This is a genomic window from Phenylobacterium sp. (assembly GCF_013911965.1).
Classification (GTDB): Bacteria; Pseudomonadota; Alphaproteobacteria; order Caulobacterales; family Caulobacteraceae; genus Phenylobacterium.
Map to the genome: position 1 here is coordinate 54679 of NZ_JACESE010000005.1, position 114146 is coordinate 168824.

The following is a 114146-nucleotide window of genomic DNA, read 5'->3' on the forward strand; positions in this document are numbered from 1 at the left end:
AAAGCCGGTGGCGAAGAGCTGCCGGAAATTGGCCAGGCAGGCGTCCATCGGATGGCGCCGCAGGCAGACGATGCGGGCGTTCGGCAGGGCCCTGTGGATCAGCCCGGCATAGATGACGTTCAGCGGCATCTTGTCGACGAAGCGGCCGTCGCCGCCGATGACCGGCCGCACGCTCTCCAGATAGCTTGCCCCCGCACGGCGCAGATCGAGCCCGAGCGCGCCCTCCAGGACCGGCGCGTCGAGCACATAGGCCCCTGGCGTCTTCGTCATGCGCTTGAGGATCAGGGCGAAGTTGGTGAGTTCGCCGGCCGAGCGCACCTGAGGGTGGCTGGACAGGATCCGGTCGACGAGGGTGGTGCCGGTGCGCGGCAGGCCGACCACGAAGATCGGCCGTTCCGACGGATCGCCCTGGCTCTCGTCTCCCGCCCGGAAGGTCGCCGCCGCGGCCTCGAACAGCTCGGCGTCGGCGGCGGGGTCGTAGCCCACGTCCCGCCGCTTGGCGGACTTGGCCTTCAACAGCCAGGAGAGCGCCGTCTGCGGATCGCCGAGATCCTCATAGGTCTTGGCGAGCGCATGGCCGAGATGGAGCCGGCGCTCGGCGTCGCCGCCGGCGGCCTCGAACTGGCGGGACAGCGCCTCCACGAAATTGCTCTCCGCCGTCTGGCGGCGGAGCTGCACGCGTGAGGACCAGGCGCGGTGGAGGCTGGGATCGAGATCCAGCGCCGCGGCATAGGCTGCTTCGGCCCCGTCGAAGTCTCCGGAGAACTGTCGCGAGGCCGCCAGATTGTAGGCGAAGCCGGCGTTGCGCGGCTCACGCGCGAAGGCTCGTTCGAAGAAGCCGATCGCCCGGTCGTGCAGGCCGGCGCGACTGTAGACGACGCCGAGCGTGTCCAGCGTGTGGGCGTCGGCGGCGCCCCTCGCCTCGGCCTCCTGCGCGGCGTCCAGGGCCTCTTCACGACGGTTGAGCGCGATCAGGCAGCGCGCCAGCTGGGCCGGCGCCTTGGGGTCGGCCGCGTCGAGGGCGGCGGCGCGCCCGAAGAGCTCGGCGGCCTTGAGCGGATTGTCATGGTCGGCCGCCAGCACCCCCAGGAGAAACCAGGCCCTGGCGGCCCCGGGGTCGGCTGAGAGGACCTCCAGGCACAGGGCGTGGGCGGGCTGATAGGCCTTGTCCGCCATCAGGCGCTCGGCGCGCGCCAGCCGCTCGGCCAGCGCGGAGAGGGGATGGGAAGCCATCGACGCCATCAAACCGGTGCATACGCGCTCATAATTTCGTCATACTCAGGAATTGCGTTCGGCGCCGCAACATCGGAGTTGAGGCACGGTCAAGCCGCTCCCCAGCCTGCCTTCAAGGTAAGCCGAGGGGATATAATCATGCGTCTCAAGTTGTCGCCGCGGGCGGCCATGCTGACCTCCATCAGCGCGCTCGCCGTATCCGTCGCCGTCCCGACCGTCGCATCGGCCCAGGCCGTCGAACTGGACGAACTCATCATCACCGCCACCCGGCGCAACAGCACCGTCCAGGATGCGCCGATCAACATCGCCGCCGTCGGCGCCTCGGAGATCGAGGAGCAGGGCCTTGGCGACCTGGCCGAGGTGGCCAGGTGGGTGCCCGGCGTCCACATCGTCGACCAGGGCTCGCGCGGGGACAACCGCATCATCGTCCGCGGCCTCAACGCCGACCCGCTGGGCTCGGCCGAGGGCGTCAACAACAACGGCGGCGGCACGGTCGCCACCTATGTCGGCGAAATCCCGCTCTATGTGGATCTGAAGACCAACGACCTGGAGCGGGTCGAGATCCTGCTCGGGCCGCAGGGCACGCTCTACGGCGCCGGCACGCTGGGCGGCGCGGTGCGCTACATCCCGGCCAAGCCGCGGTTCGACGCCCCGATGATGGAGGTCCGCAGCGATCTTTATCAGTATTCCGAGGCGAACGACCTTTCGACCGACTTCGGCGTCACCCTGAACGCGCCGATCACCGACAGCTTCGCCCTGCGCGCCTCCTTCGACCGGCTGCATGACACGGGCTTCATCGACTACGACTACCTCGTCCAGCAGATCGCCATCTCCGATCCGGACCCCGACTTCAGCGATCCCGCCGACGTCGCCGCGAACCTCTACCAGAACAAGGACGCCAACTACGAGCACGTGGCCTCCGGCCGCATCGCCGCGCGCTGGGCGCCGACGGACTGGCTGGACGGCACGCTGACCTACTACTTCCAGGACTCCGATTCCGGCGGCCGGCAGGTCAGTCATCGCCGCACCGAACTGCAGACCGGCGACTACGTCTCAGCCGAGCGTGTGCCCGAGCCCAACCACCGCCAGAACGAGCTGCTCGCGCTGGAGATCTCCGCCGACCTCGGCTTCGCCGAACTGACCTCGGCGACGGGCAAGTCGCGCTATGTGGAAAGGGGCCAGCGGGACCAGACCGACCTGCTGATCAGCCTGGAATACTCCTACGAGGCCTTCCCCACCTTCACCGCCTACACGCTGGAAGAGTCCGGCCAGCAGGTGCTGAGCCAGGAGCTGCGGCTCGTCTCCAAGCACGAGGGGCCGTTCAGCTGGATCCTCGGCGGCTTCTACTACGAGCTCGACTCCAACTCCTCGAGCAAGGAGTTCACCCCGGGCTACGCCGAATGGCTGGGGGGCGAGCGCCCCGACGCCCTGGAATACTACAACGTCGGCACGAGGAGCCTGAAGGAAGAGGCCATCTATGGCGAGCTGACCTATGAGGTGACGCCGGCCTGGCAGGTGACGGTCGGCGCCCGGCGCTACGGCTACGAGCTCGAAACCTTCCAGGCGGTCGACTTCCCGCTGCTCAACAGCGTCTTCTTCGGCGCCGCGCCGGACGCCATCACCCTGGACTTCGAACCGGGCGGCCAGGAGGACGACGGCTGGCTCTACAAGTTCAACACCTCCTACCAGTTCACCCCCGACATCCTGGGCTACTTCACGGTCAGCGAGGGCTACCGAATCGGCAATTCCAACGGCGTCGGCCCCTGTCCCGACCCGCTGCCTCCCAACCAGCTCGCCTGCGCCCTGCCCAACGAGCTGGCCTATCAGCCGGACAAGACCCTGAACTACGAGGTCGGACTGAAGACCCAGCTGTTCGACCGGCGGCTGACCCTGAACGGGGCGGTCTACTACATCGAGTGGAGCGATCCGCAGGTCTCCTCGGCGACCGAAAACGGCCTCATCCCGATCACCAAGAACGGGGCCGCGGCCGAGTCCAAGGGGGCGGAGGTCAACTTCATCGCCTCGGTCCTGCAGGACTGGACCGTCCGCGGCAGCTATTCCTACAACACCTCCGAACTGACCGAGGTGACCCCGAACCTGGTGCCGCGGTTCAACCCGCCCGGCTACCAGAGCACGATCACCTATGAGGACGGCGAGCCCGGCGACCGCCTGCCCGGCTCGCCCGAGCACCAGGGCAGCCTGTTCGTCGACTATTCCCGCGAGCTCGGCAACGGCATGGACTTCGGGTTCAACTACGGCGTCACCGCCGTCTCCGATGTCCTGACGCGCACGGGCGGCCGCGGCGAAAGCCTGACCCTGGAGGGCTACGCCGTCCACAACGTCGCGATCTCCCTCGGCGCCGAGGTGTGGACCGCCACCCTCTATGCGGAGAACCTGTTCAACGAATTCGCCGAGACCGGCGCCCGCGGCACCGCGCAGTACAACCAGCCCGTCTTCGACGGCGACGGCGACCGCGTCTATGTGCGGACTTTCTACACCTATGTCCTGCCGCCCCGCGCGGCCGGGATCCGCTTCACCCGCCGCTTCGGCGGCTGACGCCAGGGCGCCCCGGGCCGTCGCTTGACGGCGGGCCGGGGTCGGCGTCCCCTCCTGCGACCAGCGGCGCAGCTTCGCGCCGCAAAGGGGGAGACGCACGTGACCATCGAACTCGCCATGCTGGCCTGGACCCTCGTCCTGGCCTTCGTCCAGATCATCCTCTTCGACATCGCGCGGACGTCGCAGTACGGGCTGAAGTGGAACACCGGCCCGCGCGACGAGGCCATGCCGGAGCTGAGCGTGCGGGCCCAGCGCCTGCAGCGCGCCCAGGCCAACCTCTTCGAGACCCTGCCGCTGTTCATCGGCGCCGTCCTGATCGCCCACGTCACCGACCGGACCTCGGATCTGACCGCCATCGGCGCGCAGATCTACTTCTGGGCGCGCGTCGTCTATGTGCCGCTCTACGCCTTCGGAATCCGCCAGATCCGCTCGCTCGCCTGGCTGGTCAGCATCGTCGGCCTGGGCCTGGTGGCCGCGCCGATCCTCGTGCCCTGAGGACGGCAAGACGCAGGCGCGGGGAGCGTGCTAGGCAGGGCCTCCAAGAGGAGTTCGCGCATGCATCTGGCCCGCTTCCCCCGCGCCCATTTCGCCCACCTGCCCACGCCGCTGGAGGCCGCGCCGCGGCTGGGCGAGGCGCTCGGCGGGGTGAACCTGTTCGTCAAGCGCGACGACTGCACGGGCCTGGCCGGCGGCGGCAACAAGACGCGCAAGCTGGAGTTCCTGGTGGGCGAGGCGCTGGCCAGGGGCGCCGACACCCTGGTGACGCAAGGGGCGGTGCAGTCCAACCACGTCCGCCAGACGGCGGCGGCGGCGGCCCGCTTCGGCCTGGCGTGCGAGGTCATCCTGGAAACCCGCACGGGCTCCAAGGCGGAGGACTACAACGAGAACGGCAACGTCCTGCTCGACCGCCTGCTGGGCGCCGCCTTGCGCACCGTGCCGGGCGGCAGCGACATGAACGCCGCCCTCGAGGAAACCGCCCAGGCCGTCCGCGACCGCGGCGGCAAGCCCTATGTGATCCCCGGCGGCGGATCGAACGCGATCGGCGCGCTCGGCTATGCGGACTGCGCCCGCGAGCTCATGGTCCAGGCCGACGCCATGGGCCTGAAGATCGATCAGATCGTCACCGCCACCGGCAGCGCCGGCACCCAGGCGGGCCTCGTCGCCGGGCTGGCCGTGGTCGGCGCCGACGTGCCCGTGCTCGGGATCGGCGTGCGCGCGCCCAGGCCGACCCAGGAGGGGAACGTCTTCAAGCTCGCCCAGGAGACCGCCGCCCTGCTCGGCCATCCCGACCGCGTGGCGCGCGAGCAGGTGGTCGCCGACTGCGACTATGTCGGCGAAGGCTATGGCCTGGTCGATCAGGCCGTCATCGAGGCCCTGAAGCTGGCGGCCCGCACCGAGGGCCTGCTGCTCGATCCGGTCTATAGCGGCAAGGCGATGAAGGGGCTGATCGCCCTGGCCGCCCAGGGCCGCTTCGAATGCCGGACGGTGGTCTTCCTGCACACCGGCGGGGCCCAGGGCCTGTTCGGCTACCAGAGCGAACTGGAAGGGAAGCTGGCATGAGCCTGGTCCTCGGCGTGCTCGGCGGCATGGGTCCGGCCGCCACCCTGGACTTCCTGGCCAAGCTGCAGGCCTACACCCCGGCCGAGCGCGACCAGGACCACATCCGCGTCCTGGCCGACATCAACCCGCAGGTGCCCGACCGCAACACGCCCGGCGGCGCTGCTGGCCCGGTTCTGGCGGAGATGGCGGGAGGCCTCGCTGGCGCCGGGGCCCAGGTGCTGGCCATGCCCTGCAACACCGCCCACGCCCATGCCGACCTGATCATGGACGCCAGCGGCCTGCCGCTCATCGACATGATCGCGGTGGCGGCCCAGGCCGCAGCCGAGACCGGCGCGCACCGGGTGGGCGTGCTGGGCACCAAGGGCGCCTTGCGTCTCTATCGCGAATACCTGGCCGCCCAGGGGCTCGGCTTCGTCGGCCTGCCGGCCGAGCGGCAGGAGGCCTTCATGGCGCTTCTCTACCGGATCAAGGCGGGCGAGTTCGGCGCGGCCGCGCGCAACGAGATGCGCGCCCTTGCGGAGGACCTGATGGCGGCGGGAGCCGAGGCGCTGATCGCCGGCTGCACCGAGGCCCCGCTGGTGCTGTCGGCCGACGAGGTCCGCCTGCCCTTCATCGATGCGGGCGACCACCTGGCCCGCCGCTGCGTCGCCGTCTGCCTGGAGTACGAGCCGGCGCCCACCCTGCCGCTCTGACGGGCGGCCGCAGAGCGTCGCAGCCGGGAAGGCGCCGCAGGCCCGAGCCTTCGGCCTCAGCGATCGCGCTCGCCGACGATCTCCAGCACGCGCCGGTTGGAGGCGGCCAGCCGCTCGGGCGGAATGAGAGGCAGGCCATAGGGGCCGTAGGATTGGCCGTCCTCATCGGCCGTATAGGCCTCCGTCGTCGGCAGGTAGGGCGCCTCCCGCAGCACCCGGGCTTCCCGCGCCCGCCGCTCGGTCTGCGCCTGGGCGTCGCGGGCGTTCAGCTCGTTCTCCAGGGCGACCGCCCGCTGGCGGTCCATTTCCTGCTGCGCCTGCAGCACGCCCATCTGATGGTCGCGGTAGGCGTCGGTCTGGGCTGTCGCGCCTCCGGCGGACAGCAGGATGACGAGGGGGCTGGCGGCGAAAAGGGCGATGCGGATCACGGAGGGACTCCTTGCTTGTCCTGTCCAACGCCCAAGCCGCCTTGCGGCTCCGCAGGTCCTATTGCGGCACGGAGCGCCGGGTCACGGTGAAGCGGGCGAGCTGCTCGGCCGGCGCGCCCCAGCCGGGCGCCAGCTCCTGGGCCTTCTGGTAGTCGAAATAGGCCGAGCGGGCGTCCTCCAGGCCCTCATAGGCGAGGGCCCGGTTGTAGTAGGCCTTGGCGGGCTCCTCGACGCCCAGTTCGAGACCGCGATTGATCTCGCCGATGCTGGCCTCGTAGCGCTCCTGGCCGATATAGGCCGCGCCGCGGTTCACATAGCCCTCGCCCAGGTCCGGCTTCATGCGGATCGCCTGGTCGAAGTCCTCGATCGCCTTGCCGTACTCCGTGCGGCGCATGCGCAGGACGCCGCGGTTCACATAGGTGCCGGCGCGGTCGCGGGCGTTGAGGAACTCGGTCTCGATGGCCAGGTCGCACAGCTCCTCGTACTCGCGGTCGGATTCTCCGCCCACCGCCGCCTGGGAGCAGGCCTCCGCCAGGCCGCCGCCGATGACCGTGACGGCCGCCTGGGCGCCGGCGGCGAAGCCCAGCGCCACGGCGGCGGCGGCCGTGGCGAGGAGGAAGCGGGACTGGGGGACCATTGGCGGACTTCCCTTGACGATCGGCCGGCGGCCCTGCGCCGCGGCCTCGCGGGCAGAGTCTTCCGATACCCATGTTCCGTCAATGTTTCGGAGCGCGTCGAAGCTGCAATTTCTCGTTAGAATACAACCTCAGGCCGTCAGCTGAGCCGTTGTCGCCGTCGCACCGTCTCGCGGTAGAGGATGTAGAGCCCGCTGGCCGCCACCACGCCGGCGCCGATCAGCGTGTAGGGCCGCGGCAGCTCGTCCCAGACGAAGAAGGCGATCAGACTGGCCCAGACGAGCTGGGTGTAGTCGAAGGGCGCGACCACCGAGACTGGCGCCACGCGAATGGCTTCGGTCAGCAGCATCTGCCCGACGCCGCCCAGCAGGCCCATGACCACCAGCAGGGCGAAGGTCTGGGGGTCGGGCATGACCCAGCCGAAAGGCAGGCTGCAGAGCCCCGCCAGCGCGCCGGCCAGGGTGAAGTAGAAGACGATGCGCGGCCCCGGTTCGGTGGCGCTGATCTGGCGGATCGTAATCATGGCTCCCGCCGAGCCCACGGCGCCGACCAGGGCGAAGACGACGCCGATGGAGGCCATATGGGCGGGGTCGGGCCGGATCATGATCAGGACGCCGACGAAGCCCACCGCCACCGCCGCCCAGCGATGCCGCCCCACCGGCTCTTTCAGCAGGGGCGCCGACAGGGCCGTCATGAACAGGGGCGCGGAGAAGGAGAGCGCCGTGGCCTCGGTCAGCGGCAGGTGCGACACCGCCATGAAGCCGCCGATCATGCCGGTCAGCCCGATCAGCGCACGGGTCACGTGCGCGCCCGGACGGGTGGTGCGCAGCACGCCGAACCCGCTGGTCCGCTGGATGTAGATGGCCAGGGGCACGAAGGCGAAGGCGTTGCGGAAGAAGAGGACCTCGAAGAGCGGCACGCCCCGCTCCGAGGCCACCTTCACCAGGGCGAACAGGCCCGCCAGGCAGGCCATGGCCGCGACGCGCAGCATGATCCCCAGCCCGGCGCGGGCGGCGGGGCGGTCGAGGGTGACGGCGGGCGGCGGCGGCGAAGGGGAAGCGGTCACGACGCGGTGGCCTTGAGCCCTTCCGGCGGCAAGGTCAATCGCGCATGGGCCGCCGGCGCGCAATCAGTCGAAGACGATCCCGAGGCGGGCCATCGAGCCGTAGCTGCGCTGCACATCGGCCAGGTGGGCGGCCAGGGCCACGCGGGATCCTTCCCGGTCCAGGAAGTCGTGCGGGGCGATCACGCCGCCGCGGACGCGACGCACGACGCCGGAGCGGATCAGCCGGTGGACGTTCCGCCGCGTCGTCTCGAAGGGCAGGCCAAGATCGGTCGACACCGACAGGACCGGCACGGGCGCCAGGAGTCCGTCGGGCGGCGGGTTGTCGGCGCTGGAATGGCGCCGCGCCAGCTCCGGGTCGGCGAGCAGCGGCTCGACGTTGGCCTGCATGATCGCCAGAAGGATCAGGCCGCGGCCCAGGTCCCCCACCGTCTCCGCCAGTCGCTCGGCGTAGCGCAGCAGGTATTCGCCGGCGAACCGCGCGGCCAGCCGCTCGGGCGAGGTCGGCGCGACGAGGCCGGGAATGGGCGAGGCGCCGCCCGTCGGATCGAATTCCGGCGCCGCAGCCCGCAGGCTGGCGCGGAACTGCCGCGTGCTCAGGAGGGTCTCCTGCAGGGCCGCGAGGCTCTCCGGCGTCTGCAGCGCGCGGGCCGGCACATAGACGCCGCCGGCGGTCCGGGCGCACTGGTCCCGCGCCTCGAGCTCGGCCACGCGCCGGCGGGCGGTGTCGTAGGGAATCCGGAGCGAGGCGGCGAGAGCGCGCACGCTGATGGGACGACGGATCTCGTCGGGGGGCGGATTGTCCGGCGCGGCGTGGCGAAGGGCCAGCACCGGATCGCGTGCGATGTGGCGCAGGTTGGCTTCGATGATCGAAAGCACGAGGACCGCCGAAAGGGCGTCGCCGCTGCCGAAATAGCCCATCCGCCGAATGCCGCGGAGGAAGTGCGGGATCGAAAACAACATGACCAGGCGGGACACGTCGGTCCCGCTCGCTGCGGTCGCCTCGATCTCTTCCATTTCGCCTCATAGGCTCTCGCGGGGACTGGCCCCTCGTCGAAAGGTAGCATGGCCGCAACCACTCCGCGCCCCTCTACCGATGGCTGGCGCGATGGCCGGTGTCCGGCCCATACTGAGGCGGGGAAAAGCGCCGCTGGAAGCGGCCAAGCCGTTTGGGGGGAAGTCTTGGCCGACCACGCCTTTGGAACCGACGCCGCTGCGCCGGGTCGCCGGATCGTCGGCCTTGCGGCGGGCGCCGCCGCCTTCGCCGCCATTCTGCTGGCGCCGGATTTCGGCCCCAGTCCGCAGGTCAAGCCGGTCGCGGCCGTCACGGCGCTGATGGCGATCTGGTGGATGCTGGAGGCCGCCCCGCTGGCGGCCACGGCCCTTCTACCCCTCGTGCTCTTCCCGGCCCTGGGCGTCGCCGATGTGGGCGAGGCGGCCGCGCCCTACGCCGATCCCGTCATCTTCCTGTTCCTGGGCGGCTTCGTCCTGGGGGCCGCCATGGAGCGAAGCGGCCTCCACAAGCGGGTGGGCCTGGCCTGCGCCGCAGCGGCCGGCGCCACGCCGCGGCGCCTGGTGGCCGGCATGCTCGGCGCCACCGCCTTCCTGTCCATGTGGATCAGCAATTCGGCCACGGCGGTGATGATGGCCCCCGTGGCCATGGCGGTCCTGGCCCTGGCCGAGGCGCACGGCGGGCGGGACGATCCCGCCGCCCATCGCAACCTGGGCGTCGCCCTGCTGCTGTCGGTGGCCTATGGCGCCAGCATCGGCGGCCTGGCCACCCTGATCGGCACGCCGCCCAACGCCCTGCTGGCCGGCTACATGGCCCGCGAGCATGGGGTGGAGATCGGCTTCGCCCAATGGATGCTGGTCGGCGCGCCGGTGGCCCTGGTTCTGCTCGTGGCCGCCTGGTTCGTCCTCACCACGCTCTTCCCGTCCAGGCTCGCCCTCCCCGACGCCCGCGTCCTCTTCCGAGAGGAGCGGACGCGCCTGGGCCGCATGTCCGGCGCCGAGCGGCGGGTGGCGGCGGTCTTCGCCCTGGCCGCGGCGGCCTGGATCACCCGCCCGCTCCTCTCCCCCTACGCCCCGTGGCTCAGCGACACCGGCATCGCCATCGCCGCGGCGGTGCTGATGGCGATCCTGCCGGCCGCCGGCCTGCGCAGCGAACGGCTGGTCACAGAGACCGAACTCAAGCGCCTGCCCTGGGAAGTGCTCACCCTCTTCGGCGGCGGGCTCAGCCTGGCCGCCGCCATCTCCGGCAGCGGCCTTGCGGCCTGGCTGGGCGAGCTTCTGGGCGCGCTCGGCGGGCTGCCGGCGGCGGCCATGATCGTGGCCGTGACGCTGGCCATGATCTTCCTCACCGAACTCACCAGCAACACCGCCTCGGCGGCCACCTTCCTGCCCATCGGCGGGGCGCTCGCCCTGGCCATGGGCGTCGACCCCATCTTCCTGGCCATCCCCCTGGCCCTGGCCGCCTCCTGCGCCTTCATGCTGCCCGTGGCGACCCCGCCCAACGCCATCGTCTATGGCGGCGGTCTGATCACGGTCGGCCAGATGAGCCGGGCGGGCCTGTGGCTCAACCTCATCGGCGTCGCGGTGATCTCGGCGGCCGCGCTCGTCATCGCGCCGGTGGTGTTCGGGCGCTGAAGGTCAGTCGACATACCTCCAGCTCTCCGCGCCGTCGAAGCGGCGGATTCGCAGGCCTTCGGCGGCCGCCGGATCGGCCATGGCATCGGCCGCGCACCATCGAACTCGCCTTCGGCGCCGCGCGAGCATAGCTCCGCGCGCGGCATGTCGTCAGCCCCGGCTGCGTCCGGGGGCCGGCGGCGGCCGTAGCCTCTACGGAACTCCCGCGCCTCATGCGGGATTAACCGGGCTCTGGCGGGGCGAGCCGAAACCGGACCTTGAGCGAACGTGCCACGCGCTGACACCTCCCTTCGCGGCCTGGGCGCCGGCTTCGCCGCCCTCTGCGCCCTTCTGCTTTCCGCCTGCTCGGGCGAGACCCGCGAGATCCATCTGCGTCCGCCGGATGGCTGGCGCGACGCAGTCCGGGCCGAGAGCCGCGCCGCCGCCGCCCGGGCGCGACAGGCGTCGGAGACGCTGCTGCGCCGCTCGCCCGCGGCCGTCGCCCCGCCGCTGGCCGCCGGCATCCGCTTTTCCCGCAGCCAGGCCCTGCGGAGCGATGTCCGCCGCCTCCCGCCCGAGGTCCGCAAGGCGCTGGAGCCCTATTTCGAGCCTCAGCTCCTCGACACCACCCGCTGGTCCCTGGCCGGACAGGACCTGGGGGTCGGCACCCTGCTGGCCCGCTGGTACTATGAAGAGGGCGCCGTCACCCTGCGCGACGTCATCGTCTTCTCCGACGACGAGGTGGCCCGCAACGTCTGGCTCTGGGCCCACGAACTGGCCCATGTGGAGCAGTACAGGCGCTACGGGATCGACGGCTTCGCCCGGCGCTACGCGACCGACTGGCGTGCGCTCGAGGCCGAGGCCAACGCCCGCGCCTTCGCCATCACCGCCGACATACGCGCCCGCCGCCAGGCCCGCCCCCGGCCCATGGCCGCGGTCGTCGGTGAGGTGGAGGACATGCTCGACCCGCTGATGGGCGAGGCGGCGGACGAGGAGGCCAGCCCCGACGTTCGGCGCACAGAGCCTGGCGGGGCGGGCGCCTAGGGCCGAGGGTCCGGCCGGCGCGAACCCGAGACGACGCCGGTCACATCATGGCTGAGCGCGACCGGTTCGGCTGCGCTCGCGGCTGGCCGGGGGAGCCTGGCCGTCCATCTCGTTCGGAAGCGACAGGATGGTGCCCCAGGCCGGACTCGAACCAGCACGCCCTCACGGACAGCAGATTTTGAGTCCGGCGCACCTGAACCATATATCTGATCTTCTTAGCATTTTCCACCCGTGGCCGTAAGCTGTGTAACGCAGTGTGCAAGTCCAGCCACCCCACAGGGTGAGCTGCCGTGGTCCTTGGGGGCCGAAGGGGTACGTCAGCAGCAGAATCGCGGACAGCCAGAGCAAAGGGGGCGTCAGCTTCGCACCAACGCCGGCATGGTCGCAGCATTCCGGACGCGCCTATCACTGGGCCGCAGCAGCCCGGCGCTACCCGCGCCTCCACGTGGTACGCCTGGTTCAGTAGAGACTTGAACCTGCACCGCGGCAACTCCATGTTCCTGTTTTGGACCAGGGGGGCACCTCATGGGAAATCGAGAAGCGTCCGGCAAAGCCGCGGCAAGCGCCGCCGGCAAAGTTCTGCGTGATCCAAAGGCGTCCGCCGCCGCGAAGAGCGCAGCGGCCTCCACCCTTACGCAGCGCGCCAGCCAGCTCGAGGAGACAAGCCGGGCCGCCGCGAGCGCCGCCGGCAAGGTGTTGAGCAATCCGAGCGCCTCAGCGGCACAGAAGCGGGCTGCGGCATCGGCTCTGACGCAGCGGCGCAATCGGGGCCGCTGACCTCCGTCTGGCCATCGCCACGAAGTCGAGCGGCGACGCTCGTGCGAAGGCACCATCCAACGTCTGGCGATCAGGACTCACGCTAAGGTCGAGGCATGGAAGAAAAGCTCGTCGAGACCTTTATGGAAGCCCGCGTCGCCGAGACCGGACGCGATCGCGCCTATTGGCTCTCCAGAAGTTGGGTCGACCAGCACCGGCGCGGCGCGGTCGCCGCGGCGCCGATCGTAGTGTTGCCCTGGGAGGACGCCGAGGGCGACAAGATTCATTATCCGACCGCCGCGCCGGAGTTCGTGCAAATGCTGCGCGAGGCTTTCGGTCCCGACCTGACGATCGCCATCCCGACCCGTCCGGAGGACTACGCCGAGCTGGTGCTGCATTCGCGTGAATGGCGGCTCCCCAAGCTATTGATCGGCTTTGTCCTGGTCCCGCTGCTGGTCAATCTCCTCTCGGACAAAGTGGCAGAGCTCCTGCCCGGCTTCGAGGTGGGCGACACCATAGAGATGGATTTGATCGTCGAGGGAGAGAACCACCGGTGCTTGTCGGTGACCTACAAGGGACCTCCCGACGCCATTCCTGAGGTCGTGCTCAAGCAGATCGAGCGATGCGGCCACTATCTGACCGAAGCAAAAGGGGCGGCACGCAAGTGACGGCCATCGACGAGATGGCCGAGAGTCTGACCGCGCGCGCGGCAGCGCCGCATGGGCTGGCATGGCAAGCGCTCGCCGATCAGGTCCTCGCGATGGAGATCGATGACGCGCCGACAGACGAGGCCAAGAACCGCCTGTGGTTTCTTCGCCAGTACGTCGCAATGGTAAGGGCCTATGTGGCGGCCTTCGAGGAAATGCGCGATCGGCGCTATTATCCCGCGTGGTGCCAACTGGAGCAGGTAGAGATCGGGCTAAAGGCGCTCCTTACCAACCGCTTCTACGATCCGTCGCGGTTCGACGTCCCTGGTCTCGTGAGCCGTATTGCCGCCTGGCAGGAGCTCTTTCCCTACGGGGTCTTTATCAGTCCGGGGATGCGGGTGCGGCGCGCGACCTGCTCAATCTGCGGCGCGGCGAACACCATCGACATCCACTGCGGGCATCGACCGGGCCGTGTGTACGCTGGCCGCTTCTGCGCACGTCGATTGGAAGAGGTGGAGCTGCGGGAGGTCTCCGTCGTCCTCAAGCCAGTGCAAAAGTACTCGGTGCTGTTTGCCGACGTGGACAATCCCGATCGCTACACGCTCGTCGGCAGCGTCGTGGAGATGGTTGGCGAGCCTTTTGCGCATTGGCGCGCCCATTGGACTTTCGCGTACCATCCCCACAGGCTTTTCGCTCATGTTCCGCCCAGCGGCCCCTGTCCCTGCGGCGGCGGCGGGCTCTACGAGACCTGTTGCGCGCCCCGCCCCGGCGTCCGGCGGCCGCACCTTGATATTGAGCTAGAGCGTCCGCCGCCGGCTGACTGGCGCGGAGCTCGTTTGCACGGCTATTCCGAGGAGCAGCTGGCGCGCCTTGAGAACGCCGGGGCCTCCTTGCCGTGAACGGTCAGGTCTGAACGCATGCTGCCGGACCTCACGCGCTATGACCGCTGGAAGTTAATCACGGCCAAGAATGTCAGGCTGAAACGCCTATGGCCGTGGGGCCTTTCCATTCAGCGCATCTTGGCGCCCAAGGAGCGGGGGCCCGCGCCAGTGCGGCAGCTCGTTGTGGCTTCCGATTTCGGCGGCGAGCACAAGTCTGCGACCCACATCCTCTATGTCTACCTCGTCGTCGCCACGGGCCTCGAAGACTGGACGACGCGCATGGCCGCCCTTCGTCATGAGACGCTTGGCGACCGAACGATGGCCTATAAGAAGCTTGGCGACGGAGTGCGCCAGGCCGCCCTCCCGGCCTTCTTGAGCGCGGCTGCCGACCTCGATGGGCACCTCGTAGCCATCGCCGTGGACAAGCGCCAGAAATGGCTATCGACCCAGCCTGGCATGGCCGACGAGCTACGCCGGGTGTTCCAGCTGCAATGCTCCTGGAATCCGCGGGCCTTGGAGGCCCTCATGCGCAAGGCGCACTTCCTTGCGCTGCTGCTGTCCGTCTGGGCGCCTGCTGGAGCGCACGTGACCTGGCTTACGGATCAGGACGAATTTGTCGCCAACGATAAGCGGCATGACGACGCCCTGCTCGCCGCAGGTCGATTGTCATCGATGTACCTCGATCAACCGATGGGCATCTTCGCCCTCAACACCACGGCTCAGGACTCCGCGCGTCGGCACTTCGAGGATTTGTGCAGCGTCGCCGACCTCATGGCCGGGCTGCTCTCCGACGCTCGCGCTGGTCTGCCCTCGGAGGCGAATTGGGCGGTCGAGGAGCGGCGGGTTGTGGGGCCCGATCTGCCGCTCAAGGCCCAAGTGCTGTTGGATTGGTTCGCTGATCGCGGCATGCGCCTGCGAAAGACCCTGATTTCGATCGATTACCTCGGAGCACAGTCGATGGTCCGCGAACTCTGGACCGAATCTGACTTGATCCCGGAGCCGCCTAAGGAGGGCCGCGCCCTGTCGGTCTAGCCCGAGCGCGCCTTGTGCGGCAGCCTGCCCAACTCCGAAGCTCCCTCGCGCAAGCATGCGTAGGGTTCGCCTAGCCCTGAGCGACACGCTTGGAGGTCAGCTCACGAAGAAGAGGAAGAGCGAGAGGAAGAGGAAGAAAACGATGAAGATCATCATCGTGGGCGTGAACTTGGGACGATGCGGCCTAAGCGGGCTCGCAAGGTCAGACTTGCATGGCCAGGACTGTTACGAAACCTAGGACTTTGCGAACATTATCCGAGGATTTATAACATCTCCATGGAACCGAGAGGCCACCGTCAACGCGCCATCGAAGTCGCCCGCGCGCAAGGGATCGCCCGGGGATCGGACTTCGATGCAGCCGGCGTGCCGCGCATGTATCTCAAACGCCTCACCGAAGACGGCGTGCTGATGCAAGTGGGACGTGGACTCTATCGCCTGGCCGACTCCCCCTCGGACGCGGCCTCCAGCCTGGCCGAGGCCGTGCGGATCCAGCCCCGCGGCGTGATCGGCCTGCTCTCGGCCCTGCAGTTCCACGACCTTACGACCCAGACGCCCCATGCGGTCTGGATGCTGCTCGGCCCCAAGGACTGGGCGCCCACCAGCGCGCCGGTGCAGATCCGGGTGATCCGCGCCAGCGGCCGCGCGCTCAGCGAGGGCGTCGAGCGCCACGAGATCGACCAGGTGCCGGTGCCGATCACCTCGCCCGCGAAGACGGTCGTCGACTGCTTCAAGTACCGCAACAAGATCGGTCTCGATGTGGCCGTGGAGGCGCTGCGCGACCTCGTGCGGCGCGCCGATCGCAAGCCGCCCATCGCCGAGCTCTGGCGCTTCGCCGAGATCGATCGCGTCCAGACCGTGATGCGCCCCTACCTCGAGGCGCTGACGTGAACGACAAGCCCAAGGACATGGCCGTCTCCGCGCGCGCCCGCCTGACCAACCGGGCCCGCGAGCGCAAGGAGAACGCCCAGCTGCTGATGACCCGCTACGTCATCGAGCGGCTCCTGTGGCGCCTCAGCGTCTCGCCCTACCGGCAGCTCTTCGTGCTGAAGGGCGCCATGCTCTTCAGCCTCTGGGCGCCCACGCCCTACCGGGCCACCGGCGACCTGGACCTCCTGGGCTTCGGCAACAACGACCCCGACCAGGTCGCCGGCCTCTTCCGGGAAGTCATGGCCATCGCGGCGGACGACGGGATCGTCTTCAAGCCGGACACCGTGGTCGCGGCGGCCGCGCGCGCCGAGGACGAGTACGCCGGGGTTCGCCTCGACTTCCAGGCCGAGCTCGCGGGCGCGCGACTACCGATCCATGTGGACATCGGCTTCGGCGACGCGATCACCCCGGGCGCCCAGGACATCGAGTATCCGTCCCTGCTCGACCTGCCGCCGCCGAAGCTTCGCGCCTACCCGCCGGAGACGGTGGTGGCCGAGAAGTTCCAGGCCATGACGGCGCTTGGCATGGTCAATTCGCGGATGAAGGACTTCTTCGATCTGTGGGCCATCGCCAACACCTTCGCCTTCGAAGGCACGGTTCTGGCCGACGCCATCGCCGCCACCTTCGCGCGCCGCGAGACGCCGCTGCCCACGGAGCCGCCCCTGGCGCTGACGGCGGCCTTCGCGGACGCCAAGCAGGCCCAGTGGACGGCGTTCCTGAAGCGGACCGAAATCTCGCTCGCGCCCGAGCCCTTTCCGGAGATTCAGGCCCAAATCGTTGAACTCGTGATGCCGCCGACGCTCAGCGCCTCCAAGGGTGAGCCGTTCGGGGCCCACTGGCCCGCCGGCGGCGGTTGGACAACGTGAAGTGCCGGCCGGCCGACCAGCGCAACGGTTGGTAAAGTATCGTTAGCCATAGTCGCCTGGCGCGCGAGCGCGCGGGGCTCCGCCGCAGGCGCTCCCCGACGCCGAGTAAGGACACCGCATGGCGGAAACGCAGATCGAATGGACCGACGCCACCTGGAACCCAGTGGCTGGCTGCTCCATCATCACGGCCGGCTGCACCAACTGCTACGCCATGGAGATGGCGCGCCGGCTCGAAGCCATGGGCGCCCCGAAGTACCAGGGCCTGACGCGTCGCAGTGGCGGCCGTACGATCTGGAACGGCGTGGTGCGGGAAGATGCGGCCGCGCTGGAGATTCCCTACACCTGGAAGAAGCCGCGTAAGATCTTCGTCAATTCAATGAGCGACCTCTTCCACGAGGCGGTCAGCGACGACTTCATCCTGTCGGTCTGGCGCGTGATGCGCGATACGCCGCACCACAACTACCAGATCCTCACGAAGCGGCCGGAGCGGATGGCGGAGGTCGTCGCGCGTCGCGTTCCCGATGTCTTGCCCAACGTCTGGCTCGGGACGAGCGTCGAGGACGCCCCGGCGCGGGGACGCATCGATCACCTTCGGCGCGCGCCGGCCGCCATCCGCTTCATCTCGTTCGAGCCGCTGATCGGCGCGGTGGGCGAGCTCGATCTGACCGGAATCCACTGGGCGATTGTCGGCGGCGAAAGCGGCCGCGCGGCCCGTCCGATCCGCGAGGCGTGGATTGACGAAATCTACGAACAGTGCGGCGACTATGGTACAGCTTTCTTCTTCAAGCAGTGGGGAACTTGGGGGAAGGACAACAAGCGGCGCTCGAAGAAGGCCAATGGCCGCGAGTACCGGGGGCGGACCTGGAACGAGATGCCGGTCACCGCGGACCTTTGAGCGCATAGACGCGGCGCGGCGGCGCCGGGAGCGATAGGTGGTCACCAAGGCTTATGCGTGGGCGGACGGCGCGCCGCTCGACGATCACACCGAGCGGAAGCACAAGATCCTGCGGGAGTATTTCTTCCGTTACATCACGGTGCGCTGTCAGATCCCGCTGCAGACTAAGTTCCGGCTTGCGGTCGTGGACGGCTTCTCGGGCGCGGGGCGGTATCGGTGCGGCAGCCCCGGCTCCCCGATCATCTTCATCGAGGAGCTGCAGCGCGCGCTCGAGGCCGTGAACCTACAGCGCGCCGTGCAGGGGCTCGGTCCGGTCGAGATCGAGTGCCTGCTGATCTTCAACGACGCGAAGCGGGACGTCACCGAACTGCTTAAGGCGCACTGCGCGCCCGTCGTGGCCGCCGCCAAGGAGACCTGCCCGAAGCTGCACTTGCAGGTCGGCTACATGTCCGAGGATTTCGAGGCGGCCTATCCGGCCATCCGGGATCTCGTCGCCGAAGGCCGCTACCGAAACGTCCTGTTCAACCTTGACCAGTGCGGTCATTCCGCCGTCGAGCGGGGAACGCTGGTCAACATCATGCGAGCCACGCCGTCGGCCGAGATCTTCTACACCTTCGCCATCGAGTCGCTGCTGGCCTTCCTGAGTCGGACCGATCCGGCGCTGCTGGAAACACAGGTGCGGCCGCTGGGGCTCTCCGCGGCGGACTTCCAGGGCTTCTCGGGGCCGGTCAGCAACCACGTCTGGTTGGGCGCGGCCGAACGGGTGGTTTTCGAGACGTTCAAGGGCTGTGCGCCGTTCGTGAGCCCGTTCTCGATCCACAATCCCGAGGGTTGGCGCTACTGGCTCGTTCACTTCGCCAACAACTACCGGGCGCGGCAGGTCTACAACGACGTGCTGCACGCCAATAGCAGCGAGCAGGCGCATTTCGGCCGCTCCGGCCTGAACATGCTGGCGTACGACCCGGCGCGCGACGGCGCGCTCTATCTCTTCGACACCGGCGGCCGCGGCGGCGCCAGGACCGAACTCCTGGCGGACATCCCACGCCTCGTGGCGGGTGCCGGCGACGTGATGAACGTCGGGGAGTTCTACGAGTCGATCTACAATGCGACCCCGGCGCATACCGACGACATCCACGCGGCTATGATCGAGAGCGACGAGCTTGAGATCATCACACCCACCGGCGGCGAGCGGCGCAAGCCGAACACGATCACCATCGGCGACACGCTGCGCCTGAAGAATCAGCGCACCTTCTTCCCCCTCTTCATCAAATCGGAAGGGCCGTCGGGCGACCACTGAACGACGGCAGCCAGCCTGAACACCCTCGCGCATCATCTGGCCCATCCCGAGATCACGATCGAGGCCCATACCAAGGCCCGCCAGATCGAACTGGCCCAAGCCCTGCCGCCGACCCGGGTCTATCTCGACACCAAGTTCTGGCTCATTGCGCGGGACGTCGTCCGGGGCGTCCGGACCGAGGCCGTCGATGTCGCGTTCGTCGACCGCCTGGCCGCACGGGTCGCCGCGCGCGAGGTGTTCTGCCCGATCAGCGAGACGGTGTTCCTCGAACTGATGAAGCAGTCCGACCGCACGTCGCGCCGCGCGACGGCGGAGTTGGTCGATGCGTGGAGCGCCCGCGCCACCTTGATCCCGGCCCAGACGCGCATCGCGACCGAGATCGCCCACTTCTTCCACGCCGTGCGCTATCCGGGCCACGTGCATCCGCTGGACGACCTGGTCTGGTCAAAGCTCAGCTACGTGATGGGGTTCGTGCATCCGTCGAAGACGCCTTTCGACGCCGCGACCGAACTTGCCCTGCAGAAGGCGTTTCTGGATCACATGTGGGACCGGCCGCTGGTCGAAATCGTCGACCACCTGGCCGGCGTGGACGCCGACGCCTTCGACATCGACCACGTCGCGCTGGCCCAAACCCTGAACGACGGCGTGGCGGCGCATGCGCACACCATCGACGGCTTCTCGGCGGCCTATGAGGAAGAGGTGCGCGGCGTCGTCGATCTGCTGGGCGACGTGGCGCTCGACGTCATGGCCGGCATGGCCGCGAAGGAAGGGATCGCCGGGCCGCTGCCGGCCGACCGGCCGGGCCAGGTTAACATGCTCAAGAACCTGCTGGTGGCCATGCTGAAGGCCCCCGAACCTCGGCGCACCCTCCGGACGGCGCATGTGCTGGCGACGCTGCATGCCGCCGTGCGCGCCAACAAGGGCCGGAAGTTCAAGCCCAACGACCTGCCGGATTTCGATCACGCGGCCGCCGCCGTGGGCTATTGCGACGCCTTCTTCACCGATCACAAGCTCTGCAAGCTGCTCACGCTTCCGCCGGTTGGGCTCGACACCGCCTTCGTTTGTCGGGTGATGTCGGATGTCGGCGATGCGGTCGACTGGCTAGGCGTCCTGCCGCACGCCGACCGCACGCCCAAGGACAGCGCGGCCAGGGCCTGACGTCAGCCCTCGATCGCGGAGCCGGCGAGTGCGGAGGCGTCGAGCTCCACGAGGTTTTCCGGGTTGATCACCACGTGCAGGCCGTGCCGCGCGGCGAGGTCCTCGGCGTAGTCCTGCAGGTCCGCCACCGCCGGGCGCACGTCGAGCGGATCGAAGCTCGTCGACCGATACTCCTCAGTGTGGTCCGCGGCGGCCTTGAGCGTCACATTGAGCGCGTAGCTGACCGACGCTCCGGCCAGGCTGGCCGTGTTGATGTAGATGGCGTTCACGGGCTCGGCCGGCTCGCCGATGTCGCGTCTGTCGAAGGCGAACCAGGCGGTGGGGGCGTCGCTGGAGAGGTCGGCCGCCAGGGCCACGCCGCGCGCCTCCCATAGGTCCTGCAGCGAAAAGGCGCCGCCGGGCGGTACGCCGGCCAAGGCCAAGAGCCGCTCCCAGGCTTCCAGGGCGCGGCTCCAGGCCGGGAGCTGCTGGAGATAGGGACCGTCTAGCCTTGAGCTCATCGGCAGGGTGACGGCCGCCGCTACGGACATCGACGGCGTCAGGACGATCACGCCGTCGCCGCGCGCCAGATAGCCAAGGCCGCGGAGCAACTGGATCCAGGCGCGCAAGGTCCGAGGCGTCGAGTCGAAGCTGGCCGTCGTGTTGAAGGTGGCGGCGCCGGCGCTCAGCTTCAGCGTGAAATCGGGATGGCGGATGAGCAGCCAGGTTCCTTCGCCCGCCGACGCCGGCAAGCCGGCGAGCATCTCCGTGTCGAACACTGCGGCCGGCGACAAGCCCGCCCCTCGAATGGACACCGTGCAGCGGCCGACGCTCGGCGGTTCGATGCGCAACTCCTCGAGACCGTCCAGCACCGCGCCCACATAAGGCAGCCGAATGCCGAACCGCGTGTCGAAGGCCCGTAGCTGCTCCGGCTTGAGCGGCCGAAGACCGAGGACGACGTCACTGAGGTGATCGGCGCTTTCGACCCAGAACAGCGCTTCGGCCTCAAGGCCGCCGTCTTCGTAGCCAAGCTCTTCGAGCTGGCGCTGCTTTTCGATCCCGTAGGCCGCCCGGTCCTCCCCGCAGGCGCGCCGCAACGCCTCGGCGAGGCCTTCGGGCGACGGGGCGAACCGCACGCCGAATTTGGCAGGGTCGAAGGTCAGGGTGAGATTGTTTAGGTCGAATCGACCTTGAGCGTGGGCGGTCCGCAGCCGATGCAGGACCCGTTCAAGGGCGGGGCCCAGCAGGTGGATGAGGTAGCCGGTGCGTGCTTCGCCGTCGGGGGTCAGGCGAAGCACGACGACGAAGGAGGGACGAGGGTCCTTGGCCAATCGCTCAACGGCTGAGAGGCTCAGCTTCACCGGGCCGCCTCGCGCCGTGGATTTCAGCTGCGCGAGGCAGGCGGTCGGCAATCGCGCGTCGAGGGCGCCGGTGTCGGGGCCCGACATCGGGAACTCGACGACAAAGTCCCAGCCCGTTCGGTCCCGGTTGCTCTTGTTGCAAGTCAGGCCGGCGCGGACGCACAGATGGGCGAAGAGGGTCTCGCCGGCTTCGCCCAGCTCATCCGATGTCAGTTCCTGCGACATGCCCCAAGCTAGCTGGCCGCAGGGTCGACCGCCTAGGCCCTCGGCGAACGCGGCGCGCCATGGCGCGCCGCGGTCGAGTAGCTGAAGGACTTGTTCAATGTCCCTCCCGGCCATAAATGCCAGTGGCCGTCTGCCTAGCCGTGCTCAGCGACCCCGATCCAATCCCCGCTCGCGCCCGACCGACCGGGCCAGTTCGTCAGCCAGCCCGCGCTGCGGTCCGCTCCGGTCGATGCCAAGTTCGCTCCGCCGACGCGCCAGCGCCTGCCGCAGCTCAGGATCCCGATGCAGCTGCGTCGCGAGGCGATGGAAGTCGCGCTCGACAGCCCGGCGAGCGAAAATGTCGCCACCGGCCTTTGCCGATCGGCTCTTTGCGTCAGTCCAATCGGCGATGAACCGGTCGGCGCGCCGCGTGATCGGATCCGTGCCGCTGACGCCGCGACGCGCCGCGAAGCCGTCGCTGTAGTCGAGCGTGGTGTCCTTGGGCCGTTCGCGGCTGAGCGTCGCCGCCAGCTCCGAGCGGCTGCGGAAGTCTTCACGTGCATAGTGCAGCGTCGCCTCGGAGCGATGCCGCGTCATCCCGACGTAGGTGGCGTGTCGATCGAGGCCGCTCGTCGCCAACAGGTGCGTCCGGTCGACGGTGACGCCCTGGCTCTTGTGGATGGTGGCGGCGTAGCCGTGATCGACGTGGGCGTATTCATGCGTCGAGAAGGCGACCTGGCGTGCGCCCGGCCCGTCGAGACGCACCGAAATCGTGCTGCCCTCCACGCGCTCGACCACGCCGAGGGAGCCGTTCTTCACGCCAAGGGAGCGCTCGTTGCGCAGGAACATGATCCGGTCGCCAGCGGCGAACGCCCGCTCGCCGCGCTCTGTTTGCACGACCTGGTCTTCGCCGAGGCGGCCGCTGTCCCTGAGCCGCTGCCGCGCGAGACCGTTCAGTTCGGCGACGTCGGTCCGGGTGTGCGCCAGCATGATCTGTCGGTCCGCTGGGTTGGCGAGCCGCGCCTCATTCCACTGCTCGACGAGGCCGGCGCGCGCATCAGCTCGCGTGGCGTGCTCGACCACCGACCCTTGCGCCGCGTAGCGATCAAGCGCCTGCGAGGTCCGGCCCGTGGCGAACTCCCGCGTCGCCTGCCGCTGCCAATCAGCAGTCTGCCGGCGGACCTCCGTGATCTCCGCGGCGCCATGCCGTTCGGCCAGTGCGCGGAAGGCCGCGCCGGCCTCAATAGCCTGCAACTGCTCGACGTCGCCGACCAGGACGACCTTGGCGCCCGCCTGCTCCGCATGCCCGAGCACGCGCTCCATCTGCCGGGAACCCACCATGCCGGCTTCGTCGATCACCAGCACGTCGTTCGGGCCCAGCCGGTCCCGGTCGTTCGCCCAGCTGTGTTCGAGGCTGGCAAGCGTTCGCGACCTGATGCCGGAGCTGCCTTCCAGGCTCTCGGCCGCGATGCCAGAGAGCGCCGCGCCGCGGACGTTCAGGCCGTCGGCTTCCCACGCCTCGCGCGCCGCGCCGAGCATGGCGCTCTTGCCGGAGCCGGCGTAGCCGACGACCAGCGAGAGATCGCCGCCGCCGGTGACATGCGCCAAGGCCTCGGACTGCTCCCGCCCGAGGGTGGCGGCGCGCCCGCCATCTTCTTGCGGGCGGACCGCAAGATCCTTGCGGGTGGCGAGCCGTTCGGCGGCGTCTTCCAGCCGCTGTTCGACAGCTAGCATCTCCCGCGTGGTGAAACGCTCGCGACCCCCGCCGTCCTTGCCGAGGGCCACTATCTCCGGCGACGTCCGCATCGCCGAAAGCGCGCGCTGGAACTGCTCGGCGTCATCCGTGTGCCGGTGCGCGAAGCGCATCAGGTCGTGGTCGGTGAAGGTGCTCTGCTGGCGGGTGATGGCGTTCAGCCCGACCGACGGGTTCGCCGCCAGGACCTCGCCGTTGCGACGCGCGATCTCGCGATGCTCGGCGAGCCGCTCCGCCGCCTCGCCGCGGTCCCCACGGCCGGACGCGGCGGCGCCGATCTTGTTCTGCGGCTCGAGGTCGATCCCCTGGTCCTTCAGGCTGCGGTGATCGATGGCGGCGTCAATGTCGAGTTCGGCGAGGCGCGCATTCACATGCTCGGCCCAGGCCTCGCGCCAGTGCGAGAGCAGCTCGGTGCGGTTCCAGTCCCGCGCCTTCTGCCCAAACCCGTCGCCTTCCACCTGGCGCATCGAGAGCATGACGTGGGCGTGCGGCTTGGGCGTGCCGTCCTCCGCCATGTCCCAATGCACATTGAGGTCGGCGACCATGCCGCGATCGACGAACTCGCGCTGCACGAAGTCACGCGCCAGGCGCACGCCTTCGGCCTGATTCATCTCGCGGGGAATGGCGAACTCGACCTCGCGGGCGAGCTGCGCATCCTTGCGCGCTTCGCCGGCCTCGACCGCGTTCCAGAGCGTTTCGCGATCGCGCCACTGCTCCGGTGCGCCGTCCGGCAGCATGACCTCGGAATGGACGACGCCGGCCTTGTTGCTGAAGTCGTGCGGGCGGGCGAGCCGCTCGTCGTTCAGGCGCGACGCCGAACGGTACGCAGCGGCGGCCACCGCGCTGGAGCCGTTGGCGCGGCTGATCACCTTCGCCGAGAAGTGATAGATCGCCATGACGGCGTCACTCCGCAGCCGACGTCGGTCACGACGTATAAGCGCGCACTCAGACCTGCGGCCGTTCGTGACTGGCGGGGCATTGCAGCATCGCCCACTTGGCGGACGAACTCAACCTGAGCTAGCATGTTGTCGGGGGCGCATCCGCTTGAAGGAGCGTACCTGCATGCGCAAACCTCGCGACATCGACGCCGAACTGAAGGCTCTGGCTGACAAGGCGAAGGGCCTGAAGGCGCGGAAGATCACCCAGCTCGGCGAGCTCGTCGCCGCCACCGGCGCCGACAGCCTCGACATCGACTCCTTGGCCGGCGTCCTGCTCAGCGCCGTCGAAGAGAAAGACGCGTCCGCGAAGGAGGCGTGGCGCCGCAAGGGCGCGGCCTTCTTTCAACGCGCACGCCGGAGCGGCGCGTCGCGCAACGGATCTGAGGAACACGCTCGGGGCGCTCCGTAGCAACGCCGCCGCCGTTCGGCGGGCGGAAGCCTACCGGGCGCGCACAGACACGCGGAGCTGGGTCGTGGAAAGACGCGAACGCACCCATCGGCTGATCGAACTCGGCGGCCTGGTCCAGAAGTCAGGCCTGGCCGATGCCGTGGACGACGACCGGGCGACACTCTACGGCGCTCTGTTGGCGCTCGCTGAGACGCTGTCTCCGGCCGACCGCCAGGCCACGCTAGCGCTCTGGCGCCGTCGTGGGCAGCGGGCCTTCGAGGCCGAGCAGGACGCGAAGAAGGCGGCGGCCGACGCACCGGCGGTGTCGCCGTGATCGGCCGCTACATTCTCTGCGTCGTCTTCGTCATCTGGGGCTTGGTCCTCGGCCAGATTGCGGGCGGCCTCGCGGGCTGGTTCATCGACGAGGTGATGGGGGCCGGCGACATCTGGCGGCGCGTGTCGATCTTCTGCGGCAGTCTCCTCGGCGGCGTCATCGCCTTCGGCAACTGGCGCCTCCGCTACGAACGTGTGAACGACACCGTGCACGGCTCGGCGCAGTTCGCGTCGGACAAGCGCGTCCGCCAGACCCTGCGGCGCGACCGCGGCCTCATCGTTGGCCGCGAAAACCGGCGCGGCGGCGGGCTCCTACGCCACGATGCGCCGGGGCATCTGCTCACCATCGCGCCCACCCGGTCGGGCAAGGGCGTGGGCGCGATCATCCCCAATCTGCTGGCCTGCGATCGCTCTGTCTTCTGCCTCGACCCGAAGGGCGAGAACACTGGCGTCACCTACGACCGGCGCCGCCAGTTCGGTCCCGTCCATGTGCTCGACCCGTTCGGGGTCACGGGCATGCCACAGGCCCGCTACAATCCGATGGACGTTCTCGATCCCGATAACCCGGACCTCGCCGAAGACGCCGCCGTTCTGGCAGACGCGCTCGTCTACGATCCGCCGGCGCATCTCGGCGAAGCGCACTGGAACGAAGAGGCCAAGGCGCTGATCGCCGGCTTGATGCTGCACGTGGCCTGCAGCCGCCCGAAGCCGGAGCGCACGCTGGCGACCGTTCGCGACCTGTTAAGCGGCAGCCCCGACGAGTTCGACGCGACGCTGGCCGAAATGCAGAAGAGCACGAGCGCTGGCGGCCTCGTCCGCCGCGCCGCCAACCGCCACCTGTCAAAGAGCGACCGCGAGGCGGCGGGCGTGCTCTCGTCGGCGCAGCGGCACACCCACTTCCTCGACAGCGCCCGGCTGAACGCCGCCATGGCGGGCAGCGACTTCCGCTTCTCAGACCTGAAAACCTCCTGGTGCACCGTGTTCCTGGTGCTGCCGCCGGACCGCATCGACACCTACGCCCGGTGGCTCCGGCTGCTGGTGGCGCAGGGCCTGCGCGAACTGGCGCGCACGCCGGCCGAGGAAGGACCGCCGGTGCTCTTCCTGCTGGACGAGTTCGCCACGCTCGGACGGCTCGAGCCCATCGAGCGCGCGTTCGGCCTGATGGCCGGCTATGGCGTCCAGCTCTGGCCGATCCTGCAGGACATGCATCAGCTGTGGGGCGCCTATGGCGAGCGCGCCGGCACCTTCCTCTCCAACGCCAGTCTGCTGCAGGTCTTCAACGTCGCCGACTACGACACCGCCGAGTGGATCTCGAAGTCGCTGGGCGCCACCACCGTGGCGTATGAGACGTCCGGCACATCCGTCTCGCGCGCCCCAAACCAGTTCTTCAGCACCCATGGGTCGTCGACCAGCACGCACCTGGCCCGCCGCGAGCTGATGACCCCCGACGAGGTGATGCGCCTGCATCCGTCGCTGGAAATCCTGCTGCGGCCCGGCGAGGCGCCGGTCGTGGCGCAGAAGGTCCGCTACTACGCCGACCCGGAGTTCCAGGGCCTGTTCACGGTGGCGACGCCTCAGACGCGGGCGATGCGGATCGCCGCGCGGGCGGCCGACGCGCCGCAGCTTTCGGAGCCGGAGCCTTCGCCGACGGCGCCGGGCCTGGCCGCCTCGGCCCGGCCGCCGGACGCGCCGCCGCCTTCCTGACGTTCACCGCGGCGGCGTCGATCGTGCCGGCGATGTGCGAGGCGTAGAACTTCTCGATCATCTCCACGCTGGTGCGGCAGTTCTTCGCGATCTGGTAGATGTCGGCGCCTTCCATCAGCCGCAGGCAGATGTAGGTGTGCCGCAGGCTGTAGGCGGTCCGGACATTGCCCTCCCGGTCGTGCTTGAGATCGAGCTCCGCCAGGACGGCGTTGAAGAGCTGCCGCTGCACCTTTCCGAAGATCAGGTCGGCCTGGGCCGGCGCGCCGCGCTTGGCCAGCCGCTCGAAGGGCAGCACCGCGCCCGGCATGCTCTTGCAGAAGCCGACCCCACGCTTCCCCCGCACCTCGATCTGCAGGATGCGTTCACCGCTGCCGGTATCGGAGATGACGCTGACGTCCCTGAACTGCAGCCGCGAGGCCTCGTCGGGCCTGAGGCCGGTGTTCGCCATGAACAGAACGTAGTCGTGCAGCTTCTCCGATTGCGCCCGCCAGCGTTCTTTCCTGGGCGTCCGGGCCCGCTCCCGCGTGGCCTCGTAAAGCCGCTTGTATTCCTCGGGCGAGAACCAGGCCCGGTGCGAGATCTTGCCGGACTGGCGGTAGGGGGCGCTCATGTCCGGCAAGGCATGGATCCAGCCCTGCCGGTTCGCCCACTTCAGGATCTGCCGAAGCGTCACCAACTCCTGGTGCAGGGTGCTCTTGGCCGGCGGCCGCCACGCCTTGGCCGCGTCGCCGTCCGGCGGGGTCATGCGGCTGACGCGGTAGGCCTGGATGCGGCCCGCGGTCATGCGGTGCAGCGGCGCCCTTCCGAAGAAGGGCTCCAGCCGCAGGCGCACGTGTCGGGCCTTGCCCTCCACATAGACGGCGTTGCGCTCGCCGAAGGTCAGGACCTGGTACTCGGCGAGGAATCCCTCGGCGGCCTCCTTGAAGGTGTGGCTCCGCCCACGCGGGGCCGGCAGGCGTGCTTGGCGCAAGCGAGCTTCCTCGGCGGCGACGATCTCGCCGCCGCGACTGCGGACCCGATGCTCCGTGTAGACGTCCATGTACCAGTCGCGGGCGAAGTCCATGGCCGCCGCGAGGTTCTCCTCTCGGGTGGACTGGCGATGGTTGCGGCTGCCGAGGTAGGTCGAGCACTGCCAGTACCGGCTGTTGGCCCGCCGGTAGACATGGACCTTCCCGTCCAGGAGCGTGTGTTGCTCCTCATCGGCCATTGCGCGCCTCCTGCTGGTCGCGCGCCCCCTGCCCAGTCCCATCATCGCCTGATGGGTGCGTTCGGCAAGAGGTAAACCGCCAGGGTTGCAAGCGCTCCGCAGAACGGCCTTGATCCTCCAGTGGCTAGAGCATGCACGCTCGCCGCGGATTGGGAGGCGGCGAGATGGCGAACCTGAAGACGACGGCGCGGCGGGAAGCCTACGAACGCGAGGCCGCGGCCGCGCGCGTGGGATACGCACGGGGCGACCTGCGCGAGGCGTTCCGCCTGGCTGAGCGCGCGCACATCCTGGGCCAGCCGTGGTTCGACGCCCACAGCTGGACGCACTGGCTGATGCTGAAGATCGGCTGGCGCCGCCGCGACGCACGCGAGGTGCTGGGCCAGGTGTTGCGCCTTTCGACCGGCGGGCTGCTGTCGCTGCTGGGATGGCTGCCGCACGGCAACACCGGCGGCGCCGACGTGCCGCCCAAGAAGCCGATGCCGATCCCGGATGACCTGCGCCCCTACTGCGAAGCGCCCGGCGCGCGCTGAGCGCGCCGGGCCTCGCCTCAGGCGGCGACGGCGTTCGCCGGCTGACGGGCGTGCAGGAAGTCGCACGCGCGCTGGGCGTGGGCCGCGGCGGTGAAGACGAACCGCCGGTCGCCTTCAAGCACCTGCAGCCAGCTGTCGATGTAGCTGGCGTGGTCCTCGCGCGGGGTGAGCTCCAGGCCGAGGTCCGCGCAGAGGAAGGCGGCGCCCAGTTCGGCCACCAGCTCCTCCCGCGCGTAGCCCTCGTCGCCCCAGCGCTTGCGGCCGAAGTCGCGGTCGAGGCGGCTCGGGTGGCGGGTCCAGTGCGTGCACTCGTGGGCGAGCGTCGCGTAGTAGGCCTCCGGGTCCACGAAGGTCTCGAACGGCGGGCACTGCACGTAGTCTGGACCAATGGCGTAGTAGGCTTGGCCGCCGCCGTGGCGGATGTCGGCGCCCACGGCCCGGAAGAAGGCCTCGGCATGCTCGACCCGCTGCTGCGGCTCCGGCTGCGGTGCGGCCGGGGCGTGGAAATGCGCCGGCAGGCCCTCGATCTGTTCGACGTTGAACACGGTGTAGGCCTTCAGGAAGGGGATCTCGCGTTCGACATCCTGGCCGTCGTCGCCGGCTTCGGTGCGCTTGACCCGGTTGGCGTAGACGACAGTCGCGCCGTGCTCGCCCTTGCGGATGTGGGCGCCGAGCGCCAGCGCCTGGCGGAAGGTCATCCAGATCGGCGCGGCGTAGCCGTGGGCCACGGCTTCGGCCCAGAGCAGGACCACGTTGATACCGCTGTAGGGCTCGCCGGAGTGGCGGAGCGGGCGGCTGATGCGGCCGGCGAGGTGCTCGGCGGACCAGGGCTTGGTCCAGGGGCGGACGCCACGCTTCAGGTCCTCGACGATGGCTTGGGTGACGCGGCTGTAGAGGTCGGGGCGAGTGTGTTTGGGCGCGCGCGACATGGCGGCCTCCTTGAACTTGGATGATGGGGATGGGGCGCCGCCCCGCCGTGCGGGGCGGCGGCTCGGGGCGGTCAGTCGGCGCTGCGGCTGCGGGACCAGATCAGGCTGTAGCCGTCCTCGGCGTCGACCAGGCTGGCGTAGATCGGCGCCGGGAAGCTGGGGTCGTCGAGCTTGACCGAGAGGTAGTCGCGGTTCTCCCGAGAGGTCTTCTTCCAGGCGGCGCCGAATTCGGTCTGGCCGGAGAAGATGCGGAAGTCCGGGGCCTTCTCGTTGTCCTTGTCGGCCGCCCGGAACTGGGCCTGCTTGACGTTGAGGGTGAGGGTCTTGATGGCCCCGCTGTAGGAGCCGTCGGCTTGCTTGTGGAAGGCGCCGATGGTGGCCATGGGAAGTCTCCGTTTCGCTGGCGAGCCGCGCCCATCGCGGTCTCGATGGCGATCGGTCGGGCGGAGCCAGGCCGGACCTTCACCCTGCCGGGTCCCCACGCGCCCGCGCGTGGGGTGGCGAAGGGCCGGAGCGCAGCGGAGGGCGCCCGACCCAGAGGCTTTCTTGCCTCGCGAGGAATGAGGCGAACGCCTCAGGGGAAGAAAGCCGGCGGGTCGGCGTTGAAGGTCCGGATCGGCTTCGCCCAGATCAGCCAGCGAGAGAGACCGCGTCCGGCCGGGACTCGCGCGACGAAGACGTATGGCCGCCGGGGCCGCCAAGCATCGGCCTCACGGAACGGGCTCAAGTCCCTCGTTCGAGCCGGAACGAACCGCAGGTTGACGAAGTTGACGAGATTGCCCACCTTGACATCCCGGGAGCTCGCCATGACCCACGCCGTCACCAAGAAGACCGGAACGCCAGCCGGGGTCGCTCAGCGTAGCGCTGCGACCGGTGGCTTCGGCGGTGCTGCGCCCGCCTCCGCCCAGGCGGACCCGGAAAGCCCAGCCCTCGCCGCTCTGCTGCAGCAGGTGGAGCGCGCCGTTCGCGCCGCCTACAGCACGGGCCGGCCGACCCAGCTCACCGTCCGGCTGCAAGGTCCCTCATCCCAGGTGGACATCGACGTCGAGCCGCTGTCGGCGGACGCGCTCCCCGCCGACATCGAAGCAGAACAGGCGCTGCTGGGGGCCCTGCTGTACGACAATGACGGGTTCGAGCACCTGGGCCCCGCCCTCACCGCGGTGGACTTCTACGAGCCGTTCCACCAGCGGCTGTTCGCCGCCATGGAAGACGCCTGGCGCAGCGGGAAGCTCGCCGAGCCGATCCTGATGGCGGAGCAGTTCTCGAACGACGCGGCGTTCAGAGAGCTAGGCGGCGTCCGCTACCTGGCCGACCTGGTGGATCGCGCGCCATCCACGACAGACGTGCCGACGTTCGCCGCGCGGATCGGCGGGCTTGCCCTGCGTCGACGCCCCCCGGCGGAGGATGAGCTCGAAGCCGCCCTCCGCGACGCGCGCGCCCGCGGCGAGGCCCGTGCGGCCGAGGTCCTCGCCGCGCCTGACATGCTGGGCGCCGACGACTTCGCCGGGCTGATCGGCGCCACGCGCGAGACCGTGCGCCAGAAGCTCAAGCGCCGGGAGATCCTGGGGCTGCAGGGCGCGAAGCGCGGCGTCCGCTACCCGGCTTGGCAGGTGACCCGGGACGGCGGCCTGCTACCGGGCCTGCCGACGGTGTTCGAGCTGCTGGGCGACAGCCCCTGGGCGGTGTTCCGCTTCCTGACGCAGCCGTCGCCGGCTCTGGAAGGCGAGGCGCCGAAGGATAAGCTCCGCAGGGGCAAGGTCGCAGAGGTCCTGGACCTAGCTGAGAGCCAGGCGCGCGGAGATTTCGGCTGAGTGGCGACCGAACCGCCGGAGGGATTTCGCACCCGCTCGCTCGTCCTGCACGACGAGCCGGCCGGCGCGAAATGGCTGCGGCTCTATCGCCGGACCTTTCCCGATCCCTTGGGGTTCGGAAGGTCGGCGAAAAGCCGGTTCAGCCCGCCGCCTGAGGCCGCCGACCGATACGGCGTCGTCTATCTCGGCTCATCGGTGAATGTGACGGTCGCCGAGACCCTGGTGCGGGATCGCGGCGACGGCCGGCTTGGCGACCTCCCGATCGAACTTGCCGAGTTCGAGGCCTGGGCTTGCGCGGAGATCGAGGTGGTGACGCCGCTGCGGCTGGCGGACCTGCGCGGCGACGGGCCGCTGCGCATGGGCATCCCGTCGGACGTGGCGCATGCGGCGGACTGGCGGCTGGGCCAGCTCTGGTCTGCGGCGCTCCACGCGCATGACCTCCAGCCCGATGGGCTGATCTACCTGTCCCGGTTCACTGGCGAGCCGAACCTCGCGGTCTTCGAGCGGGCGCTGCCCAAGCTCGCTGCCACACGAATTGGAGCCCTGCTGGACCGGAGGGCGCAGCTTGCGGCGACGCTACGGCGCCTGGGCGTCGCGATCTTCTGACCGCCGCCCGGCGGCCGTTGGTCCGCCAACAACCGCCGCATGTCTGTCGCCCGGCAATGGCCGCGCTGAAACCGTGGACAGAGGACCACGGTTCGAGGTTCCATAGGATTGGGTCGACAAGACGACGTTCGGGAAGATGCCGGATCGGGACATCAATCGCCGCAGGGCGGAGGAGCTGCTGCGTCAGGCAGCCGAGACACAGAACCTCGCGGAACGGAGCCGGCTGATCGGCGAAGCCACCATGTTCCACATGCGCGCCGTGGAAGCCGAGGTTAGGAAGCTCGAAGGCGATCTTCACGCAACTCGAACTCCAGAGGAAGATTAGGCAGAGGGAAGCCCGCGCAGGCGGACCCGCGCGGGCGAGTTGGCCGAGCAGGAGCGCCTACTCGGCGGCCATCGCCGGCGAGTCCACCGGCGCCTCCGGCGTCTCGGCCTTCGTCGTGCGCAGCAGCGGCGGCAGCCATCCGGTCCCCGAAAGCAGGACTTCGGCCGTCTCCACCATCTCGGTCTTCTTCTGGTCGCTGATCCGCTCCGCGACCTCCGCCCCCCGCGCCTCGGCGACGGCCTCCAGGATGCGCGCCTTGGTCACGCGGCCAAGGTAGCGCTCGGCGGTCGGCGCCCACGTGGTGGTCATGTCGAGCCCCGCGGCGCGCGCCAGCCGCTCGACGTGGTCCCAGGCCGCCGGCTTGCGGTCGAGCGGATTGCGCACGGCGCTGATCCCGAGGCTCACGCAATGGGCCAGCAGGTCCATCAGCTCGCCCGCCCCGAAGCCCGACACGGCGTCCCACGCCTTCGAGGGCTCGCGCGGCAGGCGCGCCGCCCAGGCCTCGTGCCGTTCGGCGATCCGTCGTCCAGCTGGGCTGTCGCTGACGCCCGGCGCATGGCCGTCGAGGTAGGCGCTGACCAGCTTCACCTCCACGCACGACGCCTGCTCGCAAGGCGGATAGAAGGCCTTGAGCGCCAGGGCGTGCACCAGGGCGGTCAGCGCCAGGGTGGGGTCGGTCGCCACGGCGTCGCGCAGGCCGACGGTCCGGTAGGCGGTCAGGTCCAGCAACAGCCGTTCCGACAAGGGCGCGCCCGCATCCTCCTCGGGCTCGGCCTCCTTCGGCGCGGTTCCATCGCTGTCACCATCCGGTTCCGTCTCGCCTTGGGCATTGTCTTCGGCTTCGGCCTCCGCCACCGGCAGTTCGTCCTCGGGCCGGATCAGCCCTCGCTCGATGCGGGCCTGCCCGTCATGGCCGAGGATCACGAACACGCCGCCGCGCGCCACCTCGTCGGGATCGTAAGCCGGCCCGTCGCCGAAGGCGTCCAGGGCGGCATCAATCTCCTTGAAGCGGGCCTCCACTTCGGGCGGCAGCTCCTCCACCGCGTCCCACTGGCTCACCAGGGCGTCGTATTCCTCGGAGAGAGCGTCGATCTGCGCCTTGTCCGGCTCCGAGCGCTCCACCGGGTGCGGGTAGACCCGCCGCATCCCGTGGCCGTGCGGGTAGTCGAGCGAGGCCGCCGCCCACTTCCAGCCCTCCTGCGCCTGGACCTCCGAGGCGATGGCGTCCAGCTTCTCAGTCACCAGCCGGTCGAGCAGCGGCACGTCCTCGAACCAGCCGCCGCCGTCCTCGGTGAAGAGGTCGCGCAGGATGGTCCCCCCGGCCTCGCCGTAAGCCTCGGCCCCCACGAAGATCGCCCGCCGGTCGCTGGCCGGGACCTTGGCTTCGGTCATGGCGCGGCGGATCACCCCCGGCGAGCGATTGAAGGTGAGCTGGTCATAGACCTGCTCCTGCCGCCCATGATCCTCGCTGACCGCGAAGGCCATCAGCTGATCGAGCGCCAGCCCGCCCTCGCGGTAGATCGCCATCAGCTTGGGCGAGACCGCGCCGAGCCGCAGACGCTGGCGCACCACCTGGGCCGAGACGCCGAAGCGCGCCCCGATGTCCTCGGCGCCAAGACCGCGTTCTGCCGCCAGCCGCCGGAAAGCTTCGAACTGGTCCGCCGGGTGCATCTCGGTGCGGGTGACGTTCTCGTCCAGGCTGATCTCGTGGGCGTCGTTGGTCGTGTCGACCACACAGCGGACGGGCTCGCTCTTGCGGACCTCCTTGCGCTTGAGGCGGAGCAGCATGGCGAGGCGGCGGCCCTCGCCGATGGTCACCAGCCAGAAGCCGGTGGGCGCGCCGTCCTCACCCACTTCCGGCTCCACCACCGGCGCCTGCAGCATGCCCTTGGCGGCAATGGACGCGGCCAGGGCCGCGATGGCCGCTTCGCCGTGCGGGGTCTTGCGGGCGTTCTTCGGCGACTTCTTGAGCTTGTTGAGGGGCACTTCGATCACAGCGCCGGACTCGATCACGGTCTGGACGGTCATAAGGTCCTCCTTGGGCCTGGGTTGCAGGCGCACGCCGCGCCTGCAGCCCTGCCCGTCGGCGAGACCGGGTGTGCAAGCGGAGGGGCGGCTTCGCGGGGAACCGGCTGCAGGGTCCTGGAGGCCCGTCAGCCTGTGGCGCCCGGCGGAGGGGACCGAAGCTGGGCGGAAGCCGCTCCGAAGCGCGCCGAGGGCGGAGCCCTAAGCGGGCGCCGGGCCAAAGGCGCGGCGATGGGAACTATGACGAGGCGACAGCATCCGCTTCAAGCAGGTCGAGAACCGGACATGCGGGCGCATCGGCTTGTCCGTCGCACTTGCGGATGGTGTCACTGAGAATGGTCTCCAGCCGGCGAAGATCAGCGATCTTTGCGCGGACCTCGTCCAGGTGCATCGCGGCGAGCTTCTTGACGTCACCGCACGCGCGTCGCCCAGGCTGGGCCAGGTCCAGCAGCGCACGAATCTCATCCAGGGAAAACCCAAGCTGTCGGCCCCGCCGGACAAAGACGAGGCGTCGCAGATGGTGATCCTCGTACACGCGGTGGCCCGCCGCGGTGCGGTCCGGCGCCGGCATCAGGCCGATTCGCTCATAGTAACGGACGGTCTCGAGATTGACGCCGCTGGCGGTCGCCAACCCCCCGATCGTGAGGCCTCGGGAAGCGCGCATGTGATTAAGCCTTGACCCTGTAGTCGCTACGGGTGGGAGAGGTAGCAACGGTTAGAGGGAAGCGCGAGCGTGACAATCCAGGCGACAGCATCATCCGCGCGCAAAGACGCGGCTCTTAGTTGGTCAGCTGTTTGCGCCGCGTGCTTGGCGGTATTCGCCTGGGCCGCGTGCTGTGTGCTGCCAATGGCGCTCGCGGCCGCAGGCCTGGGCCTAACCGGGGCAGCCTTCGTCGCCGGCCAACGCCTGTGGCTGACCATCGGCGCAGCCCTGGTCCTGGGCGCTGGCTGGTGGCGCATCGGACGCCGGGCGCGGGCGTGCAAGATCGCTGGGGGCTGTGCGCCGCCTTCTCAGCTGTCCGTGATCCTGCTTTCACTCGCGACAGCGCTGCTGGTGCTGGCGATCCTTTGGCAGCCGTTCGTAGAGCCAAAGGCCCTGATGATCCTGAGGACCTTACGCGCATGAACGCGATGACCTTTGAGCTACGCTCCACGCTGACCTGCCCCGAGTGCGGTGGGCGGACAACGGAGACCATGCCGACGGACGCCTGCCAGTATTTCTATGACTGCCCGTGTTGCAGCGCAGTTCTGAAGCCGAACGCCGGCGATTGTTGCGTCTATTGCTCGTACGCCGACGTTCCGTGCCCGCCGGTCCAAGAAGCTCGCGCGAACGGCGGAGCACCGTCGTGCTGCAGCGCCGCCAGCGGCTGAAACGTTACGCGCCGGCGACCGCTTAGCAAGGATGCGGCCGCAAGGAGCCTGCGCGCGGCGGAGCCGGCGCTGCATGGCGGGACGCTGCCGCGAGCGGCGGGCGGCGCGACGCGCCCGAAGGGTCGCTCCCGCAGGAGCCGCGCCCGGCGCGGCGGGACCGCGAGCGACCGCCCGGCGCTCTCCCTAACGCTGCGAGAGCGTCAGCTTCCCAGGGTGCGGACGGGCCTCGTGCGGCGCTGATGCACGTCGGGCGAGGGTGCGCGTTCGAGCACCTGGTCCGGAGCCGGGTCCCGGCGCGCCGCCAGCCAGGCTTGGACCTCGTCGAAGCTCCAGGCGACGCAACGGGGCGTGAGGTTGAAGCGACGGGGGAACTCGCCGCGGCGCTCCATCTCATAGATCGTCGTGTCGCTCAGCGGCACGAGCCTCCGCAGCTCCGCACGTCGGATGCAGCGGGTGATGACAGGGTTGGGCATGAGCGCGCTCCGCAAGTTTCGAAGGACTGACAAAGTCACCTTCTTGCGAGTCGACCTGAGGGAGGAGCGGCCCCACAGGGCTGGGGAGCGGGGGCGTTGCGGGGGCGCTCCCCCGCTGGAAGGGGTCGGACGAGACCGTCAGGGCTCGACCGCAGGGGAAGGCTTTCCCCTCTGAACTTTAGGCTACGCTCGCTTCAGGCGGACACCTGGCCCGCCAGCTTGATCAGCGGCGATGAACACCACCCCCGCTCCTTCAAGCGCCTGCTGCACGGCGTGAACGTTCGCAGCTGTGCTCCGCCCAGGCCCAACCTCACCTTCCATGCGTCGGATGGTCTGCAGGGAGACACCTGCGGCCGCGGCAAGTTGGGATCCACTCCACCCAAGAAGGGACCGCGCCGCTCGAATTTGCGCGGCGGTCACCACGACAAGGTACTTTTTGATACTTTCATGGTGCTTTTAGATTGATCTGGAAGCGTCATCTGTGGCACTAAAAGTCTAATACACCGGAGAAGCTTAATCATGGGCTCACGTCAATCGGCGGCGGGCGAGCGCGCCCGGCTGCCTGCGCTCTCCCGACGAGCCGTCCTGGTCGGGACCTCGGCGGCGGCCACCGCGCCTCAGGCTGGCGTGGCCCATCCGCTCCCGTCCGTCACAGCGCCCGGGACCGCCACGGGCCTCTACCGGCGCTGGGTCCATCTGGATCGAGAGATCGAGCGCCTGCTCCTGCGCTGGGGCGACATCGAGGGTTGGCTGTTCGAGACGCACAACTGGCACCGGCTGAGCGAAGCGGAGCAGGCGGCTTTGCCTGCGGGGCAGGCGCTGCGGGACGTGGACGCGCAGCTGAAGCGGCTGTGCGCGGAGCGGGACGGCTTGCTCGACAAACTTCCCCGGTCCGGCGCCGACACGCTCGAGACCGTCGCCGCGCGGCTGGCGGTCGTCGAGCGGCTCCTCTACCGCGACGACCATCCCGAAGCGTACGACATGATCCTCGGCTCCCGACGCGATCTCACGACGCTCGCGGCCCGTTCCGGGGAGCGCCCTTGATCATGGGCTCAGGACGTCCTCCCGTCGCACACCCGGCGCGCTTGGCAGCGGTCTCCCGCCGGACCCTGCTCGCCGGCGCCTCCGCCGCAGCCGCCGCGCGCCCCGTCGGCGCCGCGCCTCTGCAACTGCCGGCGGGCTCCTCGTCTCCGGACCCCACGAAGCCCTACCGGGCCTTGCTCCACCTCGACGCCAGGATCTCCCGGCTACGGCGCCGGTGGGCGCGGCTCGAAGCCTATATCGAAGACCAGCCCTCCCAGCCGGGAAGAATGCTGGCAGGCGCGCAGGAGCTCCGTGACATCGATGGTATGCTGGAGCTCCTCCTGGAGCAGCGCGCCGCGCTGCTGGAGGCCCTGCCCAAGCAGGGCGCGACAAGCCTGGAGGAGGTGATCGCCCGGCTCGCGGTCGCCGAGCAGCTGATCTGGACCGACGACCACCTGCAGGCCCAGGCGATGATCGCTGGCTCGCGCCGGGACCTCACCGCACTCTTGGGCGAGCGTCGCCCGCCGGCACGCTAGTCCGATGGAGACCCGCTTGGAGGACGCGCTCGCCTATCTGCTGGACCTGCGGCTGCGCTGCCGGGGAAACCCCGAGGCCATAGCGCTGGTCGACCGTTGCCTTGCGCTGCTGGCGCGCGCGGAGCGCGCGGACGCCGCCGAGCTGCCGCAGCTGGAGGCGGAGATCGAGGCCATCCGCCTAGAGCTCGCCGAACGCTTCGGACCGCCCGGCGAGTTCGTGCGGCACTGACCTGCGCCAACGATCAACCATGCTGAGCGAAGACCCAGGTCTTGCCGCCTGAAAGCAATAAGAGCGTGGCGTAGGCTTCGCTGCGTCCATCGTCCCGCACTGAGACGTGTTGGAGACTAGGCCGTCTTCATGGAGCTGCTCGGCCGCTGCTTTCAGCTTTGGCCCTACATTGTCGACCTCGTTGGTAAAGCCTTCGCCAAAGATCGAAAGGACCCCGGAAGCCCCGAACACCTCCGCATAACTTTCCCATCACGGGAGAGTCTGCCGCCGTACTTGGTTCCTGCTCTTGTAAATCCGGAACGCTGGCTGCGCTGTAGGCGTTGCCGCGACGGGAACAAAGGGAACGCCCATGCTGACGAACAATGGACTTGCACCACCCTGGCTCATGACGGGCGCAGCGATCGCCATCCTGGGTCTCGCCGGGTGCAACAAGAACAACGAGAGCACCGAGGCGCCGGCCGCGACCCCGCCAGAGTCGGCGGCCTCACCCGCGAGCGCCAATGCGGCGATCCCGGCCAGCGGGCCCGCGGCGGTCTTCATGCCGATCGAGTCGGACATGAAGCAGAAGATGGCTGCAGCGGTCGGGTCCACCGTCGAAAGCACCTGGGCGATGAAGATGATGGCTCACCACCAGGGCGGTATCGACATGTCGCGGGCGCTGCTCAACCAGTCCCCCAACGGGGCGATGCACGACATGGCCCAGAAGACCATGGACATGCAGACCAAGGACCGCGCCGAGCTCGACAAATGGGTTCAGGCGCACGCCGGCGGGCAGGGCGGCCAAGCCAATCCGTTCGCCGAGATGGAAGCGACCATGAGCCAGAAGATGATGGCGGCGACCGGCGCCGACGCGGACCAGACCTGGGCGCGTAAGATGATCGAACACCACCAGGGCAGCATCGACATGTCGAAGCGGGTCCTGCAGGACGCGAAGGACCCTGAGATCCGGCGGATGGCGCAGAAGACCATCGACATGCAGACGAAAGAGATCGCCGAACTGCAGTCGAAGCTCGGCGGCTGATCCCACCTGCCGCCGGCAAGCCACCGCCGGCGGCAGGCCCGATCATGAGGGGTTCATGTGCCGGGTGCGTATATCCCTTTGAATACTTCAGTCGGGATATCCACCATGATCCGTCATCACCTCGGTGTCGCGGTCGCTGCGGCGACCCTTCTCGTGGCCTCGCAAGCCGCCGCCCATGCGAAACTCGTGTCGTCGAACCCGGCCGCCAACGCCACGGTCGCCGCGCCGAAGATCATCACCCTGACGTTCAGCGAGAAGCTGGTGCCGGCCTTCTCCAAGTTCGAGGTGGTCATGCCCGAGCACGGTGGAATGAAGGTCGCTGTGAAGACCACCGTCTCCAAGGACGGCAAGAGCCTCACGGGCGCGCCCACGGCGGCGCTGAGCGCCGGCGCCTACAAGGTTGTCTGGACGGCGGCGACGGCGGACGGCCACAAGATGTCCGGCGAAGTCGCCTTCAAGGTTGGCTGATCGTGCTTGAGCCTGCGGTCATCGTCCTCAGGCTGGCGCAATATCTGGGAGCGATGGTCCTGATGGGATCATCGCTCTTTTTCGTCTACGCACTGCCGGGGCGAGGAGATGGATCCGCGGCCGAGGCGCCATGGGCCAGCCGACTTCTCGCTTGCGCCGGAACGCTCCTGGCTGCGACGGCTCTGTTGTCGATCCTCGGGCAGGCCAGCATCCTCAGTGGCTCCTTTTCCGAAGGGTTGAAGCCCGAGACCCTGAGCGCCGTCGCCACCGGCATGGATCTCGGCAAGGCGGCCATAATCCGCGCCGCGGCTGCGGGGCTGGCGGTGCTGCTGATCCTCGTGCTCAAGCCCTCTCGCACCACCTGGATCGTGGCGGCCACGCTTGGCGCGATCGCAACAGCAAGCTTGGCCTGGATGGGTCACGGCGCGGCCACAGAGGGGGTCGGCGCGTCCCTTCATCTCGTCTCTGACATCCTCCACGCCTGGGCTGCGGCGGTGTGGATCGGCGCGCTCGTCGCCTTTCTGCTGTTGCTTCGTACGCCCACCCCAACTCCAGCAGCGACGGGGGCCCTCCACCGCGCTCTACACGGCTTCTCCGGGGTCGGCACAGCTGTCGTGGCCGTGCTCCTCGCCACCGGTGCGATCAACGGCTGGTTCCTGGTCGGGCTCGATCATCTCAACGGCCTCTGGACCACGGCCTACGGCCGGCTCCTGTCGCTCAAGCTGGTCCTGTTTGTGGTCATGTTCGGGCTTGCGGCGGCAAACCGCTTCCAGCTGACGCCAGCGCTCGGACGCGGCCTCGGCGCTCAAGACAGCGAGGGTGCGGCCCTCGCCCACTTGCGTCGAAGCGTCATCCTCGAAACCGCGCTGGGCTTCGGTGTGCTGGCGCTGGTCGCATGGTTCGGCACGCTCGCGCCGCCAGGGGCCATGTGAGGACGTGAACCGAGTTGCCCGGCGCCGAGCGGCTGACAGGCGGGCGCTATGTTGACACGAGATCCACCGCGCCGCGGCTGCCCGCTACGGCCTGAACATCGCCGATGTCCAGGAAATCGTCTCCGGCGCAATCGGCGGTGAGACCATCGGCGAAACGGTGGAGGGCGTGGCGCGCTATCCGATCAGCCTCCGCTACCCGCGTGAGCTGCGCGACAGCCTTGAGGGGCTGCGAGGGCTGCCGATCCTGACGCCCACGGGCCAACAGATCACGCTCGGCACGCTGGCGGCCATCACGATCGCAGACGGCCCACCGATGGTGAAGACGGAGAACGCCCGCCCCTCCACGTGGGTCTATGTGGACGTCCGGGGCCGCGACCTAAGTTCGGTGATCGGCGACCTTCGCCAGACGCTCAGCGAGGACGTACAGCTGCCATCGGGTGTCTCGATCGCCTACTCGGGGCAGTTTGAGTACCTCGAACGGGCGGCCGAGCGGCTGAAGCTCGTCGTGCCCGCGACGCTCGCGATCATCTTCCTTCTGCTCTACGTCACCTTCCGTCGTTTGGACGAGGCGGCGCTCATAATGCTCACCTTGCCCTTCGCCCTCACCGGCGAGTTCTGGGCGCTCTACCTCCTTGGCTATGACCAGTCGGTGGCGACTGGGGTGGGCTTCATCGCCCTCGCCGGGGTCGCCGCGGAGTTCGGGGTCGTGATGCTCATCTACCTGAAGCACGCCCTTGCCGAGCGCGGGCCCGAACCGGGCCCCGGTGACGTCGAGGACGCCATTCGGGAAGGGGCGCTGCTGCGCGTACGTCCGAAAGCCATGGCGATGGCGGTGATCCTGGCGGGGCTCACGCCTGTGCTGATCGGCCATGGCGCCGGCTCGGAGGTGATGAGCCGGATCGCGGCGCCGATGATCGGGGGCATGCTGACGGCTCCCCTGCTCTCCATGCTTGTCATCCCAGCGGGGTACCTCCTGTTGCGCCGCCGGCGCCACCGCGCGCCCCGCGAGATTCCTGAGCGGCGCCGCTGTACTGCATCGCGGCGTCGGCGCGGAGCATCGTGGCCGCGCGGGATCAGGTCTCGGTAGATCCTCTCTTCGGGGCGAAGCGCGCGACGAGGTCGTAGGCCTCCCCCGGGAAGATGAGCCGAACATGGGTGATGCGGTCCGCGCCTCGCCAGGTGCGGCGCTCCAGCAAGAGGCAGGCGGTCATCAGCTTGATGCCGAGCGCCGCCGCCACCGCCTTCGGCACGTTCGCCGCGCTGATCCGATGCTCGGCCTCCGTCCAGGGCACATGGCTCAGCAGCCAGCTGCCCGGCGCGGTGGCGGCGAAGTCGGCTTCGGCGGCCTGCGGCACTGTCTCGAGGTTGATCAGCCGCTCCTCCAGCGCGAAGGGCCGCCCGCCGGCCCGGTGAAGGCTTTTGAGGACGAGGACTTCGGCCGAACGCTCGAGGCCGAGCTCCTCCATCTCGCGAGCCGTGGCGGGTCGAACGCGTCGGGACAGGAGCTCATAGTCGTAAGCCTCGCCGCGCCCGCTCACCTCGGCCGGGATGTCCGGGATGTCGAGCACGGCGGAGTGAATCCTGGGCCGCGCCACGAACGTCCCGAACTTGCGACGTCGCTCAATGAGCCCGGCCTCGGCAAGCGGCGCGAGCGCCTTGTTCACCGTCATGCGTGAACAGCCGTACTCCACCATGAGTTCGTGCTCGTAAGGAATGCGGTGCCCCGGGGGCCATGCCCCCGACAAGATGCGCTCGGATATGTCCGAGCGGATCCGCTTGTGAAGCGTCAGGGCAGCGGCAGCACTCATGGACTCGCTTTCGGCCGCGCCTGCGTAACGCAGCCTTGCGCTTGCAATGCCACGTATCAAGCCCGGGGGCGGCTGTCCTTGGCGGCGGGCGGCAGCGGCGCCGTCCGCTTGGCCCGCCGGCGCTCCGCCAAGGCCTCAAGCGGGTCCAGGATCCAGGCCACGTCCGAGCGCCGGAAGCTGCGAAACAGCAGGATCAGGCCGCTGAGCGCCAGCCAGGTTGCCCCCGTCGCGAGCGTGACGATGAGCGGATGGTTGAAGCTCTGGCGGTCGTCGTAGTCCATGATGTGCAGCATCCAGGCCACGTCCCAGAGCCGCCAGGTGTCGTTCTTCGCGGCCAGCACCTCGCCGGTGCTGGCGGACACGAGCAGAGCGTGCCGCTCCTTGTCGGCGAACTCCACCCTCCAGACAGGCAGCGGAAGGTCGCGAGTCTCCAGCGTGGACTTGGCCACGTAGGTTACAGATTTGGGCGGCTCGTATCCGGTGAAGCCTGCCACGGCGAGCTCGCGCGCCTTGGCTGCGTCGATGACGACGGGCTGCCCCGTCGTTGCATTGATGACCCTGACGCCGCGGGGCGTGCTCACCTCGTACACCCAGCTGTCGTACAGCGGCTTCAGGCGCAGCTTGGTGATGGGTTCGCCGACCGCTCCGGCCACGCCGGTCAGCGGCAGCAGCGCAGCGGCAGCCGGCAGCTCAGCGGGCGGGGCGAGCGCATGTTCGCCTGAGACCTTGTGGTGATCGAGGAGCGCCATCACGGCGCCGCTCAGCGCCCACAGCAGGAACTGCAGGCCCAGGACCAGGCCGGACCACTTGTGCAGCCAGCGGATCAGGAACATGGGCGACCAGGTCATGCCGCGGCCTTTCGGACCCGCCGCTTGCGGCGGAAGCTGTAGAGGAGCAGCCACCCACCGGTGGCCGCCGTGGCGACGCCCATCCAGGTGAAGATGCGAATGAGGATGTTGTTCACGTCCTGACGGTCATCGTAGTCCATGATGTGGAACATCCAGACGAAGTCGAAGGTGCGCCACAGGTCGTGGCGGCGGGAGACGAGCTCGCCGGTCTGGGGCGAGATGTAGAATGTCGGCCGCCAGGCGCCTTCAAACTCGACGCGCCAGATCGGCACGGGTCGGGTCTGAATCTCCAGCGGAGCCTTGGTGAGTAGCTCGGCGCTCACGATGTCGCCGTCCTCGGCGAACAGCGCCTTGGCCCGGGCCCGCGCCGCCCCCTCGCCCAAGGGGGACAGCTTCTCGCCGCTGCGGGCGTCGAACAGCGCCTTCCCCTCATCCGCGTCGACGACATAGACGGGCTGCCCCAGCTGGTTCTCAAGCCGCGCCGCCTTCAGTCCGGGCGCGAGGTGGGCGAGATGCGTCGGTTCCACGAGGCCGGCGAGCGCGATCGGCTGTGGGGCCTGGGCGCGCACGAGCCGGTCGCCGTGGATGATGTCGATGTGGACGGCCGTCATGTAGAGGCCGCTGAGGGTCCAGAACACCGCCTGGATGGCGAGGATCAGGGCGAACCACTTGTGCGTGGTGCGGGCGAGAGCGGGTAGCCGCATCGGGGGTCTCTAGAAAAGGGCAGGCGCCGGAGAGCATTGGGGCCTCTCTCCGGCGCCCGGAACCTACGTCCGTCAGAACGTGTATTGCAGGCGAACGTAGCCCCTACGACCCAGCAGGTCGTAAGTCATGGTGTCCGTGTTCGCGTCGGTCCAGCTCTGGATGAACGGCGCGTCGCGGTCGAACAGGTTGTCGACGCCGACGGCGATGTTGGCCTTCTCCGACACGCGGTAGGCGAACTGGACGTTGTGGTAGAAGACGTTCGGCGTCTCGTCGCCGATGTCGCCGGGCGAGGCGTTGAAGTCCTTCGCCTTACCGATCCACTGCACCGACCAGGTGGCGTTCCAGTTGACGTCCGACACCGTCAGGCTCGCGTTCGAACGCCAGTGCGGATAGCCGCCGTTGCCGCCGCCGATATAGCCGTCGAAGATGATCGGGTCGGCGCCCACGAAGGGGATCACCTCGTACTTGGCGAGGTAGGTCGTGTTCCAGTCGAGGTCGGCGCGAAGATGCGCCACGTCGAAGGCGTAGCGCACGCCGAAGTCGACCCCCTTCATCGTCTCCTTGCCGGCGTTGGTCGGCTGCGAGGAGAGGAAGTTCACCTCACCGGTCCGCGTGCTGCGGGTGAAGTGTTCGGGTCCGCAGAACGGGTGCGAAAGGTTCGGGCTGGCGTAGCATACGGCGAGCTTCGTAGAGCCCGGGATGTTCCGGATCGCGTCCTTGATCTGGATGTCGAAGTAATCGACCGTCACCGACAGGCCCGGCACGAACTCCGGCTGGAAGACCGCTCCGAGGGTCAGGTTCTCCGACTCTTCCGGCTGCAGGTTCTGGTTGCCGCCCACCGTCGTCAGCACCGTGTTGCCGAGCTGGACGTAGCCGGCCGGCACGCCGGAGGCCTGGCAGTTGGCGATCAGCGTCGCATCGCCGCTCGTGGAGTAGCGGCTGCACGGATCGGTGGTCGTCAGGTTGCCTTCGGCGACGCCGCCGAACAGCTCGGGGACGCTGGGGATACGGAAGCCGGTGCCGTACGTGGCCCGCAGGCGCAGGCCGGAGATGACCGTCCAGTCCAGGCCCAGCTTGTAGGTGATGTTGTTGCCGAACAGGTTGTAGTCCGAGTACCGGACCGCGCCGTTCAGTTCGACGCGCTCGGCGAAGGGCATGTCCGCCAGCAGCGGCGCCGAGAGCTCGAGATAGGCTTCCTTGGTGTTGACCGAGCCCGAGATCGGATCCTGCTGGTTGGTGTTCGCCACCCCCAGCACCGTCAGCGCGTCGGGGTCGCGCCAGTGGCCACGGTCAGCAAAGATCTTCTCATCGGTTCGAACCTTTTCGAGCTTAGAAGCGGGCCGTGAGGCCGATGTAGTAGCGACGGCCGACCAGGTCGTAGCTGGAAGGGTCGGTGTTCGCCGCGATCGACGGCGAATAGACCCGGGGTTGCTTGTCCGTGAGGTTGTTCACCCCGCCGCGGACCGTCACCGTCTCGTTCAGCTTCCACGAGCCGTTCAGGTCGAAGTAGTTGACCGCGTCGAGGACCTGTTCCCGGTTGTTGAAGTTCTCGACGGAGCCCTGGTAGCGCCAGCGCACGCCCAGGCTGAAGGGGTCGTAGTTCCAGCTCAGGGTCGACAAAAACTTCCACTCCGGCAGGGTCAGGCCGAAGGTGTTGGAGATCGTCCCCTTGCGGTCGGTGAACGCGCCGCCGGGCAGGTCCTGCCGCTTCCACTCCTGCAGCTTGGTGCCGATGACGTTGAGCGCCACCGTGCCCCAGTGCGGCCCGCCGACATCGGCCAGGGCCACGACCCAGTCGACCTGGAAGTCGGTGCCGCTGGTCTTCAGCGTGCCGAGGTTCGCGTTGGTCTCAAGGGTGCTCGTGATCTGACCCGAGTTCGGGTCGCGGCGGCCCGGACGAGGTCCATCGAGACCAGAAAGCCGCGCCGCGGCAGACGGTCGACGAAGGCGTTCACAACCGGGCCTACCCCGATATAGGCGATCATCTTGATCGCCAGGGCCCCGCCGAGCACGGCGCCGGCGTTCGCGCCCGCAAGATCGTAGGACAGGAGACCCAGCGCGACGGTCGCTAGGCCCGTGCCGATCAGGGCGATGACCTGGGCCAAAAAGAGATGCCGATAGGTGCGGTCTCCTAGAACGCTCAACATGACGTTCGCTTCCTCAGCGCGAACTTAAGCGTCGGACGCTCACAGGTATTTCGCGAGTCCGGATAGGCGCCCGAGTTGGTCGTGCGATGCGACTGAGCCGCGAAACGATGTCTTCGAGGTGATGTTCGATTTGGCCCTGCACGAGGGATGCCTTGGCCTTGCCGAGGGCGCTGATCAGGTCCGATAGGATCGATTGGGCGCGCAGCTCGGACGCACCTGTGAAGCCCCACCCTCAAACATTGTCGTGCTGTCGGATTCATCGGGGTTCGACCGTAACGTGCGCCAGCTCATGCACTCTGCGCAGACGTTGGCGCACGTCGGCGGCTGAAGCGTCGCCCGTGAAGCTGACAATCGCCGCGTGGGCGCCAGGCCCGATCCGCCAAACATGCAGGTCCGTGATCTTGGCGTCCCCGAGCCCTTCAACCTCCTGACGCACTTCGCCCTCCAGGTGAGCATCAGCCGTATCGAGCAGCACGGCGGCTGTGTCGCGCATCAGGTTCCAGGCCCAGACGGAGATCACGACCGCGCCGACGATGCCCATCACAGGGTCGAGCCAAACCCAGCCCAGATATCGCCCGGCGACCAACGCCCCGATCGCCAGCACCGAGGTCAGCGCGTCGGCAAGGACGTGCACGAAGGCGGAGCGGAGATTGTTATCGTGATGCGCGTGCGCTCGATCGGAGGCGTGGCCGTGGTGATCACCGCCATCGGGATGCTCGTGAACATGAGCGTGGCCATGATGGTGATCGTGCCCCCCCGACAGGAGAAGGGCGCTCACGACGTTTACGGCGAGCCCCACTACGGCCACGAGCGTGGCCTCGCCGAAGCTCACGGGCTGCGGGTTGAGAAGGCGGACGACGGATTCGACACCAATCGCGAGCGCGATCAGGGCGAGCACAAGCGCAGAGGCGAAGCCGGCCAAATCGCCGACCTTGCCCGTACCGAAGCTGAAGCGCCGGCTGCGCGCGTGACGGCGAGCGTAGGCGTAAGCCGCCGCCGCGACGGCCAGAGCGCCCGCGTGGGTCGCCATGTGGAATCCGTCGGCGAGCAGGGCCATCGAGTTGAAGACACTGCCGGCGATGATCTCGCCAACCATCATCACGGCGGTTAGGGCCACGACCCACAGCGTGCGTCGGGCATTTTCATCGTGCCGTTCGCCGAGGAAGACGTGGTCGTGGGACAAGGCCTCGTCTGAAGCTGACAGATTCAAGGCGGCTCTTCCTATTTTGCGTATCGGCGCACGACTGCGATCAGCTCTTCGGCGCCGGAAGCTCGGTCCGCATCCGTTAGGTCGGGCCGGGCCACGTGCTCGCGGACATGGTCCTCAATCAGCTCGTCCATCAGCCCGTTAACAGCCCCGCGCACGCCGGCAGCCTGATGCAGGATCGTCGAACAGCCCGCTTCGTCAGCGATGGCCCTCTCGATCGCGGCGACCTGGCCGGCAATACGCCGGACCCGGGCCAAGAGCTGCTCTTTGTTGTTCGTCGTATGCGCCATAGGCTACCCCCCTACCCTATATGACGCGGAGCCGCCAGCCCTCGACTACGTGCGCACGCTCTCTGCGCGCTTCACGGACCAACCGCTGGCGAGGACTGGGCGAGGCGCCTTTCGACCGGAGGAGGCGCCTTGCTTCTCAAGTCGGGAACTCATTCACGCCCGGTGCAGGCGCGGCGGCTAGTTTGAGGGGTTGCCGCGCTGAGATGCGTAGACGTTCACAGACACCCTGTCGGAGACCCCAATGAAGACCCGCCTTTTCGGACTTGCCGCCCTTGCGGGAGCAACGGCCCTCATCGCTTCCAGCCCGGCTTGGGCGCATGCGCACCTCGTGAGCTCCAATCCGGCGGCCAACGCCGCCGTCGCGGCCGCGCCGAAGGTCATCACCCTGACCTTCAACGAAAAGCTCGTACCGGCCTTCTCCAAATTCGAGCTCACCATGCCGGAGCATGGCGGCATGAAAGTACCGGTGAAGACGACCGTCTCCAAGGACGGCAAGTCCATCACCGGTACGCCACAGAGCGCGCTGACCAATGGAGCCTACAAGATCGTGTGGTCCGCGGCCTCGGCCGACGGCCACAAAATGACAGGCGAAGTGGCCTTCAAGGTCGGCTGACGTGCTTGAGCCTGCGGTCATCATCCTCAGGCTGCTGCAGTATGCGGGGGCGATGGTCCTCATGGGATCATCGCTCTTCTTCATCTATGCCCTCCCCGCCACGGGTCCCGGCTCGGCCGCGGAGGCGCCGTGGACCCGCAAGCTGCTGACGGGCGCAGGCGTGCTGCTCGCGCTCGCGACGCTGCTCTGGATCGCGGCCCAGGCCAGCGTGCTGGCCGGATCGATAGCGGAGGGACTCAAACCCGAGGCGCTCGGCGCCGTGGTGACAAGCATGGACCTCGGCAAGGCGGGTGTCCTGAGGGCCGGAGTCGCCCTCCTGGCCACGATCCTCGCCGTGATGCTGAGGCCAGCGCGAGCCAGCTGGATCGTCGCGGCCGCGCTGGGAATGGTCGCGACCGCAACCTTCGCCTGGATGGGTCATGGCGCGGCGACGGAGGGGCCAGGCGGTGTCATCCACCTTGTCTCCGACATCCTTCACAGCTGGGCAGGGGCCGTCTGGATCGGCGCGCTCGTAGCCTTCGCGCTGATCCTGCGCACCCGCAGCCCCGTGCCGGCAGAGGTCGTCGCCCTGCACCGGGCGCTGCACGGCTTTTCGAGCGTGGGTGCGCTGCTGGTGGCGGTCCTGGTGGCGACCGGACTCGCCAACAGCTGGTTCTTGGTCGGGGTGGACCGGATCGACGGCCTCTGGACCACCCCTTATGGGCGGCTTCTGAGCCTGAAGTTGGTCCTCTTCACGGCCATGCTCGGCTTGGCGGCGGCCAATCGGTTCGGGCTGACGCCGGGTCTTGGCAGGGCGCTCGCAGCTCCGGATGCGTACGCCGCAGCCCTGACGGCGCTACGAAGGAGCGTGGCGATCGAGACAGCCGTGGGGCTGATTATTCTGGCGCTGGTCGCTTGGTTCGGGACGTTGGCGCCGCCATCAGCCCTCTAGGCGTGATGGCAAAGACCCGGGTTTTGCCACCCTGGAGCAATAACGGCGTGTTGCAGGCTCCCTTGCTCCCTAGGGCGTCTCCATGCCCGCAACCGGTGGCCATGGAGCGCTTTCACACGGCATAGACCGGAGCGAACCCGCCACCGGGCGTCCGGAAGTTGGTCGTCTGCCCTTGGTAGATCCGCGCCGCTGAGAGGAGCGGTTCGCCACGGTAGGTGTAGAGGCGCATGTCCAACTTCAGCGACTGCTCTTGTCCATCCACCCGAATTCGCCGCTCACTGGGGGGCGCAATCTCCTGGGCGATGTAGCCGCCGCTCGCCACCAGTTCCCATACGCCGCGGGTGATCTTGTCGCCGCGGTACACCGCCTTGCCGCCATGTCCCGTGACTGGCTTAAAGAAGTAGCGCTTGCGCGCCATCCAGAGCGCGTCGGCGTTCCCAGCTTCAACCAGCACCGTCCTTGGCGTGGCCCTGAGCAACGCCTGTCGCTGGTGGTTGGCAATCCGAAGATCGTCCAGCGCCTCCCCATCGCAGAGCAGCGTGAGGTTCCGCTTATCTGCGAGCAGGGCATGATTGCGGGGGTTGGGCGTCACGACCACCGCGCCATTGCGATTTGCGTCGCGGAGCGCACGATGGCCCTCCGTCTCGAGCGCAAAGTCAATCAGCCTGTTGTAGACCAGCGAGATCTCGCGACCATCATACAGCAGCTTTCCCCCGCTGTATTCGAGCTCGGCAGGATCGGCCACCACGGCATCTAGCCCCCTCCGCTCGAACAGGGCCTTGGCCAGCAGGAACTCAGGATAGAGGTATTGTTCGCCCGGTTGGTTGTCGACGATGGCGATCGAGATCGGCCGCCCCGCGCCCCGCTGCAGCGTCCACTCTTCGAGGAACATATCCCAAACCGCACCTTCAAAGACGCCGGCCCCTTCACCAACGGTGGAGAGCGCTTCCTGCGCCTCCGCGCAGCAGGCGCTCTGCGCGCGTGCGAGGAGCGCGTTCAGGAAAGCTCCGCCGGCGGTGGTGTTTATCTCGATCAGTCGCGGCCCCGCGGCGCCGGGATGGAAGTCATAGCCCATGAAGACACCCCGCAGCCCAAAATCGGCGTGGGCGATCTGCGGCGCCCAGGCCAGCACCGCCCGCTGGTAGGGCGGCGTCGCAGCCGCGGCCTCGATGGCCCCGACCACCTCCAGCATGGCTGTGAGGTCCCGATTCGCGAGGAACACCGGCGTATCGGAGAACAGATGCGGTCGGCGCGCCAGCAGGACGTCGGTCAGGTCCGCATCGCCGGCCTCGGCGCGGATGGCCGCGCGCAAAGCATCCCGCTCCAGGGTAATACAGAAGCACTGCCGATTGAGAACCTCGTCCGCGCGCCCCTCGGCGGGTTTCCGATCGTCCATGCGTCGCCTCCTGCGCCCCTCATCCCAGACGCACACTTGCGCCACACCCCTCGAAGCAGTGTTGATTTCCATCAAGGCGGCGGAGGCAAGCCGCCTGTAGCTTGCACGATGTCGACTCTTGAGAGTCCGCCCCAGTGGGCGCATCCTGCGTCCTAGGAGGAACCCGCTGCTCCGCAGGCTGCATCATCTGCTTGCCCTCATCGCGTCGATCATGCTCGTGATCGCCGGGTCCCCTGCCGTGGCCGCAGGCGCCGGCTGCGACCCGTGTCCTCCGAACTGTGAGATGATGTTGCAAGACGCCGCAGCGTCAGGGGCGAGCGGCGACAGCCACCCGTCTCCTGCGCACTCGGAGGACGGCTCCCAGACTCCGTGCAAACAGGTGGTAATGTGCCAGGCCGCCGCGGCGGCGCCGGCCCCCGAGTTGGGCGCGGTTGTCTTCGCGCGCCTTTCACATGACGCGGCGCGACGCCCCTGGCGCAATGCCGTCGCCACGCCCTCGCGGCCGCCCGACCAGGTGCTGCGCCCTCCCATCCGCCTCTGACCTTCGACAGATTCCCGGCCCGCTATGCGCGCCGGCTCTGGCGCCATGGCGCTCTCATCGAGGAGTTCGGAGCATGTCTCCCAATCGCTGGCTGCCGGCCCTGCTGGTCGGCGCCGCAATCGCCACCCCCGCGTCAGCGGACCCGCAGACGTTCGACCAAACCCTGGCGCTGGCGAGCGCAAACGCGCCCAGCCTGCAAGCGGCAGCGCTGAAGGTCGAAGCCGCCCGGGCCGCGTTGCCCGCCGCCGGCGCCCTCCCCGACCCCCAGCTGAAGGTCGGGCTCGAGAATGTGCCGATCTCTGGACCCATGGCCGGGCGCTTCGGGGCTGACGAAATGACCATGGCCACCTTCGGCCTTATGCAGGAGGTGCCGAACGGGGCGCGCCGGCGCGCCGAGGCCGGCATCGCTCGGGCGGACATCGGGTCGGCCCAGGCGGAGGTCGCGGTGGAAGCCCTCGATGTGCGGCTGGGCGCGGCGCTCGCGTGGATCGACCTTCACTACGCCGGTCGACGCCTGGCCGCGCTCGACAGCGTCCTGCAGACCCTGGAGCCGCTCTGGGACGCCGCGCCGGCCGGTGTGACTGCCGGCGCCACGCGCCCGGCCGGCGCCCTGACGCCGGTGGCACAGCGCGCGGCGCTCGATGACCGGCGTAGCGAACTTGTCGCTGCGCTCGGCCGGGCTCGTGCGGAGCTGGTGCGCTGGACCGGCGACCCCTCGCCAAACGTGACGGGCCCGCCGCCCGAGCCCGCACTCGACGCCGAGCGGCTTCGCGCCGGGCTGGACCGTCGACCCGCGCTGCTTGCCTATGCCTCCGCCGCCCGCCGGGCCGCTGCACAGGTTGACCTCGCCCGCGCGGCAAGGCGGCCGGACTGGGCCTTCGAGGTCGGCTATGGCCGCCGCGACCCGATGTTCGGCGACATGGTCTCGGCCGGTGTCACGGTTCGCCTGCCGCTGTTCGCCTCCCGTCGTCAGGACCCGCTGATCGCCGCCCGCGCCGCCGACGCCCGTCGGGTCGAGGCCGAGCGGGAGACCGCCCGCCGCGCCCTGGCGGCCTCGCTGGAAGCCGATCTGGCCGACCAGGTCATGCGTCGGGAACAGTGGCTGCGAACCCGCAACGTCGTACTCCCCGCGGCGAAGCAGCAAGCGGACCTGGAGACCGCCAGCTACGCCGCCGGCCGGGCGGGTCTCTCCGAGGTGCTCGACGCCTTCACCCGCCTCGCCGAGGCCCAACTCACCACCATCGACCGCGAGGCCGCACTGGCGCGCGAGGCTGTCCGCATCGACATCACCTACGGGAGCGACGCCCAATGAACCCGCAGCAATCCGGCCGCGTCCGCCTCGCCGCCGGCGCGGTCGCCCTGCTCCTGATCGGCGCGGCTGGCGGCATCGGCCTGGCCAGGCTCTCCGCCGGGGCTGACGACCACGCTCCGGCCGCAGGTGTCGAGGATCGCGAAATCCTCTACTGGTACGACCCAATGGTTCCGGGCCAGCGCTTCGACAAGCCCGGCAAGTCGCCCTACATGGACATGCCGCTGGTCCCCCGTTACGCGGACGAGGGCTCCGGCGGTGCGGGCGTGCGCATCGATCCGGCGCAGCTCCAGAGCCTCGGGGTGCGTTACGCCGTCGTCGAGCGGGGGGCGCTGGGAAGCGAGCTCACCGCGTCCGGGGTGATTGACTTCAATCAACGCGATGTGTCGGTCGTACAGGCCCGGGCGGACGGCTTCGTCCAGCGGGTCTATGCCCGCGCGCCGGGCGACGTGATCGCCGCCGGCGCCCCACTGGCCGACATCCTGGTTCCCGAATGGGGCGGCGCGCAGGCCGAGTACCTGGCGGTGCGGCGCACCGGTGACGCCGAGCTCATCGCCGCGGCCCGCCAGCGTCTGGTGTTGCTGGGCATGCCGCCAGGCGTGATCGCCGGCGTCGAGCGCACCGGCCGGCCGCAGACGACGGTGACGGTCACGACGCCTGGTGGCGGCGTCCTCCGCATCCTGAGCGTCCGAGGCGGCATGACCGTCGCCCGCGGCCAGACCTTGGCCGAGGTCAGCGGGCTGGGAACCGTCTGGCTCAACGCCGCGGTTCCAGAGGCCCTGGCGGCGCAAATCCGTCCCGGCCAGTCGGTCACGGCAACGCTCACGGCCTACCCGGGCGAGTCGTTCTCCGGCCGGGTCTCGGCGCTGCTGCCGGAAATGACCGGAGAGAGCCGCACGCTCACGGCCCGCGTCGAACTTGTCAACAGCGGGGGCCGCCTGCGCCCAGGCATGTTCGGCGAGATCCGATTCAGCGGCCCGCCTACTCCGGCGCTGATGATCCCGGCTGAAGCGGTCATTCGCACCGGTCGCCGGACCCTGGTCATGCTGGCGGAGGGCGATGGCCGATTCCGGCCGGCGGAGATCCAGGTCGGCCGGTCCGACGGCGAGCGCCTGGAGGTGCTCGGCGGCCTGAAGGCGGGCGAGCGCATCGTGGCGTCCGGGCAGTTCCTGATCGATTCGGAAGCCAGCCTCTCGGGAACGCCCGCGCGCAGCCTCGGCGAGGGGGCGAAGAGCGCACCGAGGGCGGCGCTGCACGAGGCGACCGGCCGCGTCGAGAAGATCGATCAGGCGGGCCTGACCCTGTCGCATGGGGCTGTCCCAGCGCTCGGGTGGCCGCCCATGACGATGACCTTCAAACTGGCCGACCCGGCCCTGGCCCGCGGGCTTCGAGCCGGCGACAGGGTGCGGTTCGCCTTCGACCAGCCGCCGGCCGGGCCCACCGTCCGGCAAATCGAAAAGGCGACCGCGCAATGATCGCCAGGCTCATTCGCTGGTCCGTCGCCAACCGCGTCTTCGTGCTGCTGGGCGCCCTGTTCCTGCTGTCCGCGGGAGTGTTGGCGGTCCGCGCCACACCGGTCGACGCCCTGCCGGACCTGTCCGACGTGCAGGTGGTGATCCGCACGCCCTATCCCGGCCAGGCGCCTCAGATCGTCGAGGACCAGGTCACCTACCCGCTGGCGACCACCATGCTGTCGGTTCCGGGCGCCAGGACCGTGCGCGCCTACTCCTTCTTCGGAGACAGCTTCGTCTATGTGCTGTTCGAGGACGGGACGGACCTCTACTGGGCCCGTTCGCGAGTGCTCGAGTACCTCAGTCAGGTGCAGGGGCAGCTGCCAGCGCAGGCGCGTCCTGCCCTGGGGCCCGACGCCACCGGGGTCGGCTGGGTGTTCGAGTACGCGCTCGTCGACAGGTCGGGAAAGCACGACCTCTCGCAGCTGCGCAGCCTCCAGGACTGGTTCCTCCGCTATGAGCTGAAGAGCCTGCCCGGGGTGGCGGAGGTCGCCAGCATCGGGGGCATGGTCAAGCAGTACCAGGTGGTGCTCGATCCGGTGCGGCTCGCCGCCTACGGCCTCACCTATCAGCAGGCCGCCGAGGCCATCCAGCGCGCCAACCAGGAGACCGGCGGTTCGGTGCTGGAGCTCGCCGAAGCCGAGTACATGGTCCGGGCCAGCGGCTACCTGGCCGATCTGGAGGACTTCCGCGCCATCCCTCTGCGCACCGCGGGTGGCGGAGTCCCTGTGCGCCTCGGGGACGTCGCGACCGTACAGCTCGGTCCCGAGATGCGGCGCGGAGTCGCCGAACTGAACGGCGAAGGGGAGGTGGCCGGGGCCGTGGTCATCGTCCGCTCCGGCGAAAATGCCCGGGCGGTGATCGAGCACGTAAAGGCGCGGCTTGCGGAGTTGAAGACCAGCCTGCCGGCCGGGGTGGAGGTGGTCGTCACCTACGACCGCTCTCAGCTGATCGAACGGTCGATCGCCAATCTCACCGAGAAGCTGCTTGAGGAGTTCGTGGTCGTGGCGCTGGTCTGCGTGCTGTTCCTCTGGCACGCGCGCAGCGCCCTGGTGGCGATCCTCACCCTGCCGCTCGGCGTGCTTGCGGCGTTCATCCTGATGCGCCTGCAGGGCGTCGATGCGAACATCATGTCCCTGGGCGGCATCGCCATCGCCATCGGGGCCATGGTCGACGCCGCCGTCGTGATGATCGAGAACGCCCACAAGCACCTGGAGCGTTGGGCCCACGAGCACGACGGCGACCAACCCAAGGGCGCCGAACATTGGGCCGTGGTCACCGAAGCGGCGGCCGAGGTCGGCCCGGCGCTGTTCTTCAGCCTGTTGATCATCACTCTCTCGTTCGTGCCGGTGTTCACCCTGCAGGCGCAGGAGGGCCGGCTGTTCGCGCCGCTCGCCTTTACCAAGACCTACGCCATGGCCGCCGCGGCCATCCTGTCGGTGACCCTGGTCCCCGTGATGATGGGCTATCTGATCCGTGGCCGCATACCGGCCGAGGCGCGAAACCCGATCAACCGCTGGCTGACGGCCGCCTACCGGCCGGGTCTCGACTGGGTCATGCGACGGCCGAAGACGACGCTGGTCATCGCCGCCGTCATCTTCGCCACGACGGCTTGGCCGCTCAGCCGCCTCGGGGGGGAGTTCCTGCCAATGATGGACGAGGGCGACCTGCTCTACATGCCCTCGGCGCTTCCGGGCCTGTCGCCAGCCAAGGCCGCCGAGCTGCTGCAGCAGACCGACCGCATGATCAAGTCGGTGCCCGAGGTGGAGAGCGTGTTCGGCAAGGCCGGAAGGGCCGAGACCGCCACCGACCCCGCGCCGCTGGAGATGTTCGAGACCACCATCCAGTTCAAGCCTCGCGACCAGTGGCGGCCGGGCATGACCCCAGAGAGGCTGGTCGAGGAACTTGACGCCGCCGTGCAGGTTCCCGGGCTCGCCAACGTCTGGGTGCCGCCGATCCGCAATCGCATCGACATGCTGGCCACGGGGGTGAAGAGCCCGATCGGCGTGAAGGTGTCGGGGGCTGATCTGGCCGAGCTCGACCGCGTCGCCCAGCAGGTGGAGACAGTCGCAAAAACGGTGCCGGGCGTCAGCTCCGCGCTGGCCGAGCGCCTCACCGGCGGGCGCTATGTAGACATCGACATCGACCGCGGCCAAGCCGCGAGATACGCCCTGAACATCGCCGATGTGCAGGCTATCGTCGCGGGCGCAATTGGCGGCGAGGTCATCGGCCAAGTGATCGAGGGCCGCGCGCGCTACCCCATCAACCTGCGCTATCCGCGCGAGCTGCGCGACAGTCTCGAAGGCTTGCGGGCGTTACCGATCGTCACGCCGGGAGGCCAGCAGGTCACTCTGGGAACGGTCGCCCGCGTCGAGATCGCTGATGGCCCGCCCATGCTGAAGACGGAGAACGGACGGCTGTCGACCTGGGTCTATGTGGACGTCCGAGGCCGGGACCTCGCCTCTGTGGTGGGTGACCTGGATGGCGCCGTGCGTCAGCAGGTGACGCTCCCGGCGGGGGTCAGTATCGCCTACGCTGGCCAGTTCGAATACCTGCAGCGCGCCACCGAACGGCTGAAGCTGGTGGTTCCCGTCACCCTGCTGACCATCTTCGTGTTGCTTTACCTGATCTTCCGGCGGTTCGATGAGGCGGCGCTGATCATGGCCACCCTGCCGTTTGCGCTCACCGGCGGCATCTGGCTGCTCTATCTGATGGGGTTCAATCAGTCGGTGGCTACGGGCGTGGGCTTTATCGCCCTGGCCGGCGTCTCCGCGGAGTTCGGCGTGGTGATGCTGATCTATCTCAAGCACGCCTTGGAGGCCGGTGGTCCCGACCCCTCGCCGGCGACCGTCGAAGCGGCTGTCCGGGAGGGCGCCCTGCTGCGGGTTCGGCCCAAGGCCATGACCGTGGCGGTGATCCTCGCCGGCCTGTTCCCGATCCTCATCGGCCACGGAGCGGGATCGGAGATCATGAGCCGCATCGCCGCGCCGATGATCGGCGGAATGCTCACCGCCCCGCTGCTGTCGATGCTGGTGATCCCGGCTGGCTTCCTGCTGCTCCGCCGACGCCCGCATAGGGCTACTTCAATTCGTCCGGACCTGAGGAGAAGATCATGAAACCCATCTGGACCGCGCTGGCCGCCCTGCAGCCGGCCTCGCCGCCTGCGCTGATAACCGATCGGCCGATACGCCGGCGGCCGGAGCCCAGGATTGGCGCCCGCGTGCCGATGGCGCGGCGGCGCGAGCGGCGCTAGCGCACGGTCAGGCCTTCCTCACGATAGAGCCGGTAGATTCGGTTCTTGCCCGACGGCTCGCCCGCCCGCCGCAGCAGCACGAACAGTCGTCGGTAGCCGAACCGTCGTCGCTCAGCGACCAGGCTGCGTAGGCGCTCGCGCAGTTCAGTCTCCGGAGGCCGGCGGGATCGGTAGCGCACCATCTTGCGGTCCGCTTGGACGATGGAGCAGGCCCGCCGCTCGCTGATCTCGAACACTGTCCGCACCCTGCACAGCGGCGGGCCCTACCATTTTTTTCCGAGCGACTCGTTCAGCGCGGCCTTGTCGAGCATGGCATCCGCAGCAACTTCAGCCGCCGGTTCTCGTCTTCCAGCGCCTTCAGCCGCTGGGCGTCCGACACGCTCATCCCGCCGAACTTGGCCTTCCAAACGTAGATTGTGCCCTCCGACACCCGTGCTTGCGGGCCAGCTTCGCCGCCTTCGCCCCAGCTTCGTTCTCCCGCAGGATCCCGATGATCTGCTCTTCCGTAAATCTCGCTCGCTTCATGTCCGTCCTCTCAAGGGCCGGACTCTAGTTCCGCGTGGAGGAAATTTTCAGGGGCAGGCCAGCAGGAGCCGATCTTACTTTGCGGCATGTCGTGCGCCGCCAATTCGAGTTCCGCCCGCGGTTGCAGGATTGGCTGCTACGTGAACCTCAGATCATAGCGTCCTTCGATCAGCGCAAGCAGACACCGTCCTCGGAGAAGCTCAGGCGGCGCGCGCCCGGCTCAACCGTGGCGCGCGAACACCCGCGTCTTGCCGCCCGGCAGCAGAAGCAGCGTCTGGTAAGGCTCCTTCCGTCCGTCAGGCATCTCCATGCCGGGCGAGCCCAGCGGCATGCCAGGTACGGTGATGCCCAGCGCCTTCGGCCGCTCTCTCAGCAGGCGGCCGACGTCAGCGGCGGGTACGTGGCCCACGACCACGTACCCGCCGATCGTGGCGAGGTGGCAGGATGAGAGCTCGAATGGAACGCTATGACGCTTTCCGATTGGCGTGATGTCTTCGACGTTGACCACCTTCGGCCGATAGCCCGCCCGGGTCATGATGGTGATCCAACCCTTGCAGCATCCACACGAAGCGGTCTTGTAGACAGCCAAGGGCGGCGGCGCGGCCGCCCAGGCGTGCGGCGCCGCCAGAACGGCTGCTGCGGCGGCAAGCAGGTTGCGGCGAAGGATCATCGAATATCAGCCTCCAAGGGTCAGCGCCGACCGCCGCAACAGGACGCCTTCGCGGATGGGGCGGCCTTCCCAGCCTCCTGCGGGGTGTAGCCCGCCTCCCGAATAGCGCCGCGCACGGCCGAGTCGGCTGCGGTCGTCGCGACTTCCAGCGACTTGCTCGGCAGATCGATGGCGACCTGGGCCGCCGGATCGACGCCCTTCACCGCCGCAGTGATGGCTTGCACGCAATGTGCGCAGCTCATGTCGTCGACTTGGTAGCGAAGCATGGAAACCTCCTGGTCAGAACCTCGGCCGATCTGGTGGGGCTTCCAACGATGGTAGGGTCAAGGCCCGATCGATCTAAAGACGCTCGAGGATCGCCCTCATCTGCCTTATTTCCCGCCTCTGCGACTCGATGATGCCGTCGGGGCCGTAGCAGAGGGCGCGCAGCTCGGGATCCTTCAGCGAGGCTTCCTTGCACATCAGCAAGGCACCGGAATGGTGCGGGATCATCGACTGCACGAACTGGCGATCGCCGACCAAGCCCTGCGCCCGGATGCCGATCAATGAGAGCACGAAGACTGCGGCGAAAGTGACGTACAAAGCCAGGTTCAGCTTGGCATTCATGTACATGGACTTCATCGTCAGCAACATGATGATGGCCATGGGAGCCCACATCACGAGCGCCATGTAGAAGAAGTTGATGTTCTGGACGAATTCGCCCCAGCTGAATATCATCGTGAACATGGCGAAATACATAACCGCCAGGCTCAGAGCCAGATTGATGGCGAGCATCACATAGTGATGCCGACCCTCCTTCGCGCTCATGCCGGACTCGCCGTGTTGTGCGTCTTTCACGTCAGCCTCCTGAGAGATGCTGTTCCCAATAGCGCAAGCCTTGCTTGCAAACTTCCCCATCTTCCGAACGCGTCAGGCCACACCTGCCCGATTAGCCGGGCGTGAGACGTCTTGTTCCCGTCGGCTTCAACTCAGACCAACCTAAAACCACGCACGAAGTCCGACCACAAACGTCGTGCTCTCGATGTCCTCGCCGGCAGACCGGAGGAAATCCGCAGTCCTCCCGAAGGCACGCTCATACGCCACACCGATGTAAGGCGCGAATTCGCGGCGAATCTCATAGCGGAGGCGGAGCCCGAGCTCTGCGTGCGTGATTCCGGATCCAGTGTTGAGTCTTGGGAGCTTCTGCGCCGAAAGCCTCAACTCTGCCTGCGGCTGAAGGACCACGCGCTGGGTCAGTCGCAGGTCGTAGGTTCCCTCGACCCGCCCGGTCAGGTCGCCGCGATCGGACAAGAACGCTGCGGCTTCGACTTCGAACCAATAGGGGAAGAGGCTTTCAACCCCGACTGTCGCGTAGGTTCGCGAATTTCCGGACCCGAAGTCACGACGTACTCCGACTTGCACGTCGGTATAACGAGCCACTGCGCGGGAATAGAGTGCCTGAACTTCGGCAAGCTCGACCCCCTCGCCTCCAGAGCCCTCGCCTTCGGACTTGAAGACAAACCTGTTGATGTCGCCGCCGTACCAGCCTTCAACATCCCATCGATAGCCGCCGCCCGGTGGCTGGGATTGGTACTCTGCGAGGTTGAGCATCAGCTTCGCGATCCGTACGCCCCCGTGCTCGCGCGCGAGGATTCCCCGGGCGCGCTGCATCGGCCCCGTCCCGAAGACCTGATCGGCCACGTTGTCGGTGATCACGGCCGGCGCCGGCGCATTGCCGACAGGCAAGCCGGTCGCGGTCTGGCCGCCCTCCATCGGCGCCATCGTGTGTCCCGCATCAGGGTCCGCTGGGCCCGGCATGGTGTGTCCGGCATGCGGATCGGCGGGAGCCGCAGGTTGTGCGGGCATGGCGTGCCCGGCATGGGGGTCCACGGGCGCTGCCGAGGCTTCGGAGCCTTGAGTCGGCAGCGATGGGCGTGAGGTCTCCGGCGGCTCCGGCGCCGCGTGGCCCGCATGGGGGTCGGCCGACGGCTTCGTTGCGGCGGGCATGGCGTGGCCTGCGTGCGGATCCGCCGGCGCGGCGGGCTGCGGCGGCATCGCGTGACCGGCGTGGGGATCGGCGGCCTGGGCGGCGGCGGCTGTGGCCGAGCTGGCCAGCGCCAGGGCTAGGAGGGAGGTCCGGATCATGCCGCCGCTCCTTCGACCGGACGCACCTTGAAGACTTGGAACATGCCGGCGTGCATGTGGTAGAGCATGTGGCAGTGGAAGGCCCAGTCACCGCCCTCGGCGGTGAAATCGAACGACACCTTCCCACCCGGCATTACGTTCACCGTATGCTTGCGCGGCAGATGGCCGACTGGCCCGTGCACCAGCTCGAAGAAGTGCCCGTGCAAGTGGATGGGGTGCGTCATCATCGAGTCGTTGATGAGGGTGACGCGCACCCGCTCACCGGCCCGGAAGGAATAGGCCGGCGGGTTCTCGCTGAACTTCCAGCCGTCGAAGCCCCAGATAAACCGCTCCATGTTGCCGGTGAGATGGATGTCCATCGCGCGATCCGGCGGCCTGGGGTCGGGGTTGGGATCCAGCGCGATGAGGTCCTTGTAGACCAGCACCCGATGACCGACGCTTTCCAGCCCAAGGCCGGGATCGCCGGTGCGATCCATCGGCATGGGCGCGATCATCTGCACGCCCGGCCCCTTCTTGATTTGAGGGGCCTTCGACCAGTCCAGCATGTTCATCTTCATGCCGCCCATGTCGCCCATCACGTCCGAACCGCGCTGGCGCGGCGGAGCCATGCCGGGCGGCGGCCCGGCGGCCGCCATGCCCGCGGGATCCATCCCCGGCATGCTGGAGTGATCCATTCCAGCCATCTGCGAATGGTCCATGCCGGCCATGGCGCCGTGCGCGGACATGTCCATGCCCATGTCCTTCATGGTCAGGATGGGCCGCTCACGCAGCGGCGGCACGGCCGCGCTCATCCCAGCGCGGGGCGCCAGGGTCGCCCGCCCCAAGCCGGAACGGTCGATCGCCTCCGAAACGATCGTGTAGGCGCGATCCTCGGTCGGGTGGACGATCACGTCGTAGGTCTCGGCGTTGCCGATCTGGAACTCGTCCACCTCGACGGGCCGGACGTTCTGGCCGTCGGCTGCGACGACTGTGAGCTTCAGGCCCGGAATGCGGACGTTGAAGACCATCTGCGCCGCACTGTTAATAAAGCGCAGGCGCACCCGCTCGCCGGGCTTGAAGAGCCCGGTCCAGTTGTCCTTGGGGCCGTGGCCGTTGACGAGGAAGGTCATCACCGCGCCGGTGACGTCCGAGATGTCGGTCGGGTCCATGAGCATCTTGGCCCATTCGATCCGTTCGCCGAGGGTCTGGTCCTTGCCCGCAAGCAGGCCGGCGATCGTCTGGCGCTGATAATTGAAGACCCCGCCCTGCTGCTTCAGCCGCTTGAAAATCAGGTGCGGGTGCATCTCGCTATGGTCGGCTAGCACCAAGACGTGCTCGCGGTCGTAAGCGACGGGATCGGGCTTCGCCGGCTCGATGACGATTGGGGCATAGTGGCCCTCCGCCTCCTGCAGACCCGAGTGGCTATGGTACCAGTAGGTGCCTGACTGAATGATCGGGAACTCGTAGACGAAGGTCTCGCCGGGGCGGATGCCGGGAAAGCTGACCCCCGGAACGCCGTCCATCTCGAAAGGCACCAGCAGCCCATGCCAGTGGATCGAGGTGTCCTCATCGAGGGTGTTCGTCACCGCGATCCGGACCCGCTGACCTTCTTTCAGACGAATGAGCGGACCGGGCACGGTCCCATTGATCGTCACGGCATGGCGACGCTTGCCGTCGATCGTGATCGGTGTGTGGCCGATCGTCAGTTTGATGTCCTCGCCGGAAAGCGTCGGCAGGGTCGACACCTGGCCGGGCGTCGCGCTCTGCGCCCAGGCGGGCAGCAGCGAGCTGATCGCCGCTCCGCCCCCGAGGATGGCCGCGCCTTTGATCAGGGCGCGGCGGTCAAGGTCAGGTCGTGGCCTGGACATTCGAAATCCTACGATCGGAACAATAGACGAGGTGATAGGGCTTCCCACCGCGGGAAGGTCAAGCGCCCCGCCCACACAAACTCTACGCAGCTCGGGGCGCTTGCCCCTGAACTTCTGAGGATTAAATCGCCGATCGGTCGATAAGCTCCGCAAGCTGCTGGCGGGCCCGGTAGACGCGCGTCTCTACGGTCTTGACGGTCACCCCCAGGAGCGCGGCGGCTTCCTGCTGAGTGAGCTCGTCGAAATAGGTCAGTAGCAGCGGCTCTTTGAGCTTGGTCGGTAGGCGGTCGACGGCTTTCTGGACGATGGCCCGGCGCTGCGCCGCAACGACCGACTCCTCCCCGTCGGGCGCCGGATCCGCTTGCGCCTGCGCCTCGGTTGATTGGTCGTCCTTCTCTCCCAGGATGAACCGACGAACCGCCAGACGGCGGGCGCGATCGCGGCACTTGTTGAGGGCTATGGCGCGCAGCCAGACCGGGAACGCCCGCAGATCGTCGAAACGCGCGAGCGCCTTCCACGCCGCTACGAAGGTCTCCTGCACGACATCGACAGCCGCGTCGGCGTCGCCGACGTAGCGGCGCACGAAGCCATACAGCGACGGCTTGTGCCGACGCATGAGCGTGGTGAACGCCCGATCCTCCCCGCCCCGCGCGCGCTGGACGAGATCGGCGTCCGTCTCTTCCTGAAGCGTCACGGCGCCTGTTCAGTGAGGGCCTCAGCGACACGCTTGTCGAACTGCGCAGCCTGGTCCGGCGTCAACACGGTGCGCATCGCCAGGACGTGCAGGATGGTTTCGTTCTGAAGGGCCCCCATGGCGTCGTGGAACCGTTCGACCGCGGCCTTCACCTCCGGCGAATACTCGTGACGCACCTGAATGGCCCGGGCGAGCTCGGCGTTGGCGGCGCGCAGCTCGGCCTCCCGCGCCCGACGACGAACCGCGAAGTCCTGCTCGAGCACATCCAGCCTCTTCCGCTGCTCGGGGGCGAGTTTCAGCTCTTCGTGGACGAACTCATGCAGCGAAGGCTGGTGGCGCTGGTCATAGATGTAACGCGCGCCAATCCAGGTTCCCCCGACGGCCGCGATGACCGTCAGGAGCAGCGTGAGGATCAGCCCACGGCTGAAGAAACTCATCCGTGGTGATCCAGGAGGGTGGAGGGGGCGAGCTCCGCCTTAGTGGAGAAGGCGGACACCTCCTGGGATTGCGCGGCCACGGCGACCGCAGTCGCGCCGCCGCTCGCCACGCCCAATCCCAGCGCGCCGACGACGGCCGCGGCCCGTACCGCCAGGAGCGTTGGAGCGGCCGCCCGCGCCTGGCGCACGCGCTCGATGCCCTGCCAGACCCTCGCCTCCAGGCTCTGGTAGCCGGCGGGTAGCGGCTCCGATCGAAGCGCTCTCAGTTCGTCATCAAGTCTGTCGTCCATCGCAACACCCCGATCATCCGTCATGACTCTATACGCAGGATCTGGTGGGCTCCCCTCAACTGAGGGCCGGCGGCGCCGTCCCGCGTATGTCCTATAGAGGTCGGGAGCTGGGGGGCTGCAATGGTTCGTCGCGAAAGCGAAGCGCGCGAGGCTGGAGGCGTGTTTCCAGCCGATCTCCCGGCTCTTACCAGCGTACGCTTCTTGTTGGCCTTGGGGGTGGTGCTCTTCCACTATCAGCTGCAGTGGCCTTGGGACGCCATGTCGTCGACCGGGTTCTTCGACCGGGCGCGGCTCGGGGTCGACGCCTTCTTCATCCTCTCCGGCTTTGTCCTGACCCACGCCTATCGCGATGCGATCGCCGGAAACCGGATGAATTATGGCAGGTTCCTGATCGCCCGCTTCGCCCGAATCTACCCGGCGCACCTGGCTGTGCTCGCCTTCGTGCTGGTCATGGTCACCACGGCGAGCCTGGTGGGCGCTGAGTTCGACCGCAATCTCTACAATCCCGCCGGCCTCGTCACGACACTGCTCCTCGTTCACGCCTGGCTCCCGGAGGTGGTGAAAGCCGAATGGAACGGTCCCTCCTGGTCGCTGTCCGCCGAGTGGTTCGCCTATCTCGCCTTCCCGGTATTTGCGTGGATCGGTCTGAAGCTTCGGCGCCGGCCGATGCTGCTCTTAGCGCTGACCGCCCTGCTCTTCCTGGCGCTGGACCAAGTCTACCAAGCCCTGTTCGACGACATTGTAGTGCACGCTGAAGCGAGCATGGGCATACTGCGCATCATCCCCGAATTCCTCTACGGCGTGGCCCTCTACCGCTTAGGAGAACGCCTGCTGCTTGGTCGCCGGGCCGCCGTCCTGTTCGCCGGGGCGGCGGCGATTCTTCTCGTCGCGCTGATGCACCTGAAGGCCGACGACCGATGGATCGTCGCTGCAGCGGGCCCGCTCGTACTGGCTCTGGCTATGCTCTCGAAGGTACAGGCCGAGGGTGTCCTCAAGGCGCGCTGGCCCCGCCTCGGGGGCGAAGCCTCCTACGCGCTCTATCTCGTCCACATGCCCATCCTGATCGCCTGGAAGGGCGTCTGGTCGGCCGCCCAGGGGCGCGACAGCGGCTATGTACTCGGCTGGTGGGAGGTAGCCGCGCTCTTGGCGCTGTCGCTTCTGGCGGCCATCGCCCTTCACCTACTGTTCGAGGGTCCGGCCCGTGCTTGGATTCGTCGCCGGGCGGATCGCCTTTGGCCCGCCCCTGAGACTCGGGCCCAGATGCGACCAGGCTCCCAGCCGCCTGACATCTAGGTCAGGGTCCAAGGGCGAGCGATCTGATCGGCCTGGGCGGGCGCAAGGAGCCCGCGGCTGATCTGCTTAGGGCTTCGGCGCGCGTCCGCCGTGCTTGTCGAGCCAGGCCTGCAGTTCGGCGATCTCCTTGCGCTGCATGTCCGCCGATTTTTGCGCCATCTTCTTCGCCTCCGCGTCGTCGCCGTGCTTCAGCACCGCATCGGACATCGCGATCCCGCCCCTATGGTGCTCGATCATCTTCAGCGCCCAGGCGCGATCAGGATCGGCGTCGTTGGCGGACATCATCTTCTGATGCATGTCCTGCATGCCCTTCATGTAGTCTTGCTTGGCCATTTGGCCGTGCTGCATGCTGGCGCCGCTCTGCTGAGCGAGGGCCGGTGCGGCGAGCAGCGCGGCCCCAGCCGCAACGATGGCGATCATTTTCATCTGGGAGCCTTTTGCGATCAGTGAAACGTCTGGAGGGCGGCCTGACAGGCCTGTTCGCAGCGCCGGCACGATTCGGCGCAGATGCGGCAGTGCTCATGCATGCTGGCGTGACGGTCGCATTCCTCCGCGCAGAGCCGGCAGGCCTCCTCGCATGCCCTCAGCACACTCTGGATGATCGGTTCGTTTGAGCCGGTGCGGCGTGATGCGATGTGGCCAGCGGCCGTGCAAATGTCGGCGCAGTCGAGGTTCAGGCGAATGCATTGGGTCAGCTGCGCGACCATCTGCTCGCCCAGGCAGGCATCGGCGCACGACGTGCAGCTCTGAGCGCAGTCGAAGCATTCCTCGATGCAGCGGATCAGGCTGTCGTTTGTGTTTCCGCGCACCTGGGGGTGCGTACTTATTATTTCATGGGCGTGCATGGCCGTCATCCTATGCAGGTGGATGGCCGCTGAACCCTCATTCTGGAGTTCCGTTCCGCCGCACGGGCCGAGGAGCGAAATCTTTTGTCCGTAGAACTGAAAAACCGAGGGAGCAGCCTTCCGCGTGCGTATTGCCGCTCGTCTTTTCCGGGCTCAAGCGGGTGGGGGTGAACTCATCATGGGAGCGCAGTGACGCTCACGCGAAGCCTCACAGCTAGCTTGCCGGAGATGGGAAACGCACGGGAGTTCGTCAGTGGGCGGCTCCGGGCTAAGCGTCATTAACATCCCGTGCTCGTGCGCTACGGCAGAAATGCACAGGGCCGGACCCGACGGCGCCACCTACATGTGTCCGTCCATCTTCATCGGCGGATCCGCTTTCTTCATCGGGATGGAGCCGTCGTTCTTGGCGCCCATGCCGTCGGCATGCGCCTTGGCGCCCATCTCCATTCCGCGCTCATGCGCATCGCGTTCCATCTCCATCCCTTCACGGTGCCCCTCGGCGCGAGCCTCTTCTAGGGTTTCAGACGAACTGGAATGATGCTCGCCGGCTTCGCCCGGGGCGTCGGGCGTCGTCGCCGGAGCCGTGGCGACGGGCGACGGGGCGCCGGGCGCCGGAGCCTCCGTCTTCTGCTCGCACCCGGCCAGGCCGATCGCCGCCAAGGCGACGGAGCCAGCCAAGGCCTTTAGCAGACGGGGCGGCAAGAGATGGGTCATGGGTCGCGTCCTGTCGGTGGGTCAACGAAGCGGCAGATAAAGTGAGGCCGACCGGCTGCAGCATGAAGGGCGCAGCCGGTCGGCCGCTTTCCTACTTCTTGGCTTCAGCCATCTTTGCGGCGCACTTTCCGTGCATCTTATCCATCTCGGCCTTGCTGAGCGGCTTCATCTTCATGACCCCGGGAGTGCCTTTCATGGAGGCGTGGTCATGCATGACGCGGCCGTCCATCTTCCGGCCCATGACGCTCTTGCACTCTTCGTGGGTTGGGTTGGCGGGATCCTTGACCGAAACGGTGGCGTCGGCCGCGGCCTTGTGATCCCCGTGTTCCGGCTGCGCGTAGCTCTGGCTGGCGGTGGCGAGGCCGAGGGCCGCGATGGCGACGAATAGGGTACGCATGGGTGTGTCCTTTGCTGGTCGGCGGACAGCGGCTCGCCGTGCCCTCGATTGAAATATGCCAAACCCTAGCGTTCCCTCCAAACCCAACCTTGATATCGATCAAGCGCCGCTGCGGCGGGACGCCAGCGCCATCAGTTCCGGAGCTTGCCGATCAGCTCGACCAGCTCGGCTGTCTTCTGTTCGCGCTCCGCCACGTCGCCGCTGGCCGCCATCGCACCAGCGACGCAGTGTTCGAGGTGGTCTTTCACGAGTTCGCCCTCAACCCGACGCAGCGCCGCCCTCGCGGCGTGCAGTTGCGTCAGGATGTCGAGGCAGTAGCGATCCTGCTCCACCATGCGGGAGATGCCTCGCACCTGCCCTTCAACCCGGTTCAGCCGATTGATCAGACGTGGCTTGTTCGTGCGTTCCATCAAAGCCTCCGCCGCTCGGTGCGGCAATATACAGAAAGCCGCGATTTGATCCATGCCCCACTGGGGTATATATACGCCGAACAGGAGGCCCCATGAGCGGTCAAGGCCATACCCACCATCATCATGCTGACCCCAGGGACCGCCAGGCGGCTGACGTGGCGGTCACCGACCCGGTCTGCGGCATGGCGGTTGATCCGGCGACCACGCCGCACCACGCGGAGCATGCGGGGCAGACCTTCCACTTCTGTTCGGCCGGGTGCCGCACCAAGTTCGTCGCCGATCCGGCGAAATACCTGACCAAGGATGAAGGCCCGTCCGCTGCGGCGCCGGCAGGGACGATCTACACCTGTCCGATGCACCCCCAGATCCGAAAGGAGGGTCCGGGCAACTGCCCCATCTGCGGCATGGCGCTCGAGCCGGAAACCGCGACCGCCGACAGCGGTCCGAACCCCGAGCTGATCGACATGACCCGCCGGTTCTGGGTGGGTCTCGTCCTCACCCTGCCCGTTCTCGCGCTCGAGATGGGCGCGCATGTTCTCGATCTGCACCGCTGGATTTCGCCCACGACGTCGAACTGGGTGCAGCTCGCCCTGGCGACCCCCGTCGTGCTGTGGGCCGGCTGGCCCTTCTTCGAACGGGGCTGGGCGTCCCTGCGGACGCGCAACCTCAACATGTTCACCCTCATCGCCATGGGGATCGGGGTGGCCTGGGCCTACAGCGTCGTGGCCACGCTGGCGCCGCACATCTTCCCGTCGGCGTTCCGGCGCACCGATGGCAGCGTTGCAATCTACTTCGAAGCCGCGGCCGTGATCACGGTCCTCGTGCTGCTGGGTCAGGTGCTGGAACTGCGGGCCCGCGAGCAGACCTCGGGTGCGATCAAGGCGCTGCTGGACCTCGCGCCCAAGACCGCGCGACGGGTCCGGACGGATGGGACTGACGAAGAGGTCACGCTCGACCAGATCCTGGTGAGCGACCAGCTGCGGGTGCGGCCGGGCGAGAAAGTCCCCGTCGACGGCGAGGTCGTGGACGGCCGCGTCTCGATCGACGAGTCGATGGTCACCGGGGAATCGATGCCCGTGACCAAGGAAGCGGGCGACAAGGTCGTCGGCGGCTCGATCAACAAGACCGGCTCCTTCGTGATGCGGGCCGAGAAGGTCGGGGCCGACACCCTGCTGTCGCAGATCGTCCACATGGTCGCCCAGGCCCAGCGCTCTCGGGCGCCGATCCAGCGCATGGCCGACCAAGTCTCGGGCTGGTTCGTCCCAGTGGTGATCGTGATCGCTGTCCTGGCATTCGCCGGCTGGGGGGTCTTTGGTCCCGAGCCGAGGTTTGCCTTCGGCCTCATCGCGGCGGTCTCGGTGCTGATCATCGCCTGCCCGTGCGCACTTGGACTGGCGACGCCGATCTCGATCATGGTGGGGGTCGGTCGCGGCGCCGGGGCCGGCGTGCTCATCAAAAACGCCGAAGCCCTGGAGCGGTTCGAAAAGATAGACACGTTGGTGATCGATAAGACCGGAACTCTCACCGAGGGGCGGCCAGCGGTCACCGCCATCGTGCCCGCCGCGGGTTGGGACGAAGCCGAAGTGCTTCGCCTGGCCGCCAGCCTCGAGCGTGGCAGTGAGCATCCCCTCGCGGACGCCATCCTCCGCGCCGCAAGCGATCGCAAGCTAAGCCTTTCAGAGCCGTCCGACTTTGACTCGCCCGTCGGCAAGGGCGTTCTGGGCTCGATCGACGGGCGGCGTCTGGTGCTCGGATCCGGCAAGTTTCTGAAGGAACAGGGGGTCGACACCGGGGAACTCGATAGTCAGGCAGAGTCGCTCCGCACTGACGGCGCTACGGCAATCTTCATGGCGGTCGACGGACAGGCCGCAGCGGTGTTCGCCATCGCCGACCCCATCAAGGCCACCACGCCCGAAGCCGTTCGCCTCCTGAAGGCCGAAGGCGTGCGGCTCGTCATGATGACCGGCGACAACCGCACCACGGCGCTCGCCGTGGCCCGCAAGCTCGGCATCGACGAAGTCGAGGCCGAGGTTCTACCGCAGGACAAGGCGGCCGTGGTCGAGAAGTTCCGCGCCGAGGGCCGCAAGGTGGCGATGGCGGGAGATGGCGTGAACGATGCGCCGGCGCTGGCGGCGGCCGAAGTTGGGATCGCCATGGGCGCGGGGTCCGACGTGGCCATTGAGAGCGCGGGCGTGACCCTCCTGAAGGGCGATCTGCAGGGGATCGTCAAGGCGCGGCGGCTGTCCCGCGCCGTGATGCGGAATATCCGCCAGAACCTCTTCTTCGCCTTCGTCTATAATGCGGCCGGCGTGCCGGTAGCGGCCGGCGTCCTCTACCCGGTGTTTGGCTGGCTGCTCTCGCCGGCGATCGCGGCGGCGGCCATGGCGCTGTCCAGCGTCAGCGTGGTGACCAACGCCTTGCGGCTACGAAGCGTAAAGCTCTAGCGCGGACGGGTCCCGTCCGCCGGCGGCGCCGGGTGCAAATCGGGTTCGTCCGGCGACATGATGTCGGTTTGCGACGGGTCCTTCCCGAAGGCGGACTGGTCGTGGGGTTCCCCCATTTCGTCCGCCGCGGCGGCAGGCGCGACCTCGCCAGACTGCGGGCCGCCGGGCTCTGCGGAGCAGCTCGTCAGGATGAGGAGCACGGCGGCGGCGAGCCCTTTCGTCGATGTGAGATGAGCCTGCGCGCTGGCCAGCCATCGCATACGTGAGCCCTCGCTACGCCGACTGTCGTTCGGTCGACGCGAAATGCTGGACGGCGTCGATCACCATCCGACGCACGCACCAGCGCGCGTAAAGCCCCGCAAGGGCTGGAAGCCACCTCGCCCACCCCCGGCTCGGCAGGGCGTAGTCGATCCAGACGGACAGGCGCGAACCGGCCCCCTCTTCGGTGATGGCGAAGCCCATCTCGTATCCGCCGATGACCAGGAGCCTCGGCTCCCCCGTTGTGCGCCAGACCTTACGGTGCGGCGGGTCGCGGACCGTGACCACCTCGTCGACAAAGAGCGACAAGCCAAACGCCGCGCCGCCCATGCGGATGTGCGAGCCCACCGCCTGGCCACGCCCCGCGTCGAACTCGTAGGTCATACGACCGCCGCCCATCATCACGGACGGTCGGCCCATGTGCTCGGCCAACCGGGTCTGGTCGTCCAGGCGGTCGAACACGGCCCGCGGCCGCGCGGGCGTCCGAGCGGTCGCCTCGCGGCGATGGCGGAACGCACCGACCTGGGGCCGGGCGCCGCCACCGGCGCCGGTCGGCGATGGTCCGACGGACTTGGCTCTCGGCATGGCGACCTCCAATCGATCGTAGCGTGACGCCGCCCGGAGAGGCGCAGGCGTGACCGCGCCAGTGCGCTCAGCAGCGCGGGGCTTTGTCCTTCGTTTCCTCCGCCGCCGGGGTCTTGGCGGCGAACGGCTCCGGCGCCATCAAGAGGATAAAGGTCAGTCCAGCGCCCAGCGCCATGAGCAGCCACTCCCCGAGGCCGGCGGCGAAGCCCGCGAGCGCGGATACCCAGACCGCTGCGGCGGTCGTCACGCCGTGGATCGAGCGGCCGCAGGCCGGGTGCATGATCACGCCGGCGCCGACGAATCCGACCCCCATCAGCACCCCTTGGAGCACGGTGCTGATGACCCGCGCGTCGTCGCTGTGGAGCCGCATGGCGATGACGCCGGCCATGGCGCCGGCTGTGGCGATCAACGCGAAAGTGCGCGCGCCGACGAAGCGGATCCGCCGGGACCGCTCGAGCCCGATCAGAAAGCCCACGGCCGCGGCGGCGACGACCCGAAGGACCAGGTCGAGATCAGACATCAGCGACTTCCTCGCGCAGGACGGTCGCGATGAGCGGGGCCACGGAGATGGCGTTCGTGGCGTGCAGCACTGCGTCGGTGGAGACGACGCGCGCCGAAGCGCCGGCGACCTCGGTCAGGGCGTCGCCCCCGAAGACCGCGTGCACGATGGCGCAGATCGGGGGCGGGAACCCCCGCAAGCCGAGCTCGCGGGCCGCCGCCGTCAAGGTACGGCCGGAAGACGCAATGTCGTCGATCAGCACCGGCTGACGGCCGGCGAATGCGGTGAGGTCGGGAAAGGTGATCCTGACGTCGCGATCGCCGAACCGCTCTTTGCGCAACACGACCACCGGGGCGTCAGCGGCCGCGGCCACGTCCGAAGCCCATTGCTCACTCTCGCTGTCCGGTCCGATCACCAGGGCATTTGGGGCTTCGGAACGGATCCAGGCGCCGAGCAGGTCGGCCGAATGCAGGGTCACACAGGGGATGGTGTAGAGGTCGCTGAGGGCTTTGAAGCGATGTAGATGGGGATCGACGGTGATCAGCCGGTCGAAGGCGCCCGAAAGCAGTCGCGCGAACGCGCGTGACGTCACCGCCTCCCCCGCCTTGAACGCCTTGTCCTGGCGCATATAGCCGAGGTACGGCGCGACCAGCGTCACCCGATTGGCGCCCTGCTCACGCGCGGCCGCAGCGACGAACAGGAGCGTCAGGATGACGCTGTCGATGCGCACCAGGCTGCAGACGATGTCGACCTGGCGGCCGGCCGGGTTGTCCAAGATGCGAACGTAGTGCTCGCCATCGGGGAACTGGCGCGTCTCGAGCCGCCCGAGCTCGGCGCCGGCGGCTTCAGCGAGCTTAGCGGCGAAGGCTTCATGGCCCGGCAGAGCCAGCATGAGACGCATGTCAGGCCTCCAATTGCACGATGTCGGGGTTCGCCGCGGCGAATTCGAGCGCGTAGGCCAGCTCGCCTTCGGCCTCGGCGTGCACGGTCATGAGCATTTGTCCCTGGGCGACGTCGTCGCCCAGTCGCGCGTGCAGCATGACCCCTGCCGACTTGGCGTCCGGGGCGCCCGCGAGCTTGGCCAGCCTGGCTAGGGTCCGGTTGTTGATGCTTGTCAGCCGCCCTGCGCGGGATGCCAAAACCGGGTGCGTCAAGGCGGCCTTCGGCGGCTGCCGCAGCCCGCCTTGAGCCTCGCAAATGGCCTGAAACTTCGCCCACGCCCGTCCGTCTGCAAGAGTGGTCTCGGCCAGCGCCAACCCTTTTCCGGCGGCGGTTCGGCCGGCGAGTTCGAGCGCGGCGCCGGCCAGCATGCAGGCGCGCCGCCGCAGGTCCTGCGGAGCCTGGGGATCGTTCTTCAGCACGGCCAGAACGTCGTGCGCTTCCAGCGCAGGACCGATCCCGCGCCCGACCGGCTGCACGCCGTCGGTCATGACACACCGCAGCTCCACGCCGAACACGCGCCCGACCTCGGTCAGCTCCGCGGCGAGTTCGGCCGCCGCGTCGTCGGTCCTGACCTTGGCCGTCGCGCCCACCGGTATATCGATCACGATGTGGGTCGATCCGGCGGCGATCTTCTTCGACAGCACCGAGGCGATCAGTTGGCCTCGCGTGTCGATGTCCAGCACCCGCTCCACCCGGATCAGGATGTCGTCGGCGGGGCTGAGGCTGACCGAGCCGCCCCACACCAGGCAGGCGCCCTCGCGGTCCACCACGCGCCGCATGGCCGCGACGTCCAGGTCGACGGGGGCGAGCGTCTCCATGGTGTCAGCCGTTCCGGCGGGACTGGTGATCGCGCGCGACGATGTCTTCGGCATCAGCAGACCGTGCGACGCGACGATGGCCACGACGATCGGGGTGGTGCGATTGCCGGGAAGCCCGCCGACCGAGTGCTTGTCGATGACAATCGGCGATGGCCAGGTCAGCCGCTCGCCGACCTCGATCATCGCGCGCGTGAGGCCGACCGTCTCCTCAAGGTCCAGAGGGAGCGCCGAGCAGGCGGTGAGGAAAGCGGAAAGGTGAACGTCCGTGTAGCGTGCGGCGGCGACGTCCCGGACGATCGACTGGAGCGCCGCCGGATCGAGCCGCTGTCCGTAGATCCGACGCCGGACCGCCGAGAGGGAGCCGAGGGGCGGCGGATGGCGCACGGTGAGCTCCGCCCCCTCGGCGATGCCCAGCCGCGCCCAGGCGGCTTCCGACAGGCCCGCTTCCCCATGGCCAAGAAGGCCGTCGGACACCTGGTAGAGAAGCGCGAGCACCTCGCGCCCATTCGCCATTAGCAACACCTGCGAGCGCGGGCCGAGACCCTCGGAGCGGCAGACGTGGCAGTCCGAACGCATGAGAACGACGGCGTCGTCCTGGGTGAACAGTCCCAGCCGCCGAGCCTTCAGGGTCGGTGTGGGAGAACGGGGTTGCGCCTCCACAGTCACGACAGGCCGTAGGCTTCGTCCTGAGCGGAGATCGTGCAATCCCACCCCAGGTCCGCCTCGATGCGCGCCTTCAGTCCGACTGGGCCGTCATCCTCCCCGTGGACGATGAACGTCCGGGCCGGCGGGCGCTTGAAGCCGGCCAGCCACCGCATGATCTCGTCCACGTCCGCGTGGGCCGAGAGCATCGGGAGGTTCGCCACCTCGGCTCGAATGGGGATCCACTGCCCGTGGACCTTCACTTCGCGGGCGCCCCCGAGTAGCGCCTGCCCGCGGGTTCCGGCCGCTTGATAGCCTGAGAAGAGCACGGTGTTGCGGGCGTCGGGGCCGTACGCCTTCAGATGGTGCAGCACGCGCCCGCCGGTCGCCATGCCGCTGGCCGATATGATCACCTTGGGCATGCTGTTGTGGCTTAGAGCCTTCGACTCCTCGACGTCGCGCGTATAGGTCGCGACCTCGCAAGATGCCCGGCAGACATCCTCGCTCAGCTTGTGATCGGCCCCATGGCGACACAGAAGATCGGTCGCATCAGTCGCCATGGGACTGTCGAGATAGATGGGCGTCAACGGCAGCGCCCCATCCTGCTTGAGTTTCGATAGCAGGTAGAGCAGCTCCTGGGCGCGCCCGACGGCGAACGCCGGAATCACGACAGTGCCGCCCCGCGCGGTCGTGCGCTCGATCACCTGCAGCAGCGCTTGCGCTGGCGCCACCGGATCGTGGCGACGGTCTCCATAGGTGGACTCCACGATCAGGTAGTCGGCGTGCGGCACGGGCTCGGGATCGGGCGTGATCGGATCGTCGTAGCGGCCGAGGTCCCCCGAGAAGACGACGGTCTTCCCGCCCCATCGAATCTCGACGGTTGCGGCGCCCAGGATGTGGCCCGCGTAGCGGAACGTGGCCGTGGCGCCATGTCCAAGGTCCACCGGTTTGCCGAAGGCGACGGGCCGGAGCTGGCCAATGGCGCGTTCGGCGTCATGCTTGCCGTACAGCGGGAGCGCGGGCTTGTGCTTGGAAAAGCCATGCCGGTTCGCGAACTCGGCGTCGCTTTCCTGGATCTTGGCGCTGTCCAGCAGCAGGAGTTCCGCCAGATCGGCCGTTGCCGCCGAGCAGTAGATTGGGCCTCGGAAGCCCTCTCGCACCAGCCGTGGCAGGTAGCCGGAGTGATCGAGGTGCGCATGGGTCAACACCACGGCGTCGATGGAGGCCGCCTCGCGGGACAGCGGCTCCCAGTTCTTGAGGCGCAGGGCCTTCAGACCCTGGAACAGCCCGCAGTCCACGAGCAGGCTTCGCCCCCCAAGCTCAAGCAGGTGCTTCGAGCCCGTCACCGTTCCCGCGCCGCCTAGCGACGTCAGCGTCAATTTGGCCATGCGCCCTCCGCTCCCTGCTACAGAATACGCGCCCCGCCGGCCGCGCCCTTGCCCCAGATCAAAGCTGCGCCCGCTCTCCGCCCGTTCAGGTGACGAAGACGGGCGCAAAGCCGCCGCCCGGCGTGCGGAAGTTCGTTGTTTGCCCCTGATAGACTCGCGCCGCGGCGAGGAGCGGCGAGCCGGCGTAGGTGTAGAGACGTACGTCAAGCTTGAGCGCCTGGACCTCGCCGTCGATTCTAATGCGCCGCTCGGTCGGTGCGGCCAGTTCCTGGGCGATATAGCCGCCGCGCTGCACCTCCTCCCAGACCCCGCGGGTCATCTTGTCGCCGCGATAGACCGCCTTGCCGCCGTGGCCGCCGGCCGGCTTGAAGAAGTAGCGTTTGCGAGCCGACCACAGGGCCTCCGCGGACTCCGGGGTCACCAGGATCGTTCGAGGCACTGCCGAAAGACTGCGCTGCTGGGTGGGCGACAGTCCCCAACCGGCGGGCGCGGCGGGATCGGACAGCACCGTCAGGTTCCGCTTGTCCGCCAGGAGGGCGTGGTTGCGCGGATTGGGCGTGAGAACGACAGCGCCCGCCACATAGGCGTCACGTAGCGCCCGGTGTCGCTCGCCATCCAGCGCGAAGTCGACAAGCCGGTTGTAGACCAGATCGATCGCTTCGTCGCCGTGCCGAAGCTGGCCCTGGGCGAAGGACAACTCTGCAGGATCGACGATCCTGACCTTCAGGCCGCGCCGCTCGAACGCGCGCTGGGCGAGCAGGAACTCAGGGAAGAGGTACTGCTCGGTCGGGCGATCGTCGATGATGGCGAGGGTGCGCGGCTGACTGGCGCGACCCTGAGACCGCCACTCTTGCTCGAACATCCGCCACACGGCCGCCTCGAAATTCGCGGCCGGCGTCGCTTCGATTGCGTCTCGCGCCTCGCGGCAGCACGCACCCTGGGCGCGGGCGAGGAAGGCGTTCAGAAAGGCGCCGCCGGCGTTGGTGTTGACTTCGATCAGCTTCGGCCCGCTCGCGCCGAGATGGAAGTCGTACCCCGTGAAGACGCCGCGGGGCCCGAAGTCATGCCGCGCGATTTCGGGCGCCCAGGCCATCACCGCCGCCTGATAGGTGGGGTCGCTGGCCGCCGCCTCGATCGCATCGACGACCGCAAGCATGGCGTCCAGATCCGCGCGCGCGAGGAACACCGGCATTTCGGCGAAAAGGTGCGGCCGGCCGTCCAGCAGAGCCGCTGCGAGGTCGGCGTCCAGCGCTTCGGCCTGGATCGCCGCAACGAGGCTGGCACGATCCAGCGTGATGCAGAAGCACTCACGGTTGAGCACGGCGTCGCGGTTTTCAACACCTCGATCGTCGTGGGTCATGCCCCTCCCCTCTAAGCCAGTCGACATCAGCCGGACGAAACAGACGAGAACCCGGCATCTTCGCTACCCGCTCGGCGGGCGCGTCGCCCGCATTGATCGCGATCTTGATTGCGGCGATGGAATTGCCGGCGACCCAGGCGGGCTCGACAAGTCCCTCGGCCGGAGGCGCAGAGATGGCTGAAACGGTTCATGAGCAACGTCGGGAATCTAGGGCGGTCGCAACGTCGTGATACGTCCGGGTCAATGTACCTTTACCATGCCAACGCCCTTGATGTTGTTGAACGAGTCGGTCTGGTGACAGAGGTAACACTGTTCGACCCGAGCCCCCTTCTGGCCTGAGATGGGACGGTCCATCATTTCGAAGTGCATCATGTAGTGGCTGGGCGGCGCCTTGTGGCACTGCGCGCAGTCAGTGGACTTGGGACTCGGATGGAGGAAGGTCTTGATCTCCCAGCTCTCGGTCTGGTGACAGCTGGCGCACTGCTTGCCGAAGAAGCCGCCGTGAGGATCTTGAACCGCATGGCACGTGGCGCACTGCAGGCTCCCCGAGCCGCCATCGCGCCGCCGTGCGACCGCCTCGAGCACAGCGTGATCCATTTTGGTGGGCCGGACGGCGCGACCCTGGTGCTCGACGTGACAGCCTTTGCAGTCCCCGATGTTCTGGTGAAACGCGGTCGCGGGTTTCATCAGCAACTCCGGCGCCGGCGCATGGCAGGTGACGCACTTCTCCGCTGTCACACCCGCGACTGGCGCATGGCAGCTTTCACACTTGTCGCCCAGGAAGGCGTGGGCCTCGGAAAGGGCCCCCGGCCGCACCGCGCCCGTCCATCCAGGCAAGGCGTGGCTGCCACCTTGCCAAAGCGTCCACACGACCCCAGCGACGAAGACCATGCCGAATACGCTCAGCGCCGCGTAGATCTGGCCCGGCAGCTTCATGGGAGCCACCTCAGTCCATAGTAGACGCCGGACCAGATGTGCAGCGCGAGCAGCGTGTACATGACGATGGCGGCGAGGATGTGGGCGACCACCCACCGGTTCAGCGCGCGCTTCAAAGTCTCGCGGGCGCCGATGGCGAACTCCAGGTCGGAAATGGCGCCTAGCAGGTGATTGACCTTGAGGCCGGAGGGATCGACCACAACCTCATCCTTCAGGCCGACGGCGGACAGCGCGAGGCTGTCATAGCGATCCCTCAGCACGGAGAGCTGGCGTTGTTGATCCCGCAAATCCTGGCCAAGCTCGACGAGGAAGTAGCGTCCGACAAAGCCGGTGGCGACGACCAGAAGCATCGAGACCATGAGCCCCACCCCCAGGGGACTCACTAGCTTATGACCTGAGTGCAGGACGCCCAGCACCGCGCCGATCGCCCCGGCATAGACGTGGAAGGTCAGAATCGCGCCAAGGGAGACCCGCCGCGCGCTGAGCAGCGCCTTCACCCGCCCCTGCCGCTTCACGAGGGCGTACGCCAGTAGGGCGACAAAGAGCACAGCTGCGGCTATGCCCAGGGCCCCGCCGGCCAAGCTCCCGGGAAACCGCGGCGCTGAATGCAACAGGAAGGCGGGCGCGGTGAGCGCAAGTGCGCTCAGCAGGCCTTCCACAATGACCTTCTCACTTCGCGTCATGTCACGCGTCCACAACGAGGTCGCCGACGGACTTCGCCTGGCAGGCGAGAATGACCCCGTCGCGCTTTTCCCCCTCCGTCAGAGAATCCTGGACCTCCATGCTCACAGATCCCTGCCGCAGTGGCACCTTGCAGCGGCCGCAGATCCCGACCCGGCACTCGTAGTCGATGGCGACGCCGATGGCCTCGGCGGCCTCCAGCACCGACTGATCGGGCGCCAGGCGTCCGGACTTGTTGGACTTGGAAAAGGTCACCGTCGCCTGCGCCGACGGCGGGGCCGAGGGAGAGACGACTGCGACATCGACGACGGCCGTGACCTCGGCTGCGGGGGGCTGGGTTTCCAGAACTGGACCACCCTTCGGGGGCGCGAAGTTCTCCGTCTTCACCTGATCGTCGGGCACGCCCATTCCGCGAAGGACGCCCTTGACCGCTTCCATCATCGCGGGCGGGCCACAGAGATGGACCCGGCGGCGGACGATCTCCGGAACGGCCGCGATGATGAACTCGGGCGTCATGAACCCCACTGAACCAGCCCATTCGGTCCCTTCGGGCTGAGAGACGACAATCGTGACGTGGACGTTCGGGTGCCGGCGCGCGAGATGCGCCAGTTCCTCGCGGAAGATGATGTCGGCGGGCGTGCGCACCCCGTAGAGAAGGTAGATGTCGTGGGGATAGGCGCGGTCCGTGAGATAGCGCAGCACGCTCATCATAGGCGTAATGCCAACCCCGCCAGCGATCAGGACGATGCCTTCCGCCTCCTGACCGGTGAAGAAGAAGCTCCCGGCGGGGGCGGCCACCTCGATGAGATCGCCGGCGTCGACGCGGTCGTGGAGGTGGCGAGACTCCAATCCGTATTGCTCACGTTTCACGGTCAGTTCGATGTAGTCCCGTTGCGTGGGCGAAGAGGAGATGGTGTAGGATCGGCGGACCTTCTTGCCATCGATCTCGGAGGTGACCGTCGCGTACTGTCCCGGAAGGAAAGTGAACGGGAACGGGCCGAGGTTTGGCTCCATCAGCCGGAACGTCTTCACGCCGGGCGTTTCGTCGAAAATCGCCTTGATCCGCAGGACGCCGATCCAGGGACGCCGCGCGGGCGCTCCGGCTTCTGCCGCCTTGGACATGACAGCAGGGGCTGAACCCGGCGAAGCTGCGGGTTCAGCGGTCGATGGCTCAGCTGGAGCGCCGGGTGTCAGCCGCTCGGCCAGCGCCCCCACACGGCGCGCGCGGATCCATTGCAGCCAGAGCGCCCCCGTAAGAGCGGCGCCCAGAAGGATCATGAGCAGAACGTGCAGCCAGGAGAGACCGCGAAAGCCGCCAGCCATCTCTGAGCGGTCCGCCGGGGGCAGCGTCATCTCGTGTCGGAACCAGGCCAGAGCGGTCTGTTCAGGCGACTGGCCCGCCTCGAGCGCCCGAAGCGCGCCGGCCCCGCTTTGCGCCAACGAAAGACCGTCTCTGACGTCGCGCAGCGCGGTGAGCGCGGCAGCGGCGTCATTGGCGGCCTGGGCGCGATGCAGGGCCGCCTGCCCATCCGTGACCGCCTGCGAACCTGATCCCAGTCGCGTCAGCGCCTCAGGCCGGATCCGCGCGCGGGCTTCGTCGGTGAGCTTCGGAAAGTCCATCATAGACGCGTAGAACGGCTTGGGCCCCATGGGGCCGCAGCAACCCGCTGCGCCTTCGCCTGCGCCCCCGCCCATGCCAGAGGGCGCCATCATATCTCCCATCATGCCGCCCATACCGCTGGCCGCCGCAGGCGCCGCTGGGGGACCGGCGCCCATTGTGGGGTTGGGGGCCTTCATTCCGCTCATCCCTGAGGCCGCATCGGGGTTCGCGCCAGCTGGCGGCGGATGATGAGCGGCGTGGTCCTCGGCGGGGGCCTGCGCCCAGGCGAAGGTGGATGGTGTTGCGGCGGTTAGAGCCACAGCCGCGACGGTGGCGGCTCTTAGGGCTGTGACGAGAGGCGCCGACTGGGTGCCGTGCATATGCAGGTCAGATCCCTTATCCATAGCAACGCTTCTAGCCGAAAGGCTCGGCCGCTTTGAAGGCAAGACGTAAGAGACGCTGCGATGGAGCGTCCCTTACAGCGCCACAGCAACAGAAGGCTCCGCCATAGCGCCCATCAGGCGCTGCTGGGGGACCAGCGAAAGATGAGGTGCCAGATGGCAGGGGAGATTCGCGTCGGCGTCAACGGCTACGGGGTGATCGGCAAACGTGTTGCCGATGCTGTGCGTGCTCAGGCTGATATGCGCCTGGTGGGCGTCTCCGACGTCGCAGCAGACTGGCGGACGCGGGCCCTGCACCGCAAGGATATCCCACTGTTCGCCGCCACGTCCGAAGCACATGAGCACCTCGCGGCAAATCGGATTCCCGTGGAAGGGCGTCTGCAGGATCTGCTTGGAACCGTCGATGTCGTCGTAGACTGCACACCCAAGCGGGTCGCTGCGGAGAATGTGCCGGTCTATCGCCAACTCGGCCGGAAGTTCATCGTGCAGGGCGGCGAAAAGCACGGCGTCACCGGTCACTCCTTCGTCGCGGAGTCCAACTATCAAAGCGCAGTCGGCCTCGACGCGACCCGCGTCGTCTCCTGCAATACGACGGCGACGGTGCGGACCTTGACCGCCCTGAAGCGGGCTGGGTTGCTCCGGCGCGCTCGCGGCACGCTCATGCGGCGCGCCACCGACCCGTGGGAGAGTCACCTTGGCGGTATCATCAACACCCTCGTCCCGGAACCGGAGATCCCGAGCCACCAAGGTCCTGATGCTCAGACGGTCGACCCGGACCTCGATGTGCTGACCATGGCCGTCAAGGTCCCCGAGACGATCGCCCACCTCCACTACTGGTCGGTTCAGCTTTCCCGAAGCGCCCCGAAGGAGGAGGTGCTGGACGCCTTCCGCGCGTCACCCCGCATTTTCCTCATGCCCGACAGCTATGGCCTAGCCGCGATCAATGCGGTCAAGGAGCTGATGGCGGACCTCGGCCGCTCCCGGGGCGATCTCTACGAGGTTGCGCTTTGGTCCGACATGCTGCGCGTGGAGGGCGATGAGGTGTTCTATACCTACATGGTCGACAACCAGGCTATTGTTGTGCCTGAGACGATCGACGCCATCCGGGCGCTCGCCGGCCGCGAGCCCTCTGGGGCCGCATCGATACGCGCGACCGACGAGGCCTTGCAGATCTGGCGCGATCCCTTCAGCCCTGCTCCGGGCTAGCGTTCGCATCACTAGCGGCGGCGGCGCCGCCGCTCACAATTAGATCAGCCATGGCGCGCGAAGACCCGCGTCTTGCCTCCCGGCATGAGCAGCAGCGTCTGGTAGGCCTCGACCTCACCCCTTTGGGACTCCATGCCGGGAGACCCGAAAGGCATGCCCGGAACGGCGATGCCTAGGGCTTTCGGCCTCTCGCGCAGCAAGCGTGCGATGTCGGCCGGCGGTATGTGGCCGACCACGACATAGCCACCGACCGTCGCGAGATGGCATGACGACAGCTCGAATGGCACGCCATGCTTGCGTCCGATCGGACTGACGTCCTCCACGACCACTTCCTTCATAAGGTAGCCCGACCGGCGCATGTGGGTGATCCAGCCCTTGCAACAGCCGCAGCTGGCGGTCTTGTAGACCGTCACAGGCGGCGGGCTCGCCGCGAGGGCGGGTGCTCCGGACACAAGCGCCGCGCTGGCGGCCAGCAGGTATCGACGAGTCAGCATCTCTGTCATTTCCTTGAGACTTAGCGGCGCGCGCCGCAGCAGCAGGAGCCGCTGCTTGTCGGGGCCGCCGCGTCCTGTGGGTACAAGGCCGGTGTATAGCCGGCCTTGCTGATCGCCCCCGCCACCGCAGACGGCTCGCGGTCAGACCGCACATCGACCCGCTTGCTCGGCAGGTCAATGGCGACCTCTGCGGCTGGATCCAGCGCGTTGATGGCGGCGGTTACAGCTTGGACACAGTGTCCGCAGCTAAGGTCGTTGACGTGATAACGAAGCACTGAAATCTCCTAGTTTGCTGGCCTCGCCTGACCAGATGGGGCGCATCGCTGGTGCAGGCGCCGCCGATCGTCGGCGTTCCGAAGATGAGCGCCGCCGTCGGCACAGCCGGGCCTCGCTCACTGCGGCATCTCCACGTGCCCGCCGAACCCGAAGCGCATCGCTGACAAGACCTGATCGGCGAATGTGTGCTCCACGCGGCTGCGATAGCGCGCGAACAACGCCGCGGAGAGGACGTTGACCGGAACCGCCTCCTCCATCGCCGCGTCGATCGTCCACCGCCCTTCGCCTGAGTCGGAGACCCGGCCTGAGAACTGACTCAGCATCTGGTCCTTGGCCAAGGCCGCAGCGGTGAGGTCGAGCAGCCAGGAGGAGATGACGCTGCCGCGCCGCCAGACTTCGGCGATATCGGTCAGATTCAGATCGAACCGTTCCTCGGCCGGCAGCTTGGCCGAGTTCCTGCCCTTGAGGATGTCAAATCCTTCAGCGTAGGCCTGCATCAACCCGTATTCGATCCCGTTGTGGACCATCTTGACGAAGTGGCCGGCGCCGGCGGGACCGGCGTGAATGTAGCCCTGCTCGGCGCGCGGATCCTCACCCTCCTGCTCCATGCGGTCCGGCGTGCGCGGAATGGCGCCGAGCCCTGGCGCCAAGGCTGAGAAGATCGGGTCGAGCAGAGCGACGGTCGCCTTGTCGCCGCCAATCATCATGCAGTAGCCGCGCTCCAGACCCCAGACTCCGCCGGAGGTGCCGACGTCCACATAGCAAAGGTTCTTCTCACCCAGCGCGCGCGCGCGTCGAATGTCGTCCTTGTAGAAGCTGTTGCCGCCGTCGATGATGATGTCGCCCGGCTCGGCCAGTTCGGTGAGTGCTTGGATGGTGTCCTCAGTGGGCAGGCCCGCGGGCAGCATCACCCAGAAAATGCGCGGGGACACCAGCTTGGCGGCGACGTCCTTCAGCGACGACGCCGCGATCGCGCCCTCTGCGGCGATCGCCTCGATGAGCGGTGGGTTGCGATCGAAGCCGACGACGCTGTGTCCCCCGCGCATCAGCCGGCGCGCGATATTGGCGCCCATCCGCCCCAGACCGATGACCGCTAGACGCATGGCGCTGTTTTCCTCATTGGGTAGGTGTGGCAGGGGCCGTCTGCGGGCTGTTCGCTGGGGGCGCGTCCGTCGCCCTCTGGCGATCGCCGAGAAGCGTCGCGCGCTTGGCGTCGACTGCGCCGAGCAGGGCATCCGTGGCCTCCGCGAACAGCGTTATGCCCTCTTCAACGAGGCCACGGGTGACGGCGTCCAGGTCGAGGCCTAGGCGGGCCGCCTCCGAGAGCACGCGTCGCGCGCCCTCGATGTCCTCGGTGAGCGTGGGGCCGACCGCGCCGTGATCGCGGAACGCATCCAGGGTCTTGGGCGGCAGGGTGGTCACAGTGTTCGGCCCGACGAGAGCGTCAACATAGAGGGTGTCCGGATAGGCCGGGTCCCTGACGCCCGTGGACGCCCACAGCAGCCGCTGGGGCCTCGCGCCCTTCGCGGCCAGCGCCTGCCAGCGCTCGCTGGAGAGCAAAGTTCGAAACCAGGCGTAGGCGAGCTTGGCGTTGGCGATGGCCACCTTGCCGCGGATCGCCGCGAGGTCGGCGCTCTGCGGATCGTTTGCCGCAAGCCGTGCATCGATGGCCTGGTCGATCTGCGCGTCGATCCGGCTGACGAAGAAGCTGGCCACGCTGGCGATCCGGTCGATCGGCTCGCCCCGCGCCGCGCGCGCCTCGAGCCCGGCCATGTAGGTGTCCGCGACCGCCTGGTAGGCGCCGAGCGAAAACAGCAAGGTGATGTTGACGTTGACCCCTGCCTCGACCAGCACCCGCAGGGCGGTTACGCCGGCCTTTGTCCCAGGGACCTTGACCATCAGGTTGGGCTCGTCGACGGCCGCCCACAGCCGCCGCGCCTCCTCGACGGTCGCCGCGGCGTCGTTGGCGAGGCGCGGCGAAACCTCAAGGCTGACATAGCCGTCCTTGCCGCAGAGCCTGTCGTAGACACGCCGCAGGTCCGCTGCCGCGGCCTTGACGTCGCCGATGGCCTGGCTCTCGTAGAGGTCCTGCGCGCTCGCGTCGGCCCTGCCGGCGGCCGCCTGGAAGCCCGCATCATAGGCATCGCCGTGACCCATCGCCTTCTCGAAGATGGAAGGATTGGAGGTGACGCCGGTGAGGCCGTCTTCCTCGACCAGCTTGCGCAGGCCGCCGTCGGACAGGAACCGGCGATCGATGAAGTCGAGCCAGACCGCTTGTCCGGCCTCGCCAAGTGTCTTCAGACGACTGGTCATGAGTGCTTCCCGATGATGCCACGCGCGACGGCGCAGACATTTTCGATGGTGAAGCCGTAATGCTCCTGAAGCATGGCCAACGGGGCCGAGGCTCCGAATGTCTTCATCGTGATCGTGCAGCCGTCGCTTCCGACATAGCGATCCCAGCCGATCGAGCCAGCCTGCTCAACGGCAAGCCGTGCGCGTACCTCGTTGGGAAAAACGTGCTTGCGATAGGCATCGTCCTGCAGCTCGAACAGATACCAACTTGGCAGGGATACCACGCGCGACCGCACGCCTTCTGCGCTTAGCTTCTCGTGGGCCGCCACGACCAGCGGCAGTTCGCTACCAGTGCCTATCAGGATGACCTCGGGATCGCCGCCCTCGCAATCTGCAAGGATGTAACCGCCCCGCTGCAATCCGTCGGCCGACGCATACCTGGCACGGTCCAGCGTGGGGATCGCTTGGCGGGACAATACCAGCGCAGTCGGCACGTTGCTCTGCTCCAGCGCGACGTTCCAGGCGACCGCCACCTCGTTGGCGTCGCCGGGGCGGATCGTGTTCAGCCCCGGAATGGCGCGCAGTGTTGCGAGATGTTCAACCGGTTGGTGGGTTGGACCGTCTTCGCCGACACCGATGCTGTCGTGTGTGAACACGAAGGTGACCGGCAATTCCATGATCGCCGCCAGCCGGATCGGTGCGCGCATATAGTCGGCGAAAACCAAGAAGGTGGAGCAGCAAGGGCGCAGATAGGACAGCGCCATGCCGTTGGCGATCGAGCCCATCGCATGCTCACGCACGCCGAAATGCAGGTTGCGGCCCGTAGGATCACCGCGCTCGAACGAGCCCGCCCCCTCGAAGGTCATTTTTGTCTTCGTCGAGGGCGATAGGTCCGCAGAACCGCCCATGAGCAGCGGGACGTGGGGCGCGATGGCGTTAAGCACCTTGCCGCCACTGTCGCGCGAGGCAAGGCCTATGGCGTCTGTCGGAAAGCTCGGAAGTGCGGCCTGCCAGCCACCGGGCAGCTTGCCTTCACGGAGCAGGTCGATCTGTGCGGCTTCCCTCGGAAAGGTATTGCGGTACCGGACGAGGGTCGCCTCCCAGGCCTCCCGCGCCGGCCTGCCGCGGACCGCAATGGCCGCCTGGAACGCCTCCGCCACGCCCTCCGGCACGAGGAACTCGCTGTCCGCAGGCCATCCATAGACCGTCTTGGTCGCGCGGACGTTGTCCTCGCCAAGCGGCTCGCCGTGCGCTTTCTCGCTGCCGGCCTTTGGGCTCCCCCATCCAATCACGGACTGCACCACGATCAGTGTGGGCCTATCGTCGGTCGCCCTGAAGGCGTCAAACGCGCTTGCGAGTGCGGCGGTGTCGTTGGCGTCCCCCACATGGACGACGTTCCAGCCATAGCCCTCGAAGCGTTTGCCGACATCCTCGGTGAAGGCGAGGTCGGTCGATCCTTCGATCGAGATACGATTGCTGTCGTAGATCCAGCACAGGTTCGAGAGCGCCAGGTGGCCGGCGAGCGACGCCGCCTCGCTAGAGACGCCCTCCATCATGTCGCCGTCGCCACACAGCACATAGACGTCGTGGTCGAACAGGACGAAGCCGTCGCGGTTGAAACGCGAGGCCAGCGCACGCTCCGCAATCGCCATGCCGACGGAGTTTCCGCAGCCTTGGCCCAGGGGACCAGTGGTCGTCTCGACGCCCGTGGTGATCCGGTACTCGGGATGGCCGGGCGTCTTCGAGCCGAACTGCCGGAACTGCTTGATATCCTCCAAGCTGACCGCGGGCTTTCCAGTTCGCTTCCCGTCGGCGTTGACCTCCTTGACCCCGGCCAGGTGCAAGACCGCATAGAGGAGCATCGAGGCATGACCGACCGACAGAACGTAGCGATCGCGGTTCGGCCAATCGGGCGTGTCCGGATCGTAGCGCAGGAAGTCTCGCCACAGGGTGTAGGCCACCGGGGCCAGCGCCATCGGCGTGCCCGGATGGCCCGAATTCGCCTTCTGCACAGCATCCATCGCCAGCGTGCGGATCGTGTCGATCGCGAGCCTCTCGGGCGTTCCCGCCCTTGGCGAAGCGGCGGACCCAGGCGCCTGGTCGATCATCGGCCACCTTCTCCAGCCCTGCCCGATTGCGCGCCAGACGCCAGGAACCGGCCAGCCTTTCTGAGCATGACCGGTGAGGGGGCCGGGTGAGGCATGTTTCGACAGCTTGGCGCCGCAATGTGGGCTACCGAAGGTCGGCACAGACAATGGTGGTCGGGGTCAGCCGCAGCCACGCGCACCTCCTGCCTTCTGTCGTAGAGGGCGGTCACAGGGAACAGCCAAGGCCGAGCCCGCGACAAGCGTTGGAGCCGCGTGCTCATGACGCTAATCATCGCTTAGTCGCCAATGCCTCGGCTGGCCGGCGCCAGCGGACCCTACGCCGCCTGAGGGAACTAGTGTTCGTGAGCTTTCGGTGCGTCGCTCTTCGGCGCCGGCGGATGGGATCCGGACTTCGGCTGGGCCATTCCGCCGTGGCCCATCATCTCGCCGCACATCTTGTGCATCTTGTCCATGTCCGCCTTGGCCATAGGCTTGCCGTCCGCCCCCTTCATGGCGCCCATCTGACCTTTGCCGGCAGGCATCTGGCCGCCCTTCATCCTGCCGCACATTTCATGTTGCGCCGCTGTGGCGGTGGGAGGCGGGGTCTTCGCGGGCGGCCCGTCCGCCAGGGCGTAGCTGGCTGCGAACAGGGCCGAAGCGGCGGTGATCGTAATGATGAGAGACTTCATGGTTTGGCTCCAGATCAGGCTTGCTGGTAAGGACGCTCGCGACGCCCTATCATTACGCGCACCGGCGGCGGGAGGCGCTCTTGCAGTGTTTTCTGCTCCCTAGAACAGCCCGCGGGGTTGATCGTCGTAGCTGACGAGCAGGTTCTTGGTCTGCTGGTAGTGGGCCAGCATCATCTTGTGGTTCTCCCGCCCGAAGCCTGAGGCCTTGTAACCGCCAAAGGCGGCATGCGCCGGGTAGACATGGTAGCAGTTTGTCCACACCCGACCGGCTTCGATCGCCCGTCCCATCCGGTATGCGGTCCCGCCGTCGCGGGACCAGACGCCGGCGCCCAGGCCGTAAGGGGTGTCGTTGGCGAGCCGCACCGCCTCTTCCGGCGAGCTGAAGCGGGCCACCGCCAGAACCGGGCCGAAGATTTCCTCCTGGAAGATCCGCATGTGGTTCTCGCCCACGAACACGGTCGGCTGCACAAAGTAACCCGCGTCGAGCTCGCCGCCCGGCAGCGCACGCTCACCTCCGGTGAGGCACTGCGCGCCCTCCTGCTTGCCGATCTCGATGTAGTCCAGAATCTTGGTGAGCTGAGCTTCCGAGGCCTGGGCGCCCATCTGGGTGGTCGGCACCAGGGGGTCGCCGACCTTGATGCTGGCGACGCGGCTGATCGCGCGTTCCATGAAGGCGTCGAAGATAGATTCGTGCACCAGGGCGCGCGACGGGCAGGTGCAGACCTCACCCTTGTTGAAGGCGAAGAGGGCTAGGCCCTCCACGGCCTTGTCGAGGAAGCTGTCGTCGGCGGCCATGACGTCGGGCATGAAGATGTTCGGAGACTTGCCGCCAAGCTCCAGGGTTTGCGGGATCAGGTGTTCGGCAGCCGCCTGCATGATCTGCCGTCCCGTCGTGGTCTCGCCGGTGAAGGCGACCTTGGCGATCCGCGGGTTGGCGGCGATCGCCCGGCCGACGGTGCCGCCCGGCCCGGTCACCACATTCAGCACGCCGGGCGGCAGGATGTCGGCGGTCAGCTCGGCGAACAGCATCAGCGTGAGCGGCGTCTGGGAAGCGGGCTTGATCACAGTGCAGTTGCCCGCTGCCAGCGCCGGGGCGAGCTTCCAGGCGGCCATGAGTAGCGGGAAGTTCCAGGGGATGATCTGGCCGACCACGCCAAGGGGTTCCTTGAAGTGGTAGGCGATCGTTTGTTCGTCGATTGTCGAGATCGAGCCTTCTTCGCTGCGGATACAGCCTGCGAAGTAGCGGAAGTGATCGACCGCAAGGGGCACGTCGGCGCCGCGCGTCTCGCGGATCGGCTTGCCGTTATCGATCGTCTCGGCGAGCGCGAAGAGTTCGAGGTTCTCCTCCAGCCGGTCAGCGATCTTGTTGAGCATCCGCGACCGCTCGCTGGGCGACAGCCGCGCCCAGCCCGCCTTGGCCACGTGCGCCGCGTCCAGCGCCGCCTCGACGTCCTCAACCGTCGACTGCGCGAACTCCGCGATCCGCGCGCCGTTGATCGGGCTGTGGTCGGTGAAATACTGCCCCCTCAGAGGCGGCGACCAGTGCCCCCCGATGAAGTTGCCGTAGCGGGCGGGGACCTTGCCCAGGGTCCGCACGGACTGAATGGCGCTCTGGAACAAGGGGCTCTCCTTGTATTCGCACGCGAGCCGAAGTGCTCGCAACGGCCCTGCCCTGGCGGAATGTCGCCAGTTCAGAGATGAGCCCGTATCGGACCCACTGGATACTCTTTCTGCACGGGAGGCGCGTCGCCTTGACAGGGATCAAAGGCAACCTTCGGCCAGATCATTACGAGGGATGCACGGCCAGGAGAGGAAAGCAGACCCATGGCGACGATGATGAAAGCCGCAGTCGTGCGGGAGTTCGGCAGGCCTCTAGCGATCGAGGAGGTCCCCATTCCGACGCCGGGACCCGATCAGGTTCTCGTGCGCCTGGCTGCCACCGGCGTCTGTCACACCGACCTGCACGCCGCCAAGGGCGACTGGCCGGTGAAGCCGAACCCACCGTTCATCCCCGGCCACGAGGGCGTGGGTGTGGTGGTCGGGGTCGGCGCCAACGTGCAGCGGGTGCGGGAGGGCGACCGCGTCGGCGTGCCCTGGCTGCATACCGCGTGCGGCTACTGCCCCCACTGCCGCACCGGCTGGGAGACCCTCTGCGGCTCTCAGAAGAACACCGGCTATTCCGTGAACGGCAGCTTCGCCGAATACGCGGTGGCGGATCCCAATTATGTAGGGCGCTTGCCCGACACCCTGGATTGGGGCGCCGCAGCGCCGCTGCTCTGCGCCGGGGTCACCGTCTACAAAGGCCTCAAGGAGACGGAGGTGAAACCCGGGCAGTGGGTCGCGATCTCGGGGATCGGCGGGCTGGGACACTTGGCGGTTCAGTACGCGAAGGCCATGGGCATGCACGTCGCGGCGATCGACATCCATCCCGAAAAGCTGGCGTTGGCCAAGCAGCTGGGCGCAGACCTCACGCTGCACGGCCGGGACACCGACCCCGTGGCCGAGATCCAGAAGCAGATCGGCGGGGTTCACGGGGTGCTTGTCACGGCCGTTTCGCCGGCGGCCTTCGAGCAGGCCTTCGGGGCGCTGCGGCCGCATGGGACCATGGCCATGATCGGCCTGCCGCCCGGCAAGTTCGCCATGCCGATCTTCGACACGGTGCTCAAGCGGATCACCGTCCGGGGCTCGATTGTCGGAACGCGACAGGATCTGGAAGAGGCGCTCGAGTTCGGGGGCGAAGGCAAGGTCGCCGCGCACTTCTCCTGGGACCGGCTCGAGAACATCAACGAAGTCTTCGAACGCATGGAACGCGGCGCGATCGATGGGCGCGTAGTCTTGAGCCTGGAGTAGCCGCTAGACTCATCTAAAGCGCGGCGGGGCGGGTGAGGCGTCCGGGCCGGCTCCGCCGTTGCGGCACGACCAGAAGGGCCGATTGGCCCCTCCAGTCGCGACGATGTAATCGTGACGCGACGGGTTGCGTCTGAATGGACATCAACCGCGGTGCGTCGTGCGGACCGAGTGCGGTCGCGCCGGGTTTAGGGAGCCCTCCAGGCCTCGGCCGGCTGCAGGTCTGGGCTCGTGGAGAGGACAAGGAGATTCGATGTGAACAGGACAATTGGACGGGCCCTCGGCCTCTCGGCCTTTTTTGCGCTCCTGCCTGTGCTGGGCTCTTCCGCCACAGCAGAGGTCTGGCACCGGTACATAATGCGCGGGCAGGTCGTGGAGATGCAGGGTCAGGCGGTGATCCTTTGCGTTGGGCGCGCCGAAGGGGCCAAACCGGGACAGGTCCTTACGGTCGTCCGATTCATCGGAACGCCGGGGGTGTCGAAAGGTGCTCCGCCTGTCCCGCGCCGCGATGATGTCGGTGCGGTCCGCATCGACCGAGTTATAGACGAGCACTTTGCCGAGGCGACCGTGGTCAACGGCCAAGCCAGGAAGTTCGATCTGGTCGAACTGAAAGCTCCCTAGCGAACGCTACGCGGGACGGCGGAACTCGCTCTCCGGTCGCACGGGCCACCGCGGTGCCCAACGGCAAAGTGGCTCCCGGCGCGACTGTTGCGATCGGGGGCGTGGACGTCTCCGACACCTACCGCCGAGCGGTCGAAACCCCGCCCCTCAAGGTTATCATCGACACCAGAGAGACCCGTCCGACGGACAGCCCGGCATCAAGCCCTCAAACATAGCAGAACGGAGATGCAATTGCGCGACCGCAGAGAACTCTTGGCCGGCCTTACCCTCGCCGGGGCCGCAGCCGCCATGCCCGCCGCCGCGCAAGCCCCTCCTCCCAATCGTGATGGGATGTCGATGGATGATTGTGTCGCGCTCTGCATCGCCTCGCATCGGAGCTGTCTGACGAGCGCTCGCCATGTGATGGGACAGCCGCAACTGCGCGCGCCGGCGCAGCTCGTGGCGCTGCTGCAGGACTGCGCGGAGCTCTGCCAGACCACGGCCAATTCGATGCTCCGGGGTGCGCCGACGCACACCCTTCTCTGTCGCGCCTGCGCCGACCTCTGTGAAGCGTGCGCTCAGGCTTGCGACGCCTTCAAGAACGACGCGGTGCTCACCCGATGCGCGGCGACGTGCCGGGAGTGCGGCGCGGCATGCCGGCACATGGCCATGGAGATGTAGGTGGGCGCTGCCTCCGTCGGCGGGTTCCTGTTGCGCTGATAGCGGTTGCGCAGCCGCAGAGCGGCGCTTCGTTGAAAGCCACACCGGACCGGAACGGTAACCCCCGCAACTGGGGCGGTTGCCCGTTGTTTCCGAGCCGCCACACGGACCTACCTATCCCCAGTCGGCCGGCACACTCCGCCATTCACGGCTATGGCTTCAGCTCCAGCATGCCCTCTCACTCCGGGCTCGGGCGCATGGAGCCGGCGCGGCGTCTAATAATTGCTGAGGATGCCGAGTTGACGTGGATCACTACCCGAGCGTGCTCATGCTCATTCGCCACCCGGCTACATCGCCTTCAAGTCGGTGCTTCAGGCGCGCCAGGTCGGCGCATCTGAACGCCCGCACTGGACCCCGAGGAATGTGTCGGACGGTGAACGGGTCGCGCCGCCTTGGGTCGGCGCGACCCGTTATCCTCTGCGAACCGCAGCGCTTACATATGATCTTTCATCGGCGGGTCGGCCTTGGCCGGGGGCATCGGCATGCTGTCATCCTTCATCGGCGGCGAGCTGGCGCCAGACGACATGCCTGAGCCCTGGGCGTCTTTCTGCATACCCATGCCTTGGGCGTGCGCGTCTCGCTCCATTTGCATGCCTTCCTTGTGGCCCTGGGCGCGCGTTTCAGCCTCGGTCTCGCCATGCGCCGCCGCCGTAGCGGGCGTTGTGGTGTCGGTGGCCACAGCTGCCGCGTCCACAGCGGCTGCGGGGGCCTCGTCCGTCTTCTGGTTGCAGCCGGTGATCGCGAGAGCGGCGACCGACGAGGTCAAAAGAGCAGCGGAGCGGCAAAGTTTAGATATAGTAGTCATTTGTTTCTCCTTCGGGGTTTGAACAGTGGGGGACGAGCTGATGAGCATGGCGTTTGTCGAGCCATTGGCTGGCTGGCTGCAGCACGCTACGGTGACGATGGCGCTGTTCACGGATGCTATTGCCGTAGCTGTCATCGCCGTAGCGGTTCTCGGTGCGCTTTGGCGAACCTTGGAACGCACTTGGAAGCGGAACGCGGAGGCAGATTGCCCTGGCGAGGGGCCCCGTCTCCGGCTCGCCCGCTCTTTGGCCTTGGGCCTTGAGTTCCTGTTGGCGGCGGATGTGATGCGAACCGCGGTCGCGCCGACATGGACCGAGATCGGCCAGCTCGCCGCGGTCGCAACGTTGCGAACGGCGTTGAACTTTTTCATCCAGCGCGAAATCGACGCCGCTGAACGCAGGAAGGGCTAAGACCCGCCTCAAGGCGCCCGACGAACGGCCACGAGGGGACCGGGCGGCTGAGTGGCTCAAAACCACGCCCGGACCCCCACGACGACGGACAGGTTGCTCGGGGGCTCGCCCTCGGCGCGCGCCATTCTCTTGGTGCTTCCGTAGGTCTGTCGCCAGGAGACGCCGGCATACGGGGCCAGCTCACGGCGCAGCTCGTAGCGAAGGCGGGCGCCGATCTCTGTGTCGTTGAGGCCCTCGCCGACGCCGAAGCTCCGATCTGCCTGGAGCGCGGCGTTTGCCTCAATGCGGGGCTGAAGGATCAGGCGCTGGCTCAGCAATACGTCATAGGAGGCGGTCACTCGGGCCGAGACCTTGCCATCCTGGCTGACGAACAACGCCGGCTCCAGTTCGTAACGGTAGGGCGCCAATCCTTGCACGCCGATGACGCCGTAGACGCGGGACCGGTCTGGACCTGGCCCCGAGCGTCGCGCGTATCGCACGCCGGCTTGGAAATCGAAGAACGGGGCGATGAGCTGACCGTAGAGCAACTGGGCCTCTTGCTCGCTGTCAGCCCGTTTGGACGTGCTCTGCGCGCCCTCGCTCTTGACCCACAGGCGCTTCACGTCGCCTCCATACCAGCCGAAGACGTCCCAGCGGATAACGCCCGGGTCGTCGCTCTCTCGGTACTCTACGAGGTCGGCGAGGAAGTATCCGTAGTTGGCGCTGTCGGCCGTGGGCTGTGGCCATCCTTCGCGCTCAGCGAGATTGGGCAGCGTCTCGGGACCTCGATCCGAAGCGGCGGGCGCCGCACGATTGGCGGCAGGCGACATAGCCATTCCGGAGGGCATGCCGGCGCCGGGCAAAGAGGGCGCCTCCTGCGCGTGAACAACGGCAGGGGCTGCCAGGAAGGCGATGGCAAGAGCGGCCGAGCGCATCGGGATCTCCTACTGAGGGGGCGAAGAGACTTCGATGACGCGGAACATCCCCATCTCCATATGCAGCAGGAGGTGGCAATGCATGGCCCATTGGCCGGGCGCGTCGGCGGTGATGGCGACGGTTAGCCGCTCGGCTGGCTTGACGCTGACGGTGTGCTTGCGAGGTTGATGGGCGCCCGCACCGTTCTCGAGCTCCATCCACATGCCGTGCAGGTGGATGGGGTGCTCCATCATGGTGTCGTTGACCAGCACCAGGCGCAGGCGCTCGCCGTAGGCAAAGGGGATGGGCGCGCGGGCCTCCGAGTACTTCTTTCCATCAAAGGACCACATGTAGCGTTCCATGTTGCCTGTGATGTGCAGCTCGATCTCGCGTGTGGGCGTGCGCTGGTCCTCCTGCGGCGTCACGCTTCGCAGGTCGGCGTAGACCAGCACCCGCGCCGCGGGATCGTCGAAGCCGGAGCCCGGTTCGTGGAGGCGGCTGCGCGCCACCATCGCTACGGATGAGTTCCCGACGCCATGCGTGTCGGGCCCATGGATGAACGTGGGCGCCACGCCTGGCTTGGCGGCGAGCGGCGTTCCCATGTGCGCCATGGCGCTGGAGGCCCCGTTCGCCGCCACCGCGCCATGGGCGTGGGCGCTCGTGACCTGAGACTCGACCGCCGCACGATTACGTTCCACGGCGGCTATGTCGCCCGCCGCGTGCCCAGCTATGCCCATGACGGGAGCCTTGGGGGACGCCGTCGCATTGGACATGCCGGGCATGCCCGCCATGTCGCCGGACATCTCCATTCCCGACATGTCCATGCCCATGTCGGCCATGGTGCGCAGCGGCCTCTTGCGACGGGGTGGGATGGGCGCTGTCATTCCGGCGCGCGGCGCGAGCGTGCCGCGCGCAAAGCCACTGCGGTCCATCGCCTCTGCGAACAGGGTGTAGGCCTGGTCATCAGGCGTGACGATGACATCGAAAGTCTCGCCCGGCCCTATCCGGAACTCGTCCACGTCGACGGGCTGGACATTCTGCCCGTCCGCCTGGACCACAGTCATCTTCAGGCCCGGGATGCGGATGTCGAAATAAGTCATGGCGCCGGCAGCGATGAACCGAAGCCGCACGCGCTCGCCGCGGGTGAATAGGCCAGTCCAGTTCGCGTTCGCTGTCAGGCCATTGACGAGATAGGTGTAGGTGTAGCCGGTGACATCGGCGAAGTCTGTCGGGTCCATGCGCATCTTGGTCCAACTCAATCTCTCCCTAAGGGTCGCTGGCCAACCATCGCGCGCGGCATCCCGAAACAGGTCCGCGACCGTCCGCTTTTGGTAGTTGTAGTACCCCGCCTGCTTCTTGAGGTTCTTGATGATTTGCTCCGGCGGCTCGAAGCTCCAGTCCGACAGCATCACGACATAGTCGCGCTCGTAGGCGAACGGCTCAGGGGCGGCAGGGTCGATGATGAACGGGGCGTAGACGCCCAGCAATTCCTGTCCCCCGGAATGGCTGTGGCACCAGTACGTGCCGCTTTGCAGCAGCGGGAAGCGATAGGTGAAGGTTTCGCCCGGCGCGATGCCACCGAAACTCACACCGGGGACGCCATCCATCGCGGGCGGCAGGATGATCCCATGCCAATGGATGGACGCAATTTCCTCGAGTCGGTTTGTGACCCGCAGGACGGCTTCCTCACCCTCCCGAAAACGCAGCAGCGGGCCTGGGATCGTCTGGTTGATGGCCATGGCGCGGCCGGGGCGATCTCCGACCATCAGCTGGAAGTGACCGATCTCAAGGTCTAGAGCGCGCTGGCCCCTCGTTCCCGCGACAGGAGCGAGCGCCGCCTGGACGACGCTGGTCCGAGCGTAGGCCGGCGCCGCACGTGCAAGTGCGGCGGAGAGCCCCAGACCCCCGCCGGCCGCCAGCACAGCGCGGCGACTGATGAGTTCACGCGAACCGAACATAGCCCCTCCTCGCCGCTCCCGGCGCTGATCAGACGCGGCGGCGCGCGTTACGTTACAAGCCTACGGGCTATCGGCGTCGCCGCTCCTCGAGGGCGCGACCGCGCGATCAGAACGACGGACAACGGACTGTTCGCCAACCTGTCCGCTACAACGGCCCGATGGAGATCGAGACGGCCACTGCCGTCACAGGGCCACCGCGCCGTCTACGGACTCAAATTGTGACCGGTGAAAGCCCTCTCTTACTTGAGTTCCAGCATCTATTCCTCGGTATCGCTCACGCGCATCTCCGCGCGCTCGCCATGCTGGCGGAGCACATCGACCATCCTTTGGGCCTGATCGACAGCGACCGCCTTGCACCAGCATGGCGTCATCATCTGGTGATCGCGCCGAACCGCCCAGCCGTAGGCTTCCTTGACCACTTCAAAGGTAATCGGTCCGCGATCCCGGCCGCTCGTCGTGTCAGGTTCCGCCATGGCTGGCCTCCCTCAATGGCTGCGTTCGCGACCAGTGATGACGCGGACGCATTCTTATGACGCGAGAGCCTGGCGCGCCTTACAGCGCGCGGCACGATTGCCCGTTATCTCGGCTCTGGCGGGATGTAACAATGAGGGCGATCAAGCGTCTTCGAGAGCGCGTCCTGGCTGCAGGAGTCGCTCACTGTCCGGAGCGTTAGCGTCCTTCAGCTAGTCGCTATTCGCGTCGCCAGGCCTGAGCCATGTCAAGGCGAGGCAAAACAGGAGCAATCAGGAACCTGCCATGAGCTCCCGTCCCGATCATTCTCCCGCCGCCGAATCCGACCCCGATGAGAACCTGTCAGCGGTGACGGCTGCTGACGCGGCCGTCCGGCGCGAGCTCGTCGAGTGTCATCGCGATTTTCTGACCTTCCTGCGTCGCCGGCTGGGGAACCCACATGACGCGGAGGACGTGCTGCAGGAGTTCATCGCCCGCGCGTTGGATCGCTCCAAGCACCTCCGGGACGTGCAGTCCGTTCGTGGCTGGCTCAGCCGGGTTCTGGCGACGACGCTGGTCGATCACTACCGGCGCGCGGCCCGTCGAAAAGACTCTCCGCGCGACCCGGCTGACCTTGAGGCGCTCGCCGTCGCGCCGGACCCTGAAATCGAAGCGGCCGTCTGCTTCTGTCTCTATCGTCTGCTCCCGACCCTAAAGCCCGAATACAGCGAACTGATCTGGCGGGTCGATCTACTCGACGAGCCCCGCGACCGGGTCGCCGCGTCGCTTGGGCTGACGCTCAACAACGTCAACGTGCGTCTCCACCGCGGGCGTAGGGCGCTGCGGGCGAGGCTCGAGGAGATCTGCCTGACCTGTCCACAACACGGATTCCTCGATTGCCGGTGCGATGAGGGTGAGCGGATCCGTCTGATCCGCGCGCGGCAGGCGGCCGCGGGCTAAGCCGCAGGCACGGGCCACGACATAAGGGACGATGTTCTGTCAATGCGGCGCGCTCACCAAGCAGATGGCTTCCTAGCGGCTACGATCTTCTCCGCTCCAGTAGGAATCTAAGGGGGTCGTTTCTTGGATTCAGCGCCCACCGCTCGAGCTAGCCAGGGCCTGCTGGGCGTCGCCCTGGATAACCGCTAGGTGATGCGGATCGACGAAACTCTCCGCATAAATCTTGTTGAGGGGCTCGGTCCCTGACGGGCGGGCGGCGAACCACCCGCTCTTGGCCTTAACCTTCACGCCGCCGAACGGCTCGCCGCGGGGGCTGGCGATCTCTACCGACAACACGGGCTCGCCGCCGAGCTCAGCAAGTTGCAGATCCTGCGGTCTGAGGCCCCGCAGCCAGGCTTTTTGCTGCGGTGTGGCTGGGGCATCTAGACGTTCATAGTAGGAGGGCCCGATTGCGTCGGCCACCGACGTGTAGACCATGCTGGGGTCCTGGCCGGTTCGCGCAAGGATTTCAGCGGCCAGAAGCCCGAGGCTGAAACCGTCCTTCTCCGTTGTCCAAAGCGACCCGTCGAGCCTTCGGAACACCGCGCCCGCACTCTCCTCGCCCGCGAAGCCCAGGGCGCCGTCGGAAAGTCCATCGACGAACCAGCGAAATCCCACCGGCGTCTCAACCAGCGGCCGCCGGAGTCTGGCGGCAAGCCTGTCGATGAGGGCGCTTGTGACCATGGTCTTGCCGATCGCTAGCCCCCCAGGCCAAGTGGGACGGTGTTCAAACAGGTAGGCGACCGCTGCGGCCAAGTAACGGTTCGGCTCCATCAGACCACCCGAAGGCGTCACCACACCGTGCCGGTCGGCGTCCGGGTCGTTGCCGAACGCAATGTCGAAGCGCGCCCGCAGGTCGACCAGCCGGGCCATCGCATAGGGCGAGGAGCAATCCATACGAGTCTCGCCGTCATGGTCAGCGGTCATGAAGGCGAACCGCGGATCCACGACTTCGCTGACGACGGAGCCCTGCAGCCCGTAAGTCTCCAGGACCAGAGGCCAGTACTCGGCGCTGGCCCCGCCCAAGGGATCGATCCCAATACGCACCCCAGCGGCGCGGATCGCTCCAAGGTCCACCACCTGAGGCAACTCGGCGATGAAGGCAGTCCGATAGTCGTAACGCGCCGCACGCGAAGACCGAGCCGCGCGGGCATAAGGAACGCGCGGAACGTCCCGCAACGCCGTAGGAAGGGCAGCGTTGGCGAGCCGCTCGATCGCCTCGGTGATCCGGGGTTCGGCTGGCCCGCCGTGCGGCGGATTGTACTTCAAGCCGCCATCCTGGGGCGGATTGTGAGACGGCGTGAGAATGATCCCGTCCGCCAGCCCTGAGGTGCGCCCCCTATTGTAGTGCAGGATGGCGTGCGACACCGCAGGCGTCGGCGTGTAGCCGTCCCGGGTGTCGAGCATCACCGTAACGCCGGCGGCGACGAAGACCTCAACGGCCGTCCTGAGCGCGGGCTTCGAGAGCGCGTGGGTGTCGCCGGCCAGGAACAGCGGTCCACGGACGCTCGCGGCTTTGCGGTGACGACAGACGGCGGCGCAGATCGCCACGACATGCGCCTCATTGAAGGTCCCAGCGAGCGCCGAGCCGCGATGGCCGGAGGTCCCGAAGGCGACGCCTTGGGACGGATCTGTCGGGTCGGGGCGGACCGCCGTGTAGGCGTCGATGAGCTTGGAGACATCGATCAGATCCGCCTTCGACGGGGCGTCCTGCCCGGGAATCCACGCTACGGGTCAAGCCGCACCAGCCTTCGGGTCAACGGCGCCCAGCCGGACGCGCAGACGCCGGACGCCGTCCGCTGAGCTGAGGGGTATGCGCAACGGTCGCTCGCGCAGCCGAACGCCGTCCAGCACGGCTTCGGCGACGCCCCGGCAGACGCCGTCGGGGTTCTCCACCTCTATCTCGTAACGGGCGGCGCCAAACCGGTAGACGAGCTTGAAGCCTGGCCAGTGTCGCGGGATGCACGGATCGAGCAGCAGGGCGTCGCCATGGCGCCGCAGGCCGAGAAGCGACTCTAGTCCCGCGCGGTACATCCAGCCGGCGGCGCCTGTGTACCAGGTCCAACCGCCCCGCCCGAGGTGTGCCGGGTGCGAATAGATGTCGGCAGCGACCACGTAGGGCTCAACCTTGTACCGCTGGGCCTCAGATGGCGTGCGGCTATGATTGATCGGGTTGAGCATGGCGAGCAGGCTTGCGGTCCTGTCACCGTCCCCCACCGCTGCGAAGGCCGTCGCCGTCCAGACCGCGGCGTGAGTGTATTGGCCGCCGTTCTCTCGCACGCCGACCGGGTAGCCCTTGATATAACCGGGGTCCTTCGGACCCTTGTCGAAGGGCGGCGTGAACAACAGAGCTAGGCCGGCGTCGGCGTCGATCAACTCACGTTCAACCGCGGCCAACGCCTGCCGCGCGCGCTTCGGCTCCGCCGCCCCGGAGAGCACGGCCCACGATTGCGCAATGGCGTCGATGCGGCACTCGTCGCTGTTGGGAGAGCCCAGCGGCGAGCCGTCATCGTACCAGCCGCGAAGGTACCAGTCGCCGCCCCACGCGCTCCGCTCGAGCGCGGCCTTTATGCCCTCGGCGTGGGCAGCCCAGCGCTCTTCGTGCACCGCCTGCCCGCGAGCCGCCGCGAGCGGCGCGAAATCCGTCAAGGTGCGATGGAGAAACCAGCCCAACCACACGCTCTCGCCTCGGCCGTGCTGGCCGACGCGGTTCATGCCGTCGTTCCAGTCGCCGCCGCCGATCAACGGCGCGCCATGGCCCCCCACCTGCAGGCTGGCGTCTAGCGCCCGCGCGCAGTGTTCGAAGAGGCTGACGCTCTCGCCGGTTCCGGGATGGAAGAACGCCTCGGCCGCCGTCGGCTCAAGGGCGTGGCCTTCCAGGAACGGGATCGGCTCGTCGAGCACCGTGCGGTCGCCGGTCGCGACGACATAATGCGCGACCGCGTAGGCGAGCCACACCCGGTCGTCGGAAAAGCGGGTGCGGACCCCCTGGCCAGAGTGGGGCAGCCACCAATGCTGCACGTCGCCTTCGGGGAACTGGCGCGCCGCCGCCCTGAGCAAGTGCTCGCGGGCGGTTTCGGGTGACGCATGCACCAGCGCCATCACGTCCTGCAGCTGATCGCGGAAGCCATAGGCGCCGCTCGCCTGATAGAACCCGGCCCTCGCCCATAAGCGGGACGCGACGGTCTGGTAGAGCAGCCAGCCATTGAGCATCAGGTCCAGGGCGGGGTCGGGGGTTTGCACCTGTACGGCCCCTAGGAGACGCTCCCAATAGGCGTCTACTTCCGCCAGAACTTCATCCAAATCAGCCTGACGGTAACGCGCGATCAGCTCGCGGGCGGAGCCGGCGTCATCGCCCTCCCCGATGAAGAAGACCAGCTCGCCCGTCTCCCCGGGCGCGAGCGCCAGGGGCGCATCCATGGCCCCACAGGGGTCGAGCGCGGCCCCTGTTCGGCCGGAGAGCGCCTCGCCCGCCAGACCCGCTGGCCGACGCAGGCTGCCGTTGCGGCCGATGAATTCCCGGCGATCGCCCGTCCAGCTCGTCTGGCGGCCACAGGCGTCCAGAAACGCCACCCGCTCCCCAAAGCTGGGATTCCAACGGTTCTGGGCCATCAGGCCCCCGCTCGCTTCATCGACGTGCGTGACCGTGAAGGGCGCTATCGCGCCCCGGCTTTTGCCGAGGACCCACTCCACATAGGCGCAGGCCGACAGCCGGCGCGGCCGGCTGGACAGATTGCGGACTTTCAGCCGCAGGATTTTCACCGGGTCTAGCAGCGGCGTATAGGCGAGGAGCTCCGTCTCGAAGTCGCCGACCGTGGCTTCAAACCGGCTGTAGCCGCGGCCGTGGCGGCAGACATAGGTCGCCTCTGGATCCCGCACCGGGTACGCGGTCGGGCTCCAGAGCTCGCCGGTTTCCATGTCGCGCAGGTACAACGCCTCGCCACCGCGATCGGCGACCGGGTCGTTCGACCACGGGGTGAGCTGGTGCTCGCGGCTATTGAGGGCCCAGGTGTATCCCGAACCTTCCGCGGAGATCTGGAACCCGAAGCTCGGGTTGGCGACGACGTTGATCCAGGGCGCTGGCGTGGTCTGGCCAGGGCTGAGGACAACGACATACTCCCGGCCCTCGCGCGCGAAGCCGCCGATCCCGTTGTAGGCCTCCAGGTCTGGGACAGGCGATGACCGCAATGGCGTAGCGGAAACCTGCGGCGCCGCCAACGGCGGCCGCGGCCATTCCTGCCGGTCCCGGAGCCGGTCAAGCTGGTCTTCCAGCCGCCCGTGCTGCGCTGACAACACAACCCGCGAGACCGACAACAGGCGGGCCTGGAGCGCTGGCGAAACGAGGTCTCCGCGCAGCACGTACACAGCGCCCGGTACAGGGTCCTCGTCTGGCGCGCGGCGGGATTGCGTCACGCGCACCAAGGCCTCTAACGCGCCTTGCAGGTCTTGAATGTAGGAGGCCGCGTGGTCATTCAGGATCACGACATCCACCGGGAGCCGCTGCAGCTTCCAGTATTCCGCAGCGTGGAGCAGGTCGCGGGCGGTGGCGAGATGTTCGAGGTCGTCTATCCGCAATAGGATTAGGGGCAGGTCGCCTGATATGCCCAGGGCCCAGAGGTCCGGCTGCCCCCCCGCGCCTGCCGCTACCACCTCCGACGAGGGTCTGAGCGCAGGCGCCGCGTAGATCAGGTGGCCGGCCAGGCGCTGGAAGTTGTCGGCGTCCCGGTGGGTGACGCCGAGATGGCGCAGCTGCACCTGCGCCCGGGTCCACGCCAAGGCTGCGGCCCGTTCGCAGGCTGCGGTGTGAAGATGCTGATCCAACACCTCCAAGATGGCTTCGCGCGAGCCCGCGGCGAAGGTCCAGAAGGAGACCTGGGCTGTAGAGCCGGGGGCGATCCGCACGCGTCGCCGAAGCGCGAAGATCGGATCGAGCACCGCGCCAGCCTGGCCGCTCAGCGGGCGGCCTTCGAAGACGGCGATCGGTGCGCGGACATCGCGGTTCCGGCCCAGGAAGCGCGCGCGATCGGTCTCGAATTCCGGTTTGCCGAGGGCCTCGCCTTCGACGATCGCCAGATGGGCGGCCCAGAGCTCAGGCTCCTCCGGCGCCCGGCGTCGACGGGTCGCAAGCAAAGCGCCCCCAAGCGCCGGATGGTGTTCCGTCTCCACGAACAGCTTGGAGAACGCCGGGTGGGCGGCGTCGGCGGCGTCGGGCGCAAGGACCAGCTCACCATATGAGGTGATTTCGACTTCGCGCTCGATGGCGCCTGCATTGGTCAAGGTCACGCGTCGGAGCTCCCCGTCATCCTCCGCGGAAACCAGCACCACGAGTTCAGTCACCAGGTCGCCATCGCGGCGCGAGTACTCCGCGCGGTCGGCGAAGAAGGTCACGCCATACTCCGACGGCTCGGCGGCGGTAGGCTGATAGCCAGTGGACCAAACGCGCCCGCTAGCCACATCGCGCAGATAGATGAAAGCGCCCCAGTCGTCGCGCACGCTGTCTTCGCGCCAGCGCGTTAGCGACTGGCTTCGCCAGCGGCTGTAACCGCCTCCCGCAGCGGTAAGCAGCACGCTGTAGCGACCGTTCGACAAAATGTGGGTGGCAGGCCTCGCGCCGTGCGGTGTGGAGTAGTGGCGCCCGCGCGCCAGTTCCGGCGCCTGGGTCAAGTGCGGGACCGCGCGCTCGGCGGCGGCCGTCGCCGGCCGGACGTCGCGCGGCATGCGCTCGTGCAGGAGGAGCTCGGCGGCCTGAACCAGCGGATCGGCGTGGAAGCGCTCGCGTAACAGTCCGCCCAGCAACGTATTCGCCAAGGCGGTGACCGTCATCCCCTGGTGATGGGCCATGAACGATCGCACGATAGCGACACGGGCGCCTTCCGGCACCCGCGCGGGCGTGTAGTCCAAAGCCTCATAGAAGCCGTGGCGTCCCTTTGCGCCCGCCGCGGTCAAGACGCCGAAGTTGGCGACGGCTTCGCGCGGATCGATCATCGCGGCGAGCGCTGTCGCATAGGGTGCGACGACGGCCTCCTCGTCGAGGCCTCGCTTGAGACCGAGACCCGGAATCCCGAAGTTGGAGTATTGGTAGGTGAACTCGAGATCCCGCGCATTGAACCCAGATTCCGAGACGCCCCAGGGCCGGCCATGGCTCCGCCCGTAAGCAATTTGGCGGCGGACGACCGCCCGCAGCGACCGCTCCAGCAGACTGCCGGCCGGCGAGCGCATCACCAACGACGGCATCAGGTACTCGAACATGGACCCCGACCAGGAAATCAGGGCCGCGCCTTCAGGCGTGGGGGTCACAGCGTGACCGAGTCTAAACCAGTGACGCGCCGGCACGTCGCCCTTAGCGATGGCGAGGAAGCTCGCCAGCCGGGCCTCAGAGGCCAACAAATCGTAGCAGTTGGCGTCCAGCGCCCCATCGGCGACGCGGTAGCCGATCGACAGGAGCTTGCGGTCTTGATCGAGCAGGAAGCCGTACTCCATCTCCAGCGCCAGCTGGCGCGCGGCGGCTTCCGCCGCTGCGAGACGGCGGTCCAGCTCAGAGAATTCCAAGTCGCGGAGATGGCTGCGGAGCCCCGCCTCCACCGCGGATAGCCAATGGGCCAGCTCCGCAGCGTCCTCGAGTTCCGCCAGCAGACCCCTCAGCGGTTCGGCGAGTCCCGCCCATTCGCGCAGGACATCGTCCAAAGTTCGGGCGTCCTTTCCCTCCTCGCTTCGGCGCAAGGTCCCCGAGAGGTCCCGTAGCGCACCCTCCAGGCGCTCCCAGGTCTGATGTGCGGACACCGCAGGCGCGCAGAGCGGCGCCAATTCCTCCCTGGCGAGGTCGATGGCGTCGGACACGCCGGCCCATCGCGCCTGCGGCGGGAGCGGCTGGGCCCGCCACGCGCGGCAGCTCGCCGCGAGCGTCAGCAGGCATCCAGCCAAGTTGCCGCTGTCCACGGTGGACACATAAAGCGGCTCCAGCGCGCGGAGATCGCGCGTGTCATACCAGTTGAGCAAGTGGCCGCGGCGGCGGTCCATACGCTGCAAGGTGGCCAGCGTGGCCTCTATACGCTCGAGGGCGTCGCCGACGCCGATCCAACCGAGATCACGCGCGCAGACGGTCGAGAGCAGGTAGAGACCAATGTTGGTGGGAGATGTGCGGTGGGCGACGGCCGGGGGATCTTCCTGGACGTTGTCCGGCGGCAGGTGGTTGTCGGCGGCGGTGACGTAGGTTTCGAAGTAGCGCCAGGTCCGGCGCGCCGTCAGACGCAGCGCGGCCGTGTCGGCCGCGGTCAGCTCGCCCGCTTCCGGCAGGGGTTGAATTCGGCTGATCCGCTGAGCGACCAACGGCGCGAACAGCCAGGCGAAAGAGATGCTCACCCCGAGCGGCCAAGCCTCGCCGGACCCGATCGCACTGATCGCAAGGCCTGCGCAGGCCAGGGGCAATACGCCCCACATCCGTCGATAGAAGTCTGAGACGCCCAACGGCAGGCCTGCCGCGAGCTGGGCTGCGGGCACCCATTCCAGCAGTCGACGGCGGGTGACAAACAGGCGCCATAGCGTCCGAACGATGGCGTCGGACATGAGCCAGGCCTGGTGGGGCAGAAGCGTGACCAGCAGCAGGGCGCGGGCGGTCGCGACGCGGAGGTCCGCGCCCATGCCTCTCAGTCGGTCTCGCGTGCGTATCCCTGCAGTGCGCGGCGCAAGGTCATCGATCAGCGGCATGAGCGCCGGCGCGACGACGGAGCCCAGCACGAACAGCGTCCAGACGATGGCATGGTTGCCGAGGGCGGCCCACCCCGCGAACAGCGCCGCTACGGCCGCTGGCGCGGTCAGGGTCCGTCGCAGGTTGTCGAGCATCTTCAGCCGCCCGATGACCGGGAGCGGCCCCGGCGCGAGGCATCTGCCGGCGGGTATGCGAAGAATCCAAGGCAACAACTGCCAGTCGCCGCGAGCCCAGCGATGGTGCCGAAGGCCCGCAACGTCGTAACGGGTGGGGGCGTCGTCCACCACCTCGACATCGGACACCAGACCGGTACGCGCATAGACCCCCTCGAACAGGTCATGGCTCAACATCGTTGATTCCGGTACGCGCCCGCAAAGCGCCGCCTCGAAGGCGTCTACGTCGTAGATCCCCTTGCCCCCGTAGGAGCCTTCGCCGAACAGGTCCTGATAGACGTCGCTTACCGCGGCGGCATAGGGGTCGATCCCGCTCGCTCCCGAAAACAGCCGGTGGAACAGCGAGCCGCTATGCCCCACCGGCAGCGCCGGCGAAACCCGCGGCTGCAGGATTCCGTAGCCTTCCACCACCCGCTGCTGTCCCGCATCGAGGCGTGGGCGGTTGAGAGGATGGGCCATCTTGCCGATCAGGCGGCGCACCGTGTCATGGGGCAGGCGCGTGTCGGCATCCAGTGTAATGACGTACCGCACACCCTCCGGGACGGTGATTGGCGCCTCGGGCGCGGTGACGAACGTCGTGTCCTGCGCCCCGCGCAGCAGGCGGTTCAACTCGTGGAGCTTGCCGCGTTTGCGCTCCCATCCGATCCAGCGGCCTTCACTGTCGTTCCATACCCGCCGGCGGTGCAGCAGCAGGAAACGGTCTCCCCCAGGCGCTGGGCCATACTTCTGGTTCAGGCTCGCGATCCCATCGGCCGCCAGGGCAAGGAGTTCGGCATCGACCGACTGGCTCTCGCGTTCCGCGTCTACCCAGTCCGACAGGAGTGCGTAGTGGACGTCGCCTTCGACACTGGCGAGATAGTGGATCTCCAAGCCCTCGACCTGCGCCCGGATCGCCTCCGGGCTGGTGAGCATCATCGGCACCGCCACGAGAGTGCGATGCTCGGCGGGGACTCCGCCCGCGAGCTCGAGCGCTGGGAGAGCGTCTGCTCGAACGCTATGGGTAACGACCGCGTTGACGAGGGCGACGGCGAGCTCCAAGGCCGGCACCGCTCCGAGCACCGCCAAAGCGCCCAGCCAGATGCCGCCCAGGCCCAGGTCTCGCACATGCAGGAGCGGCAATAGGAGGGCAAACGTCGCCACGAAGATGATCGCTGCGGCATAGCCGCCGGTTCCGAGGCGCTGGAAAGCCCGGGTCAGGAACTCGCGCGGCCGCGGTCTAAATCCCAGCGCCACTTCGAAGCGGGGTCGTTCCGACCCGATCAGGTGACAGCCGACGTGGCAGCTCGCCACCTCGCCAGCACAGGCCTCAGCGCGTGCGATAGCGGCCCAAGTGACCTCCATCTCGCTCTTACCGCTGCCTCGCGAAAGGGCCTCGATTGCGGTGCGGTAAAGATTGCGCGTCGCGAAATCCATCTCCCCGAAATCGCCTGCCCCTGTAAGCGCCGCATCGATGAGGCTCATCCGTTCGACCAGGTCCAGCCAGTCCACTTCCGAGATGCGCCGCAGGCTCGTGACGATGTTGCGGACGGTGCCGGCGGCGGCGACCTGCCGATCGTGCTCCCCACGAACGACGGCGTCAGCTGTAACGCCGTGCTCTGCGAGCTGCTCGTCCAGCCAGCCCAACACGGGTGCGATCCTCGCGTCCTGATCGCGCAGCCGATGCACCAGCTGCATCGTGAAGGCGTCCGGGCGCTGCCGACCTTCCCAGCCCTGCAGTATGGCGGCAGCGGGTTCGGGGTCGCGTCCGTAGGCGCCGAGCAGGCGGTCCGCCAGGTGGTCGGCGGTGATGCGGGCCTCGCGACTGTCCAAGATTTGGTCGGCGAGGCGCCGTAGATTCTCCACCAGAATGAGGCGCAGGGTGATGGCCACCGCCCAAAGCTCGCCGATGGTGAGCGGGTGGACGCTCTGGTACGCATGAACGTAGCGCTGCAGCATCTCCACGTCGAAGCGGCTGTCGGTGTGGGCGACGAACGCCCAGACAAGCCCAAACACCCGCGGGTAGCCCGCGAAGGGCCCAGAGATCAGCTTCGGAAGCTGCCGGTAGTAGCCGGGCGGCAAGTCCCGACGGATTTCGCGGATCTGCTCCTCGACCACATGGAAGTTATCGAGTAGCCATTGCGCCGCGGGCGTTGCGCCGTCGTCGCCCCCACCCGAACGTTGCAGCACCTTGAAGGCTTCGATGAGCCGGCGCTGGTTGGCCAGCAACCGGCCAGTGAGACTGCGACCAGCCTTGGGGCAGCGTTCGACGGGCTGAGCCAGGGCGAGGCTCTTGGCGTGCGCCTCAAGCCGCTCGATGCTGAACAGTTCGGCGCGGATCGGCGTCTGGTCCGACCACAGGCCGCCAGCCGGGAACAGGCCTAGCGACATGGCGGATGCGCCTCGGCTCGCAAGGCCAGAGAGGAATCCACCAGATCGACGCGGGTCGTCGCCGACACCTGTGTGTTGTCCGGAGCCGCTGTTCATCCGCCACCAGACGCATTCGCACCGCCGCCATTACAGCGACGCTGCCGTTGGAGCGGGTGATTACGCTGGGTGCTGAAGAGAAGATTGAGCGCGGGGTCAAATCCTTGCTGTAGCGCTGCAACCCTTTCACGCACCCTGCAGTGAACTCGGCGCCGGACTAGCGCTACAGGGGGGGCTCCAAACTTCGCAGAACCCCCTTGTCTGTAAGCTTCAGCCGACCCTGGCGTCTTGTTTCAAGGACGGCCCGAGCGGGCCATTGGAGGAGACGCGATGAGCCGCAGGGAAGTGATGAATCAGCAGAGCATCAGGTCCGGCGTGCAGTTGATGGCCCTAGGTTGGAGCCTCTCGATCTTCTTTCTGCTGACGTTCGTGTTGTGCGCCGCGCTGGTCTATCTGCTGCCCGCGGATACCGAGCATCTGCTCGCCCGCGTCATGCCCTCGCTTGACTGGCGCGACCCGTCGAACACCGCGTTCGGGGCCGTCGCGGCTTTCGCCTCGGGCTGGTACGCGGCCTTTTTCGGCGGCGGTCTCTACAACTACTTTCGCGGCCGGCCCTGAGCCGCGGAAAGGGCGAGCGCCCCCCTCGCTCGCCCCTGGCCTGATCGTCCCCGGTCAGGTGATGCGCCGGGAGCGGGCCTAAGGGTCCGCTCCCAAGCGCGCTGGAACGGCAACTCGCTCAGAGTGCCTCGCCACTAAAGTCGCGGGCCCTCAGGGTCACGCCAAAAGCCACCGGGTTCACGGCCAGGAACAAAGCCAGCAGCGTCAGGCCCGAATGCGCCGGCTCCCAACGCCGCAGGTAAAGTCGATCATCATGGCCGGAAGTGGGCTGTGCAAGACGTTCCCCGGAGCGTGATCGCCCTGCCAGCACACGCGACGCCCAAGATAAGCGGCAATACGCACGAGGTGACAAAACCCCTCAAATAAATTTTTGCTTTGCCACTTAAATGTTGAACTTGATCGCGATCAAAGAAGGCGGTTTCATTCCCGTTGAAGCTCCACGCGAACAGATCGGGGGACATTCGAATGCTGCACGCGACAGCCGAAATATTTGAGAGTGCTGATAGTGGAGCGACATTCCATCCGTTGGAATCTTCGCGGGGCCTTGCTGATCCTCAAGGCGGCAGGGACGATCTGGCCTTGCAGCTGGCCGCCGAACGGCCCCGCCAGATACGCTTCCTGCGCAGCCGTCTGCCGTCGCAGCAAGACGCCGAGGACGCTTGGCAGGACGCCGCTATCAAGTTCCTGCAGCACGCTGAATCACTGGGCGCCGCCGAGCGCCCTCAGGCCTGGATGGGCGTCACCCTGCGCCGGCTGGTGGTCGACCGCTACCGCAGGGCCGCCGTCCGGCGCCGCACACTCGATGCTCTGGCCGTCCAGCCTGCGCCGGACGCGGCCGACACGGACGAGGACCTCGTCGCTCCGAGCGATTGCCTGAAGGCCGCCCTTCGCGAGCTCAAGTCGGAGTACCGCCAGATCCTCACCGAGACCTATCTCGATGAGCGCCCCCTGAAGGCTGTCGCCCACCATCTGGAGCTCACCGCCAACAACGCCGCCGTGCGCCTCCACCGCGCCCGCAACGCCCTGCGTCAGGTCATGGCCGAGAAGTGCCAGAGCTGCGCTCTTGCCGATTGCTGGGCCAGGACGAGGGCCGAAAAGCTGCTCAAGGCCTAGTGGCGGCCCCAGCGATGTTACGCGGGCCGTGTAATCTAGGAGAGTCCGATGACCAGCTACCCTCCAAGCGGTTGCGGCGGAGAGTCCTTCTCGTCGCGCTGTAATGACGTGTCCCGATCTGCGTCGTCCTACGCGTCGGTTGTGCGAGGGCGCGGTCGAGCGCCTGGGTGAGGAGCTTTTCAGATGGAACATCGACAATCACCGCCAAGTCGCCCTGCATCGCTCTCAGGGGGCCCTTTTGGGCCTGGGACCCCCGATAGGCGCGCGCGCCCCACCCAGGGGCTGCGAATGCTCCTCACAGGGCTGGTCATCGCCGTCTTAGGCGCTGGCCTGATCTTCCTCTTGGTAGGCGAGCACCGTCTGCACGTGCTGGGTTGGCTGCCTTTCCTGCTGCTGCTCCTTTGCCCGCTTCTTCATCTGGGCATGCATGGGGGACATGGCGGTCACGACGGCAGTCGCGACGGTGAAGATCAGGCGCCGAAAACCGGGGTCCAGACCCACCAGCACAGGTTATAGAAGAGGCCGCAATGTCCGATACGCCCGCATACGGCCTCTGGTCCTTGGTGATCCTGAATTCAGCGCTATTCATCTTCTTCGCATTGACCTTCTTTAAACCGCGGACGGCGCGCGATTGGCGCTCGTTTGGCGCGTTCAGCGCTTTCCTCGTGGCCTTGTTCACTGAGATGTACGGCTTTCCGCTGACCATCTACTTCCTGTCAGGTTGGCTGCAGAGCCGTTTCCCGAACGTCGACTGGTGGTCGCACGACGCCGGTCACCTCCTCGAGATGATGTTCGGCTGGAAGGCTAACCCCCATTTTGGTCCGTTCCACTTGCTGAGCTTCGCCTTTATTGGCGGGGGTTTCTGGGCGATTTCGGCGGCTTGGCCGGTGCTGTATCGCGCCCAGCGTGAAGGCAAGCTGGCGACGACCGGCTCGTACAGCCGGGTCCGACATCCGCAATACGTCGGCTTCGTCCTGGTGATGTTCGGCTTCCTGCTGCAATGGCCGACACTGCTCACGCTCGCGATGTTCCCGGTCCTGGTGGTGATGTACTGGCGCTTGGCCGTCAGCGAAGAGCGCGAGACCGCGGCCCGCTTCGGCGAAGTCTATGCCGCGTACAAGCGCGCCACGCCCGCTTTCATCCCGCGCCTGCGCCGGTCAGGCGACGCCCAGCGTTCTCCAGTTTGATCCGCACGTCCAGCGCCGCCACCGCAGGGGTATGCCATGCGCACAACGACCGTCGACGTATCTGGCTTCCGGACGCCTTTGGATCCGCTGGTGGTCGAGAAGCAGCTCGCGGGTCTGAAGGGCGTCAGACAGGTCACGGCCAACTTCGCCTCAGCCAGCGCCACCGTGACCTACGACGAGGCGCAGGTCAGCCCCGCCGAGCTTGAACAGGCGGTGCGGGACTGCGGTTTTCATTGCGCCGGGCAAGTCGTGCCGCGCCACGTCTGCGCCCCTGGACAAGACGCGTTAAGAGCCGAGGCGATCGACGAGCATGGCCCCCCGCCGCCGGCCGCGGGCAGGGCCGCACCAAAGGCGGGACACGGCGAGCACGACGCTATGGCGGGCATGGGCCACGGGCCGAGCATGGATATGAAGTCCATGGCTCGCGATATGCGCAACCGCTTCGTGGTGGCGCTCGCCTTCACCATTCCCATCTTCTTTCTCGCCCCGATGGGCATGGACTTCCTGCGGGTAGAGCCGCCGTTTGGCTGGGATCTAGAACTGGTTCTGTTTGTACTCGCGAGCGGCGCAATTCTGTGGCCCGGTTGGCCCTTCTTCATCGCTGCGGCGCGAGCTCTGCGGCGCGGCGTGTTCAACATGGCCGTGCTCGTGCTGCTCAGCGTTGGGACGGGCTACCTCTTCAGCGTTGGCACGACCTTCTTCTTCGAGGCCGCGAACTTCTACGAGGCCTCGGCCCTGCTGCTCGTATTCATCCTGCTCGGACACTGGTTGGAGATGCGCGCGAGGGCTGGTGCGTCCGAGGCGATCCGGCGGCTGATGGATCTCGCCCCGCCGACCGCAAAGGTCATCCGCGACGGGGTCGAAGTAGAAATCTCAACCTCCGAGGTGGAGGTCGGCGACCTCGTGGCGGTCAGGCCCGGCGGCAAGATTCCGGTCGACGGCGTCATCGAAGAGGGCGCGTCGGAGATCGATGAGTCGATGCTCACCGGGGAATCTTTGCCGGTTTCCAAGAAGGTCCGCGATGCTGTCGTGGGCGGATCGATCAACAAGACCGGCGCCTTCCGCTACCGCGCCACCAAGGTGGGTTCCGACACCGCGCTCGCCCAGATCGTCAAGCTTGTCCAGGAGGCGCAAAATTCCAAGGCTCCAGCCCAGCTCTTGGCGGACAGGGCCTCGCAGTGGCTGGTGCTGGCGGCGATCGTCATTGGCCTGTTGACCTTCGCAATCTGGTTCTGGGTGATCGGCCAGACGCTGCTGTTCGCGCTGACGCTCACCATCACTGTCTTTGTCATCGCCTGCCCCGACGCGCTCGGCCTCGCCACCCCTATGGCCATCATGGTCGGCACCGGATTGGGCGCGGCCCATGGCATCCTGATCAAGGATGCCGCGGCGCTGGAGGACGCCGTGAAGCTCGATGTCATCATCTTCGACAAGACCGGCACGCTCACCATGGGCCAACCGAAGGTGGAGCAAGTGGTCCCTGGGCCAGGGTTCGACGAGGCGACGATCATCGCGATCGCCGCGGCCATCGAACAGGGTTCGGAGCACCACATCGCCGTCGCGGTGCTTGAAAGAGCGCAGGGCCTCACATTGTCCCCGCTGACGGAGTTCGCTTCGTTCGAAGGCAAGGGTGTTCGCGCCCTCGTGGACGGACGGACTGTCTACTCGGGCAACCGCATGTTGATGGAGGAAAACAGTATCGATCTGGGTCCGCTCGCCGCGAAGTCCGCCGAATTGCAAGGCGCCGGCCGCACCGTGGCCCATATCGCCCGCGACGGTCGTGTGATCGGCCTCATCGCCATCGCCGATGCCCCGCGACCGACTGCACGCGAGACCATCGAGCGATTGCAGGCCCTGGGCGTCAAGGTGGCGATGATCACCGGCGACAACCTGGGTACGGCGCAGAGAATTGGTCGCGAGCTCGGGATCGATATCGTCCTGGCCGAAGTGCTGCCCGGCGACAAGGCCGCCAAAGTCAAAGAGCTGCAGGCGCAGGGCAACAAGGTCGGCATGGTGGGGGACGGGGTCAACGACGCCCCCGCCCTTACCCAGTCTGACGTCGGCTTCGCCATCGGCGCGGGCACGGACGTGGCGATCGAAAGCGCCAAGGTCGTCCTGATGCGCAGCGACACCCTCGATGTCGTCAAGGCTGTCGAGCTCTCCCGCGCGACCTTGCGCAAGATGCACCAGAACCTCTGGTGGGCCGTGGGCTACAATATTGTCGCCTTCCCCGCGGCCGCGGGCGTCTTCTACCCCATCACGCTCCGCCCCGAAGTCGCGGCCATCGCCATGTCTGGCAGCTCTGTGCTGGTCGCGGTCAACGCACTGCTGCTGAAGCGTCTACGCCTCGGCGAAGACGGGCCTCGGCATCAGCAAACACCCGCGGTCAACGTCACACAAAGGGCCGCTTAAAGTTGCGCTTGGCTGCGCCTCTCAGCTCGTCGCTTCCAGCCCTCCTGAAACGTCTGGCGTTGAATCGTAGCCTCTCGCCCCCAGGGGCACGATGCGACGGGCGCTTCTGCCTGCCCAAGATTGTTAGCGACAAAGGCGCCGAGCGACCTTCATGCCCTATCCGCTCGGCTACTGGTCTACCTCGCCTCGAGCTTCCCCGTCACCGCAGCGGCGTTCGGCGCTCCTAAGCTTTGTTTGGTGACTTCACCGAAACGGACCTCACCAGACAGCCTTGCGGACACGGCCATCAGCAACAAACGCTGACTTGACCCCTCCGTCCAGGCGTCCCTGCCTGGCGACGAACGCAGGGCAACTACGTCTCCGCTCATCTATATTCGTTCTGCGCAATCCTGAGGCATGCTTGAGCACTGTCTGCCCACTTCCTCATCACGCCAGCTCTCTAAACGTGTCAGAAACCACCATCACTATCATCTCAACCCGCACCGATGTTATCGGTGCAAGCGCCTAGTAGGAGAGACGGAAGAATGATGAAAAGGGTGTATATCTGGGGCTTGATCGCCGCAGCGGGTGCGCTTTCCGCGTGCGCGACAACGAATGAGCCATCGACCCCTGAGCAGCGAGCGGCTTGTGAAAAGATGCTAGAAATGGGCGAAGGGGCCACGCACAGCCATTCGTCGGATAAGACTGGGGCGGTGAACACCATGGGCATGAGCCATGCGCAGTGCCGCCAGCTGCTAGGCAAATAGTCTCTTGGCAACGGTCCACTGACCCTCGCTAGGGAGAGCGGCGCCGTCTCAATCCCTGGGCGGCGCCGCCGAGGGCGATAAACCTTTCGACGACCACCCGCGTATACGCGATAGCAGCGATGTCGCACGCCGGGGTCAGCGCCACGGTCTCGCCAGGGCGAGCTGTAGCGCTCACGCTGGCGGTTAGGACGCGGCCAGGTAGATGCCGCTGAGCGGCCTAAGGCCACGTTCGCGACGATGTCGGTGAGCGCTGGCGGATCCAGATGCTGTCTTTGGACCAAGCGGTGAACACGCAACAAGGACGCTCAGATCGGCCCGTGACGCTCGCTGTCGACCACGCACTCCACGCAAGCCGCGCTGCCACGCCGCTTCGAAGAGCCCTGCCCCGTTCTGCGCCAGGAGATCGCCGCTCGTAAAGGGTGGCCAGAACTGTAAGCCGAGCGTCCTGCGGGTGTTTGTGGCTGGTCAACCGAGCATCTCGGTGATCCGCAACTGTAACGCCGCCGACGCCTCGGTATGTCGTGAGCGTGAGGATCTGCTCGCGCCCCCTTTACCATTTGCCGTTCGCCGAGGGGCAGGCCCCTCTTGGCGCGTATCAGAAACAAGTTCCGACGGCGCGCGGTCGCAGCCGACGGCCTGAATTCTCGCGCTTGACCTTCCTATCATGGGAAGGTCCATCTGCGTTGGGCATCGTCCTTGAGGAGCTGCCAATGCCCGCACAAATCCTTCAGCCGCTGGAGATTCCCGTCCTGGGGATGACCTGTGCGAGCTGCGTCGGCCGCGTGGAGAAGGCGATCTCAGCCGTCCCTGGCGTCGTTCGCGCCTCGGTCAACCTCGCCGCCGAGCGCGCCCACGTGGAACTCACGCCCGACGGTCAAACCGAGGCCGTCGTCGAAGCGATCCGCAAGGCCGGCTACGAGCCGCTTGAACGAACCCTCGAGCTGAAGATCGAGGGCATGACCTGCGCTAGCTGCGTCGGGCGGGTGGAGCGGGCGCTTCGCGCCGCGCCGGGCGTGCTGCAAGCGCAGGTCAACCTGGCTACGGAGCGCGCCACAGTTGCCGTGCTCGAGGGCGCTGATATCGCCGCCCTCGTTTCCGCCGTCGAGAAGGCCGGCTACCACGCCGCCCCGATCGTCGAAGCCGGCCCGGACCTCTCCGATCGCGAACGCGAGACGCGCGCGGCGGAGATCCGGGGCTTGAAGCGCGCGGTGGGCCTCGCCGCCCTGGCGACGATCCCGCTGTTTCTGGTCGAGATGGGCCGCC

At 67.6% G+C, this 114146-nt stretch carries 104 protein-coding genes and 4 pseudogenes (2 of these 108 only partly in view); 48 read left to right on the top strand and 60 right to left on the bottom strand.

All coding sequences use genetic code 11. The annotated features are described in order from the left end of the window. Positions 1-1233: the 5' portion of a tetratricopeptide repeat-containing sulfotransferase family protein gene (locus H2041_RS06605; RefSeq protein WP_293410842.1), read on the bottom strand. It extends 357 nt beyond the left edge of the window; the window shows 1233 of its 1590 coding nt (coding positions 1-1233); it begins with the start codon at positions 1231-1233; the stop codon falls past the left edge of the window. 138 nt (positions 1234-1371) lie between these two features. Between H2041_RS06605 and H2041_RS06610 the strand changes: the two genes are divergently transcribed. The 4 genes from H2041_RS06610 (at position 1372) to H2041_RS06625 (ending at position 6041) form a co-directional block, all read left to right on the top strand. Next, positions 1372-3789 (top strand): TonB-dependent receptor, encoded by a 2418-nt coding sequence (locus H2041_RS06610; protein ID WP_293410844.1) that lies wholly within the window; start codon positions 1372-1374, stop codon positions 3787-3789. A gap of 99 nt (positions 3790-3888) precedes the next feature. Continuing rightward, on the top strand, positions 3889-4284 hold the full coding sequence (locus tag H2041_RS06615; RefSeq protein WP_293410846.1) for an MAPEG family protein: 396 nt from the start codon (positions 3889-3891) through the stop codon (positions 4282-4284). A gap of 60 nt (positions 4285-4344) precedes the next feature. Further along, positions 4345-5349 carry a D-cysteine desulfhydrase gene (locus H2041_RS06620; RefSeq protein WP_293410848.1) on the top strand — a complete coding sequence of 335 codons (1005 nt, stop codon included), beginning with the start codon at positions 4345-4347 and terminating at the stop codon, positions 5347-5349. After that, the gene (locus H2041_RS06625; RefSeq protein WP_293410850.1) at positions 5346-6041 is read left to right on the top strand and encodes an amino acid racemase; all 696 of its coding nucleotides are present in this window, start codon (positions 5346-5348) and stop codon (positions 6039-6041) included. The genes H2041_RS06620 and H2041_RS06625 overlap by 4 nt, the downstream gene beginning before the upstream one ends. Positions 6042-6097: 56 nt before the next feature. On the opposite strand, the gene H2041_RS06630 is transcribed toward H2041_RS06625, so the two are convergent. From H2041_RS06630 to H2041_RS06645, 4 genes are all read right to left on the bottom strand, one after another. Next, on the bottom strand, positions 6098-6469 hold the full coding sequence (locus H2041_RS06630; RefSeq protein WP_293410852.1) for a hypothetical protein: 372 nt from the start codon (positions 6467-6469) through the stop codon (positions 6098-6100). A 58-nt stretch (positions 6470-6527) separates the two neighbouring features. Continuing rightward, positions 6528-7106 (bottom strand): hypothetical protein, encoded by a 579-nt coding sequence (locus H2041_RS06635; RefSeq protein ID WP_293410854.1) that lies wholly within the window; start codon positions 7104-7106, stop codon positions 6528-6530. A gap of 137 nt (positions 7107-7243) precedes the next feature. Continuing rightward, positions 7244-8170, bottom strand: a complete 927-nt coding sequence (locus H2041_RS06640; RefSeq protein ID WP_293410856.1) for a DMT family transporter — start codon at positions 8168-8170, stop codon at positions 7244-7246. A gap of 63 nt (positions 8171-8233) precedes the next feature. Continuing rightward, positions 8234-9184, bottom strand: a complete 951-nt coding sequence (locus tag H2041_RS06645) for a hypothetical protein (protein WP_293410858.1) — start codon at positions 9182-9184, stop codon at positions 8234-8236. 165 nt (positions 9185-9349) lie between these two features. On the opposite strand from H2041_RS06645, the gene H2041_RS06650 reads away from it, so the two are divergent. The 10 genes from H2041_RS06650 to H2041_RS06695 all read left to right on the top strand — a co-directional run bounded on the left by H2041_RS06650 (position 9350) and on the right by H2041_RS06695 (position 20295). After that, entirely contained in the window at positions 9350-10813 is a 1464-nt protein-coding gene (locus tag H2041_RS06650; protein WP_293410860.1) for a DASS family sodium-coupled anion symporter, read from the top strand. A gap of 267 nt (positions 10814-11080) precedes the next feature. Beyond that, on the top strand, positions 11081-11836 hold the full coding sequence (locus H2041_RS06655; protein ID WP_293410862.1) for a DUF4157 domain-containing protein: 756 nt from the start codon (positions 11081-11083) through the stop codon (positions 11834-11836). Between the two features lie 872 nt (positions 11837-12708). Then, positions 12709-13260 (top strand): hypothetical protein, encoded by a 552-nt coding sequence (locus H2041_RS06660; protein WP_257835801.1) that lies wholly within the window; start codon positions 12709-12711, stop codon positions 13258-13260. Next, on the top strand, positions 13257-14138 hold the full coding sequence (locus H2041_RS06665) for a hypothetical protein (protein WP_257835802.1): 882 nt from the start codon (positions 13257-13259) through the stop codon (positions 14136-14138). The genes H2041_RS06660 and H2041_RS06665 overlap by 4 nt, the downstream gene beginning before the upstream one ends. Before the next feature lie 18 nt (positions 14139-14156). After that, complete coding sequence (locus tag H2041_RS06670) at positions 14157-15152, top strand: hypothetical protein (protein ID WP_257835803.1); 996 nt, start codon at positions 14157-14159, stop codon at positions 15150-15152. Between the two features lie 276 nt (positions 15153-15428). Further along, the gene (locus tag H2041_RS06675) at positions 15429-16040 is read left to right on the top strand and encodes a type IV toxin-antitoxin system AbiEi family antitoxin domain-containing protein (protein WP_293383846.1); all 612 of its coding nucleotides are present in this window, start codon (positions 15429-15431) and stop codon (positions 16038-16040) included. Continuing rightward, positions 16037-16945 (top strand): nucleotidyl transferase AbiEii/AbiGii toxin family protein, encoded by a 909-nt coding sequence (locus H2041_RS06680; protein WP_257835805.1) that lies wholly within the window; start codon positions 16037-16039, stop codon positions 16943-16945. The genes H2041_RS06675 and H2041_RS06680 overlap by 4 nt, the downstream gene beginning before the upstream one ends. A 118-nt stretch (positions 16946-17063) precedes the next feature. Next, positions 17064-17840, top strand: a complete 777-nt coding sequence (locus H2041_RS06685) for a DUF5131 family protein (protein ID WP_257835806.1) — start codon at positions 17064-17066, stop codon at positions 17838-17840. 37 nt (positions 17841-17877) lie between these two features. After that, positions 17878-19137, top strand: coding sequence for a three-Cys-motif partner protein TcmP (locus tag H2041_RS06690; protein WP_257835807.1), 1260 nt, complete (start codon positions 17878-17880; stop codon positions 19135-19137). A 234-nt stretch (positions 19138-19371) separates the two neighbouring features. Continuing rightward, positions 19372-20295, top strand: coding sequence for a hypothetical protein (locus H2041_RS06695; RefSeq protein WP_293383843.1), 924 nt, complete (start codon positions 19372-19374; stop codon positions 20293-20295). Between the two features lie 2 nt (positions 20296-20297). Here the strand turns inward: H2041_RS06695 and H2041_RS06700 are convergent, their stop codons facing one another. Together H2041_RS06700 and traA are read right to left on the bottom strand one after the other, a co-directional pair. Next, a complete protein-coding gene (locus H2041_RS06700) occupies positions 20298-21860 on the bottom strand; it encodes a hypothetical protein (RefSeq protein ID WP_293383840.1) in 1563 nt (520 codons plus the stop codon). Between the two features lie 144 nt (positions 21861-22004). Continuing rightward, positions 22005-24488, bottom strand: coding sequence for a Ti-type conjugative transfer relaxase TraA (gene traA, locus H2041_RS06705; protein WP_257835813.1), 2484 nt, complete (start codon positions 24486-24488; stop codon positions 22005-22007). 166 nt (positions 24489-24654) lie between these two features. Between traA and H2041_RS06710 the strand changes: the two genes are divergently transcribed. From H2041_RS06710 to H2041_RS06720, 3 genes and pseudogenes are all read left to right on the top strand, one after another. Further along, a complete protein-coding gene (locus H2041_RS06710; RefSeq protein WP_293383837.1) occupies positions 24655-24939 on the top strand; it encodes a conjugal transfer protein TraD in 285 nt (94 codons plus the stop codon). Positions 24940-25003: 64 nt separating this feature from the next. Further along, complete coding sequence (locus H2041_RS06715) at positions 25004-25252, top strand: conjugal transfer protein TraD (protein WP_257835815.1); 249 nt, start codon at positions 25004-25006, stop codon at positions 25250-25252. A 95-nt stretch (positions 25253-25347) separates the two neighbouring features. After that, a pseudogene (locus H2041_RS06720) lies at positions 25348-26793 on the top strand (type IV secretory system conjugative DNA transfer family protein); the annotation flags it as partial. A gap of 16 nt (positions 26794-26809) precedes the next feature. Here the strand turns inward: H2041_RS06720 and H2041_RS06725 are convergent. Further along, on the bottom strand, positions 26810-28162 hold the full coding sequence (locus H2041_RS06725; RefSeq protein ID WP_257835816.1) for a site-specific integrase: 1353 nt from the start codon (positions 28160-28162) through the stop codon (positions 26810-26812). A gap of 164 nt (positions 28163-28326) precedes the next feature. Between H2041_RS06725 and H2041_RS06730 the strand changes: the two genes are divergently transcribed. Further along, a complete protein-coding gene (locus H2041_RS06730; protein ID WP_293383834.1) occupies positions 28327-28692 on the top strand; it encodes a DUF3703 domain-containing protein in 366 nt (121 codons plus the stop codon). A gap of 17 nt (positions 28693-28709) precedes the next feature. Here the strand turns inward: H2041_RS06730 and H2041_RS06735 are convergent, their stop codons facing one another. Both H2041_RS06735 and H2041_RS06740 read right to left on the bottom strand, forming a co-directional pair. Continuing rightward, the gene (locus H2041_RS06735; RefSeq protein ID WP_257835817.1) at positions 28710-29621 is read right to left on the bottom strand and encodes a zincin-like metallopeptidase domain-containing protein; all 912 of its coding nucleotides are present in this window, start codon (positions 29619-29621) and stop codon (positions 28710-28712) included. A gap of 71 nt (positions 29622-29692) precedes the next feature. Then, positions 29693-30004 (bottom strand): DUF736 domain-containing protein, encoded by a 312-nt coding sequence (locus H2041_RS06740; RefSeq protein ID WP_257835818.1) that lies wholly within the window; start codon positions 30002-30004, stop codon positions 29693-29695. A gap of 423 nt (positions 30005-30427) precedes the next feature. Between H2041_RS06740 and H2041_RS06745 the strand changes: the two genes are divergently transcribed. Beyond that, a complete protein-coding gene (locus H2041_RS06745; protein WP_257835819.1) occupies positions 30428-31432 on the top strand; it encodes a DnaB-like helicase N-terminal domain-containing protein in 1005 nt (334 codons plus the stop codon). Further along, positions 31433-32038 (top strand): RES family NAD+ phosphorylase, encoded by a 606-nt coding sequence (locus H2041_RS06750; protein ID WP_257835820.1) that lies wholly within the window; start codon positions 31433-31435, stop codon positions 32036-32038. Positions 32039-32420: 382 nt separating this feature from the next. Here H2041_RS06750 and H2041_RS06755 read toward each other — a convergent pair whose 3' ends face one another. Both H2041_RS06755 and H2041_RS06760 read right to left on the bottom strand, forming a co-directional pair. Continuing rightward, on the bottom strand, positions 32421-34391 hold the full coding sequence (locus tag H2041_RS06755) for a ParB N-terminal domain-containing protein (protein ID WP_293383830.1): 1971 nt from the start codon (positions 34389-34391) through the stop codon (positions 32421-32423). Positions 34392-34626: 235 nt separating this feature from the next. After that, complete coding sequence (locus H2041_RS06760) at positions 34627-35019, bottom strand: helix-turn-helix domain-containing protein (protein WP_293383827.1); 393 nt, start codon at positions 35017-35019, stop codon at positions 34627-34629. A 216-nt stretch (positions 35020-35235) separates the two neighbouring features. Between H2041_RS06760 and H2041_RS06765 the strand changes: the two genes are divergently transcribed. Both H2041_RS06765 and H2041_RS06770 read left to right on the top strand, forming a co-directional pair. Continuing rightward, on the top strand, positions 35236-35514 hold the full coding sequence (locus tag H2041_RS06765; protein WP_293410871.1) for an MFS transporter permease: 279 nt from the start codon (positions 35236-35238) through the stop codon (positions 35512-35514). Then, on the top strand, positions 35511-35759 hold the full coding sequence (locus tag H2041_RS06770) for a GDCCVxC domain-containing (seleno)protein (RefSeq protein ID WP_293383824.1): 249 nt from the start codon (positions 35511-35513) through the stop codon (positions 35757-35759). Before H2041_RS06765 ends, H2041_RS06770 begins: the two co-directional genes overlap by 4 nt. Before the next feature lie 200 nt (positions 35760-35959). Here H2041_RS06770 and H2041_RS06775 read toward each other — a convergent pair whose 3' ends face one another. Next, on the bottom strand, positions 35960-36232 hold the full coding sequence (locus H2041_RS06775) for an AlpA family transcriptional regulator (protein WP_257835826.1): 273 nt from the start codon (positions 36230-36232) through the stop codon (positions 35960-35962). A gap of 183 nt (positions 36233-36415) precedes the next feature. Further along, entirely contained in the window at positions 36416-36655 is a 240-nt protein-coding gene (locus tag H2041_RS19095) for a multiprotein-bridging factor 1 family protein (RefSeq protein WP_367133058.1), read from the bottom strand. 96 nt (positions 36656-36751) lie between these two features. On the opposite strand from H2041_RS19095, the gene H2041_RS06780 reads away from it, so the two are divergent. From H2041_RS06780 to H2041_RS06810, 7 genes and pseudogenes are all read left to right on the top strand, one after another. Then, positions 36752-37276 (top strand): helicase, encoded by a 525-nt coding sequence (locus tag H2041_RS06780; protein ID WP_257835827.1) that lies wholly within the window; start codon positions 36752-36754, stop codon positions 37274-37276. Positions 37277-37449: 173 nt separating this feature from the next. After that, the gene (locus H2041_RS06785; protein ID WP_257835828.1) at positions 37450-37791 is read left to right on the top strand and encodes a hypothetical protein; all 342 of its coding nucleotides are present in this window, start codon (positions 37450-37452) and stop codon (positions 37789-37791) included. A 16-nt stretch (positions 37792-37807) separates the two neighbouring features. Continuing rightward, a complete protein-coding gene (locus H2041_RS06790) occupies positions 37808-38020 on the top strand; it encodes a hypothetical protein (protein ID WP_257835829.1) in 213 nt (70 codons plus the stop codon). Positions 38021-38369: 349 nt separating this feature from the next. Then, positions 38370-39041, top strand: coding sequence for a DUF305 domain-containing protein (locus H2041_RS06795; RefSeq protein WP_293395102.1), 672 nt, complete (start codon positions 38370-38372; stop codon positions 39039-39041). Between the two features lie 105 nt (positions 39042-39146). Beyond that, positions 39147-39509 (top strand): copper homeostasis periplasmic binding protein CopC, encoded by a 363-nt coding sequence (gene copC / locus H2041_RS06800; protein WP_257817735.1) that lies wholly within the window; start codon positions 39147-39149, stop codon positions 39507-39509. Between the two features lie 2 nt (positions 39510-39511). Continuing rightward, complete coding sequence (gene copD, locus H2041_RS06805; RefSeq protein WP_293383815.1) at positions 39512-40441, top strand: copper homeostasis membrane protein CopD; 930 nt, start codon at positions 39512-39514, stop codon at positions 40439-40441. A gap of 23 nt (positions 40442-40464) precedes the next feature. Next, positions 40465-41432: pseudogene (locus H2041_RS06810) on the top strand (efflux RND transporter permease subunit); the annotation flags it as partial. An 82-nt stretch (positions 41433-41514) separates the two neighbouring features. On the opposite strand, the gene hutC reads toward H2041_RS06810, so the two are convergent. The 8 genes and pseudogenes from hutC to H2041_RS06850 form a co-directional block, all read right to left on the bottom strand. Then, positions 41515-42249, bottom strand: a complete 735-nt coding sequence (gene hutC, locus H2041_RS06815) for a histidine utilization repressor (protein ID WP_293383872.1) — start codon at positions 42247-42249, stop codon at positions 41515-41517. 56 nt (positions 42250-42305) lie between these two features. After that, the gene (locus H2041_RS06820) at positions 42306-43097 is read right to left on the bottom strand and encodes a PepSY domain-containing protein (protein WP_293383812.1); all 792 of its coding nucleotides are present in this window, start codon (positions 43095-43097) and stop codon (positions 42306-42308) included. Then, entirely contained in the window at positions 43094-43801 is a 708-nt protein-coding gene (locus H2041_RS06825; protein ID WP_257817732.1) for a PepSY domain-containing protein, read from the bottom strand. Before H2041_RS06825 ends, H2041_RS06820 begins: the two co-directional genes overlap by 4 nt. 72 nt (positions 43802-43873) lie before the next feature. After that, entirely contained in the window at positions 43874-45220 is a 1347-nt protein-coding gene (locus H2041_RS06830) for a TonB-dependent receptor (RefSeq protein WP_367133170.1), read from the bottom strand. After that, positions 45132-45668, bottom strand: coding sequence for a TonB-dependent receptor (locus tag H2041_RS06835; protein ID WP_308238009.1), 537 nt, complete (start codon positions 45666-45668; stop codon positions 45132-45134). The genes H2041_RS06830 and H2041_RS06835 overlap by 89 nt, the downstream gene beginning before the upstream one ends. A gap of 20 nt (positions 45669-45688) precedes the next feature. Next, positions 45689-45949 (bottom strand): annotated as a pseudogene (locus tag H2041_RS06840) (MFS transporter); the annotation flags it as partial. 256 nt (positions 45950-46205) lie between these two features. After that, positions 46206-47159 carry a CDF family Co(II)/Ni(II) efflux transporter DmeF gene (gene dmeF / locus H2041_RS06845; protein ID WP_293395109.1) on the bottom strand — a complete coding sequence of 318 codons (954 nt, stop codon included), beginning with the start codon at positions 47157-47159 and terminating at the stop codon, positions 46206-46208. Between the two features lie 11 nt (positions 47160-47170). After that, positions 47171-47446 (bottom strand): metal/formaldehyde-sensitive transcriptional repressor, encoded by a 276-nt coding sequence (locus H2041_RS06850; protein WP_066680703.1) that lies wholly within the window; start codon positions 47444-47446, stop codon positions 47171-47173. A gap of 241 nt (positions 47447-47687) precedes the next feature. Between H2041_RS06850 and copC (H2041_RS06855) the strand changes: the two genes are divergently transcribed. Beyond that, a complete protein-coding gene (copC, locus tag H2041_RS06855; RefSeq protein ID WP_066680701.1) occupies positions 47688-48059 on the top strand; it encodes a copper homeostasis periplasmic binding protein CopC in 372 nt (123 codons plus the stop codon). A gap of 1 nt (position 48060) precedes the next feature. After that, the gene (gene copD / locus H2041_RS06860) at positions 48061-48990 is read left to right on the top strand and encodes a copper homeostasis membrane protein CopD (protein ID WP_257817727.1); all 930 of its coding nucleotides are present in this window, start codon (positions 48061-48063) and stop codon (positions 48988-48990) included. A 112-nt stretch (positions 48991-49102) separates the two neighbouring features. Here copD (H2041_RS06860) and H2041_RS06865 read toward each other — a convergent pair whose 3' ends face one another. Then, a complete protein-coding gene (locus H2041_RS06865; RefSeq protein ID WP_293410882.1) occupies positions 49103-50386 on the bottom strand; it encodes a hypothetical protein in 1284 nt (427 codons plus the stop codon). A 614-nt stretch (positions 50387-51000) separates the two neighbouring features. On the opposite strand from H2041_RS06865, the gene H2041_RS06870 reads away from it, so the two are divergent. The 3 genes from H2041_RS06870 to H2041_RS06880 are packed head-to-tail and all read left to right on the top strand — an operon-like array spanning position 51001 to position 56863. Then, on the top strand, positions 51001-52239 hold the full coding sequence (locus H2041_RS06870; RefSeq protein WP_293395121.1) for a TolC family protein: 1239 nt from the start codon (positions 51001-51003) through the stop codon (positions 52237-52239). After that, a complete protein-coding gene (locus tag H2041_RS06875; protein WP_257817723.1) occupies positions 52236-53711 on the top strand; it encodes an efflux RND transporter periplasmic adaptor subunit in 1476 nt (491 codons plus the stop codon). The genes H2041_RS06870 and H2041_RS06875 overlap by 4 nt, the downstream gene beginning before the upstream one ends. Then, positions 53708-56863 carry an efflux RND transporter permease subunit gene (locus H2041_RS06880; protein ID WP_293410886.1) on the top strand — a complete coding sequence of 1052 codons (3156 nt, stop codon included), beginning with the start codon at positions 53708-53710 and terminating at the stop codon, positions 56861-56863. The genes H2041_RS06875 and H2041_RS06880 overlap by 4 nt, the downstream gene beginning before the upstream one ends. A 136-nt stretch (positions 56864-56999) precedes the next feature. On the opposite strand, the pseudogene H2041_RS06885 reads toward H2041_RS06880, so the two are convergent. The 9 genes and pseudogenes from H2041_RS06885 to H2041_RS06925 all read right to left on the bottom strand — a co-directional run. Next, a pseudogene (locus H2041_RS06885) lies at positions 57000-57525 on the bottom strand (transposase); the annotation flags it as partial. Positions 57526-57745: 220 nt separating this feature from the next. Continuing rightward, complete coding sequence (locus H2041_RS06890; RefSeq protein ID WP_293395127.1) at positions 57746-58195, bottom strand: DUF411 domain-containing protein; 450 nt, start codon at positions 58193-58195, stop codon at positions 57746-57748. Positions 58196-58215: 20 nt separating this feature from the next. Then, the gene (locus H2041_RS06895; protein ID WP_066680691.1) at positions 58216-58461 is read right to left on the bottom strand and encodes a heavy-metal-associated domain-containing protein; all 246 of its coding nucleotides are present in this window, start codon (positions 58459-58461) and stop codon (positions 58216-58218) included. A gap of 73 nt (positions 58462-58534) precedes the next feature. After that, positions 58535-59032: a DUF305 domain-containing protein gene (locus H2041_RS06900; RefSeq protein WP_293410889.1), complete on the bottom strand. Its 498-nt coding sequence runs from the start codon at positions 59030-59032 to the stop codon at positions 58535-58537. A gap of 141 nt (positions 59033-59173) precedes the next feature. Continuing rightward, positions 59174-60319, bottom strand: a complete 1146-nt coding sequence (locus tag H2041_RS06905; RefSeq protein ID WP_066680689.1) for a copper resistance protein B — start codon at positions 60317-60319, stop codon at positions 59174-59176. Beyond that, complete coding sequence (locus H2041_RS06910) at positions 60316-62166, bottom strand: copper resistance system multicopper oxidase (RefSeq protein ID WP_293410892.1); 1851 nt, start codon at positions 62164-62166, stop codon at positions 60316-60318. The genes H2041_RS06905 and H2041_RS06910 overlap by 4 nt, the downstream gene beginning before the upstream one ends. Positions 62167-62287: 121 nt before the next feature. Beyond that, positions 62288-62860 (bottom strand): RNA polymerase sigma factor, encoded by a 573-nt coding sequence (locus H2041_RS06915; RefSeq protein WP_293410894.1) that lies wholly within the window; start codon positions 62858-62860, stop codon positions 62288-62290. Continuing rightward, on the bottom strand, positions 62857-63297 hold the full coding sequence (locus tag H2041_RS06920; protein WP_257817718.1) for a periplasmic heavy metal sensor: 441 nt from the start codon (positions 63295-63297) through the stop codon (positions 62857-62859). The genes H2041_RS06915 and H2041_RS06920 overlap by 4 nt, the downstream gene beginning before the upstream one ends. Continuing rightward, a complete protein-coding gene (locus H2041_RS06925) occupies positions 63294-63587 on the bottom strand; it encodes a hypothetical protein (RefSeq protein ID WP_257817717.1) in 294 nt (97 codons plus the stop codon). The genes H2041_RS06920 and H2041_RS06925 overlap by 4 nt, the downstream gene beginning before the upstream one ends. Positions 63588-63707: 120 nt before the next feature. Here H2041_RS06925 and H2041_RS06930 point away from each other — a divergent pair, with 120 nt between their 5' ends. Beyond that, positions 63708-64880, top strand: coding sequence for an acyltransferase (locus tag H2041_RS06930; protein ID WP_293395139.1), 1173 nt, complete (start codon positions 63708-63710; stop codon positions 64878-64880). 66 nt (positions 64881-64946) lie between these two features. On the opposite strand, the gene H2041_RS06935 is transcribed toward H2041_RS06930, so the two are convergent. The 5 genes from H2041_RS06935 to H2041_RS06955 all read right to left on the bottom strand — a co-directional run bounded on the left by H2041_RS06935 (position 64947) and on the right by H2041_RS06955 (position 67246). Next, positions 64947-65306: a DUF305 domain-containing protein gene (locus H2041_RS06935; RefSeq protein WP_293410899.1), complete on the bottom strand. Its 360-nt coding sequence runs from the start codon at positions 65304-65306 to the stop codon at positions 64947-64949. A gap of 17 nt (positions 65307-65323) precedes the next feature. Beyond that, positions 65324-65725, bottom strand: a complete 402-nt coding sequence (locus H2041_RS06940; protein ID WP_293395145.1) for a four-helix bundle copper-binding protein — start codon at positions 65723-65725, stop codon at positions 65324-65326. Positions 65726-66064: 339 nt separating this feature from the next. Then, positions 66065-66439 carry a hypothetical protein gene (locus tag H2041_RS06945; RefSeq protein ID WP_257835849.1) on the bottom strand — a complete coding sequence of 125 codons (375 nt, stop codon included), beginning with the start codon at positions 66437-66439 and terminating at the stop codon, positions 66065-66067. Positions 66440-66530: 91 nt separating this feature from the next. Next, positions 66531-66836, bottom strand: coding sequence for a hypothetical protein (locus H2041_RS06950; protein ID WP_066680675.1), 306 nt, complete (start codon positions 66834-66836; stop codon positions 66531-66533). Positions 66837-66967: 131 nt separating this feature from the next. After that, the gene (locus H2041_RS06955; protein WP_066680674.1) at positions 66968-67246 is read right to left on the bottom strand and encodes a metal-sensitive transcriptional regulator; all 279 of its coding nucleotides are present in this window, start codon (positions 67244-67246) and stop codon (positions 66968-66970) included. 92 nt (positions 67247-67338) lie between these two features. Here H2041_RS06955 and H2041_RS06960 point away from each other — a divergent pair, with 92 nt between their 5' ends. After that, complete coding sequence (locus H2041_RS06960; RefSeq protein WP_293395150.1) at positions 67339-69690, top strand: heavy metal translocating P-type ATPase; 2352 nt, start codon at positions 67339-67341, stop codon at positions 69688-69690. On the opposite strand, the gene H2041_RS06965 is transcribed toward H2041_RS06960, so the two are convergent. The 10 genes from H2041_RS06965 to H2041_RS07010 form a co-directional block, all read right to left on the bottom strand. After that, positions 69687-69950, bottom strand: a complete 264-nt coding sequence (locus H2041_RS06965) for a hypothetical protein (protein WP_293395153.1) — start codon at positions 69948-69950, stop codon at positions 69687-69689. The two genes, H2041_RS06960 and H2041_RS06965, sit on opposite strands and share 4 nt — an antisense overlap. Positions 69951-69963: 13 nt before the next feature. Beyond that, complete coding sequence (locus tag H2041_RS06970; RefSeq protein ID WP_231732256.1) at positions 69964-70533, bottom strand: SRPBCC family protein; 570 nt, start codon at positions 70531-70533, stop codon at positions 69964-69966. Positions 70534-70600: 67 nt separating this feature from the next. Further along, positions 70601-71053 carry an MgtC/SapB family protein gene (locus H2041_RS06975; RefSeq protein ID WP_293395164.1) on the bottom strand — a complete coding sequence of 151 codons (453 nt, stop codon included), beginning with the start codon at positions 71051-71053 and terminating at the stop codon, positions 70601-70603. Then, positions 71046-71933, bottom strand: a complete 888-nt coding sequence (locus H2041_RS06980) for a ribose-phosphate diphosphokinase (protein WP_293410905.1) — start codon at positions 71931-71933, stop codon at positions 71046-71048. Before H2041_RS06980 ends, H2041_RS06975 begins: the two co-directional genes overlap by 8 nt. Position 71934: 1 nt before the next feature. Further along, positions 71935-73503, bottom strand: a complete 1569-nt coding sequence (locus H2041_RS06985) for a thymidine phosphorylase family protein (protein ID WP_367133088.1) — start codon at positions 73501-73503, stop codon at positions 71935-71937. Next, positions 73455-74822 (bottom strand): MBL fold metallo-hydrolase, encoded by a 1368-nt coding sequence (locus H2041_RS06990; RefSeq protein WP_257817709.1) that lies wholly within the window; start codon positions 74820-74822, stop codon positions 73455-73457. Before H2041_RS06990 ends, H2041_RS06985 begins: the two co-directional genes overlap by 49 nt. Before the next feature lie 85 nt (positions 74823-74907). Then, positions 74908-76182: a hypothetical protein gene (locus H2041_RS06995; protein ID WP_257835856.1), complete on the bottom strand. Its 1275-nt coding sequence runs from the start codon at positions 76180-76182 to the stop codon at positions 74908-74910. Between the two features lie 240 nt (positions 76183-76422). After that, positions 76423-77118, bottom strand: a complete 696-nt coding sequence (locus tag H2041_RS07000; RefSeq protein ID WP_257835857.1) for a cytochrome C — start codon at positions 77116-77118, stop codon at positions 76423-76425. Beyond that, complete coding sequence (locus H2041_RS07005; protein ID WP_257835858.1) at positions 77115-77801, bottom strand: hypothetical protein; 687 nt, start codon at positions 77799-77801, stop codon at positions 77115-77117. The genes H2041_RS07000 and H2041_RS07005 overlap by 4 nt, the downstream gene beginning before the upstream one ends. 1 nt (position 77802) lies before the next feature. Then, the gene (locus H2041_RS07010) at positions 77803-79596 is read right to left on the bottom strand and encodes an FAD-binding oxidoreductase (RefSeq protein WP_293410912.1); all 1794 of its coding nucleotides are present in this window, start codon (positions 79594-79596) and stop codon (positions 77803-77805) included. A gap of 360 nt (positions 79597-79956) precedes the next feature. Between H2041_RS07010 and H2041_RS07015 the strand changes: the two genes are divergently transcribed. Next, positions 79957-81006: a type II glyceraldehyde-3-phosphate dehydrogenase gene (locus tag H2041_RS07015; RefSeq protein WP_293410914.1), complete on the top strand. Its 1050-nt coding sequence runs from the start codon at positions 79957-79959 to the stop codon at positions 81004-81006. Positions 81007-81050: 44 nt separating this feature from the next. Here the strand turns inward: H2041_RS07015 and H2041_RS07020 are convergent, their stop codons facing one another. The 7 genes from H2041_RS07020 to H2041_RS07045 form a co-directional block, all read right to left on the bottom strand. Further along, complete coding sequence (locus H2041_RS07020) at positions 81051-81500, bottom strand: DUF411 domain-containing protein (protein ID WP_257835861.1); 450 nt, start codon at positions 81498-81500, stop codon at positions 81051-81053. A 20-nt stretch (positions 81501-81520) separates the two neighbouring features. After that, positions 81521-81775, bottom strand: coding sequence for a heavy-metal-associated domain-containing protein (locus H2041_RS19100; protein ID WP_367133096.1), 255 nt, complete (start codon positions 81773-81775; stop codon positions 81521-81523). Positions 81776-81892: 117 nt separating this feature from the next. Then, entirely contained in the window at positions 81893-82879 is a 987-nt protein-coding gene (gene gnd / locus H2041_RS07025; RefSeq protein ID WP_293396240.1) for a phosphogluconate dehydrogenase (NAD(+)-dependent, decarboxylating), read from the bottom strand. Positions 82880-82892: 13 nt separating this feature from the next. Beyond that, positions 82893-84089: a transaldolase gene (gene tal, locus H2041_RS07030; protein ID WP_293410918.1), complete on the bottom strand. Its 1197-nt coding sequence runs from the start codon at positions 84087-84089 to the stop codon at positions 82893-82895. Beyond that, positions 84086-86176, bottom strand: a complete 2091-nt coding sequence (tkt, locus tag H2041_RS07035; RefSeq protein ID WP_293410921.1) for a transketolase — start codon at positions 86174-86176, stop codon at positions 84086-84088. Before tkt ends, tal begins: the two co-directional genes overlap by 4 nt. A gap of 332 nt (positions 86177-86508) precedes the next feature. Beyond that, positions 86509-86844 (bottom strand): hypothetical protein, encoded by a 336-nt coding sequence (locus H2041_RS07040; protein WP_257835865.1) that lies wholly within the window; start codon positions 86842-86844, stop codon positions 86509-86511. A gap of 99 nt (positions 86845-86943) precedes the next feature. Beyond that, a complete protein-coding gene (locus H2041_RS07045) occupies positions 86944-88464 on the bottom strand; it encodes an aldehyde dehydrogenase family protein (RefSeq protein ID WP_293410924.1) in 1521 nt (506 codons plus the stop codon). Positions 88465-88668: 204 nt separating this feature from the next. Here H2041_RS07045 and adhP point away from each other — a divergent pair, with 204 nt between their 5' ends. The 3 genes from adhP to H2041_RS07060 all read left to right on the top strand — a co-directional run bounded on the left by adhP (position 88669) and on the right by H2041_RS07060 (position 90972). Further along, positions 88669-89694, top strand: coding sequence for an alcohol dehydrogenase AdhP (gene adhP, locus H2041_RS07050; RefSeq protein ID WP_293410926.1), 1026 nt, complete (start codon positions 88669-88671; stop codon positions 89692-89694). A 252-nt stretch (positions 89695-89946) separates the two neighbouring features. Further along, positions 89947-90312, top strand: coding sequence for a hypothetical protein (locus H2041_RS07055; protein WP_293410929.1), 366 nt, complete (start codon positions 89947-89949; stop codon positions 90310-90312). A 225-nt stretch (positions 90313-90537) separates the two neighbouring features. Next, the gene (locus H2041_RS07060) at positions 90538-90972 is read left to right on the top strand and encodes a four-helix bundle copper-binding protein (RefSeq protein ID WP_293396260.1); all 435 of its coding nucleotides are present in this window, start codon (positions 90538-90540) and stop codon (positions 90970-90972) included. Positions 90973-91444: 472 nt separating this feature from the next. Here the strand turns inward: H2041_RS07060 and H2041_RS07065 are convergent, their stop codons facing one another. Then, on the bottom strand, positions 91445-91816 hold the full coding sequence (locus H2041_RS07065; protein WP_293410933.1) for a hypothetical protein: 372 nt from the start codon (positions 91814-91816) through the stop codon (positions 91445-91447). Positions 91817-91856: 40 nt separating this feature from the next. Here H2041_RS07065 and H2041_RS07070 point away from each other — a divergent pair, with 40 nt between their 5' ends. After that, positions 91857-92225 (top strand): DUF1622 domain-containing protein, encoded by a 369-nt coding sequence (locus H2041_RS07070; protein WP_257817691.1) that lies wholly within the window; start codon positions 91857-91859, stop codon positions 92223-92225. 56 nt (positions 92226-92281) lie between these two features. On the opposite strand, the gene H2041_RS07075 is transcribed toward H2041_RS07070, so the two are convergent. From H2041_RS07075 to H2041_RS07085, 3 genes are all read right to left on the bottom strand, one after another. Beyond that, positions 92282-93139, bottom strand: a complete 858-nt coding sequence (locus tag H2041_RS07075; RefSeq protein WP_293410936.1) for a copper resistance protein B — start codon at positions 93137-93139, stop codon at positions 92282-92284. 9 nt (positions 93140-93148) lie between these two features. Then, entirely contained in the window at positions 93149-95077 is a 1929-nt protein-coding gene (locus H2041_RS07080) for a copper resistance system multicopper oxidase (protein WP_257817689.1), read from the bottom strand. A 257-nt stretch (positions 95078-95334) separates the two neighbouring features. Beyond that, positions 95335-95550 (bottom strand): hypothetical protein, encoded by a 216-nt coding sequence (locus tag H2041_RS07085; RefSeq protein ID WP_257817688.1) that lies wholly within the window; start codon positions 95548-95550, stop codon positions 95335-95337. A 283-nt stretch (positions 95551-95833) separates the two neighbouring features. Between H2041_RS07085 and H2041_RS07090 the strand changes: the two genes are divergently transcribed. Further along, the gene (locus H2041_RS07090; RefSeq protein ID WP_257835873.1) at positions 95834-96487 is read left to right on the top strand and encodes a sigma-70 family RNA polymerase sigma factor; all 654 of its coding nucleotides are present in this window, start codon (positions 95834-95836) and stop codon (positions 96485-96487) included. Between the two features lie 129 nt (positions 96488-96616). Here H2041_RS07090 and H2041_RS07095 read toward each other — a convergent pair whose 3' ends face one another. Further along, positions 96617-98248: a phosphoglucomutase gene (locus H2041_RS07095; RefSeq protein ID WP_293411157.1), complete on the bottom strand. Its 1632-nt coding sequence runs from the start codon at positions 98246-98248 to the stop codon at positions 96617-96619. A gap of 12 nt (positions 98249-98260) precedes the next feature. Continuing rightward, positions 98261-106771, bottom strand: coding sequence for a glucoamylase family protein (locus H2041_RS07100; protein ID WP_293410940.1), 8511 nt, complete (start codon positions 106769-106771; stop codon positions 98261-98263). A gap of 366 nt (positions 106772-107137) precedes the next feature. On the opposite strand from H2041_RS07100, the gene H2041_RS07105 reads away from it, so the two are divergent. From H2041_RS07105 to H2041_RS07130, 6 genes are all read left to right on the top strand, one after another. Beyond that, positions 107138-107425, top strand: a complete 288-nt coding sequence (locus tag H2041_RS07105; protein ID WP_293410942.1) for a hypothetical protein — start codon at positions 107138-107140, stop codon at positions 107423-107425. Between the two features lie 579 nt (positions 107426-108004). After that, on the top strand, positions 108005-108538 hold the full coding sequence (locus H2041_RS07110; RefSeq protein ID WP_293396277.1) for a sigma-70 family RNA polymerase sigma factor: 534 nt from the start codon (positions 108005-108007) through the stop codon (positions 108536-108538). Positions 108539-108826: 288 nt separating this feature from the next. Continuing rightward, on the top strand, positions 108827-109054 hold the full coding sequence (locus H2041_RS07115) for a DUF2933 domain-containing protein (protein WP_257817683.1): 228 nt from the start codon (positions 108827-108829) through the stop codon (positions 109052-109054). An 11-nt stretch (positions 109055-109065) separates the two neighbouring features. After that, entirely contained in the window at positions 109066-109725 is a 660-nt protein-coding gene (locus tag H2041_RS07120) for an isoprenylcysteine carboxylmethyltransferase family protein (RefSeq protein ID WP_293396283.1), read from the top strand. A 36-nt stretch (positions 109726-109761) separates the two neighbouring features. Continuing rightward, a complete protein-coding gene (locus tag H2041_RS07125; RefSeq protein WP_293410947.1) occupies positions 109762-112137 on the top strand; it encodes a cation-translocating P-type ATPase in 2376 nt (791 codons plus the stop codon). 1456 nt (positions 112138-113593) lie between these two features. After that, a protein-coding gene (locus H2041_RS07130; RefSeq protein ID WP_293411160.1) for a heavy metal translocating P-type ATPase crosses the window boundary here: on the top strand, positions 113594-114146 show its 5' portion. Its footprint extends 1931 nt past the window's final position; only the first 553 of its 2484 coding nucleotides appear in the window; it begins with the start codon at positions 113594-113596; its stop codon lies beyond the right edge, outside the window.

Coding starts and splice junctions, on each gene's coding strand:
- gnd (WP_293396240.1), bottom strand. CDS start 82,879: ATGCGTCTAGCGGTCATCGGTCTGGGGCGGATGGGCGCCAATATCGCG.
- H2041_RS06755 (WP_293383830.1), bottom strand. CDS start 34,391: ATGACCGTCCAGACCGTGATCGAGTCCGGCGCTGTGATCGAAGTGCCC.
- H2041_RS06975 (WP_293395164.1), bottom strand. CDS start 71,053: ATGTCTGATCTCGACCTGGTCCTTCGGGTCGTCGCCGCCGCGGCCGTG.
- H2041_RS07105 (WP_293410942.1), top strand. CDS start 107,138: ATGAGCCGCAGGGAAGTGATGAATCAGCAGAGCATCAGGTCCGGCGTG.
- H2041_RS06795 (WP_293395102.1), top strand. CDS start 38,370: ATGCTGACGAACAATGGACTTGCACCACCCTGGCTCATGACGGGCGCA.
- H2041_RS06620 (WP_293410848.1), top strand. CDS start 4,345: ATGCATCTGGCCCGCTTCCCCCGCGCCCATTTCGCCCACCTGCCCACG.
- H2041_RS06880 (WP_293410886.1), top strand. CDS start 53,708: ATGATCGCCAGGCTCATTCGCTGGTCCGTCGCCAACCGCGTCTTCGTG.
- H2041_RS06735 (WP_257835817.1), bottom strand. CDS start 29,621: ATGTCGCGCGCGCCCAAACACACTCGCCCCGACCTCTACAGCCGCGTC.
- H2041_RS06710 (WP_293383837.1), top strand. CDS start 24,655: ATGCGCAAACCTCGCGACATCGACGCCGAACTGAAGGCTCTGGCTGAC.
- H2041_RS07065 (WP_293410933.1), bottom strand. CDS start 91,816: ATGACTACTATATCTAAACTTTGCCGCTCCGCTGCTCTTTTGACCTCG.
- H2041_RS07075 (WP_293410936.1), bottom strand. CDS start 93,139: ATGCGCTCGGCCGCTCTTGCCATCGCCTTCCTGGCAGCCCCTGCCGTT.
- H2041_RS06745 (WP_257835819.1), top strand. CDS start 30,428: ATGACCCACGCCGTCACCAAGAAGACCGGAACGCCAGCCGGGGTCGCT.
- H2041_RS06895 (WP_066680691.1), bottom strand. CDS start 58,461: ATGCTTCGCTACCAAGTCGACGACATGAGCTGCGCACATTGCGTGCAA.
- H2041_RS06660 (WP_257835801.1), top strand. CDS start 12,709: ATGGAAGAAAAGCTCGTCGAGACCTTTATGGAAGCCCGCGTCGCCGAG.
- H2041_RS06965 (WP_293395153.1), bottom strand. CDS start 69,950: ATGCGATGGCTGGCCAGCGCGCAGGCTCATCTCACATCGACGAAAGGG.
- H2041_RS06910 (WP_293410892.1), bottom strand. CDS start 62,166: ATGTCCAGGCCACGACCTGACCTTGACCGCCGCGCCCTGATCAAAGGC.
- H2041_RS06730 (WP_293383834.1), top strand. CDS start 28,327: ATGGCGAACCTGAAGACGACGGCGCGGCGGGAAGCCTACGAACGCGAG.
- H2041_RS06890 (WP_293395127.1), bottom strand. CDS start 58,195: ATGATCCTTCGCCGCAACCTGCTTGCCGCCGCAGCAGCCGTTCTGGCG.
- tkt (WP_293410921.1), bottom strand. CDS start 86,176: ATGATCGACCAGGCGCCTGGGTCCGCCGCTTCGCCAAGGGCGGGAACG.
- H2041_RS06670 (WP_257835803.1), top strand. CDS start 14,157: ATGCTGCCGGACCTCACGCGCTATGACCGCTGGAAGTTAATCACGGCC.
- H2041_RS06870 (WP_293395121.1), top strand. CDS start 51,001: ATGTCTCCCAATCGCTGGCTGCCGGCCCTGCTGGTCGGCGCCGCAATC.
- H2041_RS06635 (WP_293410854.1), bottom strand. CDS start 7,106: ATGGTCCCCCAGTCCCGCTTCCTCCTCGCCACGGCCGCCGCCGCCGTG.
- copC (WP_257817735.1), top strand. CDS start 39,147: ATGATCCGTCATCACCTCGGTGTCGCGGTCGCTGCGGCGACCCTTCTC.
- H2041_RS06950 (WP_066680675.1), bottom strand. CDS start 66,836: ATGCGTACCCTATTCGTCGCCATCGCGGCCCTCGGCCTCGCCACCGCC.
- H2041_RS06610 (WP_293410844.1), top strand. CDS start 1,372: ATGCGTCTCAAGTTGTCGCCGCGGGCGGCCATGCTGACCTCCATCAGC.
- H2041_RS07085 (WP_257817688.1), bottom strand. CDS start 95,550: ATGGCGGAACCTGACACGACGAGCGGCCGGGATCGCGGACCGATTACC.
- hutC (WP_293383872.1), bottom strand. CDS start 42,249: ATGAGTGCTGCCGCTGCCCTGACGCTTCACAAGCGGATCCGCTCGGAC.
- H2041_RS06930 (WP_293395139.1), top strand. CDS start 63,708: ATGGTTCGTCGCGAAAGCGAAGCGCGCGAGGCTGGAGGCGTGTTTCCA.
- H2041_RS06740 (WP_257835818.1), bottom strand. CDS start 30,004: ATGGCCACCATCGGCGCCTTCCACAAGCAAGCCGACGGCTCCTACAGC.
- H2041_RS06875 (WP_257817723.1), top strand. CDS start 52,236: ATGAACCCGCAGCAATCCGGCCGCGTCCGCCTCGCCGCCGGCGCGGTC.
- H2041_RS06940 (WP_293395145.1), bottom strand. CDS start 65,725: ATGCACGCCCATGAAATAATAAGTACGCACCCCCAGGTGCGCGGAAAC.
- H2041_RS06645 (WP_293410858.1), bottom strand. CDS start 9,184: ATGGAAGAGATCGAGGCGACCGCAGCGAGCGGGACCGACGTGTCCCGC.
- H2041_RS07120 (WP_293396283.1), top strand. CDS start 109,066: ATGTCCGATACGCCCGCATACGGCCTCTGGTCCTTGGTGATCCTGAAT.
- H2041_RS07080 (WP_257817689.1), bottom strand. CDS start 95,077: ATGTTCGGTTCGCGTGAACTCATCAGTCGCCGCGCTGTGCTGGCGGCC.
- H2041_RS06990 (WP_257817709.1), bottom strand. CDS start 74,822: ATGGCCAAATTGACGCTGACGTCGCTAGGCGGCGCGGGAACGGTGACG.
- H2041_RS07040 (WP_257835865.1), bottom strand. CDS start 86,844: ATGAAGTCTCTCATCATTACGATCACCGCCGCTTCGGCCCTGTTCGCA.
- H2041_RS06685 (WP_257835806.1), top strand. CDS start 17,064: ATGGCGGAAACGCAGATCGAATGGACCGACGCCACCTGGAACCCAGTG.
- H2041_RS06775 (WP_257835826.1), bottom strand. CDS start 36,232: ATGCCCAACCCTGTCATCACCCGCTGCATCCGACGTGCGGAGCTGCGG.
- H2041_RS07000 (WP_257835857.1), bottom strand. CDS start 77,118: ATGAAGCTGCCGGGCCAGATCTACGCGGCGCTGAGCGTATTCGGCATG.
- H2041_RS07125 (WP_293410947.1), top strand. CDS start 109,762: ATGCGCACAACGACCGTCGACGTATCTGGCTTCCGGACGCCTTTGGAT.
- H2041_RS07070 (WP_257817691.1), top strand. CDS start 91,857: ATGAGCATGGCGTTTGTCGAGCCATTGGCTGGCTGGCTGCAGCACGCT.
- H2041_RS07020 (WP_257835861.1), bottom strand. CDS start 81,500: ATGCTGACTCGTCGATACCTGCTGGCCGCCAGCGCGGCGCTTGTGTCC.
- H2041_RS06850 (WP_066680703.1), bottom strand. CDS start 47,446: ATGGCGCATACGACGAACAACAAAGAGCAGCTCTTGGCCCGGGTCCGG.
- H2041_RS06820 (WP_293383812.1), bottom strand. CDS start 43,097: ATGACCTGGTCGCCCATGTTCCTGATCCGCTGGCTGCACAAGTGGTCC.
- tal (WP_293410918.1), bottom strand. CDS start 84,089: ATGACCAGTCGTCTGAAGACACTTGGCGAGGCCGGACAAGCGGTCTGG.
- H2041_RS07100 (WP_293410940.1), bottom strand. CDS start 106,771: ATGTCGCTAGGCCTGTTCCCGGCTGGCGGCCTGTGGTCGGACCAGACG.
- H2041_RS06980 (WP_293410905.1), bottom strand. CDS start 71,933: ATGCGTCTCATGCTGGCTCTGCCGGGCCATGAAGCCTTCGCCGCTAAG.
- H2041_RS06995 (WP_257835856.1), bottom strand. CDS start 76,182: ATGACCCACGACGATCGAGGTGTTGAAAACCGCGACGCCGTGCTCAAC.
- H2041_RS06935 (WP_293410899.1), bottom strand. CDS start 65,306: ATGAAAATGATCGCCATCGTTGCGGCTGGGGCCGCGCTGCTCGCCGCA.
- copC (WP_066680701.1), top strand. CDS start 47,688: ATGAAGACCCGCCTTTTCGGACTTGCCGCCCTTGCGGGAGCAACGGCC.
- H2041_RS06780 (WP_257835827.1), top strand. CDS start 36,752: ATGGGCTCACGTCAATCGGCGGCGGGCGAGCGCGCCCGGCTGCCTGCG.
- H2041_RS06970 (WP_231732256.1), bottom strand. CDS start 70,533: ATGCCGAGAGCCAAGTCCGTCGGACCATCGCCGACCGGCGCCGGTGGC.
- H2041_RS06770 (WP_293383824.1), top strand. CDS start 35,511: ATGAACGCGATGACCTTTGAGCTACGCTCCACGCTGACCTGCCCCGAG.
- H2041_RS06675 (WP_293383846.1), top strand. CDS start 15,429: ATGGAACCGAGAGGCCACCGTCAACGCGCCATCGAAGTCGCCCGCGCG.
- H2041_RS06700 (WP_293383840.1), bottom strand. CDS start 21,860: ATGTCGCAGGAACTGACATCGGATGAGCTGGGCGAAGCCGGCGAGACC.
- H2041_RS07060 (WP_293396260.1), top strand. CDS start 90,538: ATGCAATTGCGCGACCGCAGAGAACTCTTGGCCGGCCTTACCCTCGCC.
- H2041_RS07115 (WP_257817683.1), top strand. CDS start 108,827: ATGCTCCTCACAGGGCTGGTCATCGCCGTCTTAGGCGCTGGCCTGATC.
- H2041_RS06765 (WP_293410871.1), top strand. CDS start 35,236: ATGGCGCTCGCGGCCGCAGGCCTGGGCCTAACCGGGGCAGCCTTCGTC.
- H2041_RS06725 (WP_257835816.1), bottom strand. CDS start 28,162: ATGGCCGATGAGGAGCAACACACGCTCCTGGACGGGAAGGTCCATGTC.
- H2041_RS06945 (WP_257835849.1), bottom strand. CDS start 66,439: ATGACCCATCTCTTGCCGCCCCGTCTGCTAAAGGCCTTGGCTGGCTCC.
- H2041_RS06960 (WP_293395150.1), top strand. CDS start 67,339: ATGAGCGGTCAAGGCCATACCCACCATCATCATGCTGACCCCAGGGAC.
- H2041_RS07010 (WP_293410912.1), bottom strand. CDS start 79,596: ATGAAGGCCCCCAACCCCACAATGGGCGCCGGTCCCCCAGCGGCGCCT.
- H2041_RS06825 (WP_257817732.1), bottom strand. CDS start 43,801: ATGCGGCTACCCGCTCTCGCCCGCACCACGCACAAGTGGTTCGCCCTG.
- H2041_RS06865 (WP_293410882.1), bottom strand. CDS start 50,386: ATGGACGATCGGAAACCCGCCGAGGGGCGCGCGGACGAGGTTCTCAAT.
- adhP (WP_293410926.1), top strand. CDS start 88,669: ATGGCGACGATGATGAAAGCCGCAGTCGTGCGGGAGTTCGGCAGGCCT.
- H2041_RS06905 (WP_066680689.1), bottom strand. CDS start 60,319: ATGATCCGGACCTCCCTCCTAGCCCTGGCGCTGGCCAGCTCGGCCACA.
- H2041_RS06920 (WP_257817718.1), bottom strand. CDS start 63,297: ATGAGTTTCTTCAGCCGTGGGCTGATCCTCACGCTGCTCCTGACGGTC.
- traA (WP_257835813.1), bottom strand. CDS start 24,488: ATGGCGATCTATCACTTCTCGGCGAAGGTGATCAGCCGCGCCAACGGC.
- H2041_RS06925 (WP_257817717.1), bottom strand. CDS start 63,587: ATGGACGACAGACTTGATGACGAACTGAGAGCGCTTCGATCGGAGCCG.
- H2041_RS07090 (WP_257835873.1), top strand. CDS start 95,834: ATGAGCTCCCGTCCCGATCATTCTCCCGCCGCCGAATCCGACCCCGAT.
- H2041_RS06625 (WP_293410850.1), top strand. CDS start 5,346: ATGAGCCTGGTCCTCGGCGTGCTCGGCGGCATGGGTCCGGCCGCCACC.
- H2041_RS06955 (WP_066680674.1), bottom strand. CDS start 67,246: ATGGAACGCACGAACAAGCCACGTCTGATCAATCGGCTGAACCGGGTT.
- H2041_RS07015 (WP_293410914.1), top strand. CDS start 79,957: ATGGCAGGGGAGATTCGCGTCGGCGTCAACGGCTACGGGGTGATCGGC.
- H2041_RS07005 (WP_257835858.1), bottom strand. CDS start 77,801: ATGACGCGAAGTGAGAAGGTCATTGTGGAAGGCCTGCTGAGCGCACTT.